General features: G+C 70.9%; 104 protein-coding genes and 2 tRNA genes (2 of these 106 cut by a window edge). 49 read left to right on the forward strand and 57 right to left on the reverse strand.

Annotated elements, in window-relative coordinates; all coding sequences use genetic code 11:
* Together H4W31_RS41275 and H4W31_RS41280 are read left to right on the forward strand one after the other, a co-directional pair.
* A protein-coding gene (locus H4W31_RS41275; RefSeq protein ID WP_192771546.1) for a zinc-dependent alcohol dehydrogenase crosses the window boundary here: on the forward strand, positions 1-499 show its end. It extends 659 nt beyond the left edge of the window; only the last 499 of its 1,158 coding nucleotides appear in the window; its start codon lies beyond the left edge, outside the window; the stop codon is at positions 497-499.
* A 210-nt stretch (positions 500-709) separates the two neighbouring features.
* Positions 710-1,822: a DNA polymerase III subunit beta family protein gene (locus tag H4W31_RS41280; RefSeq protein WP_404825748.1), complete on the forward strand. Its 1,113-nt coding sequence runs from the start codon at positions 710-712 to the stop codon at positions 1,820-1,822.
* A gap of 16 nt (positions 1,823-1,838) precedes the next feature.
* Here the strand turns inward: H4W31_RS41280 and H4W31_RS41285 are convergent, their stop codons facing one another.
* Entirely contained in the window at positions 1,839-2,270 is a 432-nt protein-coding gene (locus H4W31_RS41285; protein WP_192771547.1) for a VOC family protein, read from the reverse strand.
* A 173-nt stretch (positions 2,271-2,443) separates the two neighbouring features.
* On the opposite strand from H4W31_RS41285, the gene H4W31_RS41290 reads away from it, so the two are divergent.
* Together H4W31_RS41290 and H4W31_RS41295 are read left to right on the forward strand one after the other, a co-directional pair.
* Complete coding sequence (locus H4W31_RS41290) at positions 2,444-3,385, forward strand: L,D-transpeptidase (RefSeq protein ID WP_225945941.1); 942 nt, start codon at positions 2,444-2,446, stop codon at positions 3,383-3,385.
* 113 nt (positions 3,386-3,498) lie between these two features.
* Positions 3,499-4,143 carry a hypothetical protein gene (locus H4W31_RS41295; RefSeq protein ID WP_192771549.1) on the forward strand — a complete coding sequence of 215 codons (645 nt, stop codon included), beginning with the start codon at positions 3,499-3,501 and terminating at the stop codon, positions 4,141-4,143.
* Between the two features lie 49 nt (positions 4,144-4,192).
* On the opposite strand, the gene H4W31_RS41300 is transcribed toward H4W31_RS41295, so the two are convergent.
* A complete protein-coding gene (locus tag H4W31_RS41300) occupies positions 4,193-4,699 on the reverse strand; it encodes a GNAT family N-acetyltransferase (RefSeq protein ID WP_192771550.1) in 507 nt (168 codons plus the stop codon).
* An 84-nt stretch (positions 4,700-4,783) separates the two neighbouring features.
* A complete protein-coding gene (locus tag H4W31_RS41305) occupies positions 4,784-5,353 on the reverse strand; it encodes a dihydrofolate reductase family protein (RefSeq protein WP_192771551.1) in 570 nt (189 codons plus the stop codon).
* Positions 5,354-5,463: 110 nt separating this feature from the next.
* On the opposite strand from H4W31_RS41305, the gene H4W31_RS41310 reads away from it, so the two are divergent.
* The 5 genes from H4W31_RS41310 to H4W31_RS41330 all read left to right on the forward strand — a co-directional run bounded on the left by H4W31_RS41310 (position 5,464) and on the right by H4W31_RS41330 (position 9,152).
* A complete protein-coding gene (locus H4W31_RS41310; RefSeq protein ID WP_192771552.1) occupies positions 5,464-6,060 on the forward strand; it encodes a TetR/AcrR family transcriptional regulator in 597 nt (198 codons plus the stop codon).
* Between the two features lie 69 nt (positions 6,061-6,129).
* Positions 6,130-6,387: a transcriptional regulator gene (locus H4W31_RS41315; protein ID WP_192771553.1), complete on the forward strand. Its 258-nt coding sequence runs from the start codon at positions 6,130-6,132 to the stop codon at positions 6,385-6,387.
* Between the two features lie 196 nt (positions 6,388-6,583).
* Complete coding sequence (locus H4W31_RS41320; protein WP_192771554.1) at positions 6,584-7,159, forward strand: hypothetical protein; 576 nt, start codon at positions 6,584-6,586, stop codon at positions 7,157-7,159.
* A complete protein-coding gene (locus tag H4W31_RS41325; RefSeq protein ID WP_192771555.1) occupies positions 7,156-8,625 on the forward strand; it encodes a hypothetical protein in 1,470 nt (489 codons plus the stop codon). Before H4W31_RS41320 ends, H4W31_RS41325 begins: the two co-directional genes overlap by 4 nt.
* A complete protein-coding gene (locus H4W31_RS41330) occupies positions 8,622-9,152 on the forward strand; it encodes a hypothetical protein (RefSeq protein ID WP_192771556.1) in 531 nt (176 codons plus the stop codon). Before H4W31_RS41325 ends, H4W31_RS41330 begins: the two co-directional genes overlap by 4 nt.
* A gap of 375 nt (positions 9,153-9,527) precedes the next feature.
* Here the strand turns inward: H4W31_RS41330 and H4W31_RS41335 are convergent, their stop codons facing one another.
* The gene (locus H4W31_RS41335) at positions 9,528-10,163 is read right to left on the reverse strand and encodes a CGNR zinc finger domain-containing protein (RefSeq protein ID WP_192771557.1); all 636 of its coding nucleotides are present in this window, start codon (positions 10,161-10,163) and stop codon (positions 9,528-9,530) included.
* 100 nt (positions 10,164-10,263) lie between these two features.
* Between H4W31_RS41335 and H4W31_RS41340 the strand changes: the two genes are divergently transcribed.
* The 5 genes from H4W31_RS41340 (at position 10,264) to H4W31_RS41360 (ending at position 15,769) form a co-directional block, all read left to right on the forward strand.
* On the forward strand, positions 10,264-11,010 hold the full coding sequence (locus H4W31_RS41340) for a metallophosphoesterase (RefSeq protein WP_192771558.1): 747 nt from the start codon (positions 10,264-10,266) through the stop codon (positions 11,008-11,010).
* Positions 11,011-11,012: 2 nt separating this feature from the next.
* Positions 11,013-11,792, forward strand: coding sequence for a LysE family translocator (locus H4W31_RS41345; RefSeq protein WP_192771559.1), 780 nt, complete (start codon positions 11,013-11,015; stop codon positions 11,790-11,792).
* Between the two features lie 50 nt (positions 11,793-11,842).
* Positions 11,843-12,286 carry a PadR family transcriptional regulator gene (locus H4W31_RS44985; protein WP_192771560.1) on the forward strand — a complete coding sequence of 148 codons (444 nt, stop codon included), beginning with the start codon at positions 11,843-11,845 and terminating at the stop codon, positions 12,284-12,286.
* Positions 12,283-14,535, forward strand: a complete 2,253-nt coding sequence (locus tag H4W31_RS41355; RefSeq protein WP_192771561.1) for a hypothetical protein — start codon at positions 12,283-12,285, stop codon at positions 14,533-14,535. The genes H4W31_RS44985 and H4W31_RS41355 overlap by 4 nt, the downstream gene beginning before the upstream one ends.
* A gap of 256 nt (positions 14,536-14,791) precedes the next feature.
* Positions 14,792-15,769 carry a TIGR04222 domain-containing membrane protein gene (locus H4W31_RS41360; protein ID WP_192771562.1) on the forward strand — a complete coding sequence of 326 codons (978 nt, stop codon included), beginning with the start codon at positions 14,792-14,794 and terminating at the stop codon, positions 15,767-15,769.
* A 127-nt stretch (positions 15,770-15,896) separates the two neighbouring features.
* On the opposite strand, the gene H4W31_RS41365 is transcribed toward H4W31_RS41360, so the two are convergent.
* Positions 15,897-17,930: a prolyl oligopeptidase family serine peptidase gene (locus tag H4W31_RS41365; RefSeq protein ID WP_192771563.1), complete on the reverse strand. Its 2,034-nt coding sequence runs from the start codon at positions 17,928-17,930 to the stop codon at positions 15,897-15,899.
* Between the two features lie 91 nt (positions 17,931-18,021).
* Here H4W31_RS41365 and H4W31_RS41370 point away from each other — a divergent pair, with 91 nt between their 5' ends.
* On the forward strand, positions 18,022-19,962 hold the full coding sequence (locus H4W31_RS41370) for a copper resistance protein CopC (protein ID WP_192771564.1): 1,941 nt from the start codon (positions 18,022-18,024) through the stop codon (positions 19,960-19,962).
* Between the two features lie 103 nt (positions 19,963-20,065).
* Here H4W31_RS41370 and H4W31_RS41375 read toward each other — a convergent pair whose 3' ends face one another.
* Both H4W31_RS41375 and H4W31_RS41380 read right to left on the reverse strand, forming a co-directional pair.
* The gene (locus H4W31_RS41375; protein WP_192771565.1) at positions 20,066-20,722 is read right to left on the reverse strand and encodes a response regulator; all 657 of its coding nucleotides are present in this window, start codon (positions 20,720-20,722) and stop codon (positions 20,066-20,068) included.
* Between the two features lie 5 nt (positions 20,723-20,727).
* Positions 20,728-21,753, reverse strand: a complete 1,026-nt coding sequence (locus H4W31_RS41380) for a sensor histidine kinase (protein WP_192771566.1) — start codon at positions 21,751-21,753, stop codon at positions 20,728-20,730.
* 287 nt (positions 21,754-22,040) lie between these two features.
* Here H4W31_RS41380 and H4W31_RS41385 point away from each other — a divergent pair, with 287 nt between their 5' ends.
* The 3 genes from H4W31_RS41385 to H4W31_RS41395 all read left to right on the forward strand — a co-directional run bounded on the left by H4W31_RS41385 (position 22,041) and on the right by H4W31_RS41395 (position 24,228).
* A complete protein-coding gene (locus H4W31_RS41385; RefSeq protein ID WP_192771567.1) occupies positions 22,041-22,313 on the forward strand; it encodes a hypothetical protein in 273 nt (90 codons plus the stop codon).
* Between the two features lie 99 nt (positions 22,314-22,412).
* Positions 22,413-22,871 (forward strand): CBS domain-containing protein, encoded by a 459-nt coding sequence (locus tag H4W31_RS41390; RefSeq protein WP_192771568.1) that lies wholly within the window; start codon positions 22,413-22,415, stop codon positions 22,869-22,871.
* Between the two features lie 70 nt (positions 22,872-22,941).
* Positions 22,942-24,228 carry an ArsB/NhaD family transporter gene (locus H4W31_RS41395; protein WP_192771569.1) on the forward strand — a complete coding sequence of 429 codons (1,287 nt, stop codon included), beginning with the start codon at positions 22,942-22,944 and terminating at the stop codon, positions 24,226-24,228.
* Positions 24,229-24,237: 9 nt separating this feature from the next.
* On the opposite strand, the gene H4W31_RS41400 is transcribed toward H4W31_RS41395, so the two are convergent.
* The 6 genes from H4W31_RS41400 to H4W31_RS41425 all read right to left on the reverse strand — a co-directional run bounded on the left by H4W31_RS41400 (position 24,238) and on the right by H4W31_RS41425 (position 29,855).
* On the reverse strand, positions 24,238-24,900 hold the full coding sequence (locus H4W31_RS41400) for a response regulator (protein ID WP_404825675.1): 663 nt from the start codon (positions 24,898-24,900) through the stop codon (positions 24,238-24,240).
* A 31-nt stretch (positions 24,901-24,931) separates the two neighbouring features.
* On the reverse strand, positions 24,932-26,062 hold the full coding sequence (locus H4W31_RS41405; RefSeq protein WP_192771570.1) for a sensor histidine kinase: 1,131 nt from the start codon (positions 26,060-26,062) through the stop codon (positions 24,932-24,934).
* A 111-nt stretch (positions 26,063-26,173) separates the two neighbouring features.
* Positions 26,174-26,950, reverse strand: a complete 777-nt coding sequence (locus tag H4W31_RS41410; protein ID WP_192771571.1) for an ABC transporter permease — start codon at positions 26,948-26,950, stop codon at positions 26,174-26,176.
* Complete coding sequence (locus H4W31_RS41415; RefSeq protein ID WP_192771572.1) at positions 26,947-27,867, reverse strand: ABC transporter ATP-binding protein; 921 nt, start codon at positions 27,865-27,867, stop codon at positions 26,947-26,949. The genes H4W31_RS41410 and H4W31_RS41415 overlap by 4 nt, the downstream gene beginning before the upstream one ends.
* A 270-nt stretch (positions 27,868-28,137) precedes the next feature.
* Positions 28,138-28,767: an MBL fold metallo-hydrolase gene (locus H4W31_RS41420; RefSeq protein WP_192771573.1), complete on the reverse strand. Its 630-nt coding sequence runs from the start codon at positions 28,765-28,767 to the stop codon at positions 28,138-28,140.
* On the reverse strand, positions 28,767-29,855 hold the full coding sequence (locus H4W31_RS41425; protein WP_192771574.1) for an S-(hydroxymethyl)mycothiol dehydrogenase: 1,089 nt from the start codon (positions 29,853-29,855) through the stop codon (positions 28,767-28,769). The genes H4W31_RS41420 and H4W31_RS41425 overlap by 1 nt, the downstream gene beginning before the upstream one ends.
* Before the next feature lie 762 nt (positions 29,856-30,617).
* Here H4W31_RS41425 and H4W31_RS41430 point away from each other — a divergent pair.
* Positions 30,618-31,310, forward strand: coding sequence for a C39 family peptidase (locus H4W31_RS41430; RefSeq protein ID WP_192765934.1), 693 nt, complete (start codon positions 30,618-30,620; stop codon positions 31,308-31,310).
* A 99-nt stretch (positions 31,311-31,409) separates the two neighbouring features.
* Here H4W31_RS41430 and H4W31_RS41435 read toward each other — a convergent pair whose 3' ends face one another.
* Positions 31,410-31,910: a hypothetical protein gene (locus H4W31_RS41435; protein WP_192771575.1), complete on the reverse strand. Its 501-nt coding sequence runs from the start codon at positions 31,908-31,910 to the stop codon at positions 31,410-31,412.
* A gap of 136 nt (positions 31,911-32,046) precedes the next feature.
* On the opposite strand from H4W31_RS41435, the gene H4W31_RS41440 reads away from it, so the two are divergent.
* From H4W31_RS41440 to H4W31_RS41450, 3 genes are read left to right on the forward strand one after another with little or no spacing between them, the layout of a single operon-like run.
* The gene (locus tag H4W31_RS41440) at positions 32,047-33,195 is read left to right on the forward strand and encodes a sensor histidine kinase (protein ID WP_192771576.1); all 1,149 of its coding nucleotides are present in this window, start codon (positions 32,047-32,049) and stop codon (positions 33,193-33,195) included.
* The gene (locus H4W31_RS41445) at positions 33,192-33,848 is read left to right on the forward strand and encodes a response regulator transcription factor (RefSeq protein WP_192771577.1); all 657 of its coding nucleotides are present in this window, start codon (positions 33,192-33,194) and stop codon (positions 33,846-33,848) included. The genes H4W31_RS41440 and H4W31_RS41445 overlap by 4 nt, the downstream gene beginning before the upstream one ends.
* Positions 33,849-33,905: 57 nt before the next feature.
* Positions 33,906-34,517, forward strand: a complete 612-nt coding sequence (locus tag H4W31_RS41450; RefSeq protein ID WP_192771578.1) for a hypothetical protein — start codon at positions 33,906-33,908, stop codon at positions 34,515-34,517.
* A gap of 88 nt (positions 34,518-34,605) precedes the next feature.
* Here H4W31_RS41450 and H4W31_RS41455 read toward each other — a convergent pair whose 3' ends face one another.
* A complete protein-coding gene (locus H4W31_RS41455; RefSeq protein ID WP_225945944.1) occupies positions 34,606-35,304 on the reverse strand; it encodes a DUF899 domain-containing protein in 699 nt (232 codons plus the stop codon).
* Positions 35,305-35,443: 139 nt separating this feature from the next.
* On the opposite strand from H4W31_RS41455, the gene H4W31_RS41460 reads away from it, so the two are divergent.
* Entirely contained in the window at positions 35,444-36,019 is a 576-nt protein-coding gene (locus H4W31_RS41460) for a GNAT family N-acetyltransferase (protein ID WP_192771579.1), read from the forward strand.
* 105 nt (positions 36,020-36,124) lie between these two features.
* Here the strand turns inward: H4W31_RS41460 and H4W31_RS41465 are convergent, their stop codons facing one another.
* On the reverse strand, positions 36,125-36,844 hold the full coding sequence (locus tag H4W31_RS41465; RefSeq protein ID WP_192771580.1) for a HEAT repeat domain-containing protein: 720 nt from the start codon (positions 36,842-36,844) through the stop codon (positions 36,125-36,127).
* A 91-nt stretch (positions 36,845-36,935) separates the two neighbouring features.
* On the opposite strand from H4W31_RS41465, the gene H4W31_RS41470 reads away from it, so the two are divergent.
* The gene (locus H4W31_RS41470) at positions 36,936-37,463 is read left to right on the forward strand and encodes a hypothetical protein (protein WP_192771581.1); all 528 of its coding nucleotides are present in this window, start codon (positions 36,936-36,938) and stop codon (positions 37,461-37,463) included.
* Between the two features lie 142 nt (positions 37,464-37,605).
* Here H4W31_RS41470 and H4W31_RS41475 read toward each other — a convergent pair whose 3' ends face one another.
* Positions 37,606-38,211: a YdeI/OmpD-associated family protein gene (locus tag H4W31_RS41475; protein ID WP_192771582.1), complete on the reverse strand. Its 606-nt coding sequence runs from the start codon at positions 38,209-38,211 to the stop codon at positions 37,606-37,608.
* Between the two features lie 139 nt (positions 38,212-38,350).
* On the opposite strand from H4W31_RS41475, the gene H4W31_RS41480 reads away from it, so the two are divergent.
* The 5 genes from H4W31_RS41480 (at position 38,351) to H4W31_RS41500 (ending at position 42,170) form a co-directional block, all read left to right on the forward strand.
* Complete coding sequence (locus H4W31_RS41480) at positions 38,351-39,139, forward strand: GNAT family N-acetyltransferase (RefSeq protein WP_192771583.1); 789 nt, start codon at positions 38,351-38,353, stop codon at positions 39,137-39,139.
* A gap of 263 nt (positions 39,140-39,402) precedes the next feature.
* Positions 39,403-39,942: a SigE family RNA polymerase sigma factor gene (locus H4W31_RS41485; RefSeq protein ID WP_318783684.1), complete on the forward strand. Its 540-nt coding sequence runs from the start codon at positions 39,403-39,405 to the stop codon at positions 39,940-39,942.
* Positions 39,939-41,387, forward strand: a complete 1,449-nt coding sequence (locus H4W31_RS41490) for a TolB family protein (RefSeq protein ID WP_192771585.1) — start codon at positions 39,939-39,941, stop codon at positions 41,385-41,387. The genes H4W31_RS41485 and H4W31_RS41490 overlap by 4 nt, the downstream gene beginning before the upstream one ends.
* A 234-nt stretch (positions 41,388-41,621) precedes the next feature.
* Complete coding sequence (locus H4W31_RS41495; RefSeq protein WP_192772837.1) at positions 41,622-41,843, forward strand: hypothetical protein; 222 nt, start codon at positions 41,622-41,624, stop codon at positions 41,841-41,843.
* A gap of 12 nt (positions 41,844-41,855) precedes the next feature.
* Positions 41,856-42,170, forward strand: a complete 315-nt coding sequence (locus tag H4W31_RS41500; protein ID WP_192771586.1) for a hypothetical protein — start codon at positions 41,856-41,858, stop codon at positions 42,168-42,170.
* Here the strand turns inward: H4W31_RS41500 and H4W31_RS41505 are convergent.
* Positions 42,167-42,694, reverse strand: a complete 528-nt coding sequence (locus tag H4W31_RS41505; protein ID WP_225945945.1) for a DUF5994 family protein — start codon at positions 42,692-42,694, stop codon at positions 42,167-42,169. The two genes, H4W31_RS41500 and H4W31_RS41505, sit on opposite strands and share 4 nt — an antisense overlap.
* A 351-nt stretch (positions 42,695-43,045) precedes the next feature.
* Entirely contained in the window at positions 43,046-43,768 is a 723-nt protein-coding gene (locus tag H4W31_RS41510) for an MBL fold metallo-hydrolase (RefSeq protein ID WP_225945946.1), read from the reverse strand.
* A gap of 109 nt (positions 43,769-43,877) precedes the next feature.
* Between H4W31_RS41510 and H4W31_RS41515 the strand changes: the two genes are divergently transcribed.
* Entirely contained in the window at positions 43,878-44,819 is a 942-nt protein-coding gene (locus H4W31_RS41515) for a threonine/serine dehydratase (RefSeq protein ID WP_192771589.1), read from the forward strand.
* On the opposite strand, the gene H4W31_RS41520 is transcribed toward H4W31_RS41515, so the two are convergent.
* From H4W31_RS41520 to H4W31_RS41535, 4 genes are all read right to left on the reverse strand, one after another.
* Positions 44,741-45,721: a DUF72 domain-containing protein gene (locus tag H4W31_RS41520; RefSeq protein WP_192771590.1), complete on the reverse strand. Its 981-nt coding sequence runs from the start codon at positions 45,719-45,721 to the stop codon at positions 44,741-44,743. The genes H4W31_RS41515 and H4W31_RS41520 overlap by 79 nt on opposite strands.
* Positions 45,722-45,801: 80 nt before the next feature.
* Complete coding sequence (pfkB, locus tag H4W31_RS41525) at positions 45,802-46,779, reverse strand: 1-phosphofructokinase (protein ID WP_192771591.1); 978 nt, start codon at positions 46,777-46,779, stop codon at positions 45,802-45,804.
* Positions 46,776-47,615, reverse strand: a complete 840-nt coding sequence (locus tag H4W31_RS41530; protein WP_192771592.1) for a DeoR/GlpR family DNA-binding transcription regulator — start codon at positions 47,613-47,615, stop codon at positions 46,776-46,778. The genes pfkB and H4W31_RS41530 overlap by 4 nt, the downstream gene beginning before the upstream one ends.
* Positions 47,605-48,987: an FGGY-family carbohydrate kinase gene (locus H4W31_RS41535; RefSeq protein WP_192771593.1), complete on the reverse strand. Its 1,383-nt coding sequence runs from the start codon at positions 48,985-48,987 to the stop codon at positions 47,605-47,607. The genes H4W31_RS41530 and H4W31_RS41535 overlap by 11 nt, the downstream gene beginning before the upstream one ends.
* Positions 48,988-49,084: 97 nt before the next feature.
* Here H4W31_RS41535 and H4W31_RS41540 point away from each other — a divergent pair, with 97 nt between their 5' ends.
* Complete coding sequence (locus H4W31_RS41540; RefSeq protein WP_192771594.1) at positions 49,085-49,915, forward strand: class II fructose-bisphosphate aldolase; 831 nt, start codon at positions 49,085-49,087, stop codon at positions 49,913-49,915.
* 219 nt (positions 49,916-50,134) lie between these two features.
* Positions 50,135-51,643 carry a YibE/F family protein gene (locus H4W31_RS41545; protein ID WP_192771595.1) on the forward strand — a complete coding sequence of 503 codons (1,509 nt, stop codon included), beginning with the start codon at positions 50,135-50,137 and terminating at the stop codon, positions 51,641-51,643.
* An 8-nt stretch (positions 51,644-51,651) separates the two neighbouring features.
* On the opposite strand, the gene H4W31_RS41550 is transcribed toward H4W31_RS41545, so the two are convergent.
* On the reverse strand, positions 51,652-52,281 hold the full coding sequence (locus tag H4W31_RS41550) for a DUF6000 family protein (RefSeq protein ID WP_192771596.1): 630 nt from the start codon (positions 52,279-52,281) through the stop codon (positions 51,652-51,654).
* A gap of 33 nt (positions 52,282-52,314) precedes the next feature.
* Positions 52,315-53,250 (reverse strand): LysR family transcriptional regulator, encoded by a 936-nt coding sequence (locus H4W31_RS41555; RefSeq protein WP_192772805.1) that lies wholly within the window; start codon positions 53,248-53,250, stop codon positions 52,315-52,317.
* Between the two features lie 189 nt (positions 53,251-53,439).
* On the opposite strand from H4W31_RS41555, the gene H4W31_RS41560 reads away from it, so the two are divergent.
* From H4W31_RS41560 to H4W31_RS41580, 5 genes are all read left to right on the forward strand, one after another.
* On the forward strand, positions 53,440-53,802 hold the full coding sequence (locus H4W31_RS41560; protein WP_192771597.1) for a DUF1801 domain-containing protein: 363 nt from the start codon (positions 53,440-53,442) through the stop codon (positions 53,800-53,802).
* Positions 53,803-53,807: 5 nt separating this feature from the next.
* Positions 53,808-54,221 carry a VOC family protein gene (locus H4W31_RS41565; protein WP_192771598.1) on the forward strand — a complete coding sequence of 138 codons (414 nt, stop codon included), beginning with the start codon at positions 53,808-53,810 and terminating at the stop codon, positions 54,219-54,221.
* 74 nt (positions 54,222-54,295) lie between these two features.
* Positions 54,296-54,646, forward strand: coding sequence for an ArsR/SmtB family transcription factor (locus H4W31_RS41570; RefSeq protein WP_192771599.1), 351 nt, complete (start codon positions 54,296-54,298; stop codon positions 54,644-54,646).
* A 200-nt stretch (positions 54,647-54,846) separates the two neighbouring features.
* Entirely contained in the window at positions 54,847-56,304 is a 1,458-nt protein-coding gene (locus H4W31_RS41575) for an MFS transporter (protein ID WP_318783685.1), read from the forward strand.
* Positions 56,305-56,515: 211 nt separating this feature from the next.
* Complete coding sequence (locus tag H4W31_RS41580; protein ID WP_192771601.1) at positions 56,516-58,891, forward strand: DUF4153 domain-containing protein; 2,376 nt, start codon at positions 56,516-56,518, stop codon at positions 58,889-58,891.
* A 257-nt stretch (positions 58,892-59,148) separates the two neighbouring features.
* On the opposite strand, the gene H4W31_RS41585 is transcribed toward H4W31_RS41580, so the two are convergent.
* Complete coding sequence (locus tag H4W31_RS41585) at positions 59,149-59,865, reverse strand: DUF4386 domain-containing protein (RefSeq protein WP_192771602.1); 717 nt, start codon at positions 59,863-59,865, stop codon at positions 59,149-59,151.
* Between the two features lie 124 nt (positions 59,866-59,989).
* On the opposite strand from H4W31_RS41585, the gene H4W31_RS41590 reads away from it, so the two are divergent.
* Entirely contained in the window at positions 59,990-60,679 is a 690-nt protein-coding gene (locus H4W31_RS41590; RefSeq protein ID WP_192771603.1) for a TetR family transcriptional regulator, read from the forward strand.
* Positions 60,680-60,948: 269 nt separating this feature from the next.
* Positions 60,949-62,376, forward strand: a complete 1,428-nt coding sequence (locus H4W31_RS41595) for a hypothetical protein (protein ID WP_192771604.1) — start codon at positions 60,949-60,951, stop codon at positions 62,374-62,376.
* A 158-nt stretch (positions 62,377-62,534) separates the two neighbouring features.
* Here the strand turns inward: H4W31_RS41595 and H4W31_RS41600 are convergent, their stop codons facing one another.
* Complete coding sequence (locus H4W31_RS41600; RefSeq protein ID WP_192771605.1) at positions 62,535-63,245, reverse strand: hypothetical protein; 711 nt, start codon at positions 63,243-63,245, stop codon at positions 62,535-62,537.
* Positions 63,246-63,284: 39 nt separating this feature from the next.
* Here H4W31_RS41600 and H4W31_RS41605 point away from each other — a divergent pair, with 39 nt between their 5' ends.
* Positions 63,285-63,944 (forward strand): TetR/AcrR family transcriptional regulator, encoded by a 660-nt coding sequence (locus H4W31_RS41605; protein WP_192771606.1) that lies wholly within the window; start codon positions 63,285-63,287, stop codon positions 63,942-63,944.
* Here H4W31_RS41605 and H4W31_RS41610 read toward each other — a convergent pair.
* Positions 63,922-67,314 (reverse strand): ATP-binding protein, encoded by a 3,393-nt coding sequence (locus tag H4W31_RS41610; protein WP_192771607.1) that lies wholly within the window; start codon positions 67,312-67,314, stop codon positions 63,922-63,924. The two genes, H4W31_RS41605 and H4W31_RS41610, sit on opposite strands and share 23 nt — an antisense overlap.
* The gene (locus H4W31_RS41615) at positions 67,311-67,937 is read right to left on the reverse strand and encodes a hypothetical protein (RefSeq protein ID WP_225945947.1); all 627 of its coding nucleotides are present in this window, start codon (positions 67,935-67,937) and stop codon (positions 67,311-67,313) included. Before H4W31_RS41615 ends, H4W31_RS41610 begins: the two co-directional genes overlap by 4 nt.
* Positions 67,938-68,366: 429 nt before the next feature.
* Here H4W31_RS41615 and H4W31_RS41620 point away from each other — a divergent pair, with 429 nt between their 5' ends.
* Positions 68,367-68,696, forward strand: a complete 330-nt coding sequence (locus H4W31_RS41620; protein ID WP_192771609.1) for a CU044_2847 family protein — start codon at positions 68,367-68,369, stop codon at positions 68,694-68,696.
* 15 nt (positions 68,697-68,711) lie between these two features.
* The gene (locus H4W31_RS41625) at positions 68,712-72,770 is read left to right on the forward strand and encodes a trypsin-like peptidase domain-containing protein (RefSeq protein ID WP_192771610.1); all 4,059 of its coding nucleotides are present in this window, start codon (positions 68,712-68,714) and stop codon (positions 72,768-72,770) included.
* 68 nt (positions 72,771-72,838) lie between these two features.
* Here H4W31_RS41625 and H4W31_RS41630 read toward each other — a convergent pair whose 3' ends face one another.
* From H4W31_RS41630 to H4W31_RS41665, 9 genes are all read right to left on the reverse strand, one after another.
* Positions 72,839-77,827 (reverse strand): carbohydrate-binding protein, encoded by a 4,989-nt coding sequence (locus H4W31_RS41630; RefSeq protein ID WP_192771611.1) that lies wholly within the window; start codon positions 77,825-77,827, stop codon positions 72,839-72,841.
* A gap of 14 nt (positions 77,828-77,841) precedes the next feature.
* On the reverse strand, positions 77,842-78,657 hold the full coding sequence (locus H4W31_RS41635; RefSeq protein WP_192771612.1) for a HoxN/HupN/NixA family nickel/cobalt transporter: 816 nt from the start codon (positions 78,655-78,657) through the stop codon (positions 77,842-77,844).
* Positions 78,654-79,379, reverse strand: a complete 726-nt coding sequence (locus H4W31_RS41640) for a hypothetical protein (protein WP_192771613.1) — start codon at positions 79,377-79,379, stop codon at positions 78,654-78,656. Before H4W31_RS41640 ends, H4W31_RS41635 begins: the two co-directional genes overlap by 4 nt.
* Positions 79,380-79,729: 350 nt before the next feature.
* Positions 79,730-79,861 (reverse strand): hypothetical protein, encoded by a 132-nt coding sequence (locus H4W31_RS44060; RefSeq protein WP_264084118.1) that lies wholly within the window; start codon positions 79,859-79,861, stop codon positions 79,730-79,732.
* Between the two features lie 56 nt (positions 79,862-79,917).
* Positions 79,918-80,427 (reverse strand): hypothetical protein, encoded by a 510-nt coding sequence (locus H4W31_RS41645; RefSeq protein WP_192771614.1) that lies wholly within the window; start codon positions 80,425-80,427, stop codon positions 79,918-79,920.
* Positions 80,428-80,910: 483 nt separating this feature from the next.
* A tRNA-Ile gene (locus H4W31_RS41650) sits at positions 80,911-80,987 on the reverse strand.
* Between the two features lie 289 nt (positions 80,988-81,276).
* Positions 81,277-82,584, reverse strand: a complete 1,308-nt coding sequence (locus H4W31_RS41655; protein WP_192771615.1) for an FAD-dependent oxidoreductase — start codon at positions 82,582-82,584, stop codon at positions 81,277-81,279.
* A 4-nt stretch (positions 82,585-82,588) separates the two neighbouring features.
* A complete protein-coding gene (locus H4W31_RS41660) occupies positions 82,589-84,730 on the reverse strand; it encodes an MMPL family transporter (RefSeq protein WP_192771616.1) in 2,142 nt (713 codons plus the stop codon).
* 146 nt (positions 84,731-84,876) lie between these two features.
* Positions 84,877-84,949 (reverse strand) — tRNA-Asn (locus H4W31_RS41665).
* 273 nt (positions 84,950-85,222) lie between these two features.
* Here H4W31_RS41665 and H4W31_RS41670 point away from each other — a divergent pair.
* On the forward strand, positions 85,223-85,603 hold the full coding sequence (locus tag H4W31_RS41670; RefSeq protein ID WP_192771617.1) for a hypothetical protein: 381 nt from the start codon (positions 85,223-85,225) through the stop codon (positions 85,601-85,603).
* Positions 85,604-85,754: 151 nt separating this feature from the next.
* On the opposite strand, the gene H4W31_RS41675 is transcribed toward H4W31_RS41670, so the two are convergent.
* From H4W31_RS41675 to H4W31_RS44640, 17 genes are all read right to left on the reverse strand, one after another.
* Positions 85,755-86,762, reverse strand: coding sequence for a sugar phosphate isomerase/epimerase family protein (locus H4W31_RS41675; protein WP_192771618.1), 1,008 nt, complete (start codon positions 86,760-86,762; stop codon positions 85,755-85,757).
* Positions 86,763-87,118: 356 nt separating this feature from the next.
* Complete coding sequence (locus H4W31_RS41680; protein ID WP_192771619.1) at positions 87,119-89,257, reverse strand: ThuA domain-containing protein; 2,139 nt, start codon at positions 89,255-89,257, stop codon at positions 87,119-87,121.
* A gap of 78 nt (positions 89,258-89,335) precedes the next feature.
* Complete coding sequence (locus tag H4W31_RS41685; protein ID WP_192771620.1) at positions 89,336-92,236, reverse strand: PQQ-dependent sugar dehydrogenase; 2,901 nt, start codon at positions 92,234-92,236, stop codon at positions 89,336-89,338.
* A 308-nt stretch (positions 92,237-92,544) separates the two neighbouring features.
* A complete protein-coding gene (locus tag H4W31_RS41690; protein ID WP_192771621.1) occupies positions 92,545-93,612 on the reverse strand; it encodes a polyprenyl synthetase family protein in 1,068 nt (355 codons plus the stop codon).
* Entirely contained in the window at positions 93,609-95,051 is a 1,443-nt protein-coding gene (locus H4W31_RS41695) for an alkaline phosphatase family protein (protein ID WP_192771622.1), read from the reverse strand. The genes H4W31_RS41690 and H4W31_RS41695 overlap by 4 nt, the downstream gene beginning before the upstream one ends.
* The gene (eboE, locus tag H4W31_RS41700) at positions 95,044-96,273 is read right to left on the reverse strand and encodes a metabolite traffic protein EboE (RefSeq protein WP_192771623.1); all 1,230 of its coding nucleotides are present in this window, start codon (positions 96,271-96,273) and stop codon (positions 95,044-95,046) included. The genes H4W31_RS41695 and eboE overlap by 8 nt, the downstream gene beginning before the upstream one ends.
* Positions 96,273-97,187 carry a TatD family hydrolase gene (locus H4W31_RS41705; protein ID WP_192771624.1) on the reverse strand — a complete coding sequence of 305 codons (915 nt, stop codon included), beginning with the start codon at positions 97,185-97,187 and terminating at the stop codon, positions 96,273-96,275. The genes eboE and H4W31_RS41705 overlap by 1 nt, the downstream gene beginning before the upstream one ends.
* The gene (locus H4W31_RS41710) at positions 97,187-97,846 is read right to left on the reverse strand and encodes an EboA domain-containing protein (RefSeq protein ID WP_192771625.1); all 660 of its coding nucleotides are present in this window, start codon (positions 97,844-97,846) and stop codon (positions 97,187-97,189) included. Before H4W31_RS41710 ends, H4W31_RS41705 begins: the two co-directional genes overlap by 1 nt.
* 22 nt (positions 97,847-97,868) lie before the next feature.
* Positions 97,869-98,858, reverse strand: a complete 990-nt coding sequence (locus H4W31_RS41715; RefSeq protein WP_192771626.1) for a sugar phosphate isomerase/epimerase family protein — start codon at positions 98,856-98,858, stop codon at positions 97,869-97,871.
* The gene (locus H4W31_RS41720; protein WP_192771627.1) at positions 98,855-99,808 is read right to left on the reverse strand and encodes an SCO3242 family prenyltransferase; all 954 of its coding nucleotides are present in this window, start codon (positions 99,806-99,808) and stop codon (positions 98,855-98,857) included. The genes H4W31_RS41715 and H4W31_RS41720 overlap by 4 nt, the downstream gene beginning before the upstream one ends.
* Positions 99,792-100,961: an inositol-3-phosphate synthase gene (locus tag H4W31_RS41725; protein ID WP_192771628.1), complete on the reverse strand. Its 1,170-nt coding sequence runs from the start codon at positions 100,959-100,961 to the stop codon at positions 99,792-99,794. Before H4W31_RS41725 ends, H4W31_RS41720 begins: the two co-directional genes overlap by 17 nt.
* Positions 100,962-101,842: 881 nt before the next feature.
* Positions 101,843-103,024 (reverse strand): Gfo/Idh/MocA family protein, encoded by a 1,182-nt coding sequence (locus H4W31_RS41730; protein ID WP_192772806.1) that lies wholly within the window; start codon positions 103,022-103,024, stop codon positions 101,843-101,845.
* A 55-nt stretch (positions 103,025-103,079) separates the two neighbouring features.
* Positions 103,080-104,252 (reverse strand): substrate-binding domain-containing protein, encoded by a 1,173-nt coding sequence (locus tag H4W31_RS41735; protein ID WP_318783686.1) that lies wholly within the window; start codon positions 104,250-104,252, stop codon positions 103,080-103,082.
* Positions 104,253-104,332: 80 nt separating this feature from the next.
* Positions 104,333-105,442, reverse strand: a complete 1,110-nt coding sequence (locus H4W31_RS41740; protein WP_404825677.1) for an ABC transporter permease — start codon at positions 105,440-105,442, stop codon at positions 104,333-104,335.
* Positions 105,439-107,001, reverse strand: a complete 1,563-nt coding sequence (locus tag H4W31_RS41745; protein WP_192772809.1) for a sugar ABC transporter ATP-binding protein — start codon at positions 106,999-107,001, stop codon at positions 105,439-105,441. The genes H4W31_RS41740 and H4W31_RS41745 overlap by 4 nt, the downstream gene beginning before the upstream one ends.
* A gap of 116 nt (positions 107,002-107,117) precedes the next feature.
* Positions 107,118-108,296: an ROK family protein gene (locus tag H4W31_RS41750; RefSeq protein WP_192771629.1), complete on the reverse strand. Its 1,179-nt coding sequence runs from the start codon at positions 108,294-108,296 to the stop codon at positions 107,118-107,120.
* A 586-nt stretch (positions 108,297-108,882) separates the two neighbouring features.
* Complete coding sequence (locus H4W31_RS44640) at positions 108,883-109,638, reverse strand: AfsR/SARP family transcriptional regulator (protein WP_192771630.1); 756 nt, start codon at positions 109,636-109,638, stop codon at positions 108,883-108,885.
* A 166-nt stretch (positions 109,639-109,804) separates the two neighbouring features.
* On the opposite strand from H4W31_RS44640, the gene H4W31_RS41760 reads away from it, so the two are divergent.
* The 6 genes from H4W31_RS41760 to H4W31_RS41785 all read left to right on the forward strand — a co-directional run bounded on the left by H4W31_RS41760 (position 109,805) and on the right by H4W31_RS41785 (position 112,578).
* The gene (locus tag H4W31_RS41760; RefSeq protein WP_192771631.1) at positions 109,805-110,374 is read left to right on the forward strand and encodes a MauE/DoxX family redox-associated membrane protein; all 570 of its coding nucleotides are present in this window, start codon (positions 109,805-109,807) and stop codon (positions 110,372-110,374) included.
* Entirely contained in the window at positions 110,371-110,916 is a 546-nt protein-coding gene (locus H4W31_RS41765; protein ID WP_192771632.1) for a hypothetical protein, read from the forward strand. Before H4W31_RS41760 ends, H4W31_RS41765 begins: the two co-directional genes overlap by 4 nt.
* Complete coding sequence (locus tag H4W31_RS41770; protein WP_192771633.1) at positions 110,913-111,233, forward strand: hypothetical protein; 321 nt, start codon at positions 110,913-110,915, stop codon at positions 111,231-111,233. Before H4W31_RS41765 ends, H4W31_RS41770 begins: the two co-directional genes overlap by 4 nt.
* Positions 111,234-111,306: 73 nt before the next feature.
* Entirely contained in the window at positions 111,307-111,885 is a 579-nt protein-coding gene (locus tag H4W31_RS41775; RefSeq protein WP_192771634.1) for a hypothetical protein, read from the forward strand.
* A gap of 143 nt (positions 111,886-112,028) precedes the next feature.
* A complete protein-coding gene (locus H4W31_RS41780) occupies positions 112,029-112,277 on the forward strand; it encodes a hypothetical protein (protein ID WP_192771635.1) in 249 nt (82 codons plus the stop codon).
* A 22-nt stretch (positions 112,278-112,299) separates the two neighbouring features.
* Positions 112,300-112,578, forward strand: a complete 279-nt coding sequence (locus tag H4W31_RS41785; protein ID WP_192771636.1) for a hypothetical protein — start codon at positions 112,300-112,302, stop codon at positions 112,576-112,578.
* A gap of 114 nt (positions 112,579-112,692) precedes the next feature.
* Here the strand turns inward: H4W31_RS41785 and H4W31_RS41790 are convergent, their stop codons facing one another.
* Together H4W31_RS41790 and H4W31_RS41795 are read right to left on the reverse strand one after the other, a co-directional pair.
* Positions 112,693-113,502 (reverse strand): ABC transporter permease, encoded by an 810-nt coding sequence (locus H4W31_RS41790; protein WP_192771637.1) that lies wholly within the window; start codon positions 113,500-113,502, stop codon positions 112,693-112,695.
* Between the two features lie 77 nt (positions 113,503-113,579).
* A protein-coding gene (locus H4W31_RS41795) for an ABC transporter permease (protein WP_192771638.1) crosses the window boundary here: on the reverse strand, positions 113,580-114,157 show its 3' portion. The gene runs 235 nt beyond the window's last position; only the last 578 of its 813 coding nucleotides appear in the window; the start codon falls outside the window, past its right edge; it ends in the stop codon at positions 113,580-113,582.

The following is a 114,157-nucleotide window of genomic DNA, read 5'->3' on the forward strand; positions in this document are numbered from 1 at the left end:
CGACCGGCTCGCCCTGGTCGAGCGGCACACCGGTGCGGAGACGCTGCACTACGAGCGGGTCGACGTCGGTTCGGAGCTACGCGAACGTACCGGCGGCCGGGGACCGGACGTCTGCATCGAGGCGGTCGGGATGCTGGCGGAGGATCCGGCGGCGGGCCGGGCCGGGCGGCGGGCGCGCCCCGGAGCGGACCAGCCGGCCACGGTACGCGAGGCGGTGCACGCGTGTCGCAAGGGCGGCAACGTCGTCGTCCTCGGCGCCTTCGCCGGATTCGTCGACGCCTTTCCGCTCGGGGCGATGCTGAACAAGGGACTGGCGGTCCGGGCCGCCCGGCAACACGGCCAGCGCTACATCCCGACGTTGTTGGACCGGATGCGCCGGGCGCGGTTGCGACCCGAGTACCTGGCGACGCACCGGCTGTCGCTGGACGACGCGGCGCACGGCTACACCCTGTTCCGGGACCGGACGGACGGCTGCGTCCGGGTCGTCTTCACCCCGTAAGCCCCCACCCCGTAGCGCCGCGACCCGGTCCTGTCGCGACCGGTCATCCTGTCGGTGGCGCCGACGCCGCTACCGCGTCTGCCGACCCGGGACGAGTGCCGGTACGCCCGGCGGGCGACCGGTGGCCGGAGCGGCTTGACCCTCGACCTGGTCGAGGCGGCAGAATTCCCCGACGTGGACGTGCGAACTGAACTGCTCAGCATCGGCGAGATGGCCCGGGCCAGCGGGCTGAGCGTCAGCGCGCTGCGGTTCTACGACGGGGCCGGCGTACTGGCGCCCGCGCTGGTGGACCCCGGCACCGGGTACCGCCGGTACGCCCAGCAGCAGGTTCCGGCCGCCCGACTGGTGGCCGGGTTGCGCCGGGTCGGCATGCCACTGGCCGAGATCACCCGACTGCTCGATCTCCGCGCGTCGAGTCCGGCCGCCGTACCCGACCTGTTGGACGCGCATCTGCGCCGGCTGGAGGACGGTCTCGGCGACGCCCGACGGGAGATCTTCCGGCTTCGGGCCCTGTTCACCGCCTCGGCACAGCCGATGGTCGGGGCTCGGCGCCGATTGACCGTACCCGGTCGGGACCTGGCGGCGGCGGTCGACGCCGTCCGCTTCGCGGTCGGGGACGATCCCGAACTGCCGATGCTCGGCGGTGTCCAGTTCGAGGTAGACGGGAGCATCCTGCGGCTCGTCGCCACGGACCGGTACCGGATGGCCTTCTCCGAGGTCGGCGGCGATCTGCCCGAGACCGCCGACCTACCGCCGGAGCCGGCGGACCCGGCCGGTACGACCGACCGGCTCGCCCCCACCGTCTTCGCCCCGGTCGGCTTCGTGGACGAGGCGCGCAACCTGTTGACCGGCGGCGGGCCGGCGACCGTCGTCCTCGACACCGACGGCATCAGCCTGCGGTTCCGCGACCGGCAGGTGACCGGGACGGCGTTGGGCCACGACTTTCCCGACTACCGCCGGCTGCTGCGGGAGACGACCGGCGGCCCGGATCGGCGCCGGGTGACCGTGGACGTGGCCGGGCTGCGCGAGCGGCTGGCCGCCACCGAGACCCGGACGGTGGTACGCGAGGACGACGGCGCCCCGTGTGCGGTCAGCGTGCTCATGGTCGACGCCGGGAACGCGTTGACGGTCTCCGGTGCCGACGCTCCACCCGATCCGGACGTCGTACGGGTCGGGGTGAACCGGGAATTCCTGCTCGACGCGCTGGACGCGGCCGGCCCGGGACAACTGGTCCTGGAACTCGACGGCCCGATCAGACCACTGGCGGTACGCCGACTCGACGACGACCGGGCATTCTCGATCCTGATGCCGATCCGGCTCTGACCGCTCGACGGCCGGCTCACTCCCCCGGCGGCGGTCCCGCCGGATCACTGCCCAGTTCGGTGAAGAGGGTCAGTTGCAGATGACCCGGTGCCGCCAACCGGGAGTTCAACGAGTTCCACGGGGTACGGCGCGGCTCGGCGATCACCGTCGCACCGGCGTCGGCCAGGGTCGCGGTGACCGCCGACGCGTCGTCGACCTCGAAGGCGACCCGGATGTGTCCGGCGACCCGCCGGCCGACCTCGACCTCGTCGATGTACTCGGCATGCCCGGGATCGGCGATCTCCAGCGTGGCCAGACCGGCCTCCAGGATGCTGACCCGGCCGTCAGCTGAGGAGAATGCGGCCCGTTCCGGCAGACCCAGCACGTCCCGGTAGAACCGCAGGGCCTCGTCGTAGTCGTCCGCGGTGACCACCAACCGGAGTTGGCGGACCGGAGAATGATCATTCATTCCGCCAGTCTGGCACGCGGCCGGGCGCCGGCAGCCCGCCTCGGGTCGGCCGCCCGTACGGGTGGGGCCGCGTGCCGGACGACAACCGCCCGGACACGCGAACCCCCGTAATCACGGGTCAGGGTCAGCCGGTCACTTACAGTGGTCGAGTGGCTTTTGTCCGCTTAAACCCGTTGACCCCGGGACGGGCCCGCCGCCGAACCAGCGCCGTGCTCGTCGTACTCGGTGCTGCCCTCGTCCTGGCGGCGGTGCTCAGCGAGTCGCCCGTACCACGGTGGTCGGCCGACCGGCCGCCCGTCGGCGTCGAGCCGATCATGCCGACCGGGTTCGCCACCGGGACCGGGCTGCCCGCGCCGACCGCCGAGCCGACGCTGCCGGCGGTGCCGCCACCGGCCAACCTGCCGGTGGTCGACTACGGACCGGCGCCACGCGGATTTCCCCGGGACCCCGCTCCGATGTCGACCGTACGGCTCGGCGAGGGACTGCGGCCGATCAGCCGGATCGCCGCGTACGACGCGCCCGGTGGTCGGCCCCGGGCCTTCCTCGCCCCCACGATCAGCGGAGTCGAGCTGACGATGCCGATCGTCGCCCGCCGGGCGGGTTGGGTCGCCGTGCTGCTCCCCTCCGCGAACCGGACCATCGCCTGGGTACCACCCGGGCCGTGGACCACCGTGGTGCTGCGGGACCTGATCGTCGTGGCCCGCCGGACGCACCGGCTGCATTGGTACCGGGACGACGTCCTGGTCCGGTCGTGGCCGGTCAGCCTCGGCATGGCGGTCAGCCCCACCCCGTTGGGCCGTACCTTCATCCTCGGCAGGTCGGTCCTGCCCGGCAGGGTGTACGCGGACACCGAGGTCTTCGCCCTGGGCTCCGTACCCGACGACGCGGATTCCGTTCCGTCCAGCCTGCGCGGCGCGCACATCGGACTGCACACCTGGCACCACGACCGGGAACTGGGCCGGAACACCACCAACGGCTGCATCCGACTGACCAGGAAGGGCCAGGAACTTCTGCTCGCCGAGGTACGGCCGGGCAACGAACTGCTGGTCCTCGACAACTTCACCGCGCCAGACCGGCTGCCCGGCCCGGGCCCGATCCCCGTACCGGCCGGCTGACACTTCCGGCGTCGGCGTCGGCGTCGGCGTCGGCGGCCAGGCTGCCGTCATTGCGGTGACGTCGGCCGAGATGGCCGAGTCCTGAGCGATGCCCGCACACCTAACATGGCGGTGTGTCGATCGGCGACGAGGTCGGGGACGAGCGGGACGTACGGTTCGAGCGATTCGAATGGTTCGAGCGGTTCGAATGGTTCGAGCGGTTCGAATGGTTCAAGCGGTTCGAATGGTCCGAGCGGTGGAGGCTGTCCTTCATTGTGGCGGCGGTGGTGTCCTACCTGACCCTCGCGGTGGTGCTCAACCTCTGCTTCGGCGATCCGTGGTACGACGGGATGGCGACCTGGTTGGTGGCCACCGGGGTAGCCACCTGGGTCAGCATCCGGCTCGGTAGACGCAACGCCGGAACGGGCAGGAGCCCGAGTTCGGGGCTGCCGGTCTGCCTGAACCACGAGGGGCTGATCCTGACCGGACCCGACGGGGAACCAGTCACGATCGGCTGGGACAACATCGCCGTCGCCCGGGTGAGTCGCGGGATTCCGCGGATGCTCGTGATCGAGGCACTGGACCCCGAGCGAACCCGACCGGTGCTGAACCAGTCGGAGTGGAGCCTCATCGGAGAGCACGGCCGGCCGCGCGTCACCCGACCGTACCGACGCAAGATCTCCCTGCGGTGTCTGACGCCGGGGCCGGCGACGCTGCGCACCGAGTTGGCCCGCCGGATGGAGCAGCGACGGCAGTCGCCGGCTCCCCCGCCGCAGTGACATCCAGCGGACGGGCGGCGGTGTCGCGGCGCCCGGCCGGGCCGACCGGCTACAGCCGACGGCGCATGCACACCCGGGGCCACCGTTGCAGACCGTGCGCGGCCTCCCGGGCCTGGATCGCGCGCAGTCCGGGTGTGAGGTCGCCGTCGTCCAACGTCACGAACCCGCACCGCAGGTAGTACGGGGCGTTCCACGGCACATCGGCGAAGGTGGTGAGGGTCAGCGCCGGTACGCCGATCGTTCCCGCGTACCCGGCGAGGTGTTCGAGGAGCAGCCGGCCGATTCCCCGCCGCGCGCACCGGGGATGCACCGTGACCTGTTCGACGTGCAGGTCGCCGTCGACGAGATCGGCGAGCAGGTATCCGACCGGTGTGTCCGTGGCGTCGACCGCGACCCAGGCGTGACCGGCGCGTTGGTAGCCGGCCAGTTCGTCGAGGGTAAGCGGCTCGTCATCGGCGATCTCCGGCATGTCGAGATCCCGGAACATCTGCCCGGCGACCCGCTCGATGTCGCGCAGCGCGGGAAGTTCCGCCGGTCGGGCCGTTCGAATCCGCACCGGGCCATCTTCCCCGCACTCCGCACGGTATGGCCACGGTGTTTTCCGATCGGCCCGACCGGCCCGACATCGCGCCGATCCGGTTCACGTCCGCGTGTAGGTGGTGACGGCGGCGCCGGAATCGAAGACCCGGGTACCGGTGACGGCGAAGCGGGTCGGGTCGAAGGGACCGTCGAACAGCGGGATGCCCGCGCCGATGACCACCGGGTAGCGCTTGATGATCATCTCGTCGATCTCGGTACGCAACTGGCTGGCCAGGTTGCCGCCGCCGCAGAGCCAGATGTCCGCCCCGTCCTGCTGCCTGAGTTGCCGGACGAAGGACACCGGGTCGGCGGAGACGATCTCCACCTCCGGGTCGGAGTTGTTCAGGGTGCGGGAGAAGACGTACTGCCGCAGGTGGGCGTACGGGCTGCTGATCCCCTCGCGCAGGGCGGGTTCGTAGCTGCCCCGGCCCATCAGGACCGTGTCGAACCGCAGGTTCGGGGCGTCGGTCAGCCCGACCGCCGGCCGGAACTGCGTGGGCACGGTCTCGGGCAGTTCGGCGTTCATCGTGGCCTGGACGTCCGGCTCGATCGGGAGGAAGTCGAACTGTCCGTCCGGACCGGCGATGAAGCCGTCGATCGTGGTGCCGACGTAGTAGGTGAGCTTTCGCATCTGGTTCCTCGTTCCCCTCAAACCACTCTTGTTGCAGTACTCCAGGTGGAGTGGTTTGAACGTAGTACTACACTTGGAGTGGTGTCAACCCGAGTCAGCGAGGAGACCTCATGCGGCAGAACCCGGCCCGACGTACGGCGTTGCTCGACGCCGCCATCGAAGTGCTCGCCCGCGACGGTTCACGCGGGCTGACCTTCCGGGCCGTCGACGTGGAGGCGGCGGTGCCCAACGGCACGGCGTCGAACTACTTCACCAACCGGGACGACCTGCTCGGCCAGGTGACCGGGCGGACCCGGGAACGCTTCACTCCGGTCGAGGCGGAGGTGGAGGCAACCATGCGGGCGCCGCGGACCCGCAGTCTGGTCACCCAACTGATGCGGGACCTGTACGGACGCATGCTCCGAGACCGGAGCAGTTACCTCGCCATGCTGGAACTGCGCCTCGAAGCCACCCGGCGGCCCGAGCTCCAGGCCGCGCTGACCGAGGTGTTCACCGCGAACCTCCGGGACAGCATCCGGTTCCATCTCGACGCGGAACTGCCCGGTGACCAGACCACGGTGCTGGTGCTCTATCTCGCCATGAGCGGCCTGCTGGTCGACGACCTCACCGTGCCGGGGGTACTGGCGCCGTTTCACCTCGATGAACTGATCGCCAATCTCGTCGAGCGGATCCTTCCCCCGGAGGCGCCGTCCGATCTCCCCGGATGACCAGTTCCGGCAGTCCCTCGAAAGAGCGGTCGGACCGTCCGGAGGAAGGCCGTCACCTATCCTTTCCCGATGCCCTCCGCCGACAGTCCCGAGACGATTGCCAGCACCCGCAGCGTCCAGGCAGCTTCGGTCTTCGAGGGCCGAATCGACCTGACCGGTTATCCCCATCGGTACCTCGCGATCATCTCGCCGGCCCGGTTCCGGGTCGACCCGGCGATCCACGCGATGGCCGCCGCCGAGATGCTCGAGGCCGCCGGCTGGGAACTCGTGGTGATGTCCAACTTCAACACCTCCAGCGTGTACGCCGTGATGCGTCGCCGCCGCTGACCGTGGCCCCGGACACCGCCCGGCGGAGGCTGTCCCAGATCCGATAGCCGCTGCGGTCCCCCCGCCCGAAGAGAACCGTTTTCGGGTCGTTGATCCGTCATGGTTCACGCGTTTTGTATGGCCAGCCGTCGGCCTTTACTGAGGGAACACGCCGCGCCCGTGACATGACCGGGCCGGCACTACCCGAGGGGGCGCCGTGCCGTCACTCCAGGACGTGGCCGACCAGATCAACGCCAAGCTCGACGAAATCAACGTCAACACCGCCGCGACGGCCAACGCCTGCGGTGCGATCCGGACCGAGCTGGTCACCCTGAACGGCCGGGTGTCCACCCTCGACGGCCACCTCCAGGCGGGATTCGCCAACCTCGCGGGTGGGTTGTTCGCGATCTGGGAGGTCCAGAAGGCGGCACTGGTCCAGGCGCAGCACCACAGCGAGCAGCACGACGCCATCATCTGCCTGTTGGAGAACACCAACGACCTGCTCTGTGGAATCACCCGCAAGATGACCACCCAGATCCGGCTCAGCCAGACCGTGGCCCGGATCGCGGAACGCGTCGAGGGTATCGCCGAGCGGGTCGAGCCGGCCGCGGCCGGTGACTTCGACCGGCTGCGAGACGTCAGGAACGACCTCGCCAGGTGCTGCCCGCCGGATCCCGAGGAGCCGGAGGCGTGCCCCGAGGCGTGCCCGGTGCCGGGGCTGGAGCCGTACGAGCCGGATGGTCAGGACTGGACGCCGGCCTCTCCGCCCGACTCGAACGGAGGACCGCGGTGACGCTGTTCATCCAGAACGACGCGGTCGGAGCCGGCGCCGGAACCGTACAGCCGGAGTTGGCGATGGCGAACCTGACGGTGATCGCGAACCTCGACACCGGCATCGGGCTGGCCCCGCCGACCGGCAATCTCCAGCAGGTCACCTACGCGCGCACGGATCCAGGGATCCCGCCGACCCGGCTGGACGCCCTGGTCAACACGAACTTCGCCGTGAACCCGGCCGGGATCGACATCATCGTCCTCGCCGTCGGCGCCAACTTCACCCTCCGGGACGGCACGCTGATCACCACCGTGGGCGGTACGGCCCTGTCCCCCGCCGGTACGACCGGACCCGGCGCCCCGCTCAACGGCACCCCGTCCTGCCTGGTCATCTACGACACCAGTGACCGGAACGGCGAGGGATACTGCCTGGCCAGGGCCGGCAGCGGCGGCACGCTGGACCTGCGACTGTCGTTGCCGGTGATGGCGTACCACGAGTTGTCGCACGCGTTCCGGATCGTCAGCGGTACCCTGCGCCAACTGACCCCCGCCTGTAATCCGTCGTCGCCGGAGGAGCGGGCGGCGATCACCGACGAGAACGACATGCGGGCCCAACTCGCCGTCATCAACGGCGAACCGGTGGTGCTCCGGGATCCCGGCATCCACTGCGGCACGAGCTGCGGCGGAGGTGGCAACGGAAGTTGCTGCATCGTCGCGTCGGTCTCGTCCGGCTCGCCGCTGTCGGTCGAGGTGGCCGAACTGCGTACGCTGCGGGACCAGTTCCTCCGGCGAAGCGAGGTGGGCCACGCCTTCTTCGACTCGCTGCACTACGCGTACTACGGGTTCAGCCCGCAGGTCGTCGGCGTCATGGCCACCGATCTGGACGTACGCGCGACAGCCCTGCACGGGTTCGTCCGGCCGCTGATCCGGATGCTGCGCCTGATCCGCGACTACGCGATCGACGGCCTCGACGCGGAGGAACTCGGCCGGCGCTGCGTCGCCGCGCTCGACGACCCGGCGGAGACCACCGCGGCGCGCTCGGCGCTGGTCCGAGCGCTCGCGATCATCCGGCATCGCGGTGTGACCGGGTTGAGCCCGGCGGAGCAGACGGTGGCCGATCTGCTCGCCGGTCGGGCGCTGCCCGATCCGCACGTCTCCTGGGGCCTGGTGGAGCCGGTACGGCTGTACCACCTGCTCCTGCGGCTGGTCCGTACCGGCGCCCCGCCGGCCACCGTCGGGCCCTGGTTCACCGACGCCGTCGACGACTGGGCCGGCAACCTGCCGATCGACGCCTGCTGGGGAGCGTTCGATCTCGCGACCGCCCGGCGCGAACTCGACGTGCTGGAGTCCACGTTGCTGCGCAATCCGGCGCCACGGCGGGTCTTCCTGCGCCGGCTAGCCGAGCGACACCCGACGGCGACCGCCATCGCGATCGCGGTCGCCGAACGGACCGACGCCACCGAACGGAGTGAGGGAGTGTTGAGATGACCCGCAGCGAGGCCGAGCCCCCGGGCGATGGCGGGGATGGTGAACCACGCCTGGAGGCCAGGATGGCAGGGATGTCCCGGCGGACGGGGATGATCGAGCTGGCGGTGGAACTGAGCAATCCGAGCCCGGACCGCGCGGTGCACTACATCTCGGACCTCCGGGCCATCGTCTTCGACGACGCCACCGGGCGCTTTCTGGTACGGCTCACCGACGAGGGCCGCGAGTTGATCCCGTCGACGGCGGGCGCGCTACCCCGCTTCGCCCAGGTGGATCCAGCCAGTACGGCGGTGCTTCCGTTGCGCATCCCGGAGGAGATCGTCCGGATGCGGGTCTCCGAGACTCCCACCGACGAGGTCGAGTTGGAGCGCCACGAGCTGGGCCCGGACGCCGAGATCGAGGTCGTGATCGGCTGGAGCGACACCCCGTTCTATCCGGACACCCGTGGCGGCCGGCGCGGCGCGGCGAGTTCCGCCGTGGAGTGGGAGAAGGGGCAGGCCCGGTTGGTGATACCCGGCCAGGGCGGATGACCGGATTCCAGCCCCGGCGGTATCAACCAGCCAGATATCCGTCGGCATCACCCTTGACCGGGCTGGATTCCGGCGCGCGCCCGGGTGGCCACGACTGACGTGCTCACGGAGGAAGATTTCTCCGACGCCCGCCTCGACGGATTCCTCGCCGAGGCGGTTGAACTCGCCAACCGCCCGTAGGCGATCTCCGCACCACTAACGACGAGGTCGCAGTGGTCAGGGCCAAAGGCCTGCCACCGTCGATCAGCGGCCACCGCCGCGTACTCGCCGTACTGGCCTACCTGGACCAGTGACCCGACGTCGGCAGCTCAAGATTCTTGTTGAGTACGGGTTAGCTGCTAACCCGTACTCAACAAGAATCTTGGCGGCATCGAGCTACGGGCGGTTCGTGGTGTGGCGCTGGTAGTGGCGGGAGACGCGGGCGCGGTTACCGCAGGACGGCTTGCACCACTCCTGACGCGGATGCGCCTTGACGAAGTAGCGCACGCAGCGCGGCGCCGGGCAGGCCAACAGTTGGGCGCGGGCCGGGCTGGTCAGGAACTCGATCGTGGCCCGGGCCAGTCCTGCGGTGAGCCGCCGTCGGGCCTCAGCCGGTTCGGCGCGCCAACCGACCATCGGCGCCTCCTCCTCCGGCCAGCTCAGCACGGGCCGGACCGGCAGTTGCCCGGCGGCCCGGTTGAGCTGTTCGACCGCGTCCGGCACGGACAGCAGTGCCGAGGAGTCGGCCCGACTCGGCGGTCCGGGCCGAACCGCACGCGCAAACAGGGTACGCACGGCCCGCCGCAACGCGACCACGTCGAGCCGAAGCTGCTCGTCGACCCCGTCGAGCCGAAGCTGCTCGTCGAGTGTGCCCGCGTCCCATCCGGGCTCGGCGACGTACTCGCGCAGCGGGTCGGACTGCTCCCGGAGCCAGGTTGCCAACCCGGCGACGTCGGCGAGGTCATCGGCGACGCCACCGTTGCCGTCGTGCCGGATGGTGCTGGCCAGGGCGAGCACGAGCTGCTGCGACATCCGGTCCCCTTCCGATACCTGATACCTGCTTGTTCGGCCGACTGGGCCGAGTGTAGCGTCCCTAATGCCTAAGGATGGAGCAACCATTAGGGGGACGGTAGTGCTCGTCATCGCACACCTGAGCGACACGCACCTCGACAGCCATCCCCGGTCGGCCGAACGGACCGCCCGGGTGATGGACTACCTGCACGCCCTGCCCCGTCCCGTCGACGCGATCCTGATCAGCGGGGACATCGCCGACCATGGCGAGGTGGCCGAGTACCAGACCGCGGCGAAGCTCTTCGCGTCGCCGTTACCGGTCATGCTCTGCCCCGGCAACCACGATGTCCGCGACGCGTACCGCAAGGGTCTGCTCGGCCAGGACGGCGGCGGCACCGGCCCGATCAACACCCGGTACGACGTCGCCGGGGTGGTCTTCCTGCTCGCCGACTCGTCGATCCCGGGCGAGGACGACGGGCACCTCGACGACGAGACCCTGGGCTGGCTCGCGGACGAACTCGGCTCGGTGCCGGACGCGACGCCGGTCTTCGTCTCCTTCCACCACCCGCCGGTCGAGTTGCACCACCCTGTCATCGACCCGATCCGACTGCTTCCCGCCGAGCCCCTGGCGGAACTGCTCGCCGCCCATCCGCAGGTCGTGGCGGTGCTGACCGGGCACTTCCACACCGCCGCCGCGAGCACCTTCGCCGGCCGGCCACTGCTGATCGCGCCCGGCGTCGCCTCCACGCTCCGGCTGCCGTGGGAGGGCGAAGGGCCGCTGGTCGATTTCCGGCAGCCGCCCGGCGTGGCGTTCCACGTCTACGACGACGCCGGACTTCTGACCACGCACTACCGCGTGGTCGTCTGAGCGTGCACGGCGTCTCCGTACTCGGATTCCTCGTCGCCGTAGCACCGATCACCGCGACCCCCGGGGCCAGTTTGACGCTGGTCGTCTCGCGGGTCGCGGCCGGCGGTCGCCGGCAGGGCTGGTGGGTGATCCTGGGTACGGTCACCGGGATCTACCTGCACGCGACCCTTGCCGCCGTCGGCCTCGCGGCGCTGGTGCTGCGCTCCGCACAGGCGTTCTGGGTCGTGAAGGTGATCGGCGCCGGCTATCTGGTCGGGCTCGGACTGTGGCTGCTCTGGTCCGCGACCCGCCACCGGCAACCCCACTCCCCTGCGCCGGCGACGATTCCCGAGCCGACGATTCCCGAGCCGACGATTCCCGAGCCGACGACCTCCGGACTCACGACAGCCGGACCGACGGCGGCCGAACCGACGATTTCCGAGCCGACGATTTCCGAGCCGGCCGCCGCGTCCGGGCCAGCGGTTCCCCGGTCTCGGCGGCTGCCGTGGCGGGGACACCATCCCTACCTTCAGGGGCTGCTCGGCAACGTGCTCAACCCCAAGGCCGCCGCCGTCTACCTGACCCTCGCGCCGCAGTTCCTCGATCCGCACCGTTCGGTGCTGGTCCCGATGCTGGTGCTCGCGACGGCGCACGCGGCCCTGCACACCTGCTGGCTCGCCGGCTGGACGGCCATCTCGGGCGCGGCCGCCCGGCTGCTGAGTACCGCCAGGGTGCGCCGGGCACTCGACCGGCTGACCGGCGCGATCCTGATCGGCCTCGGCATCCGTACCGTGACCGACTGACGCCTCTGATCCCTTTCGATGCCCGACCGACCCTATGTAGAGTTCGGAGTATGGGTAGCGAGATACGGGTCACCACGGCCGTGGCGAGAGTGCTCGCGGCGTTTCTCGAGGAGCCTGCGACGGACCGCTACGGTCTGGACCTGATCGGCAGCACGGGACTACCGAGCGGCACCCTCTATCCGATCCTGGTCCGGCTGCAACGGGCCGGCTGGGTCGACTCGGCCTGGGAGGAGGTTGATCCGGTCGCGGCCGGGCGCCCGGCCCGCCGCTACTACCGGCTCACCCCGGACGGCCTGGTCCAGGCGCGTACCGAACTGGCCGCCCTCTACGACCAGCTCGGCCGGGCTGCCGGCACGTCGTTCCGACCGGGCAGCACGAAACCACGGCCCGCGACCATGAGCCCGGCGTCGACCATGAGCCCGGCATCGACCCTGAGCCCGGCATCGACCCTGTTCGCCGGCTGGTCGGTGGCGACTGCGGCTGGGCCGGCGTGACCGGGACCAGCGGCGTTCCGCCGCTCGCCGCCGCGCTGCTGCGACTCGCCGGCCGCCGGTGGCCGGCCGAACTGCGTACCGAGATGCTTCAGGAGTGGCAGGCCGAGGTGGCGGCGATCGGCGCCGACCCGACCCGCACCCCGGTCGTACGGGCGCTCCGGCAACTACGGTTCGCGATCAGTTTGGCCGGCTCGCCCCCGGTCGAGGACGAGTACGGCGTACCACGCGGCTGGCGCGAGTACCTGCCCGGCGTGGGCCGTACGCTGCAACCGTTGCTGATGCTGCTCGGCGCGGTCCTGCTCTGCCTCATCCTGGCCACTGTCTTTCCGAGGCTCGGCTCGATGCTGCTGTCGCTGGCCCGGGGCTATCCGTCGAGCTACCGCCCCGACGGTGGAGCCGGCATCGACTGGGCCGCGACCGCCGTCGCCCTGGCCGGACTCGCGGTCGCCGCCGGTACGGCTGGCTGGCTCGGCGCCTGGTCGGGCCGTCGGCTGCCCGTCGACTGGGCGCACCGTACCCGGCTCGGCGTGGCCGGCTCGGCGGTGATCGCCCCGATCGTGATGGCCGGCGGCACACTCGCCATGTACGTCGCCTCCCGGGCCGGGTCGGACCTCACCCCGCAGGAGGGGGTCACCATCCTGGAGGCCGAACCGGTGCTTCCGGTGCTGCTCTGGGTCGCACTGCTCGCACCGCTCGCCGGTGCCACCGCCTGGATCATCCATCGGGTACGACGCCGGGTGCTGGCGGTCACCGTCGCCGTGCTGGGTGGCCTGGTCGCCCTCGACCTGACCGCGATCGTGGCCGGCCGGCACGCGGCGATCGCTGAGAACGTCGACTTCGACACGGCTCTCTGGTGGTTTCCGATGACCCTGCTGGCCCCGGATGGCGGTGCAGGCAGCTTCGGCCCCGTCGGGCAGGGGTCCTGGGCGATCGAGACCGTCGTAATGATCGTCACGAACACGCTGCATCCACTCCTCACCGCCACTGCCTTCGTCCTCTGCTACGGCGTCTCGGCAGCCCGCCCCCGGCTCGACCCCGCAACCGCCCCGGCACCCGCACCCGCACCCGCACCCGCATCAACAGGGACAACCGCAGCGGCGGTGCCAGTCGACGGACCATCGGCGGTACGGCTCCAGCGCTTCGGGCTGGCGGTCGTGGCGATCGGGCTCGGGCTGTGGACGTACGGCCTGACGGTCCTCACACCGGGCCTGTCCGAGGTGGCCGCCGTCGACGAGGTACAGAGCTGGGAGCTGCACCTGTGGGCCCAGGAGTTGCGGCAGGCCGGTGTCGTGCTCGCCGTACTCGGGCTGATCGTCGCGGCGGCCGGGCGTGGCCCGGTACTCCTGCCCGGACTGCTCGGGGGCGCGGTGCTGCTTCCGCTCGACTCGTTCCTCGACGCCGCCGACCTCACCGGTCCTGGCACGGTGCCCGGCACCCTCGGCCTGGGCGTGGCGGTGCTGACGACCGGGTGGTGGCTCAGCGGCGTACTCGGTGACCAGGGTGGACGCGCGACGCCCCGCGGCCGGAGCGAACCTGCCGTGCCGCCCGGGCCGGCCGGGGCGACGTACCGGCAGGTTCCGCTACCCGAGGTGCGGCGGCGCCGGCTCGCCTGGGTGTCGGCGATGGCGGCCCTGTGCGCGCCCGCGCTGCTGGCCCGGGCGAGTGGGCCGGACGCGCTGACCCCGGCCGGGTACCCGACCGTCACCGCGATCACGGTCGGCATGCTCACCGCCCTGGCCATGGTGACCGCGCTCGCCGTACGCGGGGACCGGTTGCCGCTCGCGGTCGCCGTGCCGGCGGTCGGCACGCCCGTGTTGGCGCTGGTCGTCCTCGGCGGACTCACCGGCGGCCTCGCCTGGGAGATCGGCTACGCGGCGGCCCTCGGTACGGTGCTGGTGGCCGTCGTCCTCGCCGTCATGACGATGAGACGACGTCCCCGGGCCGTTCCGCGCTGGATCGCGGTCGGGATCGGCGCCGTCGTGCTCGGCCCGCCCCTGATGTACGCCGAGTTCATCCTGGCGTCGCCGGCCGGGGAGCCGTTGATGCGGGCCGCCGGGTACGGCCGGCCCGTCGACGGTCTGCCGTTCCTACCCGGCGCGGTACTCCTCGCCGTCCCGCTCGCCGTGGTGCTCGCCACCCGGGTCGTACCGAGCTCCCCGTCCCGGGTCAGGCCGACATTCGTCCCGAGCCCCCGTGGCCACGACGAACGGATCTCCATCACCGGCAACCTCGGGCGGGCCGACGGGTAGCGGACCGGTGCCCGGCCGGTGCCGCCGAGCGCGATGCCATGATCGGCCGGCACCAATCGCCAATCGCCAATCGCCAGTCGCCAGTCGCCGGTCGCCAAACTCCGGGCACCGCGCTCCGGTCGCCGGTCGCCGGGCACCGGGCACCGGGCACCGGTCGCCGTGCACACCGCAAGTTTCGGTCAAGAAAGACGGATCGACGGTGGTCGACTGGCGCACCGGTCGCACAATCAGGGGACGTTCGACGACGGGGAGGGTCATGAAGCTCTATGCGGCAAGTACGACGTGGGGAGTCGGGGAGACCACGTTCCTGGCGTTCTATCTCGCCGTGGCGGTGGTGGTGGTCGTCGTCGGCTTCGTACAGCGCCGTCGGCTGCTCGCCGGCCCGGCCGCCGTACGCGTCTCGGACCTCAGCGCCGCGCAGGTCGCGTACCTCGGCGGCGGTCCCCGACTGGCCGTCGTCTCGGCGCTGGCCGCACTGCGGCAGGCGGGCGCGGTCGCGATCGGCCCCGCACCGGACCGCCATCTGGTGGTCGCCGGCGACCGGCCGGTCGACGCGAGCGCCCTGGCAACCGCCGTGTACCGAGCCGCCAACCAACGGCTCTCGGTCCGCGAACTGGCGTCCGACAGCGGGGTCTCCGCCGAGCTGACCCGGCTGCGTGCCGATCTCGAACGGGCCGGACTGCTGGTGAGCGACGAGGTCCGCCGGGGCATCCGCCGGTGGTCACGGGCGGTGCTCGTGGTGGTGCTGGTGGGCATGCTCTGGTTGTTCGCGGGGTTCGCGAACGGCGGATCGCTGCTCCCGGAGATGCTCATCGTGGCGCCGTTCGCCGTGGCCGGCACCGTGCTGCGGACACAACCGGACCGAACCCGGGCCGGCACCCGCGCGCTCGCCGACCTGCGCCAGGAGTACACCCACCTCTCCCCGGCCTACGAGCCGTCCTGGACCACCTACGGAGTGACCGGCGCCGCGATGGGAGTCGCGGTGTTCGGCCCTGAGGCGTTCTGGGCGGCGGATCCCGGTTTCGCCGCCGAGGCCGAGATCCAGCAGCGGCTGGGCGCCGCCTCCACCGGATCGGCCGGTTCGGGCGGCGGCGACGGCGGCAGTTCGAGTGGCGGGTACTGCGGCGGGCCGAGCGGCGACTCCGGCGGAAGTAGTGGTTGCGGCGGGGGTAGTAGCGGCGGCGGCAGTAGCTGCGGAGGTGGTGGCGGCTGCGGGGGTGGCGGCGGCGGGTGAGGTCCGATCCGATCCGCTGACGTCCCGGTCGCCGGGGCCGGGGGCCCGGCGACCGGGACGGGCGGGCGAGGTCGTCACCCCGGTCGAAACCGATCGGGTACGTCCGCGAGCGGCGGCCCCCGAGCCGTCAGACCGTGAGGCAGCGCCAGAGGAAGCGCAGCATCAGCGCCCACTTGAACGCCAGCTGCGCGTTGTCGGCGGCGGCACCGTGTCCACCCTCGACGTTCTCGTAATACGAGACGTCGTAGCCGTACCCGCGCAGTCGGGCGGCCATCTTCCGGGCGTGGCCGGGATGTACCCGGTCGTCGCGGGTCGAGGTGACGAACAGGACCGGCGGGTACGACCGCCCGGGGTGGACGTTGTGGTACGGCGAGTACTCCCGTAGGAACGCCCAGTCGGCCTCGTCGTCCGGATCGCCGTACTCGGCCATCCAGGAGGCGCCGGCCAGCAGCAGGTGGTAGCGGCGCATGTCGAGCAGCGGCACCCGGGCGACCACCGCGCCGAACAGCTCCGGATAGCGGGTGAGCATCACGCCCATCAGCAGCCCGCCGTTGCTGCCGCCCTCGATGCCGAGCCGCGCCGGTGCCGTGATGCCGCGCTCGACCAGGTCGGTGGCGACGGCGGCGAAGTCCTCGTACGCCCGGGGCCGGTTCTCCCGCAGCGCGGCCCGGTGCCAGCGCGGGCCGTACTCGCCGCCGCCCCGGATGTTGGCCACCACGTAGCTGCCGCCCCGGGCCAGCCAACCCCGCCCGATGATGCCGCTGTAGCTCGGGGTCCAGGCCATCTCGAAGCCGCCGTACCCGGTCAGCAACGTCGGTCCGGCCGGCTTCCCCGGCGGGGCGACCACGAAGTACGGGACCCGGGTGCCGTCGGCGGAGCGGGCGAAGAACTGCCGGACGTCCATTCCGGTCGGGTCGAAGAACGCGGGGTCACGCTTCAGCGTCGGTGCCGCCGTACCGACGGTGCCGTAGTGCAGCGCGGTCGGCTGGAGGAAGCCCGTGCTGGCGAGCAGGTACTCGTCGCTGTGCTCCGGGTTGGTGTCGACGATGACGACGTGCCGATCCTCCTCCCCCGCCTCGGTGCTCTCCCGAAGCGGCGCCCGCCGCCAACCGTCCTCGTCCGGCGTGAGCACCTCGGTCCGGCTCCGTACGTCCACCAGGCTGCTGAGGATCAGGTGGTTGCGGGTCCAGGCGTGCCGGGTCAGCGCCGTCTCGGGGCCGGGTTCGAAGACGACGGTCAGGTTCCGCTCGCCGGTCAGGAACCGGTCCAGCCGGGTGACCAGCAGGGCACCGGCCGGATAAGTCCGGTCGGCGACAGTCCAGTCGGAGCGGAGCGCGATGAGCAGCCACTCCCGGTGTACGTCCGTCTCGGCGTCCTCCGGCACGTCGATCCGGACCAGTTCGCCGTCGACGGTACGCAGGAACTCCTCGCGCCGGAAGAAGTCCAGCCGTCGGCCGAGGAAGTCGCGGACGAAGCCGGGGGTGGGATCGTGCACCGCGTACACCGCGACGTCGTCGTCCCGGCCCTGGTAGACGACGGTAGCCTCGGACAGCGGTGTACCCCGGCGCCAGCGTTTGACGATCCGGGGATAGCCGGAGGCGGTCAGTGATCCGGGGCCGAAGTCGGTACCCACGTAGATCTGGTCGGCGTCGATCCAGCCGACGTCGCTCTTGGCCTCGGGCAGGTAGAACCCGTCGGCGACGAACTCGCGGCGGGTCAGGTCGAACTCCCGGACCACGCTCGCGTCGGCGCCGCCCCGGGCCAGCCGGACCAGACAGCGCTCGTGCCCGGGGCGCTCGATGATCGCGCCCTGCCAGGTCCAGGGCTCGTGTTCGGCGGCGGCCAGCGCGTCCACGTCCAACAGCACCTGCCAGCGCGGAGCCGCCCGCCGGTACTCGTCGAGGGTGGCCCGCCGCCAGAGCCCCCGTGGATGGGCCTCGTCCTTCCAGAGGTTGTAGAGGTAGGTTCCGTCCCAATGCACAAACGGCACCCGGTCCGGGGAGTCCAGCACCTGACGCAGTGCGGCGCGCAACCCGGCGAACGAGGGGTCCTCGGTCAGCGCGGCGAGGGTTTCCGCGCTCCGGGCCCGTACCCAGGCCGTCGCGTCGGGGCCGGACAGCGCCTCAAGCCATCCAAAGTCATCGTCATAATCCGGGAACACGGGCAAGTTCCTACCACATCCGGAAAACAAAGTTACCGCTCAGTCAGATGGCAGATTGAACCTTTCGACCTGACGAAACGATCTATTTGAGGTGGAACCTTCTCAGGTGGGGCGGCCCCGGGCCGGTGGACTGACGGTACTGCTCACGGCCCTGGCCGTACTGCTCGGTGGTCTGGTGGTGGTGCTCGGGCCGGCGACCCCGGCGGTGGCGCACGCCGCGGTGGTCTCGACCGTGCCACAGCAGAAGGCCGTACTGGGCTTCTCCCCCACCGAAGTCACGGTGACCTTCAGCGAGCCGGTGGCCCTGGTGCCGGGCCGGGCGCAGGTGCTCGCCCCGGACGGCAAGCGGATCAACAGCGGCAGCGCCTCGGTCCGCGACACCGTCCTGAGGATCCCGATCCGGGTCGCCGATCGGCCGCTCGGCAGCTACCTGGTGAGCTACCGGGTGATCTCCGCCGACAGTCATCCGGTCGCCGGGAGCTTCACCTTCGCGGTCGGCGCCGAGTCGGCCAGCGTTCCGGAGCCGGTCGACGAGGGGGTCCGGGCCGACGTCCGGATCGCCGTACCGGTGACCAGGTATCTCGGCTACGCCGGGCTGGTCCTGCTGATCGGCCCGGCGCTGTTCCTGACCCTGCTCTGGCCCCGTCGGCTGTCCCGGCGCGGCCCGGTCCGACTGGTACGCGTCGGCCTGGGGCTGGTGGCGGCGAGCACCCTGGCCGGGCTCTGGGTCCAGGCCCCCTACACCAGCGGCGCCGGGCTGTTCGACGTCTCCGCCGCCGAACTGTGGCAGGTGCTCGGCTCGGACTTCGGGATGGCCCTCTCCGCCCGGCTGGGCATCCTGCTGCTGCTCGCCGTCCTACTCCCGCCACTACTGCAAGGAAGGGCCCCTTCTTATCGCATTCTGTATAGGAAGGGCCCCTTCTTAACCACCCTGCTGATACTGCTCGGGCTTGCTGGACTGGCGACTTGGCCACTCGCCGGGCACGCGGCGGCGTCGCCCGCGCCGGTGGCGAGCGGGATCGCGGGTGTCGTACACATCGCCGCCATGTCGGTTTGGCTCGGTGGCCTGGTGACCCTGTTCGGCTTCCTGCTCCGGACCGGCCATCCCCGTACCCTGGCGGTGATCCTGCCGGTCTGGTCCCGGTGGGCGACCATCGCCGTACTCTGGCTCGTCGCCGGCGGGGTGGTCCAGGCGGTGATCGAAATCGGCGGCCTGGCGGCGCTGGTCGACACCGGTTACGGCCGGCTCGTCCTGGCCAAGGTGGCCCTGCTCGCGGTACTCCTCGGCATCGCCGCCCAGGCCCGCCGCCTGCTCCGCCGACCGCCGGCCGCACCCGCTCCCGCGTCCGCTCTCGTTCCCGCTTCCGCGTCCGCTCTCGTTCCCGCTTCCGCGTCCGCTCTCGTTCCCGCTTCCGCGTCCGGTCCCGCGTCCGGTCCCGCTCCCGCGTCCACTTCCGCTTCCGCGTCCACTTCCGCGTCCACTTCCGCGTCCGCGTCCGCGTCCACTTCCACTTCCGCTTCCGCTTCCGCTTCCGCTTCCGCTTCCGGGCCGGACGGTACGGTGGCGGCTCCGGCGCACGCCCGGTTGCGCCGGACGGTGGGCCTGGAGGTGGCGGTCGGGCTGCTGGTACTCGCCGTGAGCGCGGTGCTGGTGCAGACGACTCCGGGCCGCAACGCCGGGATCGAGGCCAGCGCGGCCGCCTCGGACACCTTCGCGCAGTCGCTCAACTCCCCGCTCTACACGCTGCAGTTCGACATCTATCCCGTACAGCTCGGCGAGAGCAACACCGTGCACGCGTACGTCTACACGCTGGACGGCAAGCCGCTGCCGGCGGTGGAGTGGAGCCTGACCACCGCGCTTCCCGTACAGGGTGTCGAGCCGACGAGCGTTCCGATGCTGGGCATCGAGCCCCATCACGCCGTCGGCGCGGTGAACTTCCCGATCCCCGGGGACTGGGAACTGTCGTTCACCGTACGCACCTCCGACATCGACCAGGCCACCGTGCGTACCGTCGTGAAGGTGCGCGGCTGAGGCAGCGCAAGGTGCGCGGCTGCGGTGCAGGTGCACGGCTGAGGTGTTAAGAAGGGGCCCTTTCTATACAGAAAACGATAAGAAGGGGCCCTTCCTTACACCGCTACGGTTCGACGAGGCCGGCTCGGATCGCGTAGCGGGTCAGGTCGATCCGGTCCCGCATGCCCAGCTTCTGCAGGATGTTGGCGCGGTGCCGATCGACGGTCTTGACGCTGATCACCAGCGCCTCGGCGATCTCCTTCGCGGAGTTTCCCTCGGCGATGAGTTTGATGATCTCCTCCTCCCGGGGCGTCAGGATGCTCTCCGGAAGGCGCTCGCCCTGCCGGGCCCGGTGCAGGTAGTCCCGGATCAGCGCGGTGATCGCGCCCGGGTAGAGGAACGGTTCGCCGCGCATCGCCGCCCGGCACGCCTCCAGCAGGTCCCGGTCGGCGACCGACTTGAGTACGTAACCGGACGCCCCGGCCCGGAGCGCCTCGAAGAAGTACTGCTCGTTGTCGTGCATCGAGAGCATCAGGATCCGTACGGCGGGCGCCCGCCGGGCGATCTCGCGAGCCGCCTGGAGTCCGGTCATCCGCGGCATCGCGATGTCGAGGATCGCGAGGTCCAGCTCTGTCTTGCGCACCGCGTCCACCGCGTCGGCACCGTCGGCCGCCTCGGCGACGACCATCAGGTCGGGTTCGGCATCGAGAATCAGCCGGAGCCCCCTGCGGACCAGTGCGTGGTCGTCCGCCAGCAGGATCCGGGTCTTGGCTACCGACACCGCCCTCAACTCCTCTCGGCCGTCATCGGCACGATCAGGCGTACCTCGGTACCCGTCCCGGGGACGGCGGCGATGCGCAGCCGTGCCCCGATGAGCAGTGCCCGTTCCCGCATTCCGCGGATGCCGGCCCCCTCCTGGCGTACCTCGCCCAGACCGTCGTCCGCGACCCGCAGCACCACGGCTCCGGCCTCGGCCAACAACGACAACTCGACCTTGGTGGCGGATGCGTGCCGGGCGACGTTCGTCAGGCTCTCCTGGGCGATCCTATAGATCACCAATTCCTTCTCCGCGCTGAGAACCGGCAGATCCGACTTCGATCTTCGCACCACAGGGACCCCGCTGACCTGTGAGAACTCGGTCGCCAGGGCGTTCAGGGCGCTGAGTAGGCCGAGATCTTCCAGCACGTCCGGGCGGAGCCGGCGGGCGACCCGGCCCACGTCGTCAAGGCTGGACCGCAGCGTCTCCTGTACGCCGTGCAGCTCCTCGCGGAGTTCCTCCGGCGCGCGGTCCACCGCCCGTTTCAGCCCGAGCAGCACCACCGTGAGGCTCTGCCCGATCTCGTCGTGCAGCTCCCGGGCGATCCGCTGCCGCTCGCCCTCCTGCGCGGCGAGCGCGTGCGCACTACTCGCGCTGCGCTCCGCCTCCAGCCGGTCGAGCATCGCGTTGAAGGTCTCGATCAGGTTGGTCAGATCGCCGTTCCCGCTGTCGACCAGTCGATCGCCGGTACGCAGCAGGTCCACCCGCCGCATCAGCGTGGTGAGCGCCTCGAGCGGCGCCAGGCTGGCCCGGAGCAGCAACGCGTTCACCGCGAGGATCAGGGCCAGTCCGACGGTCAGCACCGGGATCTCGGCGAGCAGCACCGGTGACGAGACGGTGGCGGGAGACAGCGCGAGAACCAGCGTGCCGGCCGTGAAGACCAGGCCGTTCAGCACGAACAGCCGACGGAACAGCGCCCGGGTCGGCGACCGGGTTCCCGGGGGCCCGGCGGCGCCGTGCCGGGGGCCGGTTGCCTGGTCAGCGGTCTCGGTCATGCCGCCAGCCTCGCCCGAGAGCGGCCGTTTTGTCCATCCGGTCCAGCACCCACCGGCGCGGATCACCCATCCGCCCGGGCCGGAAATCTGCATGTTCCGCCTCCGGCCAGATGGGTGTCGCGCCCGATGGTTGCGAGCTGCGGATTCCCAGATTCTTGGTACCGGAACCGGCGGCCAACCCGAGACCGAGACCGGAACCAGCGACCGAATCCGAGCCCGATCCCCGACAACCGGGGCCGAGATCGGATCGGCGCTCCCCGCGCCGCCCCTACCCGAGCGAGGCCACAGTGGACATCACCAGGACCACCGTTCCCGGCGTCGGCGTCGTGCACCACTTCCTGACCCGGGGTGGGCAGCGGTTCGGCGTACTGGTGGACCATGCCGACCAGCGGTCACTCCTGCTCTACGGACCCGACGATCCGGACGTACCGGCCCAGCGCATCGGGTTGGAGTGCGACGAGGCCGACCAGATCGCCGAGATCCTGCACAGCAGCCCGGTCGCCGACCGGCTCGCCAACCTTGAACGCCGGCTGTCGGACCTGCTCGGCGGATCCGCATGAGCCCGGTACGCCAATCGAGGCGCGTCGGCGCGACCCACCCGTTGCCAGATCATCCGCACCTGCCGGCCGAGGCTGGCCCATGCCCTGGGGAATGGTGTCATGCAAGCACGTCAGATCGCCGTGGCGGTGCCGACGGTGACCGTCCAGGATTCCGTCGCGCGGGCGGTCCGGCTGATGGCACTGAGCCGGTTGCCGGGCCTGATCGTGGTCGACGCGCGAGGACGGCCGAGGAACGTACTTCCCGGCACCCAGGTGCTGCAGATGGCGGTCCCCGGCAGCTACCGGGAGGATCCCGCCCTGGTCAGGGCCATCGACGAGGCGCATGCCGACATCTTCTGGCAGGAGCTGGGCAACCTCACCGTCGGCGACTGTCTGCTCCGGGAACCTGCCCGGGTGATCACCGTCGGCCTCGACGGCACCCTGCTGGAGGTGGCCGCCCTGATGTCCCGGCAGCGCAGCCCGCTGGTGGCGGTCGTCGACCAGGTCGGCGTACTCGTCGGAGCCATCACCCTGGACCGGCTGCTGACCAGGCTCGCCATCCTCGACCCGGACATCTGAACCCGGCCACGGTCATCGGCGAGCCGACGGTGCCGGCCAGCGTCGCCGGCGGGCCGACGGAGCCGGTCCGTTGAACGCTGTCGTCGCGCTCGCCATCTTCGTCGTGGCGTTCTTCTTCATCGCCACCGAAAAGGCGGACAAGGTCAAGGTGGTGCTGATCGCCGCCGCCGCGATGACCGTCCTCGGGTTCGCCCCCGGCGCCGACGTCTTCTTCTCCGAGCACGAGGGCATCGACTGGAAGGTCATCTTCCTGCTGCTCGGGATGATGATCATTGTTGGTGTCATCAAGCAGACGGGAGTCTTCGACTTCCTCGCGATCTGGGCCGCCAAGAAGTCGTCCGGTCGGCCGTACCGGCTGATGGTGATGTTGATGGTGATCACCGCCATCGCGTCGCCGTTCCTCGACAACGTCACCACGATCATGCTGGTCGCACCCGTCACCGTGGTGGTCTGCAACCGACTGCACATCCCGGCCCAGCCGTACCTCATCGCCGAGGTGCTGGCCTCCAACATCGGTGGAGCCGCGACGTTGATCGGCGACCCGCCCAACATCATTATCGGCAGCCGGGCCGGGCTGACCTTCGGGGACTTCCTCGTACACATGGCGCCGATCGTGGTCGTGATCTTCGCGGTCTTCGTGGTCTTCACCCGGGTGCTGTTCCGGAAATCGTTCCAGTACAACCCGGAGCACGTCGCCGCCGTGATGGCGTTGCAGGAGCGGCGGGCGATCACCGACGTACGCCTGCTGGTCCGCTGCCTGGTCGTACTCGGCCTGGTCGTGGTCGGCTTCGGGCTGCACTCCGTGCTGCACATCGACCCGTCGGTGGTGGCGATGGTCGGCGCCGGCACCATGCTGCTGGTGTCCAAACTCGACGTCTCCGACGTGCTGCACGAGGTCGAGTGGCCCACCCTGGTCTTCTTCATGGGCCTGTTCGTGATGGTCTCCGGCCTGGTGCACACCGGGGTGATCACCACGTTCGGCGAGTGGGTGATCGACCAGGTGGACGGCGACTTCTTCGCCGCGGCGACCGCACTGCTCTTCGGGTCCGCGATCCTGGGCGCCTTCTTCGACAACATCCCGTACGTCGCCACGATGGCGCCGGTGGTCGAAGGGCTGGTGGCCGAGGCCCCGGATCCGGCAACCGGCCAGGCGTTGTGGTGGGCCTTCGCCCTCGGTGCGGACTTCGGCGGCAACGGCACCGCGGTCGCCGCCAGCGCCAACGTGGTGGCCATCGGCATCGCCGCCAGGACCGGGCACCGGATCTCGTTCTGGCAGTTCACCAAGTACGGGATCATCGTCACGATCCTGAGCACCGCGATCGCCTGGGTGTACGTCTGGCTGCGCTATTTCCTCTGACCGTCGGGGCTAGTCCTCCGGATCGCCGAGCAGCCACCCGTTCTGCTCGGCGATCCGGACCGCCTCGGCCCGGGTCCGCGCCCCGGTCTTTCCGATCGCCGCGGACAGGTGGTTGCGTACGGTCCCCTCGGACAGGTGCAGTGCTCGGGCGAGCGCCCCGGCAGGCTCCCCGCTGCGGGCCGCCCGCAACACCTCGGTCTCCCGCTCGGTCAGCGGGCTGTGCCCACTGGCCAGGGTTTCGGCGGCCAGCGTCGGGTCGACCACCCGCAGGCCGGCGTGCACCCGCCGGACCGCGTCGGCCAGTTGCCGGGCCGGGGTGTCCTTCACCACGAAGCCACCCGCGCCGGCCTCCATCGCCCGGCGCAGATAGCCCGGACGTCCGAAGGTGGTGACCACCAACACCCGGCAGTCGGGCAGTTCCTCCCGCAGTGCGGCGGTGGCGGCAATCCCGTCCAGGCCCGGCATCTCCACGTCGAGCAGCGCGACGTCCGGTCGGGTCCGGCAGGCCGCCGCCAGCACCTCGTCGCCGCGGCCGACCTCGGCCACCACCGTCAGGTCGGGTTCCAGGGAGAGCAGCGCGGCCAGCGCGCCCCGGACCAGGGCCTGGTCGTCGGCGAGCAACAGCCGGATCGGCGCGGTCACCGCATCCGTCCCGCCGGCCAGCTCTGTCACGGCAGCTCTCCCGCCGGCCGGATCGGCACGGTCACGGCAGCGCTCCGGCGAAGCTGACCTGAAGCCGGAAGCCGCGTCCGCCCGGCCCACGGCCGACGACGACCCGGGCGTCCAGCTGTTCCGCCCGCTCCCGCAGTCCGAGCAGGCCGTGACCGGGGTGCGGCCCGTCCGCTCCGTCGACCAGCGGCCCCCGACCGTCGTCGAGCACCTCGATCTCGTCGGGTCGGACCCGGATGACGCAGCGCCGGGCCCCACTGTGTCGTACCACGTTGGTCACCCCTTCCCGGACCGCCCAGCCGAACAGCTCGCTGCGGGCCGGTGGCAGTTCGACGTCCGAGGTTGGCAGCTCCGCCACGACGCCCGCCGCCCGCAGTGCCGTCCGGGCGCTGGCCAACTCGGTGGCGAGGGTGATCTCACGGTACGCCCCGACGGTGGACCGGACGTCGGCGAGCGCATCCCGGGCCAGCCGCTCCAGGTCCGCCACCTCGGCACCGGCCCGGCCCGGATCGATCTCGAGCAGTCGGCCGGCCAGCTCCGCCTTGACCGCGATGACGGTGAGCGAGTGTCCGAGGATGTCGTGCAGGTCCCGGGCGGTCCGGGCCCGTTCCTCGGCGACCGCCAACCGGTGGATCTCCTGCTGGGCGTCGAGCAGCTGGGTCTGCCGTTCGACCAGCCGGCCGAACGCGAACACCGCGACCGCGGCGAGCAGGACGGCGAACGCCACCCCGGACTCCGGCTCCCAGCCGGGAACGAACTGCGGTACGACCACCGGGATCACGACCAGCACGGCGACCACCGCGAGGGCGGCGCGGGTCGGCAGGATCAGTACCGCGGAGGCCGAGACGTAGACCAGGGTGACCATCCAGTCCTCGCCGGCCGACGGGATGATGAGCGCCCCGATCGCGAACAGTCCGCCGAGCGCCGCCGCGGCCTGGCCGGGCGGAATCGAGCGACGTCGCCAGATCGCCGCCCGGAGTCGGACGAACAGGGCCAGGTAGCCGGCTCCGAAGGCCACGATCGCGACGAGGCCCAGGTCCCGGGCCAGGCCGGGCGGGTGCTTCCAGATCGTGCCCAACGGCTGCCCGAGGTAGACCAGCCACACCACGGCGGCCAGCCAGCCGAACCTGGAACCGAAGCCCACGCTTCGGCGCGGTTCCGTCACACCGGCCACGCTAACCGGCCGGGCCGGGCGGCCCGCCCCGATCCGCCCGGCCCGCGACCCGGTCGACCCGCCCGACCCGGTGGGCACACCCGCTCCCGACCCGCGTCCCCGTCACACTCGCTGGGTGTCGCGGCGGAACAGCCGGGCCGCACCGAAGCCGAAGGCGACGGTCCAGAGCACCACGTTGGCGACCGCGCCGGCGGTGGCGCCGGTGCCGGTGAGCGGACTGCGGGCGAGTTCACCCACCCCGTACACGGGGGTGAACCTGGCGATCTGCTGCATGACGTCCGGCAGCACCTCCAGCGGTACGAAGAGCCCGCCGAACATCGCCAGGATGGCCAGGATCGGGCCGAGGAACTGCATCACGTTCTCGGCCGGGGCGAGGTAGCCGACGAAGAGACCGAACGCGGCGAAGACCAGCGACCCGAGCCAGGCCGCCAGCCCGGCGAGCAGCCAGACGTGGGCCGGCATGCTGACCCCGCACAGCGCGCCGACCACGAACTCGACCAGCACCGCCAGCAGCCCGAGCGTCATCGCGGTGAGCACCTTGGTGGCGACGTACGCGGACGGGCGCAGCGGGGTCAACCGGAGTTGTCGGCTCCAGCCCTGGGCCCGCTCGACCGCGACCATTCCGCCACCGCTGGTGGTGGCGACCATCGCGCCGTAGACGGCGAGGCTGATCATGATGTAGCCGGTCAGCGGGGCGCCGTTGTCCAGCGTCTGCCCCTGGTTCGGCAGGCCGAAGAGCAGGAAGAACACCGCCGGCATGACCAGGATGAAGAACAGGGTACGGCGGTTGCGCAGCACCCTGCGGATCTCCAGCAGCAGGTTCGGCAGGTTGAACCCGCCCATCGCCGGACGTGAACGGGGCATCGCTGTCGTGCTCATCGGGTGCTCCCCTGAAGTGCGTCGGTGGCCGTACCGGTGGTCAGGGCGAGGAAGGCGTCCTCAAGATTGCGGGAGGTGATCTCCAGGTCCCGTGCCGAGGTGTGGTTCAGCAGGTACCGGGCCACCTCGTCGGAGTCGCCCGCCTGCACCAGGATGGTGTCCCCGCGTACCTCGACCGATTCGACGCCGGGCAGCCCGGCCAGCCAGACCTGGTCCGCGCCGGGCAGGGTGGCCCGGACCAGCCGGCCGGCGGCCAGGTTCTTGACCTCCGCGGTGGTGCCGTCGGCGACGATCCGGCCCGACCGGATCAGCACGATCCGGTCGGCGTACGCGTCCGCCTCCTCCAGGTAGTGGGTGGCGAACAGCACGGTACGACCGGCCCGGGCGTCCCGGCGGATCGCCGTCCAGAAGTCGCGCCGCCCCTCGACGTCCATTCCGGTCGTCGGCTCGTCCAGCACCATCAGGTCCGGATCGGGCAACAGGGCCAGCGCGAAGCGCAGCCGCTGCTGCTGTCCGCCGGAGCACTTACCCACCCGTCGGCCGGCGATGTCGGTGATGCCGGCCCGGTCCAGCACCTCGGCGACCGGCCGGGCGTGCGGGTAGAGGTTGGCGGTCATCCGGACGGTTTCGGCGACGGTCATGTCCTTCAGCAGGCCACCGGTCTGCATGACGGCCGCAATCCGGCCGAGTGCGACCGCGTCCGTCGGCGTCTCGCCGTAGATCCGGACGCTGCCGGTGTCGGGCCGGGCCAGCCCGAGCAGCATGTCGATCGTGGTGGTCTTGCCGGCGCCGTTCGGACCGAGGAAGGCCACCACCTCGCCGGGCTCGATACACAGGCTGAGTGCGTCGACGGCGGTCACCGCGCCGTAGGTCTTGGTGAGACCGGTCAGTTCGACCGCGGGAGTGGTTGTCGGCATACCGGTAATGCTGCGGAACGCCGGCCCCATCCGGCCGGCCCGCCCGTCACGACCTGACCGTGACAATTGTCAGGCGACGGGTGACGGGCGACGGGCGACGGACGGCGGACGACGGACGACGGACGGCGGACGGCGGACGGCGGACGACGGACGGCGGACGGCGGACGGCGGGACGGCAGCCGGCAGGACGATCACGCCCGGTCGGGCCGGAGAAGGTCCGACCGGGCGTGCCGACGCGCGCCACGGTTCCGGTGCGGCGGCGTCCCGGGGTCAGTGGCCTCGGGTCAGCCACTCGTCCAGGTGTGGTGCCTCGTCGGCGATGGTGGTGCTCGCGCCGTGCCCGGTGTGCACCGCCGTCTCGGCCGGCAGGCTCAGCAGGCGCTGCCGGATCGAGTCGACGATGGTGCCGAAGTCGCTGTACGAGCGGCCGGTGGCGCCCGGCCCACCCTGGAACAGGGTGTCACCGGTGAATACCGCGCCGAGTTCGGGAGCGTGGAACGAGCAGGCGCCGGGGCTGTGCCCGGGGGTGTGCAGTACCCGCAGCGCGGTGCCGGCCACCTCGATCGTCTGCCCGTCCCGCAGTTCCGCACCCGGCGGCACGTCCGGGTGCACCATGTCCCAGAGCACCCGGTCGGCGGGGTGCAGCAGCACCTCCGCACCGGTCACGTCGGCCAGGGCCGGCGCCACCCGTACGTGGTCGTCGTGCGCGTGCGTCGCCAGGATGGCCAGCACCCGTCGGCCACCGATCGCCGAGACGATGGCGTCCACGTCGTGCGGGGCGTCGATGACCACGCACTCGTCGTCGTCGCCGACCACCCAGACGTTGTTCTCCACGTCGAAGGTCTGGCCGTCGAGCGAGAAGGTGCCGGAGGTGACCGTGTGGTCGATCCGGGCCGCCATCAGAAGATCACCACCGACCGCAGCACGTCGCCGTGATGCATCTTGCCGAACGCGTCCTCCACCTGGTCGAGCCCAATCTCCTCGCTGACGAAGGCGTCCAGGTCCAGCCGGCCCTGGAGGTAGAGCGAGGTCAGCATCGGGAAGTCCCGGCTCGGCAGGCAGTCGCCGTACCAGCTCGACTTGAGGGCACCGCCCCGGCCGAAGACGTCCAGCAGCGGCAGGTCGGGCATCTTCATCTCCGGGGTGGGCACCCCGACCAGGACGACGGTGCCGGCGAGGTCGCGGGCGTAGAAGGCCTGCTGCCAGGTCTCCGGCCGGCCGACCGCCTCGATCACCACGTCCGCGCCATGGCCGCCGGTCAGCTCCCGGATCGCCTCGACCGGGTCGGTCTCCCGGGCGTTCACGGTGTGCGTCGCGCCGAAGCCCTTGGCCCACTCCAGTTTGCGGGGGTCGGTGTCGACCGCGATGATCGTCGTCGCCCCGGCCAGCGCCGCGCCGGCCACCGCGCCGTCACCGACGCCGCCGCAGCCGATGACCGCCACCGAGTCGCCCCGGGTGACCCCGCCGGTGTTCACCGCCGCGCCGAGCCCGGCCATCACACCGCAGCCCAGCAGACCGACGGCGGCCGGTCGGGCCGCCGGGTCCACCTTGGTGCACTGCCCGGCGTGTACGAGCGTCTTCTCCACGAACGCGCCGATGCCGAGCGCCGGGGAGAGTTCGGTGCCGTCGGTCAGCGTCATCTTCTGCGCCGCGTTGTGGGTGGCGAAGCAGTACCACGGCTTGCCGCGTCGACAGGCCCGACAGTTCCCGCAGACGGCCCGCCAGTTGAGTACCACGAAGTCGCCCGGCTCGACGTCGGTCACCCCGGCGCCGACCTGCTCCACGATTCCGGCGGCCTCGTGCCCGAGCAGGAACGGAAAGTCGTCGTTGATACCACCCTCGCGGTAGTGCAGGTCGGTGTGGCAGACGCCGCAGGCCTGCACCCGCACCACGGCCTCACCCGGGCCCGGGTCCGGTACGACGATGGTGGCCACCTCGACCGGTGCACCCTTGCCCCGGGCGATGACCCCGCGCACTTCCTGGCTCACGCTGCCTCCTCAAGATCTCGATCCCGATCGGTCGTAGCATGTCACGGCCATCCAGCCCGATGACCGGGCTCACCCGCTATGCGGAACGACGAAGTTTCCGGCGGCGGTGCGACGACCGGCGGCCGGTCGCGGCGGCGCAGCGGGCCGAGCGCACCAGGAAGTCTCGCAGGTCACCGGTTGGTTCGGACAGGCCGGTTGGCGCGCTGCGCGGAGGCTGCCCGGCCGCGACGTCTGACCAACTACGCACCAATCGCTGACCCGACCCCGCGCGCCGCCTCCGGCCCCGATGCGTGGTTCGAGGTCGAATGTCCGGATGGACGTGCGCCGGCACCGGTGCCGGTGCGTCGTTCGGGACCGGTGTCCGGATCTAGCGATGATCAACTCGGCCCGGGGGCCGGTTCGCGGAACACCCGGCGGGCGGCCGCGGTTATACCCTGCGACGACCACAGCAGCGCCGCCCCCGGGCAGGTCACGGGGATGGGTTGACTGTCCGGTCGGGGCCGGTCCGGTCCCCCGGATCCGGTTCCGACCATGATCAAGTGGTCGGGTGGCCGGCCCCCGGGAATCCCGGGCCACCGCCCACGGTTACATCCCCCGTACGCCTGGAGCACGCACAGTAGTGCTGTTTCGCTCGGGCGCGCAGCGCGAATTCTTCCGCTGTTGCTGTTTTTCCTTTCTGACGAGCCGTTGACGGTGCCGCGCACCCCCCGCGCGTCGCCCGAGATCACGGTCGTCTTACCCCCGGAATGGAAGGCAACCATCATGACTACAGTCAAGCGGTGGCTACCGGCCATCACCGAAACCCCGATTCGTAAGACCGCGCTCGGTATCGCGGGACTCGCCGTCGTCGGCGGTGCGTTCGCCGGACCGGCGTTGAGCATGACGGCCCCGCAGGCGGCGATGACGCCGACCGCCGCGGCGGTCAGTGTCCGGGATGTCGACAAGGGTCAGCCGTCGAAGGTTCTGGACTACCAGTACAAGGCGCAGGAGAACGGCTACTACTGTGCGCCGGCCGCGACCCGGATCGCGCTGTCGACCCAGGGGCACACCCCGGCGCAGGACGACGTGGCCAAGCGGCTGGGTACGACCGAGGCCGGTACGAACTCGGCCGAGGACACCACCCGGGTGCTGAACAGCACCGGTGGTAAGGACTACCGGACCGTGGCGATCCCGGACGAGACCGCCAAGCCGGAGCAGATGGACCGGCTCCAGGTCGACGTGGTCCACGCGATCGACGCCAAGCGTGCGGTGGTGATGAACATCAGGGGCACGGCAGTGGACGAGGCCGGTACGGCGCACTCGTACGAGGGTGGGCACTACCTGACCGTCGTCGGGTACGACGACCACGGCCGCAAGGTCAAGATCGCCGACCCGGCCAACCCGAACCAGAGCGAGTACTGGATGAGCACCATCACGCTCGCCAACTGGGCCGCCGAACGTGGCTACTCCGCATAACCGGTAAGCACGACACGCCACCAGCAGGACACGACAACGAAGGGCCAGCCCCATCCAGGGGCTGGCCCTTTCGTCGTACCCGGAGATTTCCGGTGCTGGTCAGCGCGGGCCCGGCAGGACGTCCTCGGCGACCGGGGTCGGATCCCCTGCCAGCGTTGCGTCGAGACGCGCGATCCCGTCCCTGATCATCTGGCCGTACGCGTCGTCGCCGAGCAGATGAAGGTTCTCCCGGGCAAGGGCGAGATGTTTCCGGGCCTGGTCCGGCCGGCCGAGCTTGCGGTAGTCGTCGGCGAGGTTGAGCTGGAGCGACGGGCGGAACGCCGCGACCGCCAAACTGGCGTGGTGCCGCTGTGCGCGCTCGTCGGTCAGGCTGTCCGCGGCTTCGAGTGCCCGCAGGTCCCAGCGGAGTTCGTCGGCGGGGTCGTCCTGAAGGTCGGCGAGATAGTGGGCCAGGCTGCACCGGTGGAGCGGGTCGCCGGCCGGGCCGATCTCCGCCCACAGCGCCGTGAGCCGATCCCGGGCCGCCCCGGTCCGGCCGGCCCTGCCCCACTCGACGGCCTCGACGATGCTCGCCATGGTCCTGTCGACGTCCTGTTCCATCCTGCACTCCCTCGGGGTTCGGCCTCTGCACCGACGATGCTCGGGTCTCGACACGGTCGAGGGTCAAGCGCGTTCCGGCCGGTGGCTACCACGTTCGTGGTACGTGGCCGGATGCGCTGCTCCGTACAGTTGCCGGATGAGGCGGTGGGCGGTGGACACCGGGATCGTGGCGGTCGTCGGCGCGCTGACGGCGTACCGGATCGCGGTGGTCGCGGTGCAGCCGGGCGACCGGGCGCCGGACCTGTGGGCGTACGGCCTCGGGTTGGCGATGGCGGCGGCCCTGCTCGTCCGGCGACGGTGGCCGGCCGGGGTGCTCGCCGTGGTGGGTGGACTGTTCCTGCTCTACCACGTGTCCCGGTATCCCGGTGGCGCACCGGCGGTGCCGGTCTGGGTCGCGCTGTACTCGGTGGCGGTGGCCGCACGTCGTCGGCTCGGTCTGGGGGTGGCCGGCCTGTTCATCGTGCTGGACCTCCAGGGCCGGATCATGGTGACCGGTGCCGGACCGCTGGACGCGACGCTGGACAGCTCGACGGTGGTGTTCGGCGCGGCGCTGCTGCTCGGCGAGACGGTCCGGGGTCGGCGGCTCCGGCTGGCGCTGCTGGCCGCCGAGCGGGACAGTACCGCCGAACGTCGGGTGGTCGAGGAACGGATCCGGATCGCCCGGGAACTGCACGACGTCACCGCGCACACCCTCGCCGTGGTTGGCGTGCAGGCCGGGGTGGCCGCCGAGGTGCTGGACGACGATCCGGGGCAGGCCAGGGCGGCGCTGGAGACGGTCCGGCAGGCGAGCCGGGAGGCGTTGGCGGAACTGCGGGCGGCGGTCGGCGTACTCCGGGACGGCACCCGCGCTCCCGGACCGGAACCGCCGGCACCCGGCCTCGACCGGCTGCCGGCGCTGGTCGCCGCGACCGGCGCGGTGATCCGGCACGACGGCGAGCCGCGCCCGCTGCCCCGGGTGGTGGAGGCCACCGCCTACCGCATAGTGCAGGAGGCGGTGGCCAACGCGGTACGGCATGCCGACGCGCAGCGGATCGAGGTACGCCTGGGCTACCGCCCCGACGGGCTCTGCCTGATCGTCCGGGACGACGGCCGGGGCGCCGCCGATCCGCTGGGACACCACCGGAGCGGCGCCGATCCGCCGGGCGTCGGCCGAGACGACGTTGGCGATCCGCCGGGCAACGGCCTGCGCGGCATGACGGAACGCGCCACCGGGCTGGGCGGCTGGCTGCTGGCCGGCCCGGCCGACGACGGCGGCTTCCAGGTCCGGGGGTGGCTGCCGGGATGAGCGTCCGGGTACTGGTGGCGGACGACCAGACACTGGTCCGGGCCGGTTTCCGGGTACTGCTGGAGCGGGCACCGGACATCGAGGTCGTCGCCGAGGCCGCCGACGGGGACGAGGCGATCGCGCTGACCCGGGCGCACCGGCCGGACGTCGTACTGATGGACATCCGGATGCCCGGCACCGACGGGCTGACCGCGACCCGGCGGATACTCGCCGACGACCGGCTGCCCGGCGTCCGGGTCGTCGTGCTCACCACGTTCGAACTGGACGAGTACGTCTACGCGGCCCTGCACGCCGGCGCGAGCGGCTTCCTGCTGAAGAACCTGGAGCCGGACGAGTTGCGCCGGGCGGTCCGGGTGGTGGCGGCCGGCGACGCGCTGCTGGCCCCGGAGGTGACCCGCCGGCTCATCGCGGCCTACGCCAGCGGCCCGGAGGTGCCGGGCCTGCACGCGCTCACCGCCAGGGAACGCGAGGTGGTGACCCTGGTCGCGGACGGGCTCTCGAACGCGGAGGTGGGCGCCCGGCTGGGGATGAGCACGGCCACCGCGAAGACCCACACCAACCGGGCGATGACCAAGCTCGGCGCGCGGGACCGGGCCCAGTTGGTGGTGTTCGCCTACCGTGGCGGGCTGGCCGGGATACGACGACCGCGGTAGGCCGGCGTCCACCGGAGGCGGATCCGGCGGGCCCGCGCCGTACATAGCGTTCGGTCCATGTTTCTTATCTTGGGTCCGGCGCTGAACCTGATCGCCGGCTTCTTCTGGGAGTCCGACCGGCAGGGAGTCACCGCCGGTACGCTCGTCGCGCTCTCCTGCGCGTGCTGGCTCGTCGGCCTGATCGGCCTCTACGACCGGCTACGGAACATCGCGCCCCGCTACGTGGCGGTGGCGCTGCCGGCGACGGTCTTCGCGACCGTCGGCGGCGTGGCATTCGGCGTACAGAGCATCCATGAAGGACTCTTCGACGCCTCGCACGCCACGACCATCGAACTGCTGAACGCCTATCCGTTCGCCGCCTGGACGCTCTACTGGATCGGCGGGCCGCTCTTCCCGCTCGTACTGTTCGCGCTGGGGCTGGCACTGGCCAGACTGCGGGTGGCGCCGCTGCCGGTCGGCGTACTGCTCTGCCTGGGCGCGATCGCGTTCCCGCTGAGCCGGATCACCCGTGAGGCGTCCATCGCACACGTGGCCGACCTGCTCCTGCTGCTGCCCTTCCTCTACCTCGCGCTGCGTACGCCACGCCGCGAGATCGACCCGGCCGTTCCCGGCCGGGAACCCACGGCGGTGGGGCCGGGCAGCGCGCCGCAGGGCGGCAGCCGGGAGTGAATGCTCCGACCGGGAGGGGTGCGGACCGGGGCCGGGCCGACCACGCCAGGTGGTCGTCCCGGCCCCGTCACCGGAGTACGGCCCCCGGTCAGGTCGCGGGACCGTACAACCGGGCGACGTCGGGCGAGTCGAGCCAACCGCTGTAGGCCGGTGACTGCGGCCAGCCTTCCGGGGAGTCCTGCCACTCCTCCTGTCGCCCGTAGGGCAGCACATCGACCAGGGCGAACGTGTACGTGAGCTGTTCGACCCCACGACCGGTCGTGTGCCAGGTGCGGTACACGGTCTCGCCGTCGCGCAGGAAGACGTTCAGCCCGAACTCGCCGCCGGGTGGTGTGTCGACGTCGGCTCCGAACGGGCTGTCGGCAGTGGAGTACCACGTCATCCTGTTGCCGACGCGCTCGGCGTAGGCGAGGGCCGCCTCGATCGGGCCCTGGGTGACGATCACGAATCGGGCGTCGTAGTTGTCGAGGAAGCCCAGCCGGATGAACGACGAGGTGAGACTGGTGCAGCCGCCGCACTGCCACTCGGCGTCCGGGTCCCACATGTGGTTATAGACGATCAACTGCGACCTGCCGTCGAAGATGTCGACGAGCCGGACCGGTCCCTCGGCTCCGACCAGGGTGTATTCGGGCATCCGCACCATCGGGAGCCGCCGTCGCTGGGCGGCGATCGCGTCGAGTTCCCGAGTGGCCGCCTTCTCGCGGGCGCGCAATTCGTCCAGCTCCTTGCGCCAGGTCGCGTGATCGACAACGGGTGGCATAGCCATGATCAGCATCTCCTTCGTCATCTCGCCAGAGACTCATTGTGTTCAAAGATGCCCGAAGAATCCCGGTAGCGCACCCCTGAAGCCGGTCGCGGAAGATCGGCGTGTGCGGTGAGCAGTTAATCGTTTGGCACCTGCGGTCCGAGCCGTTACCTTGCCCGCCATGCCCCTTCGTATCGAACAGGCGCGTGACTATGACGCGGTAGGCGCCGTCCATCGAACCGCCTTCGGTGCCGATCACGGCGGCACGGTGGTCAAGCTGGTGAACGGCCTTCGACGTGAAGATCCCACCACACTTTCGCTGGTGTCCGATGAGGCAGACGGGGTCGTGGGGCACGTCATGTTCAGCCGGGCGCTGCTCGACGCGCCACGGCAACTGGTGGCGGTTCAGTCGCTGAGTCCGCTCGCGGTCGCGCCGCAGTGGCAACGCCGCGGTATAGGCTCCGCGCTTGTCCGCGCCGGTCTGAAGCAACTCGACGAGCGTGGCGTTCCACTGGTGTTCCTGGAGGGCGATCCGCGCTACTACGCCCGCCTGGGGTTCAGCGCTGCTGTCGAGCATGACTTCCGTAAGCCCTCGTTGCGCATCCCCGACCCGGCTTTCCAGGTCGTGAAGTTGTCGGCCTACGAACCCTGGATGACCGGGACCTTCGTGTACTCGAACATCTTCTGGGAGCATGACTGCGTCGGACTGCGCGAGTCGATGCCCGACGAGGTGGAAGCCTTGTCCGGCACCGAGTAGGTCGAAGCCGGCGCGGCCGCGAGGGCCTGGCCGCCGAGGCGCTACACCGGCTGGGCACCGCCGATCAGCGGCTACAGATGTGCGTACGCGATCAGATGCTGAAGATCAGCGTGCCAGGCTGCGCTCCGCTCGTTGCCGGACGACGGGGTCCGGATCATTCAATGCCGCGATGCAACGCTCATGGTGACCCGGCACTCCAAGCTGGCGAAGCAACTCGATGGAGATCTCACGGCGCCGAGGGCTCGTATCGGAGAGGCCATGGCGCGCGAGTTCGTGCACCGCCCTGGCCAGCTGCGACGATCGGGTCGCCACAACCCGAAGAGTGGACATTGCCGCGCCCTGTACAGACGAGTTCGTATCCGCCAAGCACTGGGTCAGAACCTGCAGAATCGAGTCGTCAATCACCCGGATAGCGCGCAGTCCAGTCAGTGCCGAGCAGCGGACGACGGCCCGGTCGTCGTCCGCGGCGGCGACAAGTGCCGATACGGCGCGGTCGGAATCGACACAGACGAGTGCTCTGACTGCCGCCTCGCGCACCGCGTAGCCCTCGTCCGTGATGGAAATGGTCAACACTGGAACGGATAGCGACGAAGACAGGGCACCCAGACCGCGAACTGCCCTGATTCGCACCTTGGGGGCGGTGTCATCCGCTGCCCGTACGAGCGCCGATGCGATCGCATCGTGCTCGACGTCGCGCGGCCGGAATCGGCGCGCCATTGTTCCCAGACCCGTGATCGCTGCACGCCGTTCTGCCTCGACGCTCGACGTGGACCGTCGCAACAGATCCGCCACCTCATGGCCGAGGTCCCCGTCAGGTCCAACCATTCCCCGATCATTCCAGCTGTGCAGGCTCCGCAGCCATCGTGATCTCGGCACCGTCACCCGTAACCCTGTGTGACTTGTGCATGATGTCCGTATGACGAGAGCCCTGACCTCGGACTGGGTTCGGCTGTGGCGCTTGGCGGAACGCCTGGCGCCTGCGGCGGAAGGTGCCGCTGGCGTCTTCGAGCCCATCGGGTTGATACTGGCCGACCCGGCCGAGCCCTTCACTGCCTCCTCCGACGCCACGCCGGCCGGCAGCGTCATGTTCGCGGGCACTGGTGGCGACGGCGTTCACTTCTCCGCGCTGGGTACCGACGGCGCCGGTGCAGTGGTGATGACGGTCCCCATGGCCTTCGACAGTCCCAACCACGTGCTCGGCAAGGACATCCCGGAGTTTCTCGCCCTGGGATGCCGCACCGGCTATTTTCACCTGGAGCGGCTCGCCTACGGGTGGGGGCGTCAAGACACCGTCGTACGGCTCGAATCCGGTCTTGAGGCTGACGACCCGGACGAGGCCGGACTGCTTCAGCACATCGTCGACGAATTCAACCTCCAGCCGTGGCCCGAGGTTGACAACCGGCTCCGCAGGCTGGCTGGCGAGCACGGAAACCTGCTGGGGTAGTCCGCCGCCTCACCACACTGACATGGACCGTCCCGGCTCGTCGCTCTGCCCGGCTTGGACAGGCACGCTCATCGGTACGAGCGGAGGCTGGGGTCGCCCGGTCAGCGGCTGATGTGAGTGCGCTTGATCATGAAGATGTCGGTTACGGCGAGTTTGGCGGCTTGGCCTTCTGCGGGTAGATCGTCTCGTGGCGGGCCAGCATGGCGACGAATTCGCCGATCTTCCGCTCGCGGGTCTGCACCCGTTTGACGGCATTGACGCGGTGGATCAGAGCAAACCGGTTGGTTTTGGTGAGTACGTCGAACATGGCCTGGGCGGCAGGGTTGGCGGCGATGGCGGCGAGGAGGTCGGCCGGCACCTCGGCTTCCGACGGCGGGGCGTAGGCGGCCGCCCACCGCCCGTCCGCCTTCGCGGCTTCCACCACGGCGCGGCCTGAGGGCAGCATTCGCCCCTCCTCCTCCAGCCGGGCCACGTGGGAGACGTTGCGTTGTGACCAGGAACTGCGGGGGCTGCGAGGGGTGAACCGGATCCAGGAGGCCTCCTGATCCCGTTTACGGGCCTGCCCGTCGATCCAGCCGAAGCACAGGCCCTCGTCGACCGCCTGCTGCCAGGTCAGTGTGGTGACTGTGCCGCCCTTCTTGGTCAGGGCGACCCAGACGCCGGGCGACGTGGCATGGTTGGCCGACAACCACGCGCGCAGCGCGTCGGCGTCCGCGACGATCAACTCATCCAGCTCGGGGCTTGCCATGACGGCAGGCTAACCGCTCCGCCCGGGGCCGTAGCCGCCGCCTGTCGGCCCGCCCGACTCGCCGGGTGTGCGGGCCAGCGTGAAACGTTTGTCAGACGCCGAGCCGCCCATGTCCGGCCGGTTCCGGCACGATCTGGCCATGGTCGATACCACCGCTCTCCTGGCCGCCTACGACGCGCAGATGCGCATGCCGACCGGCACCGTCCCGACCGGCATGACCTACGAGCACGACGGACCGATCCTCCGGATCGTCGGCGGGCACGTGGGACGAATCCGGGCGCCGCGCGACGTCGGCGTCACCGGCGCCGCACTCGACCGCCTGATCGCCCGCCAGCGGGACTACTTCCGGGCCCGTGGCCAGGGCGTCGAGTGGAAGCTTCGGGCCCACGACCTGCCTGCGGATCTTCCCGAGCGCCTGGTCGCGGCCGGTTTCGTGGCGCAGGAGCCGTCGACGGTGCTGCTCGGCCTCGCCGAGGAGGTGGCCGCCGAACCGGTCCTGCCGGACGGCGTCGTACTGCGGCGGGTCAGCGAAGCCGGGGACCTGCGCCGCATCGCCGACCAGCAGAGCGAGGTATTGGGAGTCGACTGCTCCTGGGTCGCGGCCGACCTCACCGCCCGGGTGTCGGCTGATCCCGGGCAGATCACCATCCTGGTCGCCGAGGCCGGTGACCGGCTCGCCTGCACCGCCTTCGTGGTCTACTACCCCGGCACCGACTTCGTCGCGCTGCTCGGCGGCGCGACGCTGCCGGACTGGCGGGGACGGGGTCTCTACCGCGCCATGCTCGCCTCCCGGGCCCGGGAGGCGGTCGCCCGCGGCTTCCGGCTGCTGCACGTCGACGCGTCCCCGGCCAGCGCGCCCATCCTGCGCCGGCACGGCTTCCACGAGATCACCACCTCGACGCACTACCAGTGGACCCCGCCGGAATAGTCGGATTCGAACCGCCGGTCGCGGCATGCTCGACACCTGCGAACCGGGCTGGCCGCCGCCGTCACCGGGGTGCGGCGCCGGACCGCGATCCCCTTCGGGGCAGAGCACGTCAGCGCAGGTCTCGGCGATATCGGGTACGCGCTCATCGTCAGATGCGGAAGGCGAACGCCGCACCGCTCTGGTTGTCCGTCAGCACCCGCGACTCAACCCTTTGTGCCGCCACTCGCGTTTCAACTGGTGACGGTACCGACAACGGAGGTGTGGTGGACCGCTATGAGGGGTTCCGTGAGTTCGTGGGGAGCCGATCGAGCGCGCTGTCCCGCACCGCCTACCTGCTGACCGGAGACTTCCACCTGGCCCAGGATCTGCTCCAGGCGGCGCTGGCCAAGACCGCCGCACACTGGCCACGGGTCCGCGACGGCAACCCGGACGCGTACGTCCGGCGGGTGCTGTACCACGAGCACGTCTCGGGGTGGCGGCGCCGACGGGTGCGGGAGACCCTCGCCGCCGCGCCCCCACAGCGGCTGGGTCCGGACCCGACGCCGGACACCACGCTCCGGCTGACCGTGCTGCGGGCACTCGCGCGGCTGCCGGCCCGGCAGCGCGCCGTGATCGTGCTGCGGTTCTACGAGGACCTGACCGAGGCGCAGATCGCCGACGTACTGGAGGTCACGGTGGGGACGGTCAAACGGACGAAGCACGACGCGCTCAACCGGCTGCGGGCCGACGCACCCGAGATGTTGACCGACGCGCCCGAGTTCGCCGGCAGGCCCGGCCCGGTCCCGAGGGGATTGGCGAAGTGACGGAACGGCTCCGGCAGGCCCTCGCCGAGGCGGGCAACGACGCCCCGGCGTTCGACCTCTACGAACAGGCGCTGGCCGGTGGCGAGCGAATCCGGCGGCGACGACGGGCCCGGGCCGCCGCCGCGGTGGCCGTCCTGCTGCTGTTCGCCGTCGCCCTGCCCGGCGCGCTCGCCCGGACCGGCTCCGGTACGGACGGCTTCTCGACGGCCGGCAACGGCGACAGCCCGTCGTTGCCGGATCAGATCAGCACGACCTGGCCCTGGACGGCGACCGTCGGGCAGGCACCCGCGGGTCCGGCCGCGCTGCTGGTCAACCAGACTCTCCGGGTACCGTCCTCGATCTCCTTGCCGGAGGAGACGATCGCGGCGGTCGGCGCCACCGGAAACACGTACCGGACTCTCGACTTCGACGGTCGGGTACGGCTCGGCGGCGACGGGATGCTGTCGCCCGACGGCACCCGGTTCGCCGAGTGGTCGAACCTGCACGATCTGGTGACCGGGCACTCGTCCGAACTGCCCGGCACCGACGCCTCGACCCGGTTCATGCCGCTGGCCTGGTCACCCGACGGCGACACCCTCGCGGTGATCCGGGAGACCGGGCGCCGGGCGGACGGCCGGCTGGACGTCGAGGCCGCCGCGATCGGACTGCTCGAACTCTCCACCGGCGACTACCGACGTCTGCTCGACCTCGCCACGACCCGGGACGGCAACTATCCCGGCGTGCCCGGCCACATGGCGGCGTTCAGCCCGGACGGATCGCGGTTGGCCCTCCAGGTCGCCGACCGCGTCACGGTACTGGGCCGGGACGGCGTCACCGTGGGCGATTTCGTCCTCGACCACGCCAGTCAACTGGCCGGCAAGGGCGCCTTCACTCCGGACGGCACGGCGATCGCGGTGGTCACCAGGGCGGCCTGCTGCGCCGACGGTCCGCCATCGGGCCGGTTCCAGAGTCGGTGGCACCTGCGGCTGCTCGACCCGCTGTCCGGGACGGAACGTCCGGGGTCCCGACTGCCGGAGGTGACCGGGGTGACCGCCCTGCGGCTGCTCGGGTGGTGGCCCTCGGGCGAGGCGGTCGTGGCCGCCTACCACCCGTCCGCCCAGTTGTCCTCCGAGTGGAATCCGGACCGGGCCGACCCGGCCAACGACCCGTGGGGCTTTCCGAACTACTACGGATCGCTGCGCCGGGTCGAGGTACGGGCCCTGACGGACGGCGGCGGGTCCAGGGAACTGCTGGGTCTGCCCGACGGGGTGTACTCGATCGACTTCGCCGACGACGTGCTCGCCCGGGGCGTCGTCCGGCCCGGGGCGGATGCTCCGGTCCGGCCGGTCCGGACCGGTTGGCTCGTCCTGGCCGCCGGCTTCGTCGCGCTGCTGGTCGCCGGCGCCGTATCGGGTCGTCTGCTGCGGCGGCGTTTCCGCCGACGACGCCGGTCCGGGCGTGGCTGACCCGTGGGGGGCAGGATCGGACATCCGGGCGGTACGCATCGCGGCGCCGGGTAGCCGGCCGTCACCTTCGGGGGGCGCGATCCGCCGGTCGGCCCCCGGCACAGCGTACTGTCTGAGGTAGCCCCCGCTGCCGCTTCCACTCGGCGGGACGGGACTTCGAAGATCACCACCCGACGATCGGCTCCATGGCGGGCCGTTGGCTGCGACCGGCAGCCGTCCGGACACACTCCGGACATGATCGACGGCAGCCCAACCGAGGCCATGCGCGAGGAGAGAACAGCAATGGAAATCGACAAACTTAAGATCGTAGAGTGGCTGCACGGCCGGGGTCAGCACGCCCGAGCCGACTGGGTCGCCAAGACACTGCCGGACCGGGTCGACACCGTCCGCAACTCGGGCCTGCTCGCGACCCTCGGCCTCGATCCCGCCGACCTGGCCGACCAGCCAGCCAAGTAGGAGCGCGCCCCGGTGGTCGCGGTGACTCCCGGGTACGTGGCAGCGTCAGAGGCGGTCGCCGGATCTGGTGTTCGTCGCGCGCTCGCCCTGACCTCGCAGAAGCTGGCCACCGACCTGACCTGGGCCGGCGCGTTCCAGACCCTGCTCCTGCTGATGGCGGTCTGCTGGGTCATGGTGGCCGGCGTGGTGGCCGCGGCGGCCGGAGCCGAATCCGTGATCAACCACCCCACCGGAAACACCACCCCCGGGCTCGTCTGCGTCGTACTCGGCGGGCCCGCGCTGTTCCTGGGTGGTCGCCCACCCGAACCACCATCGCCCGCCTCCTAAGAGGCCTTCTCCAGAACATTTCCCTCGTCGTCCCGGACGGCGTTCAGGTGGCGGCCCGCTCCGGTCGACGCCGGCACCGGTGTCGGCGTCGCGAGCAGGATGTCCCGGGCCCGCTTGAGATTGGCCGGGTCGGCCGCGGTGCGCATCGCCCTATCCGCCACCGCCTTCGTGGTCTCGGGTGGCACGACAAGCAGATCGATCTGGTCACCACGCTCCGTGGTGGCGATCAACATGGCGGTGTCCAGCGAGGTGAACCAACCCACCCGGACCACGTCCGAGCCGACCGCGATCCGCCGGAACTGATCGTCCCAGACGCCACTGTTGGCTATGACGTTCCGGATCCGCCCGTAGCGCTCGGACAGGGCCATAACGAGCCCCGGCAGTTCATCTGCCGGATCCCACGAACGTGGCCACCACCCGCCGTCCAGGACCGCCCCGCTGGCCCGCACGGGAGCGAGCCGCAACCGTGGGATGGATGGTGCGCTCGGAGGAACGACGGTGCTGCGTCGAGTGGCGGTGACCATGGTCAACCATCCTGTTGTCTTGAGGGCGGATGCCGGTGGCACACGGGCGTCCTGGTACGGAACCGGAGGGATCCGTACGCCGGCCTGGGGTTCGGTCTGACGATCCTGAGTGGCCAGCCATAGTGATCACGGCGACGTGACGTGACGTGGCGGGCGGCGGGACAACAGCCGAGCGGCGTGTCCCGGGTGGGAAGTAATCGTCGAGATGGATGACCGGGTGCCTGATCGCGGGATTCGATCGGTCATCGTGACCTCGTCAGATGGGAGATGCCCGCAAGTGGCGGACTGCCAGCCACCGGGGTCCCAAGCGACACATCGAGCGTACACCTGCCCAGGCGACGGGCGGCGCCGTCAGCTCGACACCAACTGCCGGGCCTGGTCCAGGGTGGCCGGCTCGCCGTGGCTGTCGACGTACCACTCGTAGTCGTCGCTGAGCAGGCCGCGCACCATGGCCAGGTCCAGGCCGTCGTCGGGGGCGCGCAGGTGGGCCGGCGGCGGGTAGAAACAGTCGCCCAGCAACGCGACCCCCGAGTCCGGCACGAGCACGACCGTCGAGTCCGGCGCGTGCGCACCGCCGACATGCCGCAGCCGTACGCCGGTCGGCAGCGTCAACTCGTCGGTGAAGGTACGCCCCGGCGGCAGCACCACGAAGTCGTCCCAGCCCTCCATGGCCAGGGCGCGGGCCCGGAAGCTCGGTCCGAGTCGCGGATTCGCCCGCACCTGGTCGCGCAGGTAACGGTGGCTCCACGGCCGGGCCGCCTCCTGTCGGAGAATCTCCTGACCGCTGACATGGCCGATGATCTCCACGTCCGGCCAGGCGCAGGCGCCCCAGACGTGGTCCCAGTGGTGGTGGGTGTAGGCCAGCCACCGCACCGGGGGCAGACCGGCGGCCCGGATCGCCGACTGGATCTCCCGGGCGTGCGCCGGACTCTGTCCCGCGTCGACGAGCACGCTGCCGCGATCGTCGGCGACGACGGCGACACTGCCCCGAATGTTCTCGGGGTCCGGGTCACCGGGCGCGAGCCAGACCCGTCCGGCGAGCCGTCGCAGGCTGAGGGGATCGATGGCGGGCAACCTCCGGCTCGGGGTCCGGCACGGACCGGGTGCTCTGGCACACATTAACCGAGCGGCCGGTGGCACCCGGGCTACCGTACGGCGTGCCAACTTTAGGGGGCGGAGAGAGTTGATCACCCGTACCGACGTCGAGCGCGCGGCGACCCGGATCACCGGACACGTTCGGACGACTCCGGTCGCCCGGGTCGAACCCGGTATCGCCGCCCCGGCCGGCGAACTCTGGCTGAAGCTGGAGTTTCTCCAGCACTCGGGATCGTTCAAGCCACGTGGCATGTTCAACCGGATCCTCGCCGCCCGCGAGACCGGTGAACTACCGGCCGAGGGAGTGATCGCGGCATCGGGCGGTAACGCCGCCGTCGCGGTCGCCTACGCCGCGAAGACCCTCCGGTTGCCGGCCGAGGTGTACGTGCCGACCACCGCCCCCGCGGTCAAGATCGCCAAGCTGCGCCAGCTCGGCGCCACCGTGGTCCAGCACGGCAGCGAGTACGCCGAGGCGTACGAGGCGGCGACCAAACGGGCTGCCGAGACCGGGGCGCTGTTCTGCCACGCGTACGACCAGCCCGAGATCTGCGCTGGTCAGGGCACCCTGGCCCTGGAACTGCTCGACCAGATCGGTGAGCTGGACACCGTACTCGTCGCCGTCGGCGGAGGCGGGCTGATGGCGGGGGTGGCCGCCGCCCTCGACGGGATCACCCGGATCGTCAGCGTCGAGCCGGAGACCGCTCCGGCCCTGCACGCCGCCCTGGCCGCCGGCCGGCCGGTCGACGTCGAGGTGTCCGGGATCGCCGCCGACTCGCTCGGCGCCCGTCGGGTCGGGACCATCGCCTACGACGTGGCGGTCCGGACCGGCGTGCAGAGTCTGCTGGTCGACGACGAGCAGATCGTGCACGCGCGGCGGCTGCTCTGGGACCGCTACCGGGTGGCCGTCGAGCACGGCACCGCCACCGCCGCCGCCGCGCTCACTTCCGGCGCCTACCGGCCGGCCAGCGGCGAACGCGTCGCCATCCTGCTCTGCGGCGCCAACACCGACCCCGCCGACCTGGTCGGCTGAATCCTCGTACCCCGGGCGGACGGGCCCACCTCCGGACCCAGCAGGTCGATCAGCCGGGCCGCGTCGCGCTGTGCCTGGCCGGCGCAGCAGTTGTTCAGCAGGACGTGCAGTTCCCCGGTCTCCCGGGCGAAGTCGCGGAGCCGGTCCGCCCAGTCGGCCAGTTCGTCCGCCCGGTACGCGTACCGGAACTTCTCCTGCTTGTCCCCGCTCTCCCAGGCGCCGCTGTGGCCGTGGAAGCGCATCATCGCCGGCTCGGCGGTGGCCAGCAGGACCGGCGGGATCGACGAGGCGTACCCCTGGGGCATGTCGACGCCGACGATCGAGATGTCGTGCCGGGCGAGGAAGCCGAACGTGTCCGTGGCGTTGTCGCCGTCGTACCACGAGCCGTTGCGCACCTCGACCGCGATTCGCCAGGGCCGGCAGCGCTCGGCGGCGTCGAGGATCCGCCGCTTCGCCGCCTCGCCGTAGCCCATCCAGGGCGGGAACTGGAACAGCAGCGCGCCAAGTTTGCCGGCGGCGGCGATCGGCTCGACGATCTCCCGGAACCTCTCCCACAACCGCTCGTACGTCCCCGGCGGCAGGTCTCCCCGGCGTACCCGGCCGTCCTCGCGACCGGCCGGCCGGAGGTCCTTCGGCAGCGCCGACAACGCCGTCGGGTGGCTGGTGAACAGGCTGAACGCCTTGACGTTGAACGTGAAGTCGGGTGGCGTACGGTCCACCCACGCCGCCGTCGTCTCCACCGCCGGCAGTGCGTAGTAGGTGGTGTCCACTTCGACCAGCCCGAACCGCTCGGCGTAGTACGCCAGCCGGCCGGCCGGGGTGTTGACGGCCCGGGGATACCAGCCCGAAGCGAGCAGCGACCGGTCCGCCCACGAGGACGTGCCCACCTTTATCTCGCCCATGCCACAGTTTGTCCCCACCGACCACACAGGCCGAAACCTCCGGCGGCGACCCGTGCACCGTCCGAGATCCGGGGGCCGGATCAGCCGGGTGGGTCGGACCGGCCTTCGTGCCCGGGTACGGCGTCGGCGTCCCGCAGTCGCCGGGCCCGGTCGAAGTCGGAGCGGAGCAGCACGGCCTGGTCCGGATCGACGGCCGAGAAGAGCGTGCCCTCGTGCTGCACCGCCGCCGTCCCCCAGGCGACGGCGGTACGCAGTGCCGCCGCTCCCCTGCCGCCGCCGTGCAGGAATCCGGCCAGAGCGGCGTCGCCGGCTCCCACCGCGCTGACCATCCGGGCGACGGTCGCCTCGGCGTGCAGCGCCTCATCCGCGTCGACCAGCAGGGCACCGTCGGGGCCGAGGCTGGCCAGTACCGCCTCGGCGCCGAGTCCCCGGACCTCCCGCGCCGCGTCGACGACGTCGCCGAGCGTCCGCAGTGGTCGCCCGACCAGGTGGGCGAGTTCGTGTGCGTTCGGCTTGACCAGGTCCGGGCGGCCGGCGAGGCTCGCCCACAGCGGTTCGCCGGAGGTGTCGACCGCGACCCGGACGCCCCGGTCCCGGGCCGCCCGCGCCAGCCGGGCGTACACCTCGACGGGTACGCCGTCCGGCAGGCTGCCGCAGCAGGCCAGCCAGGCGACGTCGGCGAGGTTGTCCAGGACGGTCCGGACCAGTGCCTCGGTCTCGTCGGCCCGGAGTACCGGTCCGGGTTCGTTGACCTTGGTGACGGTGCCGTCCGGCTCGACCAGGCTGATGTTGCTGCGGATCTCGCCCTGGATGGCGACCTGCCGCACTGGCAGCTCCGCGCGGCCGAGCATCTCGGACAGTTGGCCGCCGACCTGGCCACCGACCGGGAGCACCGCGGTGGCCGGCACCCCGTGCCGGTGCAGCGCCAGCGCGACGTTCACGCCCTTGCCGCTCGGCTCGCTCCAGCCCCGACGGCTCCGGATCACCGCGCCTCGGGGCAGCGCGTCGACGAACACCGTCCGGTCGACGCTGGGGTTGAGGGTCAGGGTGAGGATCACGCGTACTCCACCGTCAGACCGGCGTCGGCCAGTTCCCGGCGCCGCGCGTCGGGTAGTCCGCTGTCGGTGATGAACAGGTCGATGTCGCGCGGATCCGCGTGCCGGTTGCCCCGGACCAGCCCGACCTTGCTGTGGTCGGCGAGCAGGATCCGCCGCTTCGCCGACGGGACCATCTGCCGCTTCACCGCCGCTTCGGCGGGGTCCGGGGTGGTCAGGCCGCGCTCCAGACAGATGCCGTCGGTGCCGAGGAACGCGACGTCGACGTTGATCTCGGCGAGGCCCCGGACCGCCCAGTCGTCGACCTGGGCCAGGGTCGGCCCCCGGAGCCGGCCGCCCAGCGTGACGACGGTCAGCCGGGGCCGGCCGACCAGGGCCAGGGCGATCGGCAGCGCGTTGGTGTAGACGGTCAGCTCCGGATGCCCGGGGAACATCGCCGCGAGCAGGGCGGTGGTCGACCCGGCGTCGATCAGCACCGAGCCGTACGCCGGCAGGTGGGCCAGGGCCGCGCGGGCGATCCGCTCCTTCTCGGCCCGAAATCCGGTACGGACCGGCACCGCCGGCTCGTACGAGAGGCTCTCCACCGGGACCGCGCCGCCGTGTACCCGTCGCAGCAGACCGTTGCGTTCCAGCCGGATCAGGTCCTTACGAACCGTCTCACCGGTGACGCCGAGCGCGCCGGCCAGCTCGGCGGCGTCGACCCGTCCCCGGCTGCGTACCGCCTGGAGGATGTGCTGCCTGCGCTCGTCGGCGTACGGCGGCCGGCTGTTCGTACCGGCTGGAGTGTCGAGTGGGCGCTCGGCGGGGCGCTCGTGGGTGCCGGGAGGATCAGCCGCCATCTGGTCGTCCGGTTCGGGCGGGGTCGGGGAAGTCGTCGGCGGTGGCGTACACCTCGGCGGCCAGCCCGGCCAGCAGCGCGGCACCCCGGGCACCGGCCTCGGCGACCGGGGAACGGCGTACCGGTCCGAGCCGGCGGGCCTTGACCTCCATCAGCGCCGTACTGCGCGCCCAGCCGCCGACCGCCACCAGGTCGTGGTGAACGCCGCTGTACGACGTCATCGCGTCGTGGATCACGCCGATCTCCTCGGTCACCGACTCCAGCGCCGCCCGCCAGATCTCCGCCGGCCCGGCGCTCGTGACCGGAGCACCGGTTAGCGGTCGCGCCGGTACGCCGATCGAACGGCCCTCGTCCTCGATCGTCACGCCGTGCCGGGACGGGTCGACCCGGCTCGCGAGCGCGTCGAGTTCCGGCAGGTCGGCCCGGTCGAGACCGAGCCCGGCCAGCACCCGTTGCAGGGTCAGTCCTCCGGTGGTCGCGCCGAGCAGGCACCAGCGCCCGGCCAGGGCGTGCCAGCCGACGGTGACTCCGGCGTCGACGAGTCCGGCGACGGTCTCCGGCGGCAGGCCCGGGGCGACCGAGCGGACCAGCGCCTCGGCCGTACCGCAGGAGTCCAGTTCGTCGCCCGGACGCAGCGCACCGGCGCCGATGGCGGCGACCTGGTGGTCGTGGCCGCAGACGGTGAGCGTCGCGCCGGTCAGCCGGGACAGGCCGGCCCGGTCGGCGACCGTACCCAGCGGGGTGCCGGCCGTCACCAGCTCGGGCATCAGCGACGCGCTCGCGCCCGACCAGTCGAGGGCCTCCGGCCACCAGTCCCGCCCGTCGAGCCGCAGCCAGCCGGTACGCGAGGCGAGCGACTGTTCGCAGGCTTCGTCACCGCCCAGTCCCCGCACGACCCACTCGGCGACGTTGAGCCGGCGTACGGCGCGCCGGCTCTCCGGATGGTGGCCACGCAGCCAGCGGTGCTTGGTGAGCGCCCACTGGTGCCGCAGCGGCAGCCCGGTGGTCCGGGCGAAGGTGTCCGGGCCGATCCGGGCGTGCAGGTCGGCCAGTTCGTCCTCGTCGCGGGTGTCGTGCCAGGCGATCATCGGCCCCAGCGGGTGCCCGGCGGAATCCAGCAGCACCCCGGACTCGCCCATGCTCGCCACGCCCACCGCGGCGACCCGGCCGGGCGGGGCGTCGGCGAGGGCGGTGGCCAGGGCGCCCCGGGCGGCGGCCAGCAGGGCGTCCGGGTCGAGTTCCGCGCCGGTCGCGGTGGTCGTCCAGGGCGTACCGGCGGCGGCCTGCGAGACCGGGTCGCCCAACTCGGTGAAGACGACGGCCTTGCTCCCCGTCGTGCCGACGTCGAGGCCCACCAGCAGTTGACCGCCCATCCGCGACCTCCTCGTGCTGCGGTGCCGCCAACTTGTGTAACGATGTGGATCGTTGCTTTCTGGTGGGAAACTGTCAAGACCGAACGGAGCACCCCGGATGCCCCTGCGCACCACCGGACAACTGGTCGGCCAGGCTCAGGCGAACGGCACCGCGATCGCGGCCTTCAACGTGATCACCCTGGAGCACGCCGAGGCGATCGTCGCCGGAGCGGAGCAGGCCGGCCGACCGGTGATCCTTCAGATCAGCGAGAACGCGGTACGTTTCCACCACGGTCGGCTCGCCCCGATCGCCGCCGCCACCACCGCCGTGGCCGAACTCGCGGCGGTGCCGGTGGCCGTACACCTCGACCATGTCGAGAGTCGCGACCTGCTGCACGCCGTCCGGGGCACCGGGATCAGCTCGGCGATGTTCGACGCCTCCACACTCGACTACGCCGGAAACGTCGCCGCCACCGCCGCCGCGACGAACTGGGCCCACGAGCACGGGCTGTGGCTGGAGGCGGAACTGGGCGAGGTCGGCGGCAAGGACGGCGCGCACGCCCCGGGGGTACGCACCGATCCGGTCGAGGCGGCCGAGTTCGTCGCCGCCACCGGGGTCGACGCCCTGGCGGTCGCGGTGGGCAGTTCGCACGCGATGACCGACCGTACCGCCACGCTCGATTTCGACCTGATCGCCCGGCTCCGGGAGGCGCTGGCCGTACCCCTGGTGCTGCACGGCTCGTCCGGCGTTCCCGACGACGCCCTGGCCCGGGCCGTACGGGCCGGAATCGTGAAGATCAACGTCGGCACCATCCTGAACGTGGCCTTCACCGACGCGATCCGCGCCCAACTCGACGCCGGACCCGTCGTCGACCCGCGCAGGTACCTGGCCCCGGCCCGCGAGGCGGTCGCCCGGACCGTCGCCCACCTCGTCACGACCATCGCCTGACCCGGCCGCGCCGGCGGGAGGAGGGTCCGGACGGTCGTCGACGACCTCGGCGGCCGGCACGTGGTGACGCCCCGCCAACTCCACGTCGCGGCGCCGTTGAGCTGGTCGCGGGCGTCGGAACTGCCGTCACCGGGTCCCGGCGTGACATGCTCGCGGCTGGAGAATCCCGGTCGGCCTCCGCCGGCCCCGTCCGCACGAGGAAGGCCGTCAGACGTACCCATGAGTCGCGCTCATCTCCACAGCCACCCACCGCGCTCCGGTCGGTCGTCGAGTCCGGCGGCGCGTCGGCTGACCCTGGCCCTGCTGATTCCGGCGGCGATCCTCACCATCGTGTCGATGGCGCTGCTCTGGCCCCGGGACTCACCCACACCGGAGGCGGTCGACGGGCCGACCCGGGCGTTCGGGCAGGTCGTCGCGGTCGAGTCCGTTCCCTGCCCCGAACTGCCCGAGGGCGAGGAACTACCGCCCGGTGCACCGACCGAGTGCGGCACGGTCACGGTCGCGCTGACCGAGGGTGTCGGCGCCGGTCAGCAGATCACCACCGACGTACCGTCCGGGCCGGGTGCCGTACGCGTGGCCACCGGCGACGAGGTGGTGCTGCTGTACCTGGAGGGGAGCCCGGAGCGGCCGTACTCGATCCTCGATCATCAGCGGTCCCACCAGCTGTGGCTGCTCGGCGCGGCGTTCGCGCTCGCGGTCGTCGCCTTCGGCCGGTGGCGGGGCCTGACCGCGCTCGCCGGGCTCGGTGCCACCTTCGCGGTGCTGCTGATGTTCATCGTCCCGGCGATCCTCGACGGGCGTTCGCCGCTGCTGGTCGCCATCGTCGGCGCTGCGGCGATCATGCTCACCGTGCTGTACCTGACGCACGGGTTCAGCATGACCACCACGGTCGCGGTGGCCGGCACGCTGGTCAGCCTGAGCATCACCGCGGCCCTGTCCGCGATCGCCACCGCCGCCACCCACCTGTCCGGCATCGCCGACGAGACCTCCAACTACCTCGCCATCACCCAGGGCGAGGTCAACATGCAGGGCCTGCTGCTGGCCGGCATCGTCATCGGCTCCCTCGGGGTGCTCGACGACGTCACCGTCACCCAGTCGGCCACCGTCACCGAGCTGGCCCAGGCGAATCCCGGGTACGGGTTCCGGCGGCTCTACGGTGCCGCCACCCGGATCGGCCGCGCCCACATCGCCTCGGTCATCAACACCATCGTGCTGGCGTACGCCGGAGCCTCGCTGCCGCTGATGCTGCTCTTCGCCAGCGGCAGCACCCCGGTCAGCGAACTGCTCACCAGTCAGCTCATCGCCCAGGAACTCGTCCGCAGCGCGGTCGGCACCATCGGCCTGATCGCCGCCGTGCCGATCACCACCGCACTGGCCGCGCTGCTCGCCGCCCGGCACCACGCCGCGCTGGCGGAGTCGGCGGACCCGCGCCACACCGGCCCGGCGGGCCCCGGCGACGACGTACGGGTCGCCAGGGGGGCGGAGCCGGTCGAGGCGCCATCCGCCGTCGCCCCGTCCGGCGTCGCCCCGGTCGCTAGCGCCGCAGCCGGCGGGGCCACAGCCGGCGGGGCCCCGGTCGCGGTTGCGCCCGCCCCGGCTGTGGCCAATCCGGCCGTGTCCGAGCCACCTCTGTCCGAGCCACCTGTGTCCGAGCCACCGGACGGCGGACCGCCGGAGGAGGATCCCTGGATGGCCTTCGTCGACCAGCATCCCAACAGCCGGCCGTAGTACGCCGCTCAGTCCGTAGTCATGATCCACTCGGCGATGTCGCAGAGCAACGCCATCCGGTCCGCCCGGGACACGGGATCCTGCCGGGCGAACGCGGATCGGCTCCACAGGCCGTCCGGGCCGAGGAACCGGGCCGCCTCGGTCGTACCCAGTTGGTAGTCGAGGTGTAGCAGTCCGCCCATCGCATCCGGCTGGTTGTAGTGGCGATCGGTCTGCGGCAGGTAGCGGTCCAGGTACGCGGCGAGGATCGTGGCGTCCTCCGGCTGCCCGAACCGGCTCAACGCAAAACAGTAGCCCTGACCGGCGTACACGAGTTCGCTCGCGAGCAGCAGCCCGCCGAGCATGGCCCGGAACCGGGTACGGCGATCAAAGCCGATCAGCCAGGCCGCCGTGAGCCGGGTCCGCCAGTCGACCATCCTCCCGGGCTGGAGCATGAACTCCAGTTCGGCGTCGCTGACCTGGCGGGCGTCGTCGCGCATCGAGCGGAGGAAGGGTCCACGCCGCTCGTCGGGCAACGCGGTGAAGTTCCCGTGCAGCAGCTCCAGATAGCGGCCGTACCCGTCGGCAGGCTCGGCTCGCCCGGTGACGTAGCGACGGGTCGTCGTTTCCGGGTCGGGGCTCGGCGTAGGCGGCTCCACCGACCCATCATGTCGGGCGGCCCCGACCTGCCGTCACCCCGCCGGCCGGCGTTTTCCGTTCGCCTCCGTTACGGCGTTGGCGTCCGTCGCGGCGTTGGCGTCCGTGGCGGCGCGGACGAACTCGCGTACCCGGGTGGTGGTGTTGGTCTCCAACCAGACGAGTCCCCGTTCGATCGGCGGCGCGTCGTGGATCGGCACGTACGCGACGTCCGGGCGGGGGTAGTAGCGCCGGCTGTGCTCGCCCACCGGCAGGATGCCCCTGCCCAGCGCGACGAGGGAGAGCAGTTCGGAGAACGTGTTCCCGATCGGGCCCTTCGGCACGGGCCGGCCCGACGGGGTCTGCTCGGGCGTGCGATCCCGCTTGAACGCCGCGGACGTGACCGCCGGGTACTGGACGACGGGATGGTCGGCGAGGACCTCGAGGGAGACCGACTCCTCCCCGGCCAGCGGGTGCGCGGCGGCCACCGCCAGCATGCGCGCCTCGGTCAGCAGAGTCGGCCCGCAGGCCATGCCGTCGAACGGGCGTGAGGCGAAGAGGATGTCGATCGAGCCGTCGAGCAGGCTAGACCGGGTGTTGGAGAGCTGGGCCTCGTGCACCTGGACCTCGCAGTCCGGGTGGCGGTCGTTGAACAGGTTGACGGCCTTGAGCAGCGTCGGCCCGGTCCACTCGCCCAGGAACGCCACCCGCAGTTGCCCGCTGACGCCGCGCCCGGCCTCGACGGCCCGCCGCACGGCCTCGTCCATCCCGGCCACCAGCGGTGTCAGGTCGGCGGCCAGCTGGAGCCCGATCGGGGTGAGCCGGACCACGCGGCTGGTGCGCTCGAACAGCGGCGCACCGATCCGGCGTTCCAGCTTCTTGATCACATGACTGATCCGCCCGGTCGTGACCCGCAGACGCTCGGCGGTACGACCGAAGTGCAGCTCCTCGGCGAGCGCCAGGAAGGTTTCGATCTCGTGCCGTTCCAGCATCCGCCCGCCCATCGTTGAATCTGGCTCAACGATCGTAGCTCGATCATGACTTGGTGACCGCCGCCGTCCGTTGGATCGTGGAGAGCGTCACCCGGTCCGGCCACGGACAACGCCGAGCGGGCCGGGACGGGGCGGGACGGCGCCAACCGGCCGCCCGGCGCCCACGATCAGCATGACAAGGGGAGTTCCATGAGCACCACGAACGTCACCGACTACCTCGCCGGTCTCGCCGACCCGCTGCGGGAGATCGGCGAGAAGCTCCGATCCGTCGTCGACGAGACCCTGCCCGAGGCCACCGGCGCGATGTGGCACGGCCATCCGGTCTGGGGCCTCGGCGAGAAGCCGGGAAGCAACCCAGTCTGCCTGGTGAAGGCGTACCCGTCGTACGTCACATTCGGGTTGTGGCGCGGGCAGGAAATCGTCGACCCGTCCGGACGACTCGTCGCGGGCGCCCGGCAGATGGCGTCGGTACGACTGCACGCCGTCGAGGAGATCGACCCGACCCTGTTCGCCGACTGGCTGCGCCAGGCCAACAAGCTGGAAACGAGGTGACCCGGATGCGAGTGAAGGCCTTCGACCACCTGGTACTCAACGTCGAGGACGTCGAGCGGGCGTTGGAGTTCTACTGCGGACCACTCGGCCTGGAGCCGGTACGCGTCGCGCAGTGGCGCGCGGGACAGGCCCCGTTCCCGTCGGTACGGATCAGTCCGGAGACCATCATCGACCTGGTCCACGGCCCCCGGGGCGAGTCGAACGTCGATCACATCTGCCTGGTCGTCGAACCGCTGGACTGGGCGGAGGTGATCGAGTCGGGCGTCTTCGACGTACTCGAAGGGCCGGTGGGCCGGTACGGTGCCCGGGGCGCCGCGACCTCGATCTACGTACGGGACCCGGACGGCAACACGGTCGAACTCCGCTGGTACCCGCAGGACCTGGACGGGCTCGTACCGACCGAAGGGGTCGCGGAGTGAGGCGGCCGAACCGTCCCAGCGCGCCCGGCTTCCGACGACTGAGCGCCGAACGACAGTTCGAGTAGACTCGAATTATGGACGCGCCACAGCCCACCCGCGAGCAGTTGAGCCTGCCCAACGTCCTTGAGGCGCTGGCCAACCCGCTGCGACTGCGGGCGGTGGCCCGCCTGGCCTGCGCGCCGGGCGGACTGAGCTGTGGTGAACTGCTGCCGGACGTCTCCAAGTCGACCGCCAGTCACCACTGGCGGATCCTGCGCGAGAGCGGCCTCATCGAGCAGCGCCGCGACGGCCGCTACGTACGTCCGATTCTGCGGCGCCCGGACCTCGATGCCCGTTTTCCGGGACTCCTGGACGCGGTCCTGGCGAATGTCGGCGAGATCCCGGCCGTTCCGGAGGAATGCACCACCCCGTCCGTCCCCGCCTGATCGGCACCGTACCGACGTTTTCCCAGGCCAGAGCGCTGGGCTGGCAGTGCGCCAACTTGCAACGGTTCGAGAGTACTAGTACTCTCGAACCGTTCTTGCTCGGCCACCACGCTGGCCCGCGCCCGCACCGGGCGACACCCGGCCTGCCGCTACCACTGCCGGTGGCCCCGCATTCCTCCCGGTCCTCGCAGGAGACTTCCGTGCTGTCATCCGACCAGCCCACCCGTGCCTCGTCACGGCCGATCCTCGTAGTGCTGGTTCTCGGTGTGCTGGCGTACGCGCTGGTCCAAGGCCTGATCGCCCCGGTACTGCCGGAAATTCAGCGCGATCTCCACACCACCCAGAGCCTGGTCACCTGGGTACTCACCGCGTACCTGCTCTCGGCATCGATCTTCACGCCCATCCTCGGCCGCCTGGGCGACCGGATCGGCAAGGACCGCGTGATGCTGATCTCGTTGAGCGCGCTGGCGGTCGGCTCGCTGATCTCGGCGGTCGCCCCCAACATCACCGTCATGCTGATCGGCCGGGTCATCCAGGGTGCGGGCGGCGGCGTCGTACCACTCGCCTTCGGCATCATCCGCGACGAACTCCCCCGGGAACGCGTCGCCGGATCCGTCGGCATCGTCGCCGCGCTGCTCGCGGTCGGCGGTGGCATCGGCATCACGCTGGCCGGGCCGATCACCGGCACCCTGGGCTATCGCGCGCTGTTCTGGCTACCGGGAATCGTCGTCGTGCTGGCCGCCGTCGCATCGCACTTCGTCATTCCGCCGTCGCCGACCCGCCACCCCGGCCGGATCAGCTGGACCGCGTCCATCCTGCTGGCGGCCTGGTTGGTCGCCCTGCTCGTGCCACTGACCCAGGCCTCGTCGTGGGGCTGGGGATCGGCCCGGGTGATCGGCCTCATCCTCGCCGCCGTAGTCCTGGCCGCCGCCTGGATCGCCGTCGAGACGCGTTCCACGAGCCCACTCATCGACATGCGCATGATGCGCCTGCCGGCGGTCTGGACGACCAACCTCGTCGCCCTGCTCTTCGGCGTCGGCATGTACGCCCTGATGGGATTCCTTCCCGCCTTCGTGGAGACACCCGCCTCGGCCGGCTACGGCTTCGGCGCCAGCATCACCCAGGCCGGGCTGATCCTGCTGCCGATGACCGCCGCGATGTTCCTCTCCGGAATGCTCGCGCCACGGCTGTCACACCGGTTCGGACCCAAGCGGATACTCGTCGCCGGCACCGTGATCAGCATCGGTGCGTTCGCGATCCTGACCCTCGCCCACGACCAGCGGTGGGAGGTCCTGCTCGCGATGGCCATCATCGGTCTCGGCTTCGGCGCGGCGTTCGCGACCATGTCCAACCTGATCGTGGCGGCCGTGCCCGCCCACCAGACCGGCGTCGCCAACGGCATGAACGCCAACATCCGTACCATCGGCGGCTCGCTCGGTGCCGCGCTGATGACCAGCATCGTCGGTGCACACACCCTGCCCGGCGGGCTACCCGCGGAGAGCGGATACACCTGGGGATTCGCGGCCCTCGGCGTCGCCAGCATCGGTGCCGCACTGGCCGCGCTCCTGGTACCCCACCACGGCCGGGCGGCCACCACACCACCCGAGATCACTCTCGGCGCCCCGGACTTCCGGCCGGCCGCCGCGACCGCCGGGTAGCCCGTTCGAACGACAGCACCCACCACCCATTACGACGCGTGCGGTCACCGGCTCGACGGCCGGTGACCGCACGCGTTCGCATGGGTGGTCGAACCCGTGCCGGTACCCGCTTTTCCGGCGCCTCGAAAGTGAACGTCGGAACCCCAGCCGGGGCAGCAGTCGTTGACGGGGTGGCCGTACAGTGTCGACACCATTCACCGAGGAGGATGCTGTGTCTGAGCCGCCACCGGCGCCGGGCTTCCCGACGGCTTCCGCATCCGACGCGACGGGCGACGACGGCGACGCCATCCCGCGCCTGCTCGTCATGCCGTCCGCCGACGGAACGCCGCTGCCGAGCATTGCCTGGCCGGGGCCGGAGGGCCAGCCCGGCTGGGCGATTCCGGTCACGGTCCCACCCGGCACCCGTGGCTACGCGCTGTTCATTCCGTTGGTGCCGGCCACCACGTCCATGACGCAGCTGGACGTGGCCGCCCAGCCCGCTCCGGCACCCGCCGCGAACACGCCGGCAGCCGTGGCGGCCACGAATACCCAGGTGTCCGTCGCGGACGCCCCGGCCCCCGCGCCGAGCGCGAGCGCACCCGACGCGGACGCGAAAGCATCCGGCGCGGACGCGAAAGCATCCGGCGCGGACGCGAAAGCATCCGGCGCGGACGCGAAAGCATCCGGCGCGGACGCCAAGGCGCCGGTCGCGACGTCCGGTCCGGATACGCAGGCGCCCCCGGTGTCCGATCCAGCCGCGGTGTCCGGCGGGGAGACACCACCCGCCGCCGCGTCGTCGTCGACCGAGGTGCGGTCGCCCGGCACCCCGCCGGCGCCGGTCCCCTCCCCCCGGACGCCGGAAACCACCGCCACGCCAGCGGGAAGCACTGCCACGCCACCGGGAAGCACTGCCACGCCACCGGCCGCTGGCACCACGCCGCCGGCACCGCGACCTGGCACCGCTCCCCCGCCGAGACCACAGTCCGGCGCCGCACCCCCGCCGGCTCCACAACCCGGCACCGCATCACAACCGACCTGGTCGGGAGCGCCGGTCCAGGTGCCGGGGCCGCCGTACCGCGCGTTCCCGCACACGCCGCCCCCGCCGTCGTTCCTCGATACCCGCTGGCCGGGACCGGCGCCCGCACAGGGTAGGGCCGTACCGGCCGCGGTCCTCATCGGGGGACTGGGACTGGCATTCTTCGTCCCGCTCAGCCGTACCGGCATTGGTTGGCTGCTCGGTTGGCTCACCCTGACCGTCGCAGTGGTCGTCGCGGTGCGGCGACCCGCCGCCGAGCTACCTCGCGCCGAGCGGTGGACCCGGGCCGGATGGGCGGCGGCGGCTCTGGCACTGCTCTCGGTTCTCGCGTTCCGCAACGCCTGGTGGCTGGTGACGTTCTGCGTCTTCGGAGCGCTCGGCTGCGCGGCGCTGGCGATCGTCGGTGGCCGGTTCGTACGCTCGATCCTGTTCAGTCTGGTCGCGGCGCCGTTCGCGGCGTTCCGTGGCCTGCCGTGGGTACGCCGGCACATGCAGGCCTCCGACAACTCCGGGATGACCCGACGGGTCACGGGGTCGGTGGCGGCCACCGTGGTCGTACTGATCGTCTTCGGCGCGCTCCTCTCGTCCGCCGACGTCGCCTTCTCGGCGGTCCTCGGCGCGCTCGTACCGGAGATCAATGCCAGTACGGTGTTCCGGCTGCTCTTCCTCCTCGCCATGGGTGGACTGATCACGGTCGCGGCGGTGTACACGCTCTCCGCGCCTCCGGATCTGTCCACTATCGACAGACCGAGCCGACGCAGTCTGAGCATCGTCGAATGGGCCCCGCCCATCGCCGGCCTGACCCTGCTGTTCATCGGCTTCGTCGCGGTGCAGTTCACCGTTCTCTTCGGCGGCCAGCGGCACGTCCTGCGCACCACGGGGCTCAGCTACGCCGAGTACGCCCGCAGCGGCTTCTGGCAGCTGCTCGCCGTCACGCTGCTGACCGTGGCGGTGCTGGCCGGCGTCACCCGCTGGGCGCGGCGTGACCGACCGGCCGAGCGGGTCCTCCTGCGGATACTGCTCGGCCTGCTCAGCGCGCTCAGCGTCGTCATCGTGATCTCGGCGCTCTCCCGGATGTACACCTACCAGCAGGTCTACAGCTTCACCGGCGAACGCATCTTCGTCATGGCACTCGAACTGCTGCTCGGGGTCGTCTTCGTGATGATCCTGGCGGCCGGGATCCGGTGGCAGGGAGCCTGGATCCCGCGCCTGACCGTGGGGCTCGCCGTGGCGATGTTGCTGGGTCTGGCCGTACTCAACCCCGAGGACTACGCGGCCCAGCGCAACATCAGCCGGTACGAGAGCACGGGCAAGATCGACGCCTGGTACCTGCGGGCGCTCTCCGCCGACGCGACGCCGGCCCTGAGCGAGCTGCCCGATCCGGTACGTCGCTGCACCCTGAGCTGGATCGCCGACGAGCTGGCCGACTCGGATCCGTGGTACGCCTGGAACCTGGGTCGGGTACGGGCACGCGAGGCGCTCGACCGGATCGGCCCGGACGCCATCGGTGGGCCACGCGACTGCCGCGCCGCCGACGAGTTCGACCTACCGAAGACCCGCCAGCCCCGCTGACGCCGTACCTCCCGTGCCGGACGCAGGCGCCGGGGATGCTCGACCGATCCGTTCCGGTCGACCACCCTCGGCGCCTGTTCCGTCGCGCCGGGCTCGGGAACCAGCACCGACCCGGACCGGCGCGACGATCCAGTGAGGTCGGCACCGGCGCGACGATCCGGTGACGTCGTCGCCGAGGGCGGATGATCCGGGCGGGAAGCTTCCGCAGTCGGCGCTGCCGCCCCCGGGACCACGGGCGGAATCGGAGCAGGAGGAGGTCACGCGCGCGACTGCGCCGGAAGCGGGGAGACCGTCGTATCACGCGGCGTTCCGGGGAGCGCCCGCACGCGGATGCCACGGACGAGAAGGTAGCCGATCATCCAGAACTCACCCACGGAGGCGGGAACGGTGAGGACGTCGGCGACCACCCCCGCCCCGGGAGCGAGATAACCGACGAGCGGGCTGAGTACGTAGCCGACGCCGCCGCCGACGAGAAGCCAGCCGAGGATCCGGGGCATCCATCCCGACCGGAGTACGCACCAGCCCATCGGGATGAGCCAGAGCCCGAAGAAGAGCGCGCCCACCGTCCACAGGTTGCCGCTGATGAGGTACATGAGCTGCACGGTGGCCGCCGCGTCGCCGACGGGGGTGAGCGCGACCTCGATCGCCGTCGCGAGGAGAGCCGCGCTGCCGAGGATCGCGACCGCATTGGCCATGCCGAAGACGGCGATGCTGCCGGCGGCGACGGAGTCGACCGTACGGAACAGTCGGTAGAACCAGACGGCGGTGAGTGCCTGGGTGAGCACGAGGAGCAGTTCGAGGGCGACCCCGACCCGGGCGAGTGACTCGTGTTCGACCAGTCCGGCAAGGGTCGCGTTGGCATCGTCGGTCACGAAGAACTGTGGACGGATGAGCAGGAAACCGAGTCCGCCGGCGATGGCGACGCCGAGATAGAGCAGCCCGGTCACGCGGGCGGTGCGGATCAGCGGGTGCATGGGTGGGCTCCTTCGCCTTCGTACGTCGATGTCCTGGACTGTTCGAGGTCGGCTCACCGGAATCACGTACCTTACGACGTAAGGTAACCATACAATGTAAGGTGATCACAAGGACGGGAGGCGAATGAGAACGAAGAACCCTCGGACACCGCTGAGCCGGGAACGTGCCCTGGCGGCGGCGGTCACCCTCGCGGACGCCGAAGGAATCCAGGCGCTGACGATGCGTCGGCTCGCCGCCGAACTCGGCGTCGAGGCGATGTCGCTCTACTACCACCTACCCGGCAAGGAGGGGCTGCTCGACGGCATCGTGGATACCGTCATCGACGAGATCGACGCCGCTGTCCGCCGCGCCGAGGCGACCGGTGTCGACACCGAATGGCGTACGGGACTGCGACAGCGGTTCCTCGCGGCGCGGGAGGTCATGCTGCGGCACTCCTGGGCGCCCGCACTGCTCGGCTCACGCCCGACCATCCCCGCCAGCGTGTACGCGTACTACGACGGGATCGTCGCCACGCTGATCGGTGGCGGATTCTCCTACCGCCTTGCCCATCGGGCGATACACGCGTTCGGCAGCCTGGCCCTGGGGTTCGCTCAGGAGATCTTCCGACCCGCGTCGGCGGGCGGGCAGACGGACGTCGAGATGGCGGAGGCGGACCTGGTCGCGATGGCCGAGGCCCTGCCCTCCCTGACCGCGATGGTCACGGCCGAGGCCCATGACGCGGCCGACCCCACGCTCGGCTGGTGCGACAGCCAGGTTGAGTTCGAGTTCACCCTCGACCTGCTCCTCGACGGGCTCGAACGCGCCCGCGACTGAACCGGTGTCCCCCGGCCGTACCCGGGCCAACCGGCCGGACCATAAGTTTCCATTATTTCCGGCTCAAGAGAACCGCATTTCTGCGACGTGAGTTTGATTCACCGACGGCCCGGTCCATACGGTGTGCGTGCGGTGTGCGGTACGGCCCACGCGACGCCCTTCGTCCGGGGCGCCGGGCCGGCCAGCCACCGGAAGACGTACGTCCGTGACGCAAGCAGAAACCCGCCGCTTCGAGGCCGCAGCGCGGGAGTATCAGGAGGTTCGTACACATGCGACTGCCAGACCCCGGTCGTGCCTCCGCAGATCCTGGCCCACGCCGTCGGGCCTTCGCCGTGTTCGCCGCCCTCGTGGTGTTCGGCGGCCTGGTCGGGGTCACACAGGTCTCCAATGCGGAGGCCCAGCAGGCCGCCCCGACGTGCCGGCCCACCCCGCCCCCGGCATCCACCGGCACCCCCGACGGTGACGCCGCGACGCCGGGCGGAACGACGCCGTCCGCGTCCGCGGAGGAGTGCGAGGAGCAGGACGGTCGCGAGGAGGCGACGGGGACCCCCACCCCGCAGGCGACCGCCTCCAGCGCTGGCCTGGCCACGCTCGGCGACAACTGCGACAAGAGCGAGCTTTCGCCGCACACCGGCTTCCAGGAGGGCAACCGGTGCGTGTCGACCGCCTTCGGTGAGGTGGGCGCCGCAGAGCAGAACCCGACGCTGCTGATCGCGCAGGCGCCGCAGCGGGTCCGAGCGGGAGAGCCGTTCCGGATCGTCGTGAGCACCCGCAACCTCGTCCGGGACCGGTTCCTGCCCGCCGGGCAGGGTGGCTACTACCGGGAGACGTCCCTGCTCAACGACGAGGGCCTGGTACGCGGCCACTTCCACACCGCGTGCCGGATGCTCACCAACACCCGGGAGGCGGCCGAACCGGCTCCGGTCCCGGCGTTCTTCGTTGCGACGGAGGACGGCAGCGGCGGTGACGAGCCCGATTCGGTGATCGTCCAGGTGCCGGGCCTGCCCGAAGGTCTCGCGCAGTGCTCGGCGTGGGCCGGTGACGGTTCACACCGGATCCCGATGATGCAGCGCGCCAATCAGATCCCCGCGCTCGACTCCGTCCGGATCCAGGTCCAGCCCGCCGCCGAGCAGCCACCGGCCGACGAGCCCGACGGCGAGGAGCCACCGGCCGACAACCCGGGCGACAACGAACCGCCCGCCGACAACCCCGGTAACGAGGAACCGCCCGCCAACCAGCCCGGCGGCAACGAACCCCCGGCCAACCAGCCCGGTGGCAACCAGCCCCCGGCCAACCAGCCTGGCGGCAACCAGCCCCCGGCCAACCAGCCCGGTGGCAACCAGCCCCCCGCCAACCAGCCCGAAGACGACTCCCCCGGGCAGGAGCCGGACCAGGCCGAGCAGCCGGGCAACGAGCAGGCATCCGGCGGGCAGAAGCCGACTCCGGCGAAGACCGGGAACGGAACGGCCCGTCCGGCACCCGCGGCCAGCGAGCCGACGCCCGACCGGTCGGCGGCGAACGAATCGACCGTCGCCGCAGGCCCGCCGGCCCGTGACACCGCCGCCGGAGGTTCGGGCGGTGGGTTGGCGCTCACCGGCGCGAACACGATGGCCGTCATCGGTGTCGGCGTGGCGTTGTTCATCGCCGGAATGGCGCTCATCTACCTGACCCGTCGGCGCCGGGCGGTACGGCGCTGACCCTTCACCGCGCAAGCGGTACGGCGGGTGCGGCCCTCCTCTGCTGGGCCACGGAGTTGATCCGTGGCTCCCGGATGGGGGGCCGCACCCGCTGCTGTAGGGATGGCATCGGAATGGGATGCTCGGCAGCCGGGCGGCCGGAACCGGAAGCCCCTCGGTTACCCGACATTCCTTGACTGGACACCTGGTGTCAGGCGGGTCAGGGCGACGCCGTAGGCGACGATCCACCCGACCCAGATCAGCCAGCCGACGAGCCCGAGCAGACCGACCGGTCCGGGGTCGCCGATGACCAGCGGGCTCAGCACGGCCGAGCCGAGTTGGAGAACGGCGGCCAGCAGGCCGATCCCACTGAGCCAGGGGCGGATCAGGCCGGCACGCCGACCGCTGACGGAGAGCCCCGTCATGGCCAGTGCCAGGAAGGTGCCGTTGAAGACGAACAGCGCGTTGTGCAGTGCCCAGAGTCCCGCGATCGCGCTGCTGTCCGGCGCGGTCGTAGAGGCGAGCGCGAGCCGGGTGGCCAGGACGCCGGTGAAGGTGATGTTCTGCAGGATCACCCCGGCGAATCCGACGAGGGACCAGGCCGTGCCCTGCTCTCGGTCGGATCGCCAGAGCACGGATACCGCGCCGGCGCCGAAGATGGTGGCCAGTACCCAGGCGATCGGTGCGAGTGCTGACGCGAGGCCGACGGTGTCCTTCCGGGTGCTGAAGAACTGGACGACGTCGCTGGTCTCCGCACCGAGATGGGGCAGGCCGGCCGGTACCAGCAGAGCGTTGACGGAGACGATCAGGATGGCGAAGCCGAGTCCGGCGAGGCCGGCGATCCGGGAGAACGTCCAGGTACTCCACTCGACGCCGGAGTTACGAAGCATATATTCAATATAATGTGTGGAAAGTCAAAGGGGCAAGCCATGAGTGCCGAGACAGGCAGGCGCAGGTACGACTCGCTGCGCCGCGCCGCCCAGGCGGCAGAGACCCGGGGCGAGATCGCCAGCGCCGCCCGTCGGCTGTTCGTCGCCCAGGGCTGGGCGGCCACGACGGTACGAGACGTGGCGCGCGAGGCCGGGGTCTCGGTGCCGACCGTCTACGCGACGTACGGAAACAAGACCGGGCTGACCCGGGCCCTGGCCGAAGCGGCCGACCTCGCCGCCGATCCATCGCGGACGCTGGCCGATCTGGAGGGTGCCGAGAACGATTCCGAAGGACAGCTCGCGGCGATGGCCGCCTACGACCGACGCCTCTTCGAGCGCGCCGGCGACGTCATCACCCTCGTACGCGAGGCGGGCCGTACCGAACCGGCGCTCGCCGCCATCTACCGCGAAGGCCGCCAGCGGGCCGACGAGACCAGGATCGGGGTGTTCTCGGCCTGGCCAGCCGGCCTGCTCCGGGAGGGACTGGACATCGCGAAGGCCGTCGACATCTACGCGGCGATCTGCAACATCGACGTCTACACCACGCTCACCGACGAACGCGGCTGGCAACCCGAGCACGTCGAACGCTGGTGGACCGAGGCGCTGATCCGTGAACTGCTGAACCGAGGTGGCCCGACTACCGTTCCGGCGTCGCAGTAGCCGCGCGGTGGACGACTTCCTCGGTCGTCAGCGGGCTCCGTGGATGGTGGCTCAGGCACATCGGCGCCTGCATCTTGACGAACCGGGCGCCTTCGACCCCGGCGTAGAACTGCCCGGTCCGCATCTTGCCGACATCGGAGATATCGGCGCCCTTCGCCCTGGCCACGTCCCGGGCCGCCTCGATCTGGACCGGCGCGGTCAGCAGGCCGAAGAGTTGGCTGGCGGCGTTGCCGGGGATCTGGTTGTGCAGCGCCTTCGGCGCCTGGGTGGCGAAGACCAGGCCCAGCCCGTACTTGCGGGCCTGCGAGGTCAGAGCCAGAGTGCTCTCCGTGCAGGCGGTGACGGCGCCGGACGGGGCCAGGGTCTGGGCCTCGTCCATCACGAAGAGTCCACCGAGTGGCCGGTCGCCGGCCGGATGACGCTTGATCCAGGTGAACAGGGCGAGTTGCAACTGGTTGACGAAGCTCTGCCGTTGGTGGCCTTCGGACAACCCGACGAAACTGATCACCGACACCCGGGCTCGCCGGCCCGGCTCCGGGGTGAGCAGTACACCGGGATCGACGGGCGTACCGGCGCCGCCGAACAGCGGATCGTTGATCAGCGCCGCCTTGAGCAGCTGCGCCATGCCGGCCGCCAGCTTCGGGGCGCCGTCGAGCTGGCTCACCCCCTCCGGCAGGTCATTCAGCACTTCGGCGAACTCGCGCAGGTCGTGGGCGCCGGTCCGGGCGTAGCTGATCAGCGCCTCGCGCAGCACGGCCCGACCGAGCCGCGCCTTGTCCGTACCGCCGTCCACCCGGGCGTGCGGGGCGAGCGTGGCAACGGCGGCGTTCACCGCTGCGGTGAACCCGTCCGGGTCGTCGAGTACGTCGGCGAACCTGGGCAGCGGCTGGAAGGTCAGCGGCCGGCCACCCTGCCGTCCTGGCGTCCAGATCACCACGTCCGTCTCGGACAGGTACGTCGCTGCCAGGTCGGCGTCGTCCGGCCCCCACCCGTTCGGCGGTGCCGGCCACGCCTCGCCGAGCCGGGCCAGGTCGTTGTTCGGGTCGAGGACGATGGCGGAGACGCCGCGCAGGGCGCATTCCTCGACCAGCCGGCGGATCAGGACGGTCTTGCCGGAGCCGGAGCCGGCGAAAATGACCGTGTGGCGGCGCAGCGATTCGAGATCGATCCGTACCGGATCGGGTCGCCCGGCGACCGTTCCGAGCACCACACGCTCAGGGTCGATCCCGGCGACCGGCTCGGCACCGCGGGTCGGGGCCCGGTCGTCGGCTCGACGCGACTCGACGAGGCCCACCGGTTCGGACGTCGGCTCAGCGGGCCCGGCCGCGGATCCATCGGACCGTGGCGTTGCCGGGACCGATGCCCGCCCGACCGCCCGGACGGGCGGAGACACCGGCGGCTCGGCCTCTGGTCGCGATGCCTGCTCCGCCATCGGCTGCGGTTCCGGTAGCGGCTGCGGTCCGGGATCCAGCGGCGCGACCGGTGGTTGCGGTGGCACCGTGGCTTCAGGCTGCCAGCCGCCCAACGCTTCCCGCAGGCAGGCGATGTCCGACGCCGGCCGCCGGTCGGCGAACCACGGCCGCAGAGTCTCCAACCCATAGTTCCGGATGAGCTGCTCAAGGGCGGTCAACCGGCTGATGTCCGCGGCGGGGAAGAGGATCGTCCGGCCGCCGGCCCGCGCGAAGGCGTCCAGCAGTTCGCGGGTACGGGCACCGGCCGACCACTGTGTGCTGCGCAGCAGGAAGAGCCTGCGCTTGGCGATTCCCTCGGTCAGCCCGGCGGTGGTGATGGCGTTGCGGATCCGGTTGAGCGCGGCGATGTGGTGCGGGGCGGAGATCGCTCGGAACGACCAGTGCTCCTCGTCCTCACTCTCCTCGTCGAGGCTGTGTCGCAACCGGGCGTGCAGGGCCGGTTTCCCGCCGGCAGGAAGTGGATCGAGGCTGAACGCGTCGGCGGAACCACCCTGTGCGGCTATCCACGCGGTCAGGCCGGCCTGGAGCAGCACCGGAACCCTCGCGTCCTCGGACTGCTGGCGTACGGCCGGCTCGGGATCGGCTCCGGCGATCAACTCCGCGTACCGGATGTCGATCTTGCCGAACTCGTCCAGCTGACTCCTGGGTTGCGGCGTCCGGACCGCCGGGGCTTCTTCGCCAACGGTGTTCACCTGGTCGTCGGCCGAGTGCAGCAGGTGCGTGAGCTCCCGTACCTCGCCGGCCGCCAGACAGGCCCGGACGTGGGTGTCGATCCGGCGCAGCAGCTCACGCGGGGTGAACCCGACGACCTCGTCGAACGCGGAGGGGTGGATGGGCCACGTCGGATACGCGGGCCGGAAGCCGAGCTCGTCGAAGACCATCGCGAAGCGCTTCTCGACCAGCTCCCGCCCCACCTCGGTGGAGGGGATCTCCTTGAGCCAGACGGCTTCCCGGAACCGGTCCTGGACCGTGTCGGTGGCCTGCTCCTTAACGTTCTGCCAGGTCTGCGGCAGGCAGGAGACGACCGAGAGCGATCGCCGGGTGGTCTCGCGCAACGACATCAGGCCACTGGCGATCTGCTCCAGCAGCAACGACGTCTGCCAGTCGGTCTCCCCCCTGACGTCGCGATTGGTCGACTTCACGGACTGGGCGACCATCAGATCGATCTGGTCGACCGCGATCACCGTCGGGCCGACCATGGCCAGCAACCGGGACGTGTCCCGGACCACCTCCTGGGGCGCCCGCTTGTTGCGCCGTACGCCCCAGCCTGCCCGCATGCCGGGCTCCTCCTCGTCGCTGGAACAGAGGAAGTCGTAGCCGATGTCCTGCAGGGCGGAGGATTCGGCCGCGTAGAGGACCAGCGCCCGGGCGGTGTCCTGGCATTCGGTGCCGATCTGCCGGTTCGTCTTACGAATCAGGTCGACGAAGGCGTCGAGCGCGGACCGGCTGAGCTCGGTGTCCCCGATGACCGCCCGGCGTACCGCCCGCTGGGCGCCGACCAGGTCGGCCAGGCGGCGCAGGAACGTACGCAGTTGTGTCGTCCCGTCCGGCATCGGCCTGGCGAAGTCCGCCAGCATCGACATCGCGGTGCTGCGCCAGAACGCGCTGGCCTCCAGCAGGCTGACCAGGAAGAAGAAGCCGCCGCCCAGTTGCACCTCATGGCGTACCACGCCGAGCAGGTGCGTCTTGCCGGTGCCACGCTGACCGAGGATGGCGACGCCCACCGGGCTGGAGTCGGCGCTGCGGTCCGCCTCCGCGACACTGTCCAGCACCGTCCTGGCGATGTCGCGATGGAGGCCCTCGACGTGGAACGGCGTCGGTTTCCACACGTCGTCCGGGGTCGGAGCCCAGTTGAACCGCAGCGCGGCCAGGGCCCGCCGCTCCTCCTCGGCCATCATGACGAGATGGCGAGAAGGTGCTTGTCCTGGTTGCCGATGCTCACTGCGGCGGCGCGCTCCTCCGGTCTGAGTACCTTCTGGTTCGACTCGGGAACCAGGTGGACGTCCCGTTCCCGGTTGAGCCGGATCAGGGCGGCGTCAACCTCCGTACGGGACAGGTCGTCGAGCGCGGAGCGCAGGTCGGAGAGCATGACGTAGTCACCCGGCTTGGCGGCCAGCTCCTGGTACGCCCGCCGTACCAGGATGGCCGGGTCGGCCTCCTGGCCCGCCGGTGGGTCGGTGACCGTCGACGGCGCGGCGGCGAGCGCCGAGATGACGTCGCCACCGTTGATCTGCAACCGGAACAGGTCGTCGGCCCGTACGCCCGAATGGTCGATCAGCCGACGCAGGAAGTCCAGTGCGACGTAGAGCGTGCCACCGGCGCTGCCCGCACTCTTCGGTGTCTCCGCCCCCAACTCCTCGGCTGCCCGGCGCCATCCGTCGTCGGTCAGGGCCAGGGTGATCGGTTTCTCGGTGACGTCGATCAGTTCGAGGGACACCAGTTTGCGGCGATGCTCGGCCTTCAGGCCAATTCCGGCAATATTGGTGAAGTAGGTCTGCGGCAGTGGGGTTGCCTTGATCATTAGCGTGACGAGAATGCACCGCTCAACGAGCGAAAGTTCCTTTTCCGGCATGCGGATGCTCCTCTGTGGCACGAGCTTTCACCACGTCCACGGTGATGATCAAAGGCTCGGGGTGGCCGGTGATCCAGGTCTGGCAACGGGGTGGCCCCGCGCACGGGCCGATTCTGCCGAGGCCGCCCGACAAGCGCAAGGTCAAGTATCCGGCTGCAGATAACCGACAGCGTCGACTGAGTGGATCTTCAGTAGTGCAGCGTGGACGGTGTGACTGAAACACCTGTTCGGGGCGGTGGCGAGTGATCATGTATCCGACCGTTGCCAAATAACGAAGGCAAGAGGCAGCATGACTAGTCGACGAGAGGCCGGTCGGCATTGTCGACGCGCTGACCCTCTCGTTTCGCCCTTTCGCCGGACCAACCACGGAGGTGACCGGTGCAGTCTGAGGTGGTCCGCTACCAGGTCGACGACAAGACGGTCGCGCTGATCGAGGTCCAACCGCTCGCCGGCTTTCAGCCCGCCGGAGTCGGCGATGTCGCCGGCTGGGTGCGGGAATCCGCCGCGCCGGCGGTCGCCGCCGCGCGAGAGTTGTTGGAGCAGGTGAAGGCCGTCTCCCCGGATGCCGTCGAGGTGAAGTTCGGAATCAAGGCGACCGGAACGGCGAATTGGGTGGTCGCCAAGGCGGCGACCGAGGGCAACTTCGAAGTCACTCTCCACTGGCATCCGAACGGATCCTCGGAGCGCGACACCGGGTCGCGGCATTGACGGACGGAGTGGCCGGTGACAGCCGTCCCTGACGACAGCCCGTGGGCCGTCGCCCTCCACAGGGGAGGGAGCCAGGACGCGCCGGTCGGTACCGGCATCGTCATCGACACGAACCTCGTCCTCACCTGTCACCACGTGGCCTGCACTCCCGACGGGAACCTGCACGAGGATCTGTGGGTCGCCTTCCCGCTCGCATCGAAGGTCAACTACTTCGATCGGCGCAGGGTTCGGCAATGCCTGCACGACGGTAAGCGGGCGGCCCACGTCGACCTGGTCGTACTCGAACTCGTCGAGCCGGTGCCGGCCTCCGTCGCTCCGGCGAGGCTCCGCTGCCTGCAACCCAGGCCGCTGCTCGGCCGTCCCTTCTGGGCGTACGGGTTCCCGGCCGGAATCATCGGCGGAACCCCCGTCACCGGCACCTTCACCGAGATCGGTGGCTGGGGACACGTCATGATCAATAGCGGCACCGGCGGTACGTTGAGCAAGGGGTTCAGCGGCGGCGCCGTCTGGTCGCCGGAATACCAGGCGGTGATCGGGGTCGTCGTCTCCGCCGATGCCCAGGGCAAGGGTCAGGCCGTGACGCTGCACTACGCCGACGAACAGCTCCCGGAGATGAAGCTGGGGACACTGTCCGCATGGCGGGCCGAGGACGCCGACGACACCGCCCTGTCCGCCTGGGGTTGGGCCCTCAGCGCCGACGGTGAGGCCGGTCGCCACTGGCTGCCCCGGGCCCGTGGCGTCGCGGTCGACACCGAAGGCGGCGCCCGGTTCCGTGGCCGGACCGCGGCCCTGCGGCGGATCGTCGACTGGATCGACGGGCCGGCGACGGTCGCCCGGCCACTGGTCGTCACCGGATCGCCCGGGGTGGGGAAGTCCGCCGCCCTCGGCCGGATCGTCACCACCGCGGACCGGCAGATCCGCGCGACCCTACCTGGCAGCGACGTCGCCGTCCGGGCCTCGATCGGCTCGGTCTCGTGCGCGGTACACGCGAAGGGCAAGACCGCCATCGAGGTGGCGACGGAGATCGCCCGCGCGGTCGCCGTCGACCTGCCCGGCACACCGGCCGACCTGATGCCGGCGGTACGCGAACGGCTGAGCCGCCGGCCCACCCGGTTCGCCCTGATCATCGACGCGCTCGACGAGACGGCGGACCCGGGGCAGGCCAGGGTGGTCGTCAACGACATCCTGCTGCCACTGGCCCGCGAGTGCGGCCAGTACGGGGTCCGGGTGGTGGTCGGCACCCGTCGCTCGGACGACCGGGGCGATCTGATCGCCTGCCTCGGTGACGACGCCGAGCTGATCGACCTGGACACGCCGGAGTACTTCGCCGAACCCGATCTCGCCAACTACGCACAGGCGACCCTGCAACTGCTCGGTGCCGAGCGGCCCGCCAACCCGTACGCCGACGCCAGCACGGCCGCACCACTCGCCCGCCGGATAGCCGCCCTGGCGAAGGGGAACTTCCTCGTCGCCGGCCTCGTCGCGCGGGCACACGCGTTGCGGGACACCGGACCCGTCGACCCGGCATCCGTGTCGTTCACCGCCACCGTCGCACACGCGCTGGACGCCTACCTCTCCGGCCTGCCGACGGCGGGCTCGACCCCTGCCAGGCTGGCGCTCACCGCCCTGGCGTACGCCGAGACACCGGGACTGCCGCTGTCCCTGTGGCAGACCGCGGTAGCGGCCCTCGGCGGTACGGTCACCGAGGCGGAACTTGGCGGCTTCGCCCGTACCTCGGCGGCCAACTTCCTGGTCGAGACGGGTGGCGGCGCGCAGCCCGCGTACCGGTTGTTCCACCAGGCTCTCAACGACGCGTTGCTCGCGGACCGCGACGTCCGGGCGTCCCGCCGCGACGACCAGCGCCGGCTCGTCTCCGCCTGGGCCGGCCCGGCCGGTGCCAACGGTTGGGCGGACGCCCCCGACTACCTGCTGCGGTCGCTGCCACAGCACGCCGTCCGGGCCGGGCTCGTCGAACGGCTGCTCGCCGACGAGGACTACCTGCTGCACGCGCACCTGGACCGGTTGCTCACGGTCGTCGACGCGGAGCAGGCGCCGATGGCGCCGCTGCCGGATGCCCGAGCGAGGCTGCTCCAGCGCACCCCGCTGGCGGTGGCGGCGGAACCGGCCGAGCGAGCCGCACTCTTCTCGGTCGTCGATCGCCTCGACCACCTCGGCAGCGGAATCGTGGCCGGCGCGGCACCGTACCGTGCCCGATGGGCGCATACTCCGCCCCGGCAGGAACGCAGCGTGCTGGACGGGCACTCACAGGCCGTCTACGACGTCGCCGCTGTCGAGATCGACAATCGACGGTTGCTCGCCTCCGTCGGCGACGACGGCACCGTCCGACTCTGGGATCCGCTGACCAATCAGGCCGAGCAGGTCTTCACCTGCCACGACGACACGATCCGCGGAGTGTGCGCCATCCGGACCGGTGGCGGCGAGGTGCTGATCGCCACCGCCAGCCACGACGGCACGATCGGCCTGTGGGATCCGCGAACCGGCCACCGCCGGCACGAACTACGTGGGCACGGCGACTGGGTACGGAACGTCTGCGCCGTTCCCCTTCCCGGTGGTGACCTGCTCGCGTCGGCCGGAGACGACCGGACGGTGCGGGTGTGGGATCCGGTCACCGGAGCTGCCCGGTACGAGTTGACCGGGCACGCCGGCTGGGTGACGGCGGTGACGTACGTGCCGGCCGGTGACCGCCATCTCCTGGCGTCCACCGGATACGACGGCACGATCCGGATCTGGGAGCCGACCGCCGGAAGTGTGCCGACGCTGGTTCTCGCCGGCCACACCGGATGGGTCACCACCCTGTACGCGGTCCACGCGCCCGGCGGCACCCTGCTCGCCTCGGCGGGCTACGACGGCACGGTGCGGCTGTGGAATCCACTGACCGGTCAGCCTGTTCAGGTCCTCGACACCGGCGGGCCGGTGACCGATCTCTGCACGGTCGACACGGACGAGGGTTGCCTGCTGGTGTCCACCGGTGAGGACGGCCTCATCCGGTTGTGGGAGGTGCCGACCTGGAAACAGCGACCGAGCCTGCGCGGACATGCGAGCTGGATCCGGGCGGTGTGCGAGCTACGGACGGCGAAGGACCGGATGCTGGCTACCGCCGGGGACGACGGCACGGTCCGGTTGTGGGATCCGGCCGGCGGCCAGCCGGACACGGTCGCCGACCAGGACAGGCTCGGATCGGTGCGCGCGATCTGCCGGATCCCGGGCGAGCGGCCGGTACTTGCCGCCTCGGGCGACGTCGACGGCCAGGTGCGACTCTGGGACGCCCACACCGGCGAGCGGCTGCTGGAGTTCGCCACGCCGGGGGGCGCCGTCAACGCGATGTGCGCGGTCGCGGACGACGAGGAACCCCTGGTCCTCACGGCCCAGGATGACAACGTGGTCGGATCGTGGGACGCCCGGGACGGTTCGCTGGTACGGGAGATGAGCGATCACCACGATCGGGTCACGGCGGTCTGCCCGATCGTCGTGAACGGTGAGACGTTGATCGCCTCTGCCGGCGACGACCAGACCATCCGGCTGTGGCACCCGCACACCGGCGGCGTACGCGCGGTTCTGCTCGGGCACGTCACCCGTACCTGGGTCACCGCGCTGGCCACGGTCAGTTGGCCGGGTTTCGAGACGCTCGCCTCGGCGGACGAGAGTGGCACCGTGATGCTGTGGGGTGGTGGTGATACCCCGCTCTGGGCCCAGCAGGGCCACCAGGATGCCGTGACCGCGCTCTGCGGTGTCACGGTCGCCGGCCGCCCGGCGCTGCTGTCGGCCAGCGCCGACCACACGATCCGGATGTGGGACGCCGAGCAGGGCCAGCCGGTCCGATGGTTCACCGGGCACTCTGCCGCGGTGACCGGGCTGAGCCTGGTACGGGTCGGCGGTCGGGACCTGTTCGCGTCGACGAGCCGGGACCGTACGGTGCGGATCTGGGATCCGATGAGCGGTCGACTGGTGCTCACGATCCCCGTCTACCATCCGGCGCTGGCGTGCTGCGTAGTCGGCGACACTCTGGTGGTGGGTCTGGACCAGGGCTTGCTGGCGCTCGCGATCACCGATTGACCCGGATCAGGACAGCTGGCGCCGGCCCGGGACTGTTCGGTCCCGGGCCGGTCGTCGCGTGCCGTCCGTTACTTGATCAACTTCCACGGGCCGTTGGCGCCGCCCGGCGTCTGGTTCCGGGTGTACCACCTGGCCTCGTACACGTGGCCCTGGTACGTCGCTCGGTCGCCGGCGTCGTACACAGTGGTGGGTGTCCAGGCGGCCGGGCTACCGTCCGGCGGCGGCGGGGCGATCTCCGCCCACGGGCCGTTCGGATCGCCCGGTGCCTGGTTGCGGGTGTACCAGCGGGCGCGGAACCTCTTGCCGTCGTCCATCACGATGTCGCCGGCGTTGAAGATCCGGGACGCCGTCCAGATCGGAACTCCGTCCTCGGTCATGGCCAGTTCCTGCCACGGGCCGTTCGGATCACCCGGCTTCTGGTTCTTCGCGTACCAGGAGGCCTGGTAGATCCGGCCCTGATAGCCGACCCTGTCGCCGTCCCGGTACGCCGTCGAGGCGCTCCAGGCCGGCGGCAGCTTCACCGTCACGGTGCCGGTGCCCTGCGCCGGGTCCAGGTACTCGCTGCCGGAGAACGACGCGGTGAGCGCGTGGTCGCCGGGTGCGAGTCCCACCGGCAGGGTGAACGTCGCGGTGTCGCCAGAGAGCGTGGTCGAGCCGCGCATCGTGCCGCCCTCGCGCAGTTCCACGGTGCCCGACACCGGCGCGGTGCCGGCCCCGACCTTGACCGTCACCTTCGCCGCCGTACCCCAGTCGGTCGCGGCCGAGGTGACGGTCACCGTCGGCGCCCCCTTCGCGGTACGGAACACGGCCGGCGCGGCCACGGCGACGCCGTCGTCGGCGCTGCGTGCCGAGACGATCCAGGCGTACGACGTACCCGGCCGCAGGCCGGACCAGTTCACCGTGGCGGTGCCGTCGGCGGTCACCTCGTCCGTCCCGATCACGCCGGACGGCACGTACGCGGCCAGCGAGTCGGTGGAGAACGAGGTCTTCCGGGTGGTGATGTCGACCGGCAGGGTCAGGTTGTCCTCCGCGCCGTTGTACCGGGGCGTGGTCTGGCTGCCGTCGGCCCGGATGTCGTACTCGGTCGCCCCGAAGTTCTCCAGCAGCGGCGAGTACGTGTCGATGTGCATCTCGGCGCGGTCCACGTCGAACTGCATCAGGCGCAGGAAGCTCGCCCCGAACTGCAACCGGTCGGTGGACTTGTGATCCGGTTTGCCGTCCCGGTCGAGGTCGATGTTCCCGGCCGCGTCGACCAGATCGGGCCAGAGTTCGTCGGCGCGCACCGTGTAGAACTGGTAGTCCGCCAGCAGTTCGACCACGTCGTGGGTCACGGTCACGCCGACCTTCGTCTTCAGGTTGGTGCCGACGCCGTGCTCGTGCCCGGCGAGGACCAGGAAGACGTTCGGGTTGTTCTCGACGACCAGCTTGTACAGGGGCGAGCCGTCGGGTGCGGAGAAGGCCGCGCCCCGACCATCGGGGTTGGTCGACGGCTTCAGGTAGTCGTGGGAGAGCAGGATCCCGTTGCGGTCCTTGTACCGCTTGAAGACCGAGTCGGCCCAGCGGGCCTCGTCCGGCGTGACCCCGTACGACAGGCCGACCGCGACGAACTCCAGTCCGCCGGCGGAGAAGAGCACGTAGTTGTTCTGGTTGTCCTTGCCGGGCGTGACACTGCCGTCGGCGTTGGTCACCTCGTCCCAGGCGTGGTACTCGGCGCCCGCCGGCCATGCTCCGGCCACCCGGTAGTACCGGTCGGCGCCGAAGGTCCGGCTGAACCGGGAGTCCGGGCCGGTCTCGGCACCGAGCTGGTTGTCGTGGTTGCCGGCGATGACCTGGTTCACCACGCCCTTGTCGTCGAGGATCCGCTGGTAGCTCGAGGCGCGTTCGAACTCCCGCTCGACCTGCTCGTTCAGGCCGGGCCGCTGCAACGAGCCGTCCGGGTTCTTCGCGAGCGGGTCGTAGTAGTCGTTCTCGATGACGTCACCGGTGTGCGCGGTGTACGCGATCTTGCGACCTCCCGCGTTGTCGGCGATCCACTGGGTCTGCTCGCGGTACGCCGCGGTGAAGATCGCCTGCTCCTCCACCGTCTGGATGTCCGAGGGCTCCGCCCGGCCGTCGAAGTCGTCGTACGTGCCGCCGGCCGCGCCCTCGCTCAGGTACTGGGTGTCAGTGAAGTGCGCGAGCGCGAAGTCGTACGAGGCCGGGTCCTCGAACCGGTCCTTGTCGTTCTGCGCCGACGAGTCGCGCGGGGACAGGTCGTCGGCGAACGGGTCCTCGCCGGTGACCAGTACGTGAACGGTGCCGCCGCCGCGATGTTCCGGGGTCAGCGGTGCGGTGAGCACGGTGCTCTGTCCGGCCTGGCCACGGGAACTGGTCAACATGACCCACTTCTTGGCCGCCGGATCCCAGACCCGCAGTGCCACCACCCGCTTCGGGTCGGCGCTGCCCTCCCAACGCAGGATCGGCGTCTCGGTGGTGGCGCCGAGCTTCACGTCGTACCGCTGGAAGACCACGTCCCGGCTGGACGGGGTGTCGATGGTCCGGCCGTCGAGCGGGCGCAGCGAGCCGACGTCGACGCCCTTGTCGTGCGCGACGTCGAGCGTGGTCGGCACGGCGGACGCCTCGCCCTGGTAGCCCGCGGTCGGGATCACCACGTCCGCCTTGGTGAAGGTGGCTGTCAGCGGTAACCCGTCCGCGCTGGGGATCGTGGCCGAGAGCGTGGCCGAGGGCGAGTGCCCGCCGGTGACGGCCGCGCCCAGCCCGGTCGGGACGTCCGGGATGCTCGCACTGGTGAACCGCACCTCGCGGGTGGCCGTGTTGCCGAGCGTGTCGGTCGCCGTCACCGCGATGGTGTGGCTGCCGGCGGGCAGGCCGTGGCCGATCTGGTCGCCCTGGGCGACCGCCTTGCCGTCCAGGGTGATGGCGGGTGTCCCGGCCACCCCGGTGGCGTCGGAGACCTTGATGTCCAGCGCGACGGTCGCGGTCAGCCGCTGGCCCGGCGCCGGAACGCTGCTCTCGACCACCGGCGCGCTGTTGTCGACGGTGAAGTGCCGGGTCGAGGTCTTGTCGCCGACGGTCGCCTTGATCGTGTGCGGGCCGTCCGCGATCGCCGTCGTGTCGACGTCGGCCCGCTTGCCCAGCGCCCGGAGCGCGGAGCCGTCCTCGGCGGTGACGTCGAACAGGACGGTCTTGTCCAGGGCGGCGTTGTGGCTGCTGCCGCAGGTACCGTCGCCGACGTGGACGGTGACCGGCGAACCCACCGGGTAGCTGGTCGAGCCGATGGTGACGGTGCTACCCGCGATCATCCTGGTCAGCTGAGTCGCCTTGCCGGCGACCGGGGCGAGCTGGAAGTCGCGCAGGGTGAAGTCGTCGTAGTTGTCGCAGCCACCCGGCTTGTCGCCGCCGTGGTCGCTGCCGGCGACGAACTCCAGGACGTTGACGCCGGGGACGAGCCACTCGTTCGGGAAGGCGACGTCGGCGGTCTCCTTCTCCCAGACGCCGAGGTCCAGCGGAATGCCGTTGACCAGTACCTTGTTGTCGAAGCCGTTGTCGGCGCCGTTGCCACCGACGAAGACCTTCAGATGTGCGTCACCGCCGCTGCCCAGGGTGTCGATGGTACGGGTGGTCGGCGCACCGTCGATGGTGAAGTGGAACTCGGCCTCGGAGTTTGCGCCGCACGTCCCGTCGCCGAGCGCGAGCGACGCGTCGGTGGTCTCCGCCTTCGTCACCGTCCCGCCGGCGGTGGTGACCAGGTACGTGGTGCCGGGAGTGACGGTCCCCGGTGTGCTCAGCGCCAGGCTCACCGCGCTGCGGGTGAGCCGGAAGTCGTCGTGGTTCGGGCAGGTCGCGCCGTTGGCGGTGCCGTTGTAGTCGCCGGTCTTGACCTCGACGACGTTGTCCCCGGGCCGGAGGAACCGGGTCGGGAAATTGAGGCTGACGTTCTCCGCCGCGCTCACGGCGTAGTCGCCGCCGAACTCGACCCGGTTCCCGTTAACCAGTACGTAGTTGTGGTACTTCGCCTCGACCGAGTTGCCCGCCTCGACGGTCAGGCCGAGGGTCGCGGTTCCGGCGGCGAGCGTCTCCGCGTTCTGGGCGGGCCGGTCGTCGATGGCCAGCGACTCGACGCTCTCCTCGCTGCCGTTCGGCAGCGCGGCGATCACCGGTCGGGTACCCCGGACGAGCGCGCCGTCGGCCGGAGTCAGCTTCGCCGCCCCGGGAGCGGCGTTGTTGACCTCGACGGCGATGCTCTGCTTCGCGCCCGACCTGGTGGTCGCGGCGATGGTGTGCCGGCCGTTGCCGAGCTTGGTGGTGTCGAGGCCGGTGGTCAGCCCGGCCGTGCCGCCGGGCTCACCGGAAACGACGAAGGTGAGACTCTGGGTCAGCAGGTTCCGGCCACTGCCGCAGGTGCCGTCGCCGAAGTTGTAGCTGAACAGATTCTGCTCACCGTCGGCGACGACGCCGAGCAGGCTGAGGTTGATGCTGCTCAGCGGGAAGTCGTCGTAGTTGGGGCACCGGCCGCCCTCACCGAACGGCAGTTGCTCGTAGCCGATCGCGCTGGTGTTGGTCGTGTCGACCCAGGCCGCGCCCGCGTGCACGGTGACGGTGTTCACCCCGGAGCGCAGCCGGTCTCCGGGGAAGGCCAGGCTGCCGCTGTTCCCGCCGGGAATGGTGGGAAAGTAGATCCGGTCCGCCTCGGCGGTGTGGTCGTTGACCGTGAGGTAGTTGCGGTAGCGGGCCTCGGTGCCGTTGCCGCCCATGTCGAAGCCGAAGCGCGCGGTGCCGGCGGTTGTATCGGCATCGATCGGATCCCCGTCGACGGTGAGACTCTGTACCGAGTCGTCCTCGCTGGTCGGCTCGGCGGTGACGGTGACGGTGCCCTCGATGGTCTGCCCGTCGCTCAGGTTGAGGATCGGTGCTCCGGCCGCGGCCGGCGGCGGGGGCTCCTCCGCCACCGCCGCCGGCGGAACGAGCGCCGGCCCGGTCGCGGCGACGAATGCGACGACGAGTACGGGCCAGAGCGCGCGCAGGCGTCTGGCGCCCACCCGCGGTTGGTACGTCATGACGGGGTTTCTCCTTATGTGACAGCGGTGAGGTGGAGCGCCGCGACTGCGGTGAGACCGACGCCGACCACGGTGATGCCGGCGGCGGCGAGGACGGGGGCCACCCGGGTGGCCTGGCGCAGCAGGGCGTGCGAGCGCGCGCCGCGTACGACGACGGAGTTTCCGGCGATCGCGAGCAGGCCGACGCCGAACAGGACCACGGCCATCCCGATGCCGAAGGTCAGCACCAGCAGCAGGGCGAAGCCGGCCCGCCCGATGAACAGGCCGGTGACCAGGACCAGGAACGCGGCCGGGGACGGCGTGAGCCCGCCGGAGATGCCGAGCAGCAACAGCCCGGGCCGCTTGCCGTGCTCCTGGCCGTGGCTGTGGCCGTGGTCATGCGGATGAGCGTGGCCGTGGCCGGCCGCATGGGCGTGGTCGTGGGCGTGATCGTGCGAGTGGCGGTGTGCGGCGCGGAGGTGCCGGCGTACCAGCCAGAGGCCGGTGGCCACCACCAGCAGGCCGGCGACCAGCTCCAACCAGGTGGTGAGCTGCGGCAGCCGGATGACGTCGGCGAGGGACAGGAACGTCCAGGCCAGGGCGATCACCAGCACCGACAGCGTGTGCATGACCGCCACCGAGCCGCCCAGCCAGGCGGCGTCGCGGATTCTTCCCCGCGACCCGACGAGGTACGCCGCCGCCAGGCTCTTGCCGTGCCCCGGCGTCACCGCGTGGCCGGCTCCGGCGAGGAACGCGAGCGCGAACGCCAGCGGCGGCACACCGGGCGCGGAGACCAGACTCTGTAGCTGGTCGGAGATGGCGGCGGCCCCGAGGACGGCGGTCCCGCTCATCCGAGCGGCCCGGGACGCCCGCTCGGCAGTGCCGTTGCAGCATTGCGTCGTCGGGTCGACCGGCGGAACAGCAGCAGCCCGCCGGCCGCGACCAGCACCACCCCGACGAGTACGCCGCCGAGCTGAACGGCGGCGCTGCGTCCGAGCTGCTGCTCCGGGACACCGGTCACCGACGCCTCGTCGGGTACGCCGCCCGGCACCGCCGCCTCGCCGAGTACCCAGTCGTGTGAGTCCTGGCCCGACCCGTACACCGCGCGTGCGCCACGGGGGCCGGTGGCAAGCGTCCGGTACGCCGGGTTCAGGTCGGTCAGGGTGCGGACCGCGACGGCGACGGTGCCGACCGGGCCGGGGCAGGTGTAGTCGACGGTGGCCCCGGACCGGCCCAGGTCGTTCGGTGGCTGGACGGAGCCTGGGCACGCCCGCCCGCCGCTGGTGACCGTGATCTGCTTGGCCAGGTAGGCCGCGAACCGGTCGGACGCGCCGAGCGCCGCAGCGTCCGACTCCTGGTAGAAGACCGCGCCGTCGAGCATCACCCGGTCCTGCGGCACCAGGCCGAGCGCGATTCCGAGCAGGGTCAGATCGTCGAGGCCGCCGACCTTCCAGCGGACGTGTACGACGTCGGGCCGGTTCCGGTCGAGCGCGATGGCGACGGTCTGCGGATCCCCGAAGGGGTGCGCCTCGGCCGGGGCGGGCGCGCCGAAAACAGCGACGGCGAACGCCAACAGCGCGACGGCGCCGACTCGGTTACGGCGCGGCCGACGTCCAGGTGGGGGCAAGGACAACGCTCCGGGGTGACGGTCTGCGGCGCGCTGAAGGCGCGATCGGGTAGGCACTCTGCCGGGCTTTCACGAACCCGGGGGCCTGACCCAGTGATCAGCGGGCGATGTCGACGTGAACAGTGAGTTGATCAGTCCACTGCCGACGGAGTGACGAAACCGTCTTTCCGGGCTGTCGGATGTTGCGGTGTGTCTGCGGGACCAACGGCCGGGCCGGGCCAGTTGGCAGGCCGGGTCAGTTGGGCAGGCGGCGCGCGTCGGGACCGACCGGGATCGTCACCGGGCGGTCATCGGCTTCAGCTGGTCAGATCGAGTACGGTGACGCTGCCCTCGTCGCGGTTGGTCACGGAGCCGGGCTCGCCGTCACGGTTGACGTGGCTGCCGGGTGTGCTCGTGCGGGTGCGGACGAGGCGATCTACCTGTGGCAACGGATCGAGCGACGTCGGCCGGTGCCCGGCAGCAGCCGGGCCCGGGCCGGCAACCGTCAGCCCGCCGTGCCGCTGATCACGGCGAGAATGGCGTCAGCACGTCGCAGGTACGGCTCCTGCTCGGCGTACGGGGACAGCAGCCAGTCCTGCTCGGCGTCCGAGTCATCCCGGTCGGCCAGGAACAGGTGCCGGGCGAGACATTTCCGAGCGTCCGGGGCCAGGGTCGGACCGGCGGCGTTCCGCTCGGCCACCAGGGCGTGCCGGACGGCGTACAACATCCCGTTCGTGTCGGCGTTCCCCCGCTTCCAGGCGTCCAGGGCGGCGCGCTCGGGGCCACTCAGATCTCCCCAGCGCGCGCGACCGATGGTCTGGCCGGAGTTGTCCCCGACCCGCAGCACCTCGGCACCGCTGGCCAGCGCCTGGTCGACATCCCAGTCTCCCTGGGGCCCACCTCGGGTGGCCCGCCACGCGGCGGTCTGGGACGGATGGTCCTTGATGTAGGTGGTACGGGTACTGGAGACGACGCTGCCGTCGGGCAGGTCAGCGGCGCGAATCTGGTCGATCATGCACACTCCTTCTCTCACCGGGGACTGCTAGTCTGCGTAACCTCCGCCGCGCCCGAACTCCCTGCTACGGCAGAGTCGGGCGAACCGGATCGTGCGTCGTACCGTCCACGAGCGCCAGCGGCCGCGCCCGGCAACCTCGATGCTTCGGCCGGCACGGCGTGGTGCCCGGAGGTCTGGTGGGCAGCGTGGCGCTGCCCACGAGTTCTGGGCCTAACTCGACCAGGCAATGGAGAACGGGGCCCGATGGGTGCCGGGATCCGGTATGCGCGGGCGCATCTTCACGGCTAGGTGATGAAGTGATCGTGGTGGTCGGACGAAGAACCACCCTTAACGGTACAGGCAGCGACCGGGTCCTCGGCAAAACGGACAGCGGTAGATCAAGTTGACGCCGCTACCGCAGTGGCCCTCTCGGGGCAGCTTCGGCTAGGCCCGTCCCGATGCCCGGAATCTGTCGATCTTGCCAGTGTAGATCTACGAAAGACCTGGTGGGGCGGGCGGGACTCGAACCCGCGACCGAGGGATTATGAGTCCCCTGCTCTAACCTACTGAGCTACCGCCCCCTGCCGGCGCGGGGATATTAACCCGCTGCGTCGCCGACCGGCCACCGACATGCGGTGCCGAGCCACGAAGATCGGGTTCCCCCCACCAGGCCAGCCGGACCGCGCTCCTGTCAGCAGACGGAGGCGCCCCGGCACGGCGAGAATAGCAACCGGGATCGACATCAGGATGCCGCCAAGCGGCAACCAACCCGGCAGCCGCACGACCAGGCAGGCCCCCAAGCCAGGCGCGGCCAGGCCGGGTACGCCCGCCCAGACAGCCCAGCCGCCCAACCGCCAGACAGCGCAGGGCTCAGCGGCCCAGATGCCGGAGGACGGCGCCGGCCGCACGCCACCCGCTGGCCAGCGCACCCTGCACCGACGGGCTCGCCCGATGGTCCCCGGCCACGAAGACGCCCTCCCCCACCACCACCGGCTTGCGCAGACTGCCCTGCGGCGCCGGTGCGGCCGGCAACGCAGCCGGGACCGTCACGGTCGTCAGATGGTCCCAGTCCTCGACCGAACAGCCGTACAACCGGGCCAGTTCGGTCCGGACCAGTGGCTCCGGCGGCACTATCGGACCGGCCACCGAGGTGGCGATCAGGTGCCGTCCGACCGGGGCGTACGTCGGCGCGGCGCGGCTGACCACCACCGTGTTCGCCACCAGTTCCCGCCGATCCCCGTCCAGCAGCAGGATCGGCTCGTCGAGCGGCGGCTCGACGGCGGAGTGGTAGTACGTGCTCAGCGTGTGCATGCGTACCCGGCCGAGGGACGGCAACAGGGTGCTCGCCGTGACCGGGTCGGTGGCCACGAGTACGGCGCGACAGCGGACGTCACCGGCCGAGGTGCGTACCAGTCCGGGGCGGAGCGACGCGGCCGACACGCCCCGCATGGTCAGCGACGCCGGCAGCGGATCCGCGACGGCCTGCGGCAGGGCGCCGATCCCGGCCGCCGGCAGTCCGATCCGTCCCCGGGCGAAGGACCGGACGATCATGGCGAAGACGTGGCTGGACGTGGTCAGCTCCCGCTCGCCGAAGACCCCGGACAGGAACGGCCGGAGCAGTTCCTCGATGATCCGGTCGGAGAGGCCGGCCCGGCGCAGTTCCATCTCGGTGCTCAGTTCGGGGGCGGCCAGCAGCCGGTCCACCGGGGAGGTCGCGCAGCGGACCGCCAACGCGGCCAGCCGGAGCCGGTCGGTGGCCCGTCCCACGCTGCTGATCTGCCGTACGCCGGGGACCTGGGCGGCCCGGCCGAGGCCGGCGGCGTCGGCGAGGCCGGTGAGCACCGTACGGCCCGCGCCGAGCGGCTCCCGTACCGGATGGACCATCCGGTGCAGCGTCTCGCCCCGGCGCACCAGCGTGCCCTGGGTGAACAGGCCGAGATCTAGTGCGGCGACGTCCACCAGGGCGGTCAGCCGGGGGTAGGCGGTGTTCACGACCTGGAATCCGCGGTCGAGCAGGTAGCCGTCCACGGCGTCGGTGGCGACCCGGCCACCGAGCCGGTCGGCGGCCTCGACCAGCAGCCAGGGCGTACCGGCGCGGTGCAGTCGACGGGCCGCCGCCAGCCCGGCCAGGCCACCACCGACGATCACCACGTCGGTCTCCGCCGGTAGGTCGGACACGATGTCAGTCCCGGCCCGGATGGTGCCGCTCGCGGGAGAGCCGGGACGGCCACCAGATCGCGGACCCGATGTCGTAGGTCAGGGCCGGCACCAGCAGCGACCGTACGATGATGGTGTCCAGCAGCACCCCGAGTGCGACCGCCAGCCCCAGCTCGATCAGGATCACCAGTGGCAGTACGGCGAGTGCCGAGAAGGTCGCGGCCAGCACGATCCCGGCAGAGGTGATGACGCCACCAGTGACGACGAGCCCGCGCAGCACCCCGGACCGGGTGCCCCGGCGGACAGACTCCTCCCGCACCCGGCTCATCAGGAAGATGTTGTAGTCGATACCGAGTGCGACCAGGAAGACGAAGGCGAACAGCGGGAACGACGCGTCGACGCCGGGAAACCCGAAGACGTACTGAAAGAGCAGTGCGCACAGCCCGAGGGTGGCCAGGAACGACAGTACGACGGTGAGGATCAGCACCACCGGCGCGAGCAGTGCCCGGAGCAGCAGGGCCAGGATCACCGCGATCACCCCGAGTACCGCCGGGATGATGACATTGCGGTCCCGGTCCGACGCGTCGGCGGTGTCCACGCTGATCGCGGTGAAGCCGCCCACCACCGCGTCCGCGTCCGGCACCGCGTGTACGGCCACCCGCAGCCGCCGTACCGTCTCCTCCGCCTCCTCGCTGTCGGCCGACGTCGTCAGGGTGGCCTGGAGTTGTACCCGGCCGTCCACCACCTTCGGCTCGGCCGCGGCACCGCCCGGCGCGCCCGGCCCGGTCGATGCTCCCGGATCGGTGCCGTTGGTGTCCCCGGCCGGCTGCGGGTGCACCTCGGCCACGCCCGGTACGGACCGGGCCGCCTCGGTCACCCGGTCGGCCGTGCCGACCAGGGTGAAGATGGTGACCGGGCTACCCAACCCGCCGGGATAGTGCCGGTCGATCACCTCCTGGGCGATGACCGAGTCGGTGCGGTTGGTGAACAGCTCCGTCTGGCCGAGCCGGGTGGCACCCAACTGGGTCAGGCCGAAGCCGAGCCCGATCAGGACCAGGGTGGTGACCACCCAGACCAGGCGGGCCCGCCGGGCGATGAAGTGGGCGATCGGCTTCCACAGCCGGCCGACCGACGCGGCGTGTTCGGAGTACGGCGAGCGCGGCCAGAACGCCCACCTTCCGCCGATCATCAGTAGCGCGGGCAGGAAGGTGAGCATCACGACCAGGGTGGCGCCGATCCCGACGGCGGCGACCGGACCGAGTGCCTGGTTCGAGGTGAGGCTGGACAGCAGCAGGCAGAGCAGGCCGGCGATGACGGTGCCGCCGGAGGCGAAGATGGCCGGGGCGGCGCCGCGCCAGGCGGCGAGCATCGCCTGGACGGCGTTCTTGTGATGGCACAGCTCCTCGCGGTAGCGGGCGATGAACAGCAGGGCGTAGTCGGTGCCGGCGCCGAAGACCAGCACGGTGAGGATGCCCTGGGCCTGCCCGTTCAGCATGATCACTCCGGCCTGGGCCAGGAAGTAGACGGCCAGCGCGGCGAGGGCGTACGACAGGCCGGCGGCCAGCAGCGGGATGATCCACAGCACCGGGCTGCGGTAGACGACGAGCAGGATCACCAGCACCACGACGAGGGTGACCAGCAGCAACGGACCGTCGATCGAGGAGAAGACCTCGATCAGGTCACCGAGCAGGCCGGCGGGGCCGCCGACCACGACCATCTGGCCGCCGTCCCGCCCGTGGCCGGCGATCCGGCGCAGCTCCATGACCACGGCCCGGGTCTGGTCGTCCTCGGCGTTGTCCACCGGCACGATGACCTGCAGCGCCTTGCCGTCCTCGCTGGGTATCGGCGGGGGCAGTGGCCCGACGACGCCCGGTACCGCCGCGAACCGGACGGCGTCGGCGGCCACCTGCTGCCGGTCGGCGTCGGTGATCCCGCTGTTCCGGGCGTAGACGACGAGGGCGGGGATGGTCTCCCGCTCGACGAACCCGGCGGCGAGTTCTTCGCCCCGGGTGGCTTCGGCGTCGGCCGGCAGGAACGCCGCGTTGTCGTTGGTGGCGACCTCGCTGAGCCGGCCCGCGTACGGCGCCGATATGACGCCGACCACCAGCCAGCCGACCACCAACACGGCGGCGACCAGCAGGGCGACCCGGCTCCGCGATCCAGCCATCTCCCACCCACCCCGTTTCTCAGCCGCCGTCGGCGGCCGGTCACATCCAGGGGGTCGCGTGGCAGCGGACAGGTCACCGCTGGTCGGGCGGACCCCAGATATGACGATGCCCGCCGACGGCGTCGGCGGGCGGGATGTTGGAAAAGCTCCCCCGTTTGGACTCGAACCAAAAACCTGCCGGTTAACAGCCGGCTGCTCTGCCAATTGAGCTACGGAGGATCGCGTACTGCCGGCACTGGATCTCTCCCGCGCCGTGCGACGGAACAAGAATACAGGACAGCCGGGGGTGTCGGGCTACCGGGTTATCGGGCGGCGGGCCCGGGCGACACGACTTACTAGATTACCGGACAAATCGCTATGCGGGCCACAACAAGGCATGACATCAGTGAAGGATGGGTAGGGACTTGGGGACAGACAACGCAGGCGCGACACGGTCGCCTACCGGGAACACCTGTAGGCACTCGACCGCGTCAGACATGGAAAGGAGCCGTCATGCGCGGAAAGCTGTGGTTCGTCGGCGGGCTGGCTGTGGGCTTCGTCCTGGGCGCCCGCGCGGGCCGGGAGAGGTACGAGGAGCTGGTTCTCAAGGGCCGCAAGGTCCTCGACCACCCCACGGTGCAGGAAGCGGCCGGGGTGGCTCAGACCCAGGCCAACCGCCTCTACACCGAGGGCAAGGATCGACTCAGCCACACCCGGCTGGGTGAGAAACTGAGCACGGGCGACGGCGGGTCCGCCGAACTGGGCTCCGGAACCGGCACCTACGCCGACTCCGGCGTCGGATCGGGTACGAAGACCTCGTCGTCCGGCACGGTGACGGCACCCGCCTCGCGGGCGGCGTCATCCGGGTCGGGAGCCAACGGCACCACGTTCTGACCGAAGCACACCCGGTCCCGTGCTGGGTGAAGGGGTCGGCCCGATATCGAGCCGACCCCTTCGGCCGTCCAAAACCAGCCGGTCAACCTCGGCCGTCCATCACCAGCCGGTCAACCTCGGTCAGGTTCAGTCCTTGCTGCTGAACGCGGCTTCAGTCCTTGCTGCTGAACGCGGCGTCGAAGGCCGCGCTCGGGGCGTCGAACGCCAGCCGCCGGACGAACTGCAACGCCTCGGGGGCACCGACCAGGCGGTCCATCCCGGCGTCCTCCCACTCGATCGAGATCGGGCCGTCGTACCCGATCGCGTTCAGCGCCCGGAACGAGTCCTCCCACGGCACGTCGCCGTGCCCGGTGGAGACGAAGTCCCAACCCCGGCGCAGGTCGGCCCAGGGCAGGTGGGACGAGAGCCGGCCCCGCCGACCGTCCCCGGTACGCACCTTGGCGTCCTTGCAGTCCACGTGGTAGATCCGGTCGGCGAAGTCGAAGATGAAGTTCACCGGGTCGAGTTCCTGCCACACGAAGTGCGACGGGTCCCAGTTCAGCCCGAACGCCGGGCGGTTCCCGATCGCCTCCAGGGTCCGCTTGGTGGTCCAGTAGTCGTACGCGATCTCGCTCGGGTGCACCTCGTGCGCGAACCGTACGCCGACCTCGTCGAAGACGTCGAGGATCGGGTTGAACCGGTTCGCGAAGTCCTCGTAGCCCTTCTCGATCATCGACGGCGGGACCGGCGGGAACATGGCCAGGGTGTGCCAGATCGACGAGCCGGTGAACCCGACCACGGTCTTGACCCCGAGCTTCGCCGCCGCCCGGGCGGTGTCCTTGATCTCCTCGGCGGCCCGCTGCCGTACCCCTTCGGGCTCTCCGTCGCCCCAGATCCGGGCCGGCAGGATGTCCTGGTGCCGCTCGTCGATCGGGTGGTCGCAGACGGCCTGCCCGACCAGGTGGTTGGAGATCGTCCAGACCTTCAGGTTGTACTTGGCCAGCGTCTCCCGCTTGCGCTCGACGTACGACTCGTCGGCGAGCGCCTTGTCGACCTCGAAGTGATCGCCCCAACAGGCGATCTCCAGCCCGTCGTAGCCCCATTCGGAGGCGAGCCGGCACACCTCCTCGAACGGTAGGTCGGCCCACTGGCCGGTGAAGAGCGTGATGGGTCGCGCCATGGTCTTTCTCCCTGTTGATCACGCGGGATTCGCGACTGCGCCGGATGTGACGCCGGTGGACCGGGGCGAGGGTGACCGTCCGGGACGGTGGCGGAACTCCCCCTGCGACGACGCCGGCACGTGCGTACTCGCACCTTCGCCGGGCAGGTTGCGCCTCCCGCCCGGTCGCCGGCCATCACCGAGGATCGCCAAGACCACTCTAGGCGGTGCCGGGTGGACCAAGGAAGCCCCGCCCGCCGACCGGGGAGCCGGAGCTGCCTCGGTCGGAAGGCTGGGCGGGAAGCGTGCTCAGAGGGCGGGCGGCGGGGGCGCGCCTGTGGTGGGGGGTGTGCGCGCCCGGCCGCCGCCCGCTCATCTCAGGGCAGGGTCCACTTCTGGCTGGCCACGCCAGCCACACAGTCCCACAGGTGCACGTTCTGGCCGTCCGCCGAACTGCTGTTCAGCACGTCCAGACACTTGCTCGACGACGCGTTGCGCAGGGTGCCGTCCGACTGCGGAGCCCAGTTCTGCGCCCCGGTCCCGTTGCAGGTCCAGAGCTGGATCTTCGTGCCGTTCGTCGTACCGGATCCGGAAACGTCCAGGCACTTGCCCAGGGTCCGCAGCGTCTGGCCGGTCCTGGTCCAGGTCTGCCGGGCCGAACCGCCGACACAGGTCGAGATCTGCGCCTGACTGCCGTCCGCGGTTGCCCCGCCGTCGATCTCCAGGCACTTGCCGGCCAGCCCGACGACCGGACCGGTGCCGGAGCCGCCGCCCCCGCCCGAGCGCACCAGGGTGAACTCGTCGACGTCGTACAGCCCGGTGCCGGAACCGGCGACGGTGAGGTAGAGGTTCTGCGAGCCGGACGGTACCCCGGACAGCGCACCGCTCACTTCGGCGTAGCTCTCCCAGCCGCCGGTGTTCGGCACCGCCAGCGTGCCGAGCACGGTGCCGGTCGCCGAGCCGGTCCGGACCTGGAGGGTGCCGCCGGTGCCGCCGGAGACGACCCGGGCCCGCAGCGAGGTGACCCCGGTCAGGTTCTGCCCGTTGTACGCGGCCCAGTCACCCGGGTCGAGGTACCCGATCGTCGAACCGCCGTTGGCGCCGGCCTTGCCGACCACCTGGATCCCGCTCTGCGAGGTGAACGCCTCGGCCTGGACCGTGGTGTTGGTACCCGGGTCCGGGTCCGGACCAGGGCCGCCACCGAGTTCCTTGATCCGGATGTTCCGGAACGAGGCGTCGTCGCCGGTGCCGTGGTTCTGGATCCCGATGTGCCCGGCCAGCGAGCGCACCGGGTTGGTGTTGGTGAAGTCGTTGATCAGTACGCCGTTGAGGTAGATCCGCAGCCGCTCTCCCTCGACCAGCAGCTCGTAGTTGTTCCACTCCCCCGGCGGGTTGAGCGCGGCGTCCCGGGCGGCGATGTCGGCGGACTTGAAGGTGTAGACCGCGCCCGTGGTCCGGTCGGCCGCGTCGGTGGCGTCGATCTGGATCTCGTAGCCGTTGTCCACCGCCGACCACGGGTCACTCGACGGCGGGAAGCCGATGAAGATGCCCGAGTTGTCGTCGCCGGCCAGTCGCCAGTCCAGCTTCAGCGAGTACGAGCCGAACTGCTTCGCGCTGTACCAGTACAGGCCCATTCCGCCGACCGAGGTCAGCGTGGCGTCGGTGTTGGTGAAGTTCCCCGGACCGGCCTGGGACCAGCCGGTGGTGGAACCGTTGTAGAGGCTGGTGTAGCCGGACTCGGGTCGGCAGTCGGCCTTCGACCGGCCGGCCGAGTACCGGATGCCGCCGAGCAGGTGCGCCCGGAAGGCCGGCTCGGCGTACGACGCCTGGGTGTGCCCGCCGCCGGTGTAGAAGGACCGGCCGCCCTCGTACGTCTTGCACCAGGCGTGCGGGTGGTCCGCGCCCATCCCGCCACCGGAGTACGACGACTCGTCCAGCGTCGCCAGCACCCGTGCGGTGGACCGGGCGTTGGTCCGGTAGTTGTACCACTCGTCGGTACGGGTCCAGGTCTGCGGCAGGTGGGCGCTGGCCGCGTGGCCCCGGTCCACCGCCTTCACGTTGGCCTGCTGGATCGCCGGGTGCGAGGCGAAGTACGCCCCGACCAGGTTGCCGTAGAACGGCCAGTCGTACTCGGTGTCGGCGGCGGCGTGCACTCCGACGTACCCCTTGCCGCTGCGGATGTAGGACTCGAACGCGGTCTGCTGTGCCGCGTTCAGGGCGTCGCCGGTGGTGTTGAGGAAGACCACCACCTCGTACTGGGCCAGGTTGGCGGTGCTGAACGCGGCCGCGTCCTCGGTGGCGGTCACGGTGAAGCTGTTCGCCGCGCCGAGTTCGCGGATCGCCTGGGTGCCGGCGGCGATCGAGTCGTGCCGGAACCCGGCGGTCTTGGAGAAGATCAGTACGTCGTACGGGGCGTCGGCGGCGCTGGCCGGCCCGGCCGGCACGGTGGTGCAGGCCAGTACCGCCAGCGTGGTGGTGGCGACCCCGAGGATCGACCGGAAAAGTCGTCTGCGCATCTTCGCTCTCCCTTGTGAGGGGGGTTAGGAAGGGCCCCTTCCTATACAAAAAGCGATAGGCGGGGGCCCTTCCTCACATCAGGGCAGGGTCCACTTTTGGTTGGCGGCGGTGGAGATGCAGTCCCAGAGGTGCACGTCCTGGCCGTCGGTGGAGCTGTTGTTCGACACGTCGAGGCACTTGGCGGAGGCGGGGTTGCGCAGGGAGCCGTCGGCCTGCGGGGCCCAGTTCTGGGCGGCGGTGCCGTTGCAGGTCCAGAGCTGGATCTTGGTGCCGTTGACGGTGCCGGCGCCGGAGATGTCCAGGCACTTACCGAGGGTACGCAACGTCTGGCCGGTGACCGTCCAGGTCTGTCGTGGCGTACCGGTGCAGGTGGAGATCTGTGCCTGGCTGCCGTCGGCGGTGGCTCCGCCGTCGATCTCCAGGCACTTGCCGGCCAGGCCGACGATCGGGCCCGTGCCGCCACCACCGCCGCCACCGCCGCCGGTGACGAAGGTGAAGGCGTCGAGGTCGTAGAGCGCGCCGGTGCCGGTACCGGCGAAGGTCAGGTAGAGCGTGGTGGTCCCGGCCGGCGGGTTCGCGATGCTTCCGGTGACGGTGGTGAAGGTGTCCCAGCTGCCGGTCACCGGTACGGTCGCCGTGCCGATCACGGTGCCGGTGGCGGAGCCGGTGCGGACCTGGAGGGTGCCGCCGGCTCCGGCCGAGGAGGCCCGGGCGGTGAACGAGGTGGCGTTGTTCAGCCGGTACGGCTGGAACGCGATCCAGTCACCGTTGTTGATCTCGCCGACGGTCTGCCCGCCCTCGGCGCCCGCCTTGCTGAACTTGGCCACCCCGGACGAGGTGCCGTAGTGCTCGGCCTGCCGGTGCTTCGGCGCCAGGATGTGCTGGGTGTGCGTGGTCAGCCCACCGTTGTCGGTGTACTCGGCGTCGAAGATCGGGAAGATGTTCGCCGCGTCGTCGTGCTCGCCGTCGACCGGGATGGTGAGGGTGCCGGAGCAGCCGTTGGCCGAGGTGATCTGGTGGCCGTGGGTGTCGTGGCCGAGGACGTAGGTCATCTTGACCCGGGAGCAGGCGATGGTGCCGTCCTCCGGGTCGGTCACCGTGATCTGGAACGGCACGGCGTCACCGAAGGCGACCAGTTGGCCGCTGGCCGGCGCGACGATGGTCACCGTCGGGGCGGTGTTGCCGACCCCGACGGTCACGCTGGCGGTGCCGGTGGCGCCGGCCGGGTCCCGTACGGTCAGCGTCGCGGTGTAGTTGCCGTTCGCGGTGTACGTCTTCGTCGGGTTGGCCGCCGTCGACGTGGTGCCGTCGCCGAACGCCCAGGAGTACGTCAGGGCGCCGCCGTCGGGGTCGGCGGAGCCGGCCGAGGAGAAGGTGACGGTCAGCGGCGCCGTACCGGAGGTCGGGTTGGCGCTGGCGACCGCGATCGGTGCCCGGTTGCCGCCGCCGACGTAGTCGAAGCGGTAGAGGGCGGAGTTGGCGTCGCCGTTGAAGTAGCCGGTGCCGTAGTCGAGCACGTAGTACGAGCCGTCCGGCCCGAACGCGGAGTCCATCACCTGCTTGCCGACCCAGGGGAAGGTGTCGATCGCGCCCCGGCTGCCGTCGGCGTTGACGTGGATGGGCTTGATCCAGCCCCGGCCGAACTCGGTGGCGAAGAACTGGCCGTCGAAGGAGGCCGGGAACTTCGTGGGCGACGGGTTCGAGGCGTTGTACCGGTAGACCGGGCCACCCATCGGCGACTCGGAGCCGCCGCCGAACTCGGTCGGGGTGCCGGCGTCACCGGCGTACCGGATCCAGGCCGGCCGGGCGGCGGGCAGGGTGCCCTGGCCGGTGTTCCGGAACGAGTTGTTGGTCGGTCCGCCGGTGCAGTTGTACTTCGCCGCACCCGGCCCGTCCGGGAAGGTCCACTCGTTGTACGTCTCGGTGCTGGTGTTCGTGCCGGTGCAGTACGGCCAGCCGTAGTTGCCCGGCGAGGTGATCCGGTTGAACTCGACCTGTCCGCTCGGGCCCCGGTTCGCGTTGGTGGTGCCGGCGTCCGGCCCGTAGTCGCCGACGTAGACGTGCCCGGTGGCCTTGTCCACGCTCATCCGGAACGGGTTGCGGAAGCCCATCGCGTAGATCTCGGGCCGGGTTCCGGCGGTTCCCGGTGCGAACAGGTTGCCGCCCGGGACCGAGTACGTCCCGTTGGCGTTCACCTTGATCCGCAGGATCTTGCCCCGCAGGTCGTTGGTGTTGCCGGCGGAGCGCTGCGCGTCGTACGCGGGGTAGCGGTTGGTCCGCTCGTCGATCGGTGCGTAGCCGGCCGACTCGAACGGGTTGCTGTCGTCGCCGGTGGAGAGGTAGAGGTTGCCGGCGGCGTCGAAGTCGATGTCCCCGCCGACGTGGCAGCACATCCCCCGGTCGGCCGGTACGTCGAGCACGGTGACCTGGCTGCCCGTGTTGAGGGTGAAGTCGGCGTTCAGGGTGAACCGGGCCAGCCGGTTGACCCCGGCGAACGGGGCGAACTGCGCCGCGGTGCCGTTCGCCGGCGCGTCACCGCCCGGGGTGGACAGCGGCGGGGCGTAGTAGAGGTAGATCTGCCGGTTGCTGGCGAAGCCGGGGTCGACCCCGACGCCCTGCAACCCCTCCTCGTCGTGGGTGTAGACCGGGAGGGTGCCGAGCACCGCCGTGTTGCCGGCGGCGTCGGTACGCCGCAGGGTGCCGTTGCGGGCGGTGTGCAGGACCGACCGGTCCGGCAGCACCGCGATCGTCATCGGCTCGCCCACCTCGGCGACGCCTCGGGCCAGGGTGACCTGCTGGAAGTCGGCGGCGCTGATCGGGTGCGCAGCGGCCGGGGCGGTGGGGCCGAGCACCGCCGGTACGGCGGTCGCGGTCAGCAGCACCGCGGCACCGGTCGCCCAGCGTCGCCGGCCGAACCACCGCCGTCGAGCGGCACCGTGGCCACGGTCGGTCCAATGTGGAACTTCAGTTGAAGACATGTCGTGCACTCCCGTCCTGACCAGTTGCGTGCAGGCAGGGCGCGCGCCGTCGCGCCAGATGCCGTCGGGGTAGATCCGCCCGGGGGACGCCGTTCCGCCCAAGCTGCGACCGCCGCCGACGCAGGTGCGTCAGTACGGAGGTCGCCAGTCGATGGGTTAACCGCGCCGTGGTTACCTCGACGTAACAACTCTGTGCTGGGCACGACACTAATTTCTTCGTGTCGATGTGTCTATACTTTCGCCCCGACTACCCCGAACTTTCGTCCATCACGTGAAAAGTTCCGGTGCCGACGGGACGGAAATCGGCCCTACCGCTCCCGGTCCACGACCTCGGAGGCCAGCGCGGCGAGCACCGCGTCGGCCTCCCGGGAGATCGGGGCGTCCGCCAGCGCCGCCAACGCGGTGTCGGTGCGTACCTTGATCATTTGCTCGATCCGGCCCAGGGCACCGGTCTCGACGATGATCCCGCGCAGGTCGTCGGCGCCGGCCGACTCCAGGTCGGGATTGCCGAACAGGTCCTTCAACCGCAGCGCCTGGGCCCGGTTGGCACTGCCCCGGGCCAGCGCCATCATCACCGTCGGCTTCCCCTCGCGCAGATCGTCCAGCACCGACTTCCCGGTCAGCGCCGGATCGCCGAAGACCCCGAGCACGTCGTCGCGGAGCTGGAACGCGTCACCCAGCGGATCGCCGAACTCGGCCAGCGCGGTCAGCAGCTCCGGCGAACCGGCGGCCAGCGCGGCGCCGATCTGCAACGGCCGGGTCACCGTGTAACGGGCCGCCTTCATCCGGATCACGGTCAGCGCGCTCGCCACCGACCCGTCCCCCACCCCGGACACCAGATCCAGATACTGCCCGGCGATCACCTCGGTACGCATGGTGGCGAAGACGCCGTACCCCCGGTGCACCTCGTCCGGGGTCAGCCCGCACTCGTGGAACATCTGGTCGGCCCACGCCGCGCAGAGGTCACCGCAGAGCAGCGCGGTGCTGCGCCCGTACGACGCCGGATCGCCGCGCCAGGCCGACCGGGCGTGCAGGTCGGCGAAGAGCCGGTGCACCGAGGGCTCGCCCCGGCGCCGGTCGCTGCCGTCCATGATGTCGTCGTGGATCAGCGCGAAGGCGTGGAACAGCTCCAGCGCGGCCGCGGCGGCCACGATGGGCGTACCGTCCACGCCGCCGGCGCCCCGCCAGCCCCAGTAGCAGAACGTCGGCCGCAGCCGCTTGCCGCCGGCCAGTACGAACCGGTTCAGGGTAGTGAAGACCCCGCGCGGCGCCCCGTCCGGCCAGTCCGGATCCTGCCGGTCGAGGAAGGCGGCGAGCTGTGCGTCGAAGCGCTTCCGTAGCGCGCCGAGATCGACCTCCGGCACCGTCGCCGTCATGATCGCTCACCGCTGACCTGCGCGTCACGGGCGCCGGACGCTCCGGCGGCAGCTGACCCGGCCAGCCCGGCCAGGCCCAGCAGCAGCCCCTTGACCTCGGTGCCGGCGTACCGGTCCCGGGCCACCGAGGCGTCCGAGCAGAGCAGCACCGGGGCGTCCGCCGGATCGGCGGGCAGCCGGCCGTGCGAGCCACGTACCGCCCGGGCCCCGGCGTCGAGTCCGACCACGCTCATCAGATAGCGCATCCCGAGCTTCTTGCGGGCCAGCGCCACCCCCGCCCGCCGCTTGGCCGCTCCCGGCGCGGCCGGGTCGAAGAGGAGTTCCGCCGGGTCGTACCCGGGCTTGCGGTGGATCTCCACCAGTCGGGCGAAGTCCGGCGCCACCGCGTCGTCCAGCCAGTAGTAGTAGGTGAACCAGGCGTCCGGCTCGGCGACCAGCACCAGCTCGCCGGAACGGGGATGGTCCAGCCCGTGCGCGGCCTTGCCCGCCTCGTCCAGCACCTCGGCCACCCCGGGCAGCCCGGCGCAGAGCTTCGCCACCGCCGGCACGTCGGCCGGGTCCCTGACGTAGACGTGCGCGATCTGGTGGTCGGCCACCGCGAACGCCCGGGACGTCCACGGGTCCAGGTACTCCATCTTGTCCTGGGTGTAGACCCGCAACAGCCCCTCGGAGCGGAGCAGCCGGTTGACGTCGACCGGGCGGGAGGCCTCGGTGATGCCGTACTCGGAGAGCACCACCACCGTCGCGTTCCGGGCGGCGGCCGCGTCCAGCAGCGGACCCAGCACGGCGTCCAGCTCGACCGCGGCGGCCACCGCCTGCGGCGACGACGGCCCGAAGCGTTGCAGGTCGTAGTCGAGGTGCGGCACGTAGACCAGGGTCAGGTCCGGATCGTGGTCGGCCATGATCTGCTGCGCGGCCTTGCAGATCCAGGCCGACGAGGGCAGCCCGGCGCCCGGCCCCCAGTAGGTGAAGAGCGGGAACCCGCCCAGCTTGCCGGTCAGCTCGTCGTGCAGCTCCGGCGGGTCGGTGTAACAGTCCGGCTCCTTGCGCCCGTCGGCGTAGTAGATCGGCCGGGGCGTCACCGTCCAGTTCACGTCCGCGCCCATCGCGTACCACCAGCAGACGTTGGCCACGGTGTAGTCCGGGCGCTCCCGACGGGCCGCCTGCCACACCTTCTCCCCGCCCATCAGCGCGTGGTGCTGCCGCCAGAGGAACACCTCGCCCAGGTCACGGAAGTACCAGCCGTTGCCGACGATGCCGTGTTCGGCCGGCAGCGCGCCGGTGAGGAACGTCGCCTGGGCCGAGCAGGTGACCGCCGGCAGCACGGTGCCGAGTTCGGCCTGGCAACCGGCGTCGGCCAGGGCCCGGAGCCGGGGCATGTGGGCGAGCAGTCGGGGGGTCAGCCCGACCACGTCGATCACGACAAGTGGATTAGCCATCTCGCCTCCTCAGCAGCGGCGTGGGTGCCGTCGGTCCGGCCGGTCCGGCCGGAGCCGGGGCCAACCCCAACGCGGTCAGTTCGTCGCGGGCGAAGGCCAGTTCGGCGGCGATCCCGGCGGCCAGTTCCTCGTCCGATTCCGGGCGCTGCGCCGCCGGCAGCACCCCCCAGGTGTACGTCTCGACGTCCAGGTGGTCGCAGCCGGCGACCGGCCCGCTGAACAGCTCCCGCAGCGCGTCCCGCAGCACCGGCACCGTGGACTCCAGCGGCGGGGCGGGCACGGCGTGCAGCGGCACGTGGTAGTGCACCCGCCAGGAACCCGGCAGCTCCGCGTCCAACGCCTCGTCCAGGTCGTCGGCGGCGTGGGCCGGATCGGCCGGGTCGGCGGCCCCCGCGCAGGCTCGGGCCCGGGTCTGGTGCATGAAGCGCGGCTCGACGTACCCGCGCAGGGTGTCCACTGCCGCGACCGGATCGGCGGCGGCCAGCGCGGCCGAGACCTGGACCTTCACCACCGGCAACCCGGCGGTACGCAGCCGGGCCAGCGCCTCGGCCGGTTCCTCCCAGGCGCAGGCCAGATGGGCCAGGTCCAGGCAGATGCCGAGCCGGTCGGTGTCCACCCGGGACAGCTGCGCGACCGCCTGTGTGGTGGACTCGACCACGCAGCCCGGCTCCGGCTCGAACCCGACCCGGACCGCCCGGCCGGAGAGCCAGGCGATCTCGGTCAGCCCGTTGGCCAGCTCGGCCAGCACCCCGGCCGCCCGCCCGGCGCGCCGCTCGTCCCACGGCTCCCGCCAGGCCAGCGGCAGGGTGGAGACCGAGCCCCGGACGGCGTCGTCGGGGAGCAGGTCGACCAGGATGGTGGCCAGGTTCAGCGTGTAGACCAGCCGCTCCCGGGTGGTCCAGTCCGGCTCGTACACCGCCTTCTTCACCACCGGCGCCTGGAAGGCCTGGTAGGGGAACCCGTTCAGGGTCACCACCTCCAGCCCGCGCGCGTCCAGCTCGGCGCGGAGCCGGCGCCGCGCCCGCGGGTCGGCGCCCAGCCCGGCCGCGACCGGCGCGGCCAGCCACAACCCCAGTCCGAGTACGTCGGCGTCCAGCCCCTGCCGGATCCGCACCGCGTACGTGTCGAGCTGTTCGACCACCCCGGCCAGGTCCTCCGCCGGATGCACGTTGGTGCAGTAGCTCAGGTGCACCAGTTGCCCGTCGGCGTGCCGCAGCCGCATCAGCTGCCGCCACGCAGGATCGAGTTCCCCTCGAAGCTCGACGCCGGCGCCGACGCCGACGCCGACCCGCCCGTTGGGTCCCCGGACGCCGACCCGCCCGTTGGGTCCCCGGACGCCTCGTCGCCCAGTTCGAGCCGGCCGGACTGGCCGTAGAACTCGACCGGGTTGCGCCAGAGCACCCGGTCGACATCGTCGTCGTCGAAGCCGGCCGCCAGCATCGCGTCGGCGGTGACCCGGGTCAGCAGCGGATCCGACCGGCCCCAGTCGGCGGCCGAGTTGACCAGCATCCGCTCGGTCCCGTACGTCCGCAGCAGCTCGACCATCCGGGGCGGCGACATCTTGGTGTCCGGGTAGATCGAGAAGCCCAGCCAGCAGCCACTGTCCCGGACCAGTGGAACGGTCACCTCGTTCAGGTGGTCGATCACCACCCGGCCCGGGTCCAGGCCGGACTCGGCGACCACCGCCAGGCTCCGCTCGGTACCCCGGGCCTTGTCCCGGTGTGGGGTGTGCACCAGGGCCGGCAGCTCGTACTCGACGGCCAGGGCGAGCTGGGCCGCGAAGACCTCGTCCTCCTCCGGCGTCATCGAGTCGTACCCGACCTCGCCGACCGCCACCACACCGTCCTTGTCCAGGTAGCGGGGCAGCAGCGCCAACACCTCCCGGCAGCGCGGGTCGTTGGCCTCCTTCGGGTTCAGCGCGATCGTGGCGTGGTGCCGGATGCCGAACTGGCTGGCCCGGAACGGCTCCCAGCCGACCAGCGAGTCGAAGTAGTCGGCGAACGAGGCGACGCTGGTACGCGGCTGCCCGAGCCAGAACGCCGGCTCCACCAGGGCGCGTACCCCGGCGGCGGCCATCCGCTCGTAGTCGTCCGTGGTCCGCGAGGTCATGTGGATGTGCGGGTCGAAGATCCGCATCAGGCCTCCTTCGTGCTCGGTCGGTCCGGAGTGCTCAGTCGGTCCGGGGTGCTCAGTCGGTCCAGCAGCGCGGTCGCGTCGGCCGGCATCTCCCGCCCCGCCGCCCGGCGCTCCTGCGCGAGGCCGGCCAGCATGGTCGCCAGTTCACCGTCGGCCCGCTCGTCGAGGCGGTGCACCACGGCGAGCGGTATCCCGGTGAAGACGCACTTGAGCACCGCCTGCCGCCAGGCGGCCTGATCGAGCCGGTCGGCGTACGGGCCCAGCGCGGCGGCCACCAGCCGGGTGTCGTTGGTCCGGATCGCGTCCAGCAGCAGCGGCACCCCGGCCTCCCCGATCGGCAGCAGCGGCAGCGCCCGCAGCACCGCACGCTTCTCGGCCCCGTCGCCGTACCGGTAGAGGGCCTCGACCTCGCCGGTCGCCTCGGCCGGTGGCAGCGCGGTGAGCAGCAGTACCCGGGCCGCGTCGTCGGCGGTCCAGTCGGGCAGCTCCGGCAGTGGTGCCCGGCCGCACCTGCGCCCCGCCGAGGCGAAGAGCCGGCCGATCGCCGCCGGCTCGGCTCCGACCCGGCGCAGCGCCTCGGTCAGCCAGCCCCGATCGGGCAGTTGCTGGTCCGGCACGGCCTCCAGTGCCGCCCGCAGTCGTTCCGGTTCCGGTTCCATCGGTCCTCCCCAGGCCTGGATGTCAGCTCCGTCGGTGGTCGCGGTCCCCCGTGCCCGCCTGGTCAGCCCGGCGGCCCGGCGGCCCGGCGGCCGCGACCCGGTCCGGTACGGCGCGCGTCGACGTGCGGCCGGTTCCGTTCGTCGGACCCGGCCCGGCCCGGCCGGCGGCCTCGGCGGCCCGGAGGAACTCGATCGACTCCGCCGCCACCGTCGGCGCGGCGTGCGAGTGCCGGGGCAGCTCGACGGCGACCAGCCCGGCGTAGCCGGCGTCGGCCAGGGCCCGCAGCACCGGCGGGAAGTCGATCTCCCCCGTGCCGAACTCCAGGTGCTCGTGTACGCCCCGACGCATGTCGTCGATCTGCACGTTGACCAGGTGCGCGGCGACCTGCTCGACGCAGTCCGGCACCGGCAGCGGCTCCAGGCAGCGACAGTGTCCGATGTCGAGGGTGATGCCGAAGTGCGGCGGGGCGCCGAGCGCGGCACGCAGCCGCTGCCAGTCGGCGATGTCGGCCACCAGCATGCCCGGCTCCGGCTCGAACCCGAGCACCGTACCGGCGCCGTCGGCGACGTCGACCAGTTCGGCACAGCCGGCCACCAGCCGGTCCCAGGCGGTCGCCGGATCGATCCCGGCCGGCCGTACCCCGGACCAGAAGGAGACCGCCTCGGCTCCCAGGTCGGCACCGATCGCGACGGCCCGGCGGAGGAACTCGATCCGCAGCGCGGAGTCGTCGTGCAGCAGGGTCGGCGCGTGCTTACGCCAGGGGTCGAGCAGGTACCGGGCCCCGGTCTCGATCACCACCCCGAGGTTCAGCTCGGCCAGCCGCCGGCGCAGCGCCGCCACCCGGGCCGCGAGGTCGGGGCCGAACGGGTCCAGGTGGTCGTGGTCCAGGGTCAGTGCCACCCCCTGGTAGCCGAGATCGGCCAGCACCCGCAACGCGTCGTCGAGCCGGTGGTTGGCAAAGCCGTTGGTGCCGTACCCGAACCGCAGGCCGGGGCCGGGGGCGGCGGTCATGTCGGGGAGACCTTCCGGGCCAGCCGGCGGCCGAGCGGGGCGGCAGCGGCGACCGCGACCCCGAGCACCGCCGCGCCGGCCCGCGCGACCAGCGCACCCTGGAGGGCCGGCAGTCCGGTGATGCCGGCGCCGACCGCCGCCCGTACCCGGGACGCCTGTGGATCGGCGGCCACCCGGGCCTGGGCGGCGCCGTACTGCAACCCGTACCAGCCGGCGAGCACCGCCGGCACCAGCGCCCGCCAGCCCGGCCCGGCCCGGGAACCGGTCCACCGGTTGGCCCCGTCCGGATGACTCCGGTCGTCCCCGCCGCCGCTGCTGTCGCCGCCCCGTGCACCGGCCCCGGAACGGCGGCCAGCCATCGCGGCGGCGGCGACCGCGGCCGTTCCGGCCAGGGTGGCGGCCGGCAGCGCGCGGGAGGCGCCGGAGACCTCGCGCCGGGACAGCTCGGTCACGGTGTACGTGTGCGCGGCCACGGTCAGCGCCGCCGGCACCGCCCGGACGGTACGTCCCTGGCTCGCCCCGAGCAGCACGTCCAGGCCACGGCAGGCGGCCATCACCGCCGGCCCGGCCGAGGTGTTCTTGGCCACCAGGTCGTACGCCCAGATCGTGCCGGCCAGCGGCACCGCCACGGCCAGCGCCCGGCGACCACCGGCCAGGCCGGCCAGGGCGACCCCGGCGGCGGTGAGCCCGGCCGAGACACCGAGGGCGAACCCCGGCGAGACCCGCCCGCTGGGAATCGGCCGCTCCGGCCGCTCCCGGGCGTCCAGCTCGCGGTCCGCCCAGTCGTTGGCGGCCATCCCACCCCAGTAGAGCAGCACCGACGCCCCGGCCAGCCCCGGCACCCGACGGTCCAGCGCCTGGGCGGCGGCGGCACCCGCCACCACGTCCCCGGGTACGGAGAGCGCGGCGGGCGCCCGGACCAACTGGGCCAGATCACGCAGCGACGGCATCCGGGGTTCCCTCCGTACGGTCGGCGTCCAGCCCCCGGGCGAACGCGCAGAGGATGCCCCACTGGTCGGCGAGCGCGTGCGGCACCTCGCCGAGCGGGTCCTTGAAGAAGAACGCCAGTTCGGGCAGCGGCCCGGTACGGCCGGCCCGGTGCGCCGCGGCGGTCAACCGGGCCAGGTCGAGCAGCAGCGGTGCGGCGAGCGCGGAGTCGCAGCCGTGCCAGCTGAACTCCATCCGCATCGCGGTGCCGAGGAAGCCCGAGAAGGTCACCAGGTCCCACGCGGTCTTGAAGTCGCCGATGTCGTCGACGTACTCGATCCGGGTGTTGCCCTGCGGCAGGTAGCCCAGCGTCTCGCCGAGCACCCGTTGCTTGCTGGCCGACTTGGCCGCGTTCGCCGCCGGATCGGCCAGGTTCGCGCCGTCCCCGCCGCCGAGCAGGTTCAGCCCGGACCAGGTACGCACTTTCAGGTTCCGCATCGCGAACATCGGCGCCAGCACGGACTTCACCAGCGTCTCGCCGGTCTTGCCGTCGTGCCCGGCGTACGGGACACCCGCCCGGCGGGCCAGTTCGGCCACTGCGGGCAGCCGGGCACCGGTCGACGGAGTGAAGTCCACGTAGGAACAACCCGCCGTGAAGGCCGCGTACGCGTACGCGGAACTGGGCGGCAGTGGGCTGCCGACGGCGAGGGCGGCGTCCAGGGCGGCCAGGTCGGCGTGGGCCGGATCGGCCGCCGGGACCGGCTCGGTGGAGGAGACGTTGACCACCACCACCCGGTCCAGTCCGTGCCGCTCCCGGAAACCGGTGAGGTCCGCGACGATCTCCTCGATCACCGACGCCTGCCGCTCGCCGGTCGGCGCCGGTCGCAGCTCCGCCTCGACCGTGGCGAGTTCCTCGGTCAGCGCCGCCACCAGACGGGCCGGCAGCACACCGGCCTCGGCCAGTGCCTCGGCCTTCTTCGTCAGCGGAGTCGTGACCACGTCATGTCCACCGAAGACCAGGTCGGCGAGGGCCGGCAGGGCCGCGGCACGCAGGGCCGGCAGCTCGGTCACGCAGCCGGTCGGCTCGGCCAGCCCGGCCCGCAGGGCAAGCGCCCCGACCGTGCTGGTCACCGCCACCGAACCACGCCCGCCCACCAGCCAGACACCCGTACGCATCAATGCTCCTCCCTCCGGTGCCGGGTCGGGGCCTCGTGGGCACCGATCCGGGATCTACGGCGATGAACCGGGCAACTGCCGGAACGCTCGCCGAATCCGCCTATCGGGACATCTTGCCGTGATCAAGTGAAAAGCGCCCCGTCCGCCCGACCGTCGCGGTGGAACATCCCTTGTAGCAGCGCCGGAGTCGGCGGCAACGACGCTGCCCGGGTCCGTGACCGGGCGGGCGGACGGGGCTGGTAGGCAGGGCCGGTCGGCGTCTCGGTCCTGCCTCCCCCGTTCTCCACTGGCGACCGGGCAGCCGTACGCTGCCGGCTCCGGTCGCGAGTTGTCCTTGTTCAGTTGTCCCGGTGCTGTGTAAGGACTGTGGGGCGGTGGTCTACGGGCGGCGGGGCACCCGGCGCGGTGCCCGACGTTCCCGGCGTCGCGCTGGCGGCCGGCGGGGCCGGCCGGGCGCCGCTCGGGCCGCTCGGGTGGGGGTGGTCTGCGGGGGTGGGGGTGGGGGTGTGTGCGGGGGTGGGGGCTGCGGTTGGTCGGTCGGGGGTACTCCCCGGCCGGAGTTGCGGCGTCCGGCACGACCGGGGAATCCCGGTCCGGCCGCACCGGACGGCCGCGTCATCTGCCGTACGCACCACTGCCGGAACGGGCTCCGGCGTGCGGGGCGTACACCCTCCGGAGGGACCTCGATCCGATCGCGGGGCGCAACCGCGGCCGGACCCTCGCCGGTCACTCCGGAAAGCTCTCGGGTCGGGGAGGCACCGGCCCGGGTGGGGACCGGTCCACCCCCGACGGGTGGACAGTTGCCTCCGGCGGTGCCGGCCTCCACACCCGACGGGCGGGAAGCCGGCGTACGCCGGTTCGTTGCGTTCAGGCGATGCGTGTCACGCGGAGACCGGCGCGAGCACCGGCTCCACCTCGGTCCAGGAGGAACCGATCTCCGCCGACCGCGCGACGGCGTCCAGGACCAACTGGACCTGGAGCGCGTCCGCGAACGAGGGGGTCGGATCCGATCCGCTGGCGAGCGCCGCGAGGAAGTCGCGGAACTCGTGCGTGAACGAGTGCTCGTAGCCGATGATGTGCCCCGGTGGCCACCACGCCGCCATGTACGGGTGGTCGCCTTCGGTGACCAGGATCCGCCGGAATCCCTGTTCGACACCGGGTTCGGTGGCGTCGAAGAACTCCAGCTCGTTGAGGCGTTCGAGGTCGAACGCCACCGAGCCGAGCGAACCGTTGATCTCGACCCGGAGGGCGTTGCGCCGGCCGGTCGCGAACCGGGTGGCCTCGTAGGTGGCCAGTCCGCCACCGTCGAGCCGGGCCACGAAGACCGCCGCGTCGTCGACGGTGACCTGCCCGGTGGCCCCGGCACCGCCGGCGCCGTCGGCCGAGGCGGCCAGTCCGCTCGACTCGGCGGGCAGCGGACGCTCCTTGACGAACGTCTCGGTGATCGCGCTGACCCCGGTGATCCGCTTGCCGGTCACGAACTGGGTCAGGTCGATGATGTGCGCACCGATGTCGCCGAGCGCACCGGACCCCGCCTTGTCCTTCTGCAGTCGCCAGACCAGCGGAAACTGCGGATCGGTGATCCAGTCCTGCAGGTAGACCGCGCGGACGTGCCGGATCGTGCCGAGCCGGCCGGACGCGACCAGCTCCCGCATCAGGCTGACCGCGGGGACCCGGCGGTAGTTGAACCCGCACATGGCCCGTACGCCCACCGTCTGCGCCTTGGCCGCCGCGGCGACCATGGCCCGAGCCTCATCGACCGTGTTGGCCAGCGGCTTCTCGCACAGTACGTGCTTGCCCGCCTCCAGCGCCGCGATCGTGATCTCGGCGTGGCTGTCGCCGGGAGTGCAGACGTCGACGATGTCGATGTCGTCCCGGGCGATCAGTTCACGCCAGTCGGTGGTGTGGCCGTCCCAGCCGAGCCGAACGGCCGCGTCCGCGACCTTCGACTCGTCCCGGCCACAGATCAGGGCCATCCGGGCGCGTACCGGCAGGTCGAACACGCGGTTCACGGTGCGCCACGCCTGTGAGTGCGCGGCGCCCATGAACGCGTAGCCGACCATGCCGACCCGCAACTCCGAGTTGTCTACGCTGGACACCGTGGATTACTCCTGTCGGTCAGGATGCGAAGCCGAGCGGCAGGTACGCCTCGACGTTTTCTTTGGTGACGGTTTCCGAGGCGAGAACGATCGTCTTCGGCACCTGGAGTTCGGCGAGGTCGCCCATCCCGCGCCCCTGCGCGACGAGGCGGGCGATTGCCACCGCTGACGATGCCATCGTCGGGCTGTAGGTGACAGTGGCCTTCAGCGGCGTGTCGCCCTTCTTGATGGTGTCCATCGCGTTACGGGAACCCGCACCGCCGACCAGGATGAACTCGGACCGGTTGGCCTGCTTCATCGCCGCGAGGGCGCCCAGGCCCTGGTCGTCGTCGTGGTTCCAGATCGCGTCGATCTTTGGCGCGGACTGCAACAGGTTGGCCGTCACGGACTGGCCCTTGGCGACGGTGAAGTCCGCCCACACCTGGTGATTCACCTTGAGGCCGTTTCGGGCCAGGGCATCCTTGAAGCCACGCGACCGGTCCTTGGTCAGCGGCAGGAAGTCGATACCACCGATCTCGGCGATGACCGGAGCCGTCTTGCCGGCCTTCTTGAGTTCCGCGGCGATGAAGTTCCCCGCCGCCACACCCATTCCGTAGTTGTCTCCCTTGATCAACGTGCGGTACGCGAAGGGGTTGGTGAACTCGCGGTCGAGGTTGATGATCGGGATGCCGGCTTCCATCGCCTTGAGCGCGGTCGGCTCGAGCTTGTCGCCCTCGTGCGGCAGGAAGACGATCGCGTCGACCTTCTGCTGGATGAGCGACTCGACCGCGGCCCGCTGGACGGCCGGGTCGTTGCCGCCGGACTCCACCGGCACGAACGTCACCTCGGAGAACTTGGCCGCCTGCGCCTTGCCGTTGGTGGTGACGGCGAGGATCCAGCCGTGGTCGCCCGCCGGTACGGAGAAGCCGATCTTCACCGGCTTCGACGGCTCCGAGTTGGAATTGCCGGCAACGGTCTGCGAATCGCCGCTGCCGTCATCGCCCTTCTCGTTGGAGGTGCAGGCCGTCAGCAGCGTGCCGGCGCCGATCGCCGCTCCGCCGAAAAGTAGACCCCGGCGGGACAAGTGACCCAAATCCTGGGACATAGGGACCTCCTGGTCAAAATGCCTGGTGGTTGGTAGTGGGGGTGGTGTGACGGTGGCGCGGCTTGCCGGCAGAGCGCTGGCAGGCGAAGACCGTTGTGTTGCGTACACACGGCCGGCCTGATCCAGGCGATGCGATTACTTGTTGATCGAGGTGTTGCCGGTGGAGCGGCGTACGGTCGTTCGTTGGGTCACCCGGAGGCGGGGACGCCCCGGCGTTTTCGCAGGCCACCGATGCGGAACTGCTGTACGAGAACGGCACCGATGATGATCGCGCCCTTGACGATGTTCTGGACTTCGATCTGGAGATTGAGCAGGATGAACAGGTTTGTGATCATGGCGAACACCAGCACGCCCAGCAGGGTGCCGACGACGGTTCCGCGACCGCCGGCGAGGGAGGTACCGCCGATGATGGCCGCGGCGATCGCGTCCAGTTCGTAGAACTCGCCGTGGGTCGACGCTCCGGCGTTCGACAACGACACCAGGATGATCGCGGCGATCCCGCAGCAGAGCCCGGAGAGCGCGTAGAGCAGGAGTGTCTGGCGCTTGACGTTGATGCCGGCCAGACGCGCCGCCTCAAGGTTGCCCCCGACCGCGACCGTACGGCGCCCGAACGTCGTACGGTTGAGCACCACCCAGGCGATCGCCACGACGGCGGCGAAGACCAGCACCAGCAACGGGATCCCGAGAATGTCGGTCTCGGCCAGGCTGTTGATGCCGCTCACGCTGACGACCTGGGTCGTCTTGTTGGAGATCTGCGCGGCGAGTCCCCGGGCGGCGACCATCATCGCCAGGGTGGCGATGAAGGCGACCATCCGGCCGTACGCGATGAGCAGACCGTTGACCACTCCCGCGAGGGTGCCCACCACGATCGCGGTGAACAGGATGCCCACCATGCCGAACTCCTGGGTGGCCACGGTGGTACACCAGACACTGGCCAGGCCCACCAACGAACCCACCGACAGGTCGATGCCACCACCGATGATCACGAAAGTCATCCCGATGGCGAGCACGCCGACCGCGGATGCCTGGGTGAGGATCGTCATGATGTTGCTGATCGCGCGGTCCGGGTCGAGGTAGACGTCGGGCCGGCGATAGGCGGCGAAAACGACAAGCGCCAGCAGGACCACGACGAGCGCACTGTTGCGTCGTACGGACTCGCCAGCACCGCCGCGCCACCAGCCACCGCTACCCCGCTGGTCCCCCGCGCTCAACCCGCCGTCGCCCGTGGCTGGGCCGACGTCCGGTTTTTTGTCGACCGGCGCCGCAGCCGTCTCACGCTCGGGAATTATTTCGGTCACGCTGTCACCTCCTCGCTCAGGACATTTGTGGAATGCGGCCCGCCGTCAAGCAGCGACCCCGCCATGATGAGGTCGAGTACGGCATGCTCGTCGAGTTCCTCGGCCGGCGCCTCGCGAATGATCCGGCCCTCACGCATGATCAGCACCCGGTGGGCGAGGCCGAGCACCTCCGGCACTTCGCTGGAGACCAGCAGTACGCCGACCCCACGGTCGGCGAGCTGCCGGATCACCCGGTACAACTCGGCGCGTGCGCCGACGTCGACCCCCCGGGTGGGTTCGTCCAGGAGCAACAGTCTGGTGCCACCCAGCAACCACCTGCCGACCACCACTTTCTGTTGATTGCCACCCGACAGGGTGCCGACGGCACGGCCGACATCACGGGGACGCAACTGCAACTCGTCGGCCATCTCACTGCTCGCCGCCCGCTCCCGGTCGGCGCGGGTGAAGCCGCCCGCCGCGTAGTGGGCGAAGGTCGCCAGCGTCATGTTGCGGTAGATCGGCTCGCCGAGCAGGAGAGCCTGACTCTTCCGCTCTTCCGGGGCCATGCCCAGCCCGGCGCGGACCGCCGCGCCGACCCGTCCGGCCGGCAGCGGCTTGCCGTCGACCGACACCTGGCCGGCCTCGGGTCGCCGGGCACCGTAGATCGTTTCCAGCAGCTCGGAGCGGCCCGACCCGACCAGCCCGGTGATGCCCACGATCTCTCCGGCGCGGACGTGCAGGGAGACGTCGGCGAACTCCCCCGACCGGGACAGGCTCTTCACCTCGAGCAGCGGCACGCCCGTTGGCGTCGGCTGCTCGGCCCGGGGCGGGAAGACGTACTCGATGTTGCGCCCCGTCGTGTGCCTGACCAGTTCGCTGGTGGGTGTGGTGCGGGCGGGCAGGTTGACCGCAGCCGCCCGGCCGTCCTTGAGGACGGTCACCCGGTCGCCGATCTCGCGGATCTCCTCCATCCGGTGCGATATGTAGATCACCGCGATGCCCGCGCCGGTCAGCTGTCGAATCATCCGGAACAGGTTCTGCACTTCGTCGTGTGCCAGGACGGCGCTGGGCTCGTCCATGATGAGCATCCGGGTCTCGTGCGAGAGCGCCCGGCCCATGCTCGCGATCTGCTTCGCGGCCGCCGGCAGCGTCCGCACCGGCCGCCCGGGCGGGATCTCCGGATGTCCGAGCCGGGCCAGCAGCTCCCGCGTCCGTTGGCGCATCAGTCCACGCTGGACGAAGCCGAACCGACGCGGCTCGTGGCCCAGGAAGATGTTCTCCGCCACCGTCATGTCCTCGACAAGGTCGAGTTCCTGGTAGATGGTGGCGATGCCGGCCTTCATGGCGGACTGGGGCGTATTGAAGGAGATGGGCGCACCGAGCCACTCGATCTCGCCGCTGTCCGGTTGGTGCGCGCCGGACAGCACCTTGATCAGAGTGGACTTGCCGGCGCCGTTCTGCCCGAGCAGGCAGTGCACCTCGCCCGCGCGGACCTCCAGGTCCACCCCGTCCAGTGCGCGTACTCCGGGGAAGGTCTTCACGACGTCGGTGAGCCGCAGGACGACTTCGCCCGGGACCACGTCGGCCGGCGCGGCGACCGGCGGCTGCCCCTCGGACCCGGCCCCGTTTGAGGAGCCGGCCGGGTCCGAGGATCCGGCGCCGTGCTGAGGTCCGGCCGCGCTGCCATGGGTGCTGGTCACGACGCCTCCCCGAATGCGACATCGCTGGCGAGTACGGCGGCGCCGGTGACCCCGGCCCGCGAGCCGAGCTCGGAGAGGACCACCGGCAGGTTGCCGGTGGCCAGCGGTAGTGACCGCCGGTAGACCACGCTTCGGATCTCCGCGAGCAGGATGTGGCCGAGCTGGGCCAGCCCGCCGCCGATGACGATCATCGACGGGTTGGCGAAGCTGACCAGGCCGGCGAGCACCCCACCGACCCGGCGCCCGCCGTCGCGGATCAGCCGGATGCAGGTCACGTCCCCCTCGATCGCGCCCTCCGCGACGTCGAGCGCAGTGACCGCACCGGCGGCCGCGAGCCGTTCGCTGAGGGCGGGCGAGGCACCGGTACGGGCGGCAACGGTGGCGTCCTTGGCCACTGCGGCACCACTGAACAGGGCCTCCAGACAGCCGACGTTCCCACACGAGCACATCGGCCCGTGCGAGTCGACCTGGATGTGCCCGATGTCGCCGGCACACCCGTCGGTCCCCCGGTAGACCTCGCCGGCCAGGTAGATGCCGCACCCGATGCCTGTGCCGATCTTGACGAACAGGAAGTCGTCCACCGAGTGCGCGACCCCGCCGTGCCGTTCGCCGATAGCCATGATGTTGACGTCGTTGTCCACGACGGCCGGACAACCGTGCTCGCGGGTCAGCAGCTCGCGGACCGGAAAGCGGTCCCAGCCGGGCATGATCGGCGGCGAGACCGGCACTCCGTCACGGAAGCTCACCGGGCCGGGTACGCCGATGCCGACCGCGTGCAGGCGCTCGTACGCCCCGTCCGACCTCGCCTTGTGCAACAGCTCGTTGACCCGGTGCAGGATGACCTTCGGTCCGGAACGGATGTCGGTGGCCTCGGCGTACGCGGCGACCGGTTCGAGCCGGCCGTTGACCACCTCGACGTCGATCGAGCTGGCGCCCAGATCGACCGCGGCGAACCGCAGGTCGGGGTTGAGTTCGACCAGTGTGGAGCGCCGGCCGCCCCGCGAAGCGGCCAGTCCCGCCTCGGCCACGTAGCCGAGGCTGACCAGCCGTTCCAGCTCTGCGAGCAGCCGTGGCCGGGGCATCTGCAACCGGTCGGCGAGCTCGGCACGGGAAACGGCGCCCTGGTCGCGCAGCAGCCGTAGCAACCGAAGGTGCAGCGGATCCGCCGTACGCACTTGGGACTCACCTCCGTCGGCCTCACGTTCACGCCGACGCAATGCCCGCGTGTTATGTCCGACACAGTAAGAGCCTTCCGCACCAGCTGTCCAGAGCTTCATCCGATCTGACGCTAACTTTTGTCCGAACAGACAAAAGCTAGATGTGGATCTAGGAAAGCGACCAGTGACCCTCCGTGAACGGGCCCTTCTTGACCTCGCGATCGCCCTGAGCTGGACGAACAGCTCCGGTATCGCCGGGTACCCGGGCAGTGGCGGCCCGGTCACGCGCCAACTCCAGGTCCCAATCGGCACCGGACGCGGTGGCGGATCTGACGGCCAGCCGACGTTGCTCCAGGCGGCGGAGGTCAGGGGCCGTTGCTCCAGGCGGCGGAGGTCAGCAGCCGTTGCTCCAGGCGGCGGAGGTCAGCAGCCGAACCGGCACCGTGGACCGACTAGCTCCCTGGGCAGGCCCAGCGGAATCGTCGCCGAGCGCCGCGTTCAACGGCCGGGCCATGGACTGGGAGATTCCGAGTTCCATCCGAACCCGGGAGCAGTCCGACTGGTCATCGTCGCGCCGAGGCTGCCGGCTGCCGAGTTGCCGATGTCACCGCCGGCTGGCGGCCGAACACCCGATGAGCTGGTCGTGGAGGCGGAGGATGTCGGCGCTCGGGACCACACCCAACTCCTCCGCCAGGTGCCGGCACAGTTGCCGGTACACGAGGATCGCGTCCACCTGTCTGCCGCTGCGGTGTAGTGCGAGCATGAGCTGGCCCTGAATCCGCTCCCTGGCGGGGAACTCCGCACACATCTTGATCAGGTCGCCGACGATCCGCTCGTGCCGACCGCACTCCAGTTCAAGGTCGAAGAATTCCTCGGACGCGGTGAGTTGCAGTTCGGTCAGCCAGGCGGCGCTGGCGGCGACGGCCTGACTGTCAAGGTCGTCGAGCACCGGCCCGCGCCACATACCCAGGGCCGACCGGTAGTGCGCGGTGGCCTCCTCGAAGCGGCCCGCCGCCGCGGACTCACGCGCCGCCGAGACCCGGCCGACGAAGACCCGGGCGTCCAGGTCCTCGGGTCGGACGTTGAGCTGGTAGCCGCTCGGTCTGGTCTCGAGCAGCGTGTCCGGCGCACCGGCTCGCACGAGACGACCGCGCAGCGCCGCTACGCAGTTCTGCACCTGTTTCCGGGCCGTCGACGGCGGATACACATCCCAGACAGCGGCGACCAGCCGGTCGATCGAACTCCTGCCCTCAACCGCCAGCAGGAGCGCACCGAGGATCTTCCGTTGTCTGTCCCCAGTTAGATCGACGCGTCGGCCTGCCACCGTGATCTCCAGCGGGCCGAGGATAGCGAACTCCACGAACCTGCCCCCTCCGGGGCCACAGTGGAGCCAGCTGAACTTGCCAGGCCCCCCGTGACCACCCTCAGAAGCCGATCCTCCTCGATCGACTTGCTGCCGTCAACCTCGATCCACTTGCTGCCGTCAACCTCGATCGGCGATGACAAAACGATGACAAAGCCATGCAATGCTTGCCGGCGAATGTTGCTGGTACAGGAAGGACTCGCCAATGGCGTCGATGCATGACGTGGTGTTGGTGGTGGTCAACAGCGTTGCGGCCGCCATCCTGGTGCAGGCTGCGCTCAGCAAGATCGCGGCGCCATCCCATCTACGCCAGGCTCTGTCCGAAGTCGACGTACCAGACGCTCTGACGACGACCAACGCCGTCCGGCTCTATGCCGGCATCGAGTGCCTCGCCGGCATAGCGTTGCTGTTCTCGGCGACCCGTTCGGTCGGCGCCGTTCTCGTCGCCGCGCTCGGCCTGGTGTTCATCGGCCTCGGTGGGCTGGGTATGGCGCGGGGCAGTGTCGAGCCGTGTGGGTGCTTCGGTAATCCGGCCGGACGACCGCTCGGCATCACCAACGTCGCGCTCGGTGCGGCGCTGGTGGCGGCGGGGGCGACGAACCTTTTGACGCGATCGCCGACCGGCTCGGCCGCCCTGCTCGGCACGGCGCTCGCCCTGCTCGTCCTGTGCCTGTACGTCAACCGGGCCTGGGCCTGGCCGTTGATCCGTCCACGGAGGGGAACCTCATTGTGATCCTTTTTCTGAGCATCGTTGTCCTCATCCTCGCCGGCGCCATCGTCATGGTGTTCGCGATGCTCGGGGAGTTGTCGTCCCGGGTACCCGCCTCCAACGAGGAGTCGCTGCGCCGGATCGAGGCGATCGACACGGCGCGGACCGGGCACAGTCCATCCCACTGGCCGGCCGAGCTCGCGCACGTCGCCGAGCAGGAGTACTCACTCGTGCTCATCCTCAGTTCCACCTGCGTGAGCTGCGAGAAGATCGCCGGTCAGGTGTCGAAGATGCTCGACCGTGGCCCCGCGAACCTCGGCCTCGTCGTGGCGTGCCCGGCCCGGGAACGGGGTGAGCATTTCGCCGCCACGCACGGCATCGACCGCGGAACGCTCTACATCGACGAGGACGGCGCCTGGACCAAGGGCGAGTTCTCCGTTGAAACCAGCCCCGCCGCGCTGCTGTTCCGAAATGGACGGTTGCAGTCGGCGTTGCTGTTCTGGGATTTGCCCGCCGTACTGACTGCGGTGGGTTCGATGAGTGCAAACGACCAGGAGGTGGCGTGAAAACCCAGGTGAGCAAGATGACGACCGGTCGGCGGAAGGTACTGGCCGGCGTCGGGGCGAGCGGGCTGGCCATGGCGGCCGCGGTGTTCGGCCGCAGCACCCCGGCACAGGCAGCGAACCACGCGTGCTGCACGCTGGTGTTCGTACCGCCGAACGTGTCCTACGCCAGCTGCACCAGTGGCCGGCACTACGTCTGGCAGTGCACGTTCGGCACGGTCGGACCGGTGTACCGGTACAACTGCTGCGAGAAGATGAACTCCGCGGGCAAGACCATCGGCTCCGCCACGCGGTACACCTGCATCTCGAACTGCGGCTAGTTCAATGACCGTCGTCGTCGGGATCGCGCTGCTCGGCGCGATCCTCCAGATGCAGAGCCCTTGAGGCACGTCCATGGCCGGGGTCGCCGGCCCAATGCTGAGGCATGACCGGGCCGGTGCCATCCGGTTCCTGCTCGGACTCCTGATCGGCGGACTCGCCGGATCGGTCGTCCTGGCGGTGCCTTTCTACGTGCTGGGCCGGCTGACCGAGGCGCTGCTGACGGAGCAGGTGCGGTGGGTGGTCTTCGGGGTGGTCGTCGTCGTAGCCGGCGTCGTCGACCTGACGTTGCGCACGCCGCACGTTCAACGCCAGGTGCCACAACGTCTGGTACGGACCTTGAAGCCGGGCCCGCTCGGCCTGGTCTGGGGCGTTGACCTCGCGATGCTGTTCACCACGCAGAAGACGACGTCGCTGCTCTGGGTGGCGTTGGCGGGGCTGGTACTCGTCGCGCCGGGGCTCGCACCAGCCCTCCTCGCCGCGTCGTGGGCGGTGGCATGGCTGGCGATGGTCTATCTGAGCGTACGCAGACCGACACTGATTCCGATCGGTGAGGAGCGGTTGACATGGCAGGACCTGGTAAAGATTCTCCGGCGCGTGTCCGGAACGATCTTGCTGGGGACGGCGGTGATCGGAGCGTTCATGCTGAGCTGAACCCCGATCGCGTCCTCACGCCCGACCCGACCGGCGGTCAGGTCATCATCACCCGCTTCGAGTGCCCGAACCTGCGGGTACTGCTGTACCTGCTGGCGCTGCACGTCCGGATCAAGCGGGACGTACAGCGCAACGTACCGGGGTTGATCGCGAGCCGTGTCGTCGTGCACTGGCGGCAGCGGACGATGCTCAGCATCACGCTGTGGCCGGATCTCGAAAGCGTCTACGACATGGGCTCGGTGCCGCGACACGTGAGCGGATCCCGGCTCCCGGGGCGACTGGGTGTCGCGACGAGCAGCGGAGTCTTCACCTTCACCGGCGACTGGCGGCGGGTGATGTTCGGATCGCCGGCCAAGGCACGGTCACCGCTGCGGCCCCTGAAAACACAATGACAAGCAAGTCGAAGGGAGCATCATGGCAATACCAACCGATCGCGGTCACGTAATCCTGACGGAGGACGCCGCGGGCCAGACCACCGTCATGGTCGGTACCGGCTTGACCGACGGCGCGGTGCAGAACGTCTACGCCAAGCACGTCGGGGCGGCGGAGGTCAAGGTGCACCCCGGGGTGCGCCTGGCCAACGGTAGCCACGGCCGGCACAGCCTCGATGTCGTCGAGGTCTACGTCGGTGGCGACGACGTCGTCAACATCCGCCGGCTCGAAGCGAGCGGCGATCTGCGGGCGCAGGCGTAGGTAATCGGGCCACAGCCCGGTCGGTGGTCCTGGTGATCAGCGACCGGGCTGTGGCACCGTGCTGTTACGGGCACGACAGGCAGGCCCGGAACGGCCGAGCGGCCACCGGCGGCGTCACTTGCAGAGCAGTCGACCCATTCGCCGGCCCGCGACGACCAGCCCCAGCACCGTGATCCCGACCAGGTAGAGCACGTCCACGAGTTGGCCCCATCCGCCGCCGGAGACGGAGATGCCCCGGATCAGTTCGACCGACCGGTAGAGCGGGGTCACCTCGACCACCCAGCGCAGCACCGACGGGTACGCCTCGGCCGGTACGAACGTGCCGGAGAACAGGAACAGGGTGAACTGGGCCGAGCCCATCAGGTCGAAGTCCTGCCAACTGCGCATGAAAGTGGAGAGCGCCATCCCGAGCGCCCCGAACGCGAACCCGACCAGTACGGCGGCCGGAAAGGCGACCAGCGCCCGGACCGCGCTGGTCAGGTCCAGCGCCACCATGATGGCCAGGAACGCCGCCGAGTAGGCGGTGCCGCGCAGCATCGCCCAACCCAGCTCACCGAGCGCTATCTCGAACGGCTTGACCGGGGTGGCCAGGATGCCGTCGTACAGCTTCATGTACTTCATCTTGCCGAAGAAATTGAATGTCGTTTCGGCCAGCGCACCGCTCATCGCCGACGAGGCGAGCATCGCGGGTGCCACGAACGCCGCGTAGGTGACCACCTCGCCGCCGGGCAACGTCAGGTCGCCGACCAGCGCCCCCACCCCGACGCCGATGGAGAGCAGATAGAGCAGCGGCTCGAAGAAACCCGAGATCAGCACGACCCAGTACGCCGACCGCAGCGCCGCGACGTTCCGCTCGGCCACCGAGACGGAACGGCGGGCCGCTCCCTCGAAACTGATCAGTCGAGGCAGGACGATGCTGACCACGAACCTTCCTCCTTCGGTCGGGGACGGCGGAACACGTCCCGGGTGGGGCTGGTCACGGGCGGGGCGGACGGCGGCGGTCAGATCACCAACCGGCGGCGGAACCGCGACACGGCCAGTAGCCAGCCGACGCCGCCCCACGCGGCGAGATAGAGCAGATGGCCCGGTACCGACCAGGCCGGCGCGACGCCGAGGGTGGCGGCCCGGCACAGGTCGACGCCGTGCCACAGCGGCGACACGTACGCCAGCCAGCGCAGCACGGCCGGCAGCGACTCGACCGGAAAGAAGACCCCGGCGAAGAGGGTCATCGGGATGACCGCGAACCGGAACAGCATCGCCAGATAGCTGTCGCTGCGGATCGACGAGGTGTACGCGAAGACCGGGGTGGCGACCGAGAAGCCGATCAGCAGTACCAGCAGCGGCGTGGCCAGCGCCCAGGCCGAGTGCAGCGTGCCGAACAGCGCGGCGACGAGGAGGAACGCCAGGCTGCTGGTGAGCACCCGGAACAGCACGAAGGCGAGGTGCCCGCCGACGATGTCGACCACCCGCAGCGGCGTCGATGCCTGGGCGAAGTAGATCTTGATCCACTCGAAGTTGCCCAGCACCGGCCAGCTCGACTCCGCCACCCCCACCTGCAACGCGGTCGAGGCGATCAGTC

Origin of the sequence: Plantactinospora soyae, from assembly GCF_014874095.1 — a bacterium.
GTDB lineage: Bacteria > Actinomycetota > Actinomycetes > Mycobacteriales > Micromonosporaceae > Plantactinospora > Plantactinospora soyae.

What these genes read in the sequence shown, in the direction of transcription:
- H4W31_RS41280 (WP_404825748.1), top strand. Translation starts at nt 710, where the DNA reads ATGGCCCGGGCCAGCGGGCTGAGCGTCAGCGCGCTGCGGTTCTACGAC.
- H4W31_RS41285 (WP_192771547.1), bottom strand. Translation starts at nt 2,270, where the DNA reads ATGAATGATCATTCTCCGGTCCGCCAACTCCGGTTGGTGGTCACCGCG.
- H4W31_RS41305 (WP_192771551.1), bottom strand. Translation starts at nt 5,353, where the DNA reads ATGCGAAAGCTCACCTACTACGTCGGCACCACGATCGACGGCTTCATC.
- H4W31_RS41310 (WP_192771552.1), top strand. Translation starts at nt 5,464, where the DNA reads ATGCGGCAGAACCCGGCCCGACGTACGGCGTTGCTCGACGCCGCCATC.
- H4W31_RS41315 (WP_192771553.1), top strand. Translation starts at nt 6,130, where the DNA reads ATGCCCTCCGCCGACAGTCCCGAGACGATTGCCAGCACCCGCAGCGTC.
- H4W31_RS41330 (WP_192771556.1), top strand. Translation starts at nt 8,622, where the DNA reads ATGACCCGCAGCGAGGCCGAGCCCCCGGGCGATGGCGGGGATGGTGAA.
- H4W31_RS41335 (WP_192771557.1), bottom strand. Translation starts at nt 10,163, where the DNA reads ATGTCGCAGCAGCTCGTGCTCGCCCTGGCCAGCACCATCCGGCACGAC.
- H4W31_RS44985 (WP_192771560.1), top strand. Translation starts at nt 11,843, where the DNA reads ATGGGTAGCGAGATACGGGTCACCACGGCCGTGGCGAGAGTGCTCGCG.
- H4W31_RS41360 (WP_192771562.1), top strand. Translation starts at nt 14,792, where the DNA reads ATGAAGCTCTATGCGGCAAGTACGACGTGGGGAGTCGGGGAGACCACG.
- H4W31_RS41380 (WP_192771566.1), bottom strand. Translation starts at nt 21,753, where the DNA reads ATGACCGAGACCGCTGACCAGGCAACCGGCCCCCGGCACGGCGCCGCC.
- H4W31_RS41390 (WP_192771568.1), top strand. Translation starts at nt 22,413, where the DNA reads ATGCAAGCACGTCAGATCGCCGTGGCGGTGCCGACGGTGACCGTCCAG.
- H4W31_RS41410 (WP_192771571.1), bottom strand. Translation starts at nt 26,950, where the DNA reads ATGAGCACGACAGCGATGCCCCGTTCACGTCCGGCGATGGGCGGGTTC.
- H4W31_RS41415 (WP_192771572.1), bottom strand. Translation starts at nt 27,867, where the DNA reads ATGCCGACAACCACTCCCGCGGTCGAACTGACCGGTCTCACCAAGACC.
- H4W31_RS41420 (WP_192771573.1), bottom strand. Translation starts at nt 28,767, where the DNA reads ATGGCGGCCCGGATCGACCACACGGTCACCTCCGGCACCTTCTCGCTC.
- H4W31_RS41430 (WP_192765934.1), top strand. Translation starts at nt 30,618, where the DNA reads ATGACTACAGTCAAGCGGTGGCTACCGGCCATCACCGAAACCCCGATT.
- H4W31_RS41435 (WP_192771575.1), bottom strand. Translation starts at nt 31,910, where the DNA reads ATGGAACAGGACGTCGACAGGACCATGGCGAGCATCGTCGAGGCCGTC.
- H4W31_RS41440 (WP_192771576.1), top strand. Translation starts at nt 32,047, where the DNA reads ATGAGGCGGTGGGCGGTGGACACCGGGATCGTGGCGGTCGTCGGCGCG.
- H4W31_RS41445 (WP_192771577.1), top strand. Translation starts at nt 33,192, where the DNA reads ATGAGCGTCCGGGTACTGGTGGCGGACGACCAGACACTGGTCCGGGCC.
- H4W31_RS41450 (WP_192771578.1), top strand. Translation starts at nt 33,906, where the DNA reads ATGTTTCTTATCTTGGGTCCGGCGCTGAACCTGATCGCCGGCTTCTTC.
- H4W31_RS41455 (WP_225945944.1), bottom strand. Translation starts at nt 35,304, where the DNA reads ATGACGAAGGAGATGCTGATCATGGCTATGCCACCCGTTGTCGATCAC.
- H4W31_RS41460 (WP_192771579.1), top strand. Translation starts at nt 35,444, where the DNA reads ATGCCCCTTCGTATCGAACAGGCGCGTGACTATGACGCGGTAGGCGCC.
- H4W31_RS41465 (WP_192771580.1), bottom strand. Translation starts at nt 36,844, where the DNA reads ATGGTTGGACCTGACGGGGACCTCGGCCATGAGGTGGCGGATCTGTTG.
- H4W31_RS41470 (WP_192771581.1), top strand. Translation starts at nt 36,936, where the DNA reads ATGACGAGAGCCCTGACCTCGGACTGGGTTCGGCTGTGGCGCTTGGCG.
- H4W31_RS41475 (WP_192771582.1), bottom strand. Translation starts at nt 38,211, where the DNA reads ATGGCAAGCCCCGAGCTGGATGAGTTGATCGTCGCGGACGCCGACGCG.
- H4W31_RS41480 (WP_192771583.1), top strand. Translation starts at nt 38,351, where the DNA reads ATGGTCGATACCACCGCTCTCCTGGCCGCCTACGACGCGCAGATGCGC.
- H4W31_RS41495 (WP_192772837.1), top strand. Translation starts at nt 41,622, where the DNA reads ATGATCGACGGCAGCCCAACCGAGGCCATGCGCGAGGAGAGAACAGCA.
- H4W31_RS41505 (WP_225945945.1), bottom strand. Translation starts at nt 42,694, where the DNA reads ATGGTCACCGCCACTCGACGCAGCACCGTCGTTCCTCCGAGCGCACCA.
- H4W31_RS41520 (WP_192771590.1), bottom strand. Translation starts at nt 45,721, where the DNA reads ATGGGCGAGATAAAGGTGGGCACGTCCTCGTGGGCGGACCGGTCGCTG.
- H4W31_RS41530 (WP_192771592.1), bottom strand. Translation starts at nt 47,615, where the DNA reads ATGGCGGCTGATCCTCCCGGCACCCACGAGCGCCCCGCCGAGCGCCCA.
- H4W31_RS41535 (WP_192771593.1), bottom strand. Translation starts at nt 48,987, where the DNA reads ATGGGCGGTCAACTGCTGGTGGGCCTCGACGTCGGCACGACGGGGAGC.
- H4W31_RS41540 (WP_192771594.1), top strand. Translation starts at nt 49,085, where the DNA reads ATGCCCCTGCGCACCACCGGACAACTGGTCGGCCAGGCTCAGGCGAAC.
- H4W31_RS41545 (WP_192771595.1), top strand. Translation starts at nt 50,135, where the DNA reads ATGAGTCGCGCTCATCTCCACAGCCACCCACCGCGCTCCGGTCGGTCG.
- H4W31_RS41555 (WP_192772805.1), bottom strand. Translation starts at nt 53,250, where the DNA reads ATGCTGGAACGGCACGAGATCGAAACCTTCCTGGCGCTCGCCGAGGAG.
- H4W31_RS41560 (WP_192771597.1), top strand. Translation starts at nt 53,440, where the DNA reads ATGAGCACCACGAACGTCACCGACTACCTCGCCGGTCTCGCCGACCCG.
- H4W31_RS41565 (WP_192771598.1), top strand. Translation starts at nt 53,808, where the DNA reads ATGCGAGTGAAGGCCTTCGACCACCTGGTACTCAACGTCGAGGACGTC.
- H4W31_RS41570 (WP_192771599.1), top strand. Translation starts at nt 54,296, where the DNA reads ATGGACGCGCCACAGCCCACCCGCGAGCAGTTGAGCCTGCCCAACGTC.
- H4W31_RS41585 (WP_192771602.1), bottom strand. Translation starts at nt 59,865, where the DNA reads ATGCACCCGCTGATCCGCACCGCCCGCGTGACCGGGCTGCTCTATCTC.
- H4W31_RS41590 (WP_192771603.1), top strand. Translation starts at nt 59,990, where the DNA reads ATGAGAACGAAGAACCCTCGGACACCGCTGAGCCGGGAACGTGCCCTG.
- H4W31_RS41595 (WP_192771604.1), top strand. Translation starts at nt 60,949, where the DNA reads ATGCGACTGCCAGACCCCGGTCGTGCCTCCGCAGATCCTGGCCCACGC.
- H4W31_RS41600 (WP_192771605.1), bottom strand. Translation starts at nt 63,245, where the DNA reads ATGCTTCGTAACTCCGGCGTCGAGTGGAGTACCTGGACGTTCTCCCGG.
- H4W31_RS41605 (WP_192771606.1), top strand. Translation starts at nt 63,285, where the DNA reads ATGAGTGCCGAGACAGGCAGGCGCAGGTACGACTCGCTGCGCCGCGCC.
- H4W31_RS41610 (WP_192771607.1), bottom strand. Translation starts at nt 67,314, where the DNA reads ATGATGGCCGAGGAGGAGCGGCGGGCCCTGGCCGCGCTGCGGTTCAAC.
- H4W31_RS41615 (WP_225945947.1), bottom strand. Translation starts at nt 67,937, where the DNA reads ATGATCAAGGCAACCCCACTGCCGCAGACCTACTTCACCAATATTGCC.
- H4W31_RS41630 (WP_192771611.1), bottom strand. Translation starts at nt 77,827, where the DNA reads ATGACGTACCAACCGCGGGTGGGCGCCAGACGCCTGCGCGCGCTCTGG.
- H4W31_RS41635 (WP_192771612.1), bottom strand. Translation starts at nt 78,657, where the DNA reads ATGAGCGGGACCGCCGTCCTCGGGGCCGCCGCCATCTCCGACCAGCTA.
- H4W31_RS41645 (WP_192771614.1), bottom strand. Translation starts at nt 80,427, where the DNA reads ATGATCGACCAGATTCGCGCCGCTGACCTGCCCGACGGCAGCGTCGTC.
- H4W31_RS41660 (WP_192771616.1), bottom strand. Translation starts at nt 84,730, where the DNA reads ATGGCTGGATCGCGGAGCCGGGTCGCCCTGCTGGTCGCCGCCGTGTTG.
- H4W31_RS41670 (WP_192771617.1), top strand. Translation starts at nt 85,223, where the DNA reads ATGCGCGGAAAGCTGTGGTTCGTCGGCGGGCTGGCTGTGGGCTTCGTC.
- H4W31_RS41675 (WP_192771618.1), bottom strand. Translation starts at nt 86,762, where the DNA reads ATGGCGCGACCCATCACGCTCTTCACCGGCCAGTGGGCCGACCTACCG.
- H4W31_RS41680 (WP_192771619.1), bottom strand. Translation starts at nt 89,257, where the DNA reads ATGCGCAGACGACTTTTCCGGTCGATCCTCGGGGTCGCCACCACCACG.
- H4W31_RS41685 (WP_192771620.1), bottom strand. Translation starts at nt 92,236, where the DNA reads ATGTCTTCAACTGAAGTTCCACATTGGACCGACCGTGGCCACGGTGCC.
- H4W31_RS41690 (WP_192771621.1), bottom strand. Translation starts at nt 93,612, where the DNA reads ATGACGGCGACGGTGCCGGAGGTCGATCTCGGCGCGCTACGGAAGCGC.
- H4W31_RS41695 (WP_192771622.1), bottom strand. Translation starts at nt 95,051, where the DNA reads ATGGCTAATCCACTTGTCGTGATCGACGTGGTCGGGCTGACCCCCCGA.
- eboE (WP_192771623.1), bottom strand. Translation starts at nt 96,273, where the DNA reads ATGCGGCTGCGGCACGCCGACGGGCAACTGGTGCACCTGAGCTACTGC.
- H4W31_RS41705 (WP_192771624.1), bottom strand. Translation starts at nt 97,187, where the DNA reads ATGCGGATCTTCGACCCGCACATCCACATGACCTCGCGGACCACGGAC.
- H4W31_RS41710 (WP_192771625.1), bottom strand. Translation starts at nt 97,846, where the DNA reads ATGGAACCGGAACCGGAACGACTGCGGGCGGCACTGGAGGCCGTGCCG.
- H4W31_RS41715 (WP_192771626.1), bottom strand. Translation starts at nt 98,858, where the DNA reads ATGACCGCCGCCCCCGGCCCCGGCCTGCGGTTCGGGTACGGCACCAAC.
- H4W31_RS41720 (WP_192771627.1), bottom strand. Translation starts at nt 99,808, where the DNA reads ATGCCGTCGCTGCGTGATCTGGCCCAGTTGGTCCGGGCGCCCGCCGCG.
- H4W31_RS41725 (WP_192771628.1), bottom strand. Translation starts at nt 100,961, where the DNA reads ATGCGTACGGGTGTCTGGCTGGTGGGCGGGCGTGGTTCGGTGGCGGTG.
- H4W31_RS41730 (WP_192772806.1), bottom strand. Translation starts at nt 103,024, where the DNA reads ATGGTCGGCTACGCGTTCATGGGCGCCGCGCACTCACAGGCGTGGCGC.
- H4W31_RS41760 (WP_192771631.1), top strand. Translation starts at nt 109,805, where the DNA reads ATGCTTGCCGGCGAATGTTGCTGGTACAGGAAGGACTCGCCAATGGCG.
- H4W31_RS41775 (WP_192771634.1), top strand. Translation starts at nt 111,307, where the DNA reads ATGGCCGGGGTCGCCGGCCCAATGCTGAGGCATGACCGGGCCGGTGCC.
- H4W31_RS41785 (WP_192771636.1), top strand. Translation starts at nt 112,300, where the DNA reads ATGGCAATACCAACCGATCGCGGTCACGTAATCCTGACGGAGGACGCC.